Annotated in this window: 104 protein-coding genes (1 of these 104 running past the window's edge); 48 read left to right on the top strand and 56 right to left on the bottom strand. The window is 67.7% G+C overall.

Annotation, left to right across the window (positions count from 1 at the left end):
- Positions 1-373, top strand: partial view of a phage tail protein gene (locus tag ACN22W_RS30835; RefSeq protein WP_419688325.1) — the 3' portion only. Its footprint begins 959 nt before the window's first position; 373 of the gene's 1332 nt are visible here — the last part of the coding sequence; its start codon lies beyond the left edge, outside the window; the stop codon is at positions 371-373.
- A 115-nt stretch (positions 374-488) separates the two neighbouring features.
- Here ACN22W_RS30835 and ACN22W_RS30830 read toward each other — a convergent pair whose 3' ends face one another.
- Positions 489-1676, bottom strand: a complete 1188-nt coding sequence (locus ACN22W_RS30830; protein ID WP_419688324.1) for a glycosyltransferase — start codon at positions 1674-1676, stop codon at positions 489-491.
- Positions 1677-2072: 396 nt separating this feature from the next.
- Here ACN22W_RS30830 and ispH point away from each other — a divergent pair, with 396 nt between their 5' ends.
- Positions 2073-3014 (top strand): 4-hydroxy-3-methylbut-2-enyl diphosphate reductase, encoded by a 942-nt coding sequence (gene ispH / locus ACN22W_RS30825; RefSeq protein ID WP_048246121.1) that lies wholly within the window; start codon positions 2073-2075, stop codon positions 3012-3014.
- Between the two features lie 12 nt (positions 3015-3026).
- The gene (hpnH, locus tag ACN22W_RS30820) at positions 3027-4187 is read left to right on the top strand and encodes an adenosyl-hopene transferase HpnH (RefSeq protein WP_343491228.1); all 1161 of its coding nucleotides are present in this window, start codon (positions 3027-3029) and stop codon (positions 4185-4187) included.
- A 213-nt stretch (positions 4188-4400) separates the two neighbouring features.
- Here the strand turns inward: hpnH and ACN22W_RS30815 are convergent, their stop codons facing one another.
- Both ACN22W_RS30815 and ACN22W_RS30810 read right to left on the bottom strand, forming a co-directional pair.
- Entirely contained in the window at positions 4401-4889 is a 489-nt protein-coding gene (locus ACN22W_RS30815) for a hypothetical protein (RefSeq protein ID WP_419688323.1), read from the bottom strand.
- A 55-nt stretch (positions 4890-4944) separates the two neighbouring features.
- Positions 4945-5322, bottom strand: a complete 378-nt coding sequence (locus ACN22W_RS30810) for a hypothetical protein (RefSeq protein ID WP_419688322.1) — start codon at positions 5320-5322, stop codon at positions 4945-4947.
- A gap of 113 nt (positions 5323-5435) precedes the next feature.
- Between ACN22W_RS30810 and ACN22W_RS30805 the strand changes: the two genes are divergently transcribed.
- Together ACN22W_RS30805 and ACN22W_RS30800 are read left to right on the top strand one after the other, a co-directional pair.
- Positions 5436-5684 carry a hypothetical protein gene (locus ACN22W_RS30805; protein WP_419688321.1) on the top strand — a complete coding sequence of 83 codons (249 nt, stop codon included), beginning with the start codon at positions 5436-5438 and terminating at the stop codon, positions 5682-5684.
- 129 nt (positions 5685-5813) lie between these two features.
- Positions 5814-6167: a DOPA 4,5-dioxygenase family protein gene (locus ACN22W_RS30800; RefSeq protein ID WP_193099585.1), complete on the top strand. Its 354-nt coding sequence runs from the start codon at positions 5814-5816 to the stop codon at positions 6165-6167.
- A 51-nt stretch (positions 6168-6218) separates the two neighbouring features.
- Here ACN22W_RS30800 and ACN22W_RS30795 read toward each other — a convergent pair whose 3' ends face one another.
- A complete protein-coding gene (locus tag ACN22W_RS30795) occupies positions 6219-6683 on the bottom strand; it encodes a MarR family winged helix-turn-helix transcriptional regulator (protein ID WP_419688320.1) in 465 nt (154 codons plus the stop codon).
- Positions 6684-6748: 65 nt separating this feature from the next.
- Between ACN22W_RS30795 and ACN22W_RS30790 the strand changes: the two genes are divergently transcribed.
- The 3 genes from ACN22W_RS30790 to ACN22W_RS30780 all read left to right on the top strand — a co-directional run bounded on the left by ACN22W_RS30790 (position 6749) and on the right by ACN22W_RS30780 (position 9829).
- On the top strand, positions 6749-7885 hold the full coding sequence (locus ACN22W_RS30790) for an FAD-dependent oxidoreductase (RefSeq protein WP_419688319.1): 1137 nt from the start codon (positions 6749-6751) through the stop codon (positions 7883-7885).
- 109 nt (positions 7886-7994) lie between these two features.
- Positions 7995-8426 (top strand): nuclear transport factor 2 family protein, encoded by a 432-nt coding sequence (locus ACN22W_RS30785; protein WP_419688318.1) that lies wholly within the window; start codon positions 7995-7997, stop codon positions 8424-8426.
- On the top strand, positions 8423-9829 hold the full coding sequence (locus ACN22W_RS30780) for an MFS transporter (RefSeq protein WP_419688317.1): 1407 nt from the start codon (positions 8423-8425) through the stop codon (positions 9827-9829). The genes ACN22W_RS30785 and ACN22W_RS30780 overlap by 4 nt, the downstream gene beginning before the upstream one ends.
- 59 nt (positions 9830-9888) lie before the next feature.
- Here ACN22W_RS30780 and trhA read toward each other — a convergent pair whose 3' ends face one another.
- The 5 genes from trhA to ACN22W_RS30755 form a co-directional block, all read right to left on the bottom strand.
- Positions 9889-10509, bottom strand: a complete 621-nt coding sequence (gene trhA, locus ACN22W_RS30775; protein ID WP_412023574.1) for a PAQR family membrane homeostasis protein TrhA — start codon at positions 10507-10509, stop codon at positions 9889-9891.
- Between the two features lie 183 nt (positions 10510-10692).
- The gene (locus tag ACN22W_RS30770) at positions 10693-10899 is read right to left on the bottom strand and encodes a YbdD/YjiX family protein (protein ID WP_129516026.1); all 207 of its coding nucleotides are present in this window, start codon (positions 10897-10899) and stop codon (positions 10693-10695) included.
- A 12-nt stretch (positions 10900-10911) separates the two neighbouring features.
- Positions 10912-12990: a carbon starvation CstA family protein gene (locus ACN22W_RS30765; RefSeq protein ID WP_129516027.1), complete on the bottom strand. Its 2079-nt coding sequence runs from the start codon at positions 12988-12990 to the stop codon at positions 10912-10914.
- A gap of 186 nt (positions 12991-13176) precedes the next feature.
- Positions 13177-14046, bottom strand: a complete 870-nt coding sequence (locus ACN22W_RS30760; protein ID WP_343491221.1) for a DUF6615 family protein — start codon at positions 14044-14046, stop codon at positions 13177-13179.
- 379 nt (positions 14047-14425) lie between these two features.
- Positions 14426-15916, bottom strand: a complete 1491-nt coding sequence (locus ACN22W_RS30755) for an alanine/glycine:cation symporter family protein (RefSeq protein ID WP_419688316.1) — start codon at positions 15914-15916, stop codon at positions 14426-14428.
- A 237-nt stretch (positions 15917-16153) separates the two neighbouring features.
- On the opposite strand from ACN22W_RS30755, the gene dapF reads away from it, so the two are divergent.
- A complete protein-coding gene (dapF, locus tag ACN22W_RS30750; protein WP_419688315.1) occupies positions 16154-16984 on the top strand; it encodes a diaminopimelate epimerase in 831 nt (276 codons plus the stop codon).
- 217 nt (positions 16985-17201) lie between these two features.
- Here dapF and ACN22W_RS30745 read toward each other — a convergent pair whose 3' ends face one another.
- From ACN22W_RS30745 to ACN22W_RS30735, 3 genes are all read right to left on the bottom strand, one after another.
- The gene (locus ACN22W_RS30745; protein WP_193099578.1) at positions 17202-17630 is read right to left on the bottom strand and encodes a PRC-barrel domain-containing protein; all 429 of its coding nucleotides are present in this window, start codon (positions 17628-17630) and stop codon (positions 17202-17204) included.
- 162 nt (positions 17631-17792) lie between these two features.
- A complete protein-coding gene (locus ACN22W_RS30740) occupies positions 17793-18923 on the bottom strand; it encodes a 3-deoxy-7-phosphoheptulonate synthase (RefSeq protein WP_048246135.1) in 1131 nt (376 codons plus the stop codon).
- Positions 18924-19113: 190 nt separating this feature from the next.
- Complete coding sequence (locus ACN22W_RS30735) at positions 19114-20430, bottom strand: lipase family protein (protein ID WP_419688314.1); 1317 nt, start codon at positions 20428-20430, stop codon at positions 19114-19116.
- A 390-nt stretch (positions 20431-20820) separates the two neighbouring features.
- Here ACN22W_RS30735 and ACN22W_RS30730 point away from each other — a divergent pair, with 390 nt between their 5' ends.
- From ACN22W_RS30730 to ACN22W_RS30720, 3 genes are all read left to right on the top strand, one after another.
- Entirely contained in the window at positions 20821-21375 is a 555-nt protein-coding gene (locus ACN22W_RS30730; protein ID WP_412023569.1) for a hypothetical protein, read from the top strand.
- A gap of 28 nt (positions 21376-21403) precedes the next feature.
- Complete coding sequence (locus ACN22W_RS30725) at positions 21404-21826, top strand: hypothetical protein (RefSeq protein ID WP_419688313.1); 423 nt, start codon at positions 21404-21406, stop codon at positions 21824-21826.
- A gap of 118 nt (positions 21827-21944) precedes the next feature.
- Entirely contained in the window at positions 21945-22238 is a 294-nt protein-coding gene (locus ACN22W_RS30720; RefSeq protein WP_419688312.1) for a hypothetical protein, read from the top strand.
- A 74-nt stretch (positions 22239-22312) separates the two neighbouring features.
- Here ACN22W_RS30720 and ACN22W_RS30715 read toward each other — a convergent pair whose 3' ends face one another.
- A complete protein-coding gene (locus ACN22W_RS30715; RefSeq protein WP_048246139.1) occupies positions 22313-23020 on the bottom strand; it encodes a YceH family protein in 708 nt (235 codons plus the stop codon).
- A 398-nt stretch (positions 23021-23418) separates the two neighbouring features.
- Between ACN22W_RS30715 and ACN22W_RS30710 the strand changes: the two genes are divergently transcribed.
- Complete coding sequence (locus ACN22W_RS30710) at positions 23419-24183, top strand: SDR family oxidoreductase (RefSeq protein ID WP_419688311.1); 765 nt, start codon at positions 23419-23421, stop codon at positions 24181-24183.
- Positions 24184-24196: 13 nt separating this feature from the next.
- Here the strand turns inward: ACN22W_RS30710 and ACN22W_RS30705 are convergent, their stop codons facing one another.
- The 3 genes from ACN22W_RS30705 to ACN22W_RS30695 are packed head-to-tail and all read right to left on the bottom strand — an operon-like array spanning position 24197 to position 26627.
- The gene (locus ACN22W_RS30705; protein WP_419688310.1) at positions 24197-24901 is read right to left on the bottom strand and encodes an MOSC domain-containing protein; all 705 of its coding nucleotides are present in this window, start codon (positions 24899-24901) and stop codon (positions 24197-24199) included.
- Positions 24898-25794, bottom strand: coding sequence for a dihydrodipicolinate synthase family protein (locus ACN22W_RS30700; protein ID WP_419688309.1), 897 nt, complete (start codon positions 25792-25794; stop codon positions 24898-24900). Before ACN22W_RS30700 ends, ACN22W_RS30705 begins: the two co-directional genes overlap by 4 nt.
- Before the next feature lie 50 nt (positions 25795-25844).
- On the bottom strand, positions 25845-26627 hold the full coding sequence (locus tag ACN22W_RS30695; protein WP_419688308.1) for an aldolase: 783 nt from the start codon (positions 26625-26627) through the stop codon (positions 25845-25847).
- Between the two features lie 143 nt (positions 26628-26770).
- On the opposite strand from ACN22W_RS30695, the gene ACN22W_RS30690 reads away from it, so the two are divergent.
- Both ACN22W_RS30690 and hutC read left to right on the top strand, forming a co-directional pair.
- Entirely contained in the window at positions 26771-27313 is a 543-nt protein-coding gene (locus ACN22W_RS30690) for a helix-turn-helix domain-containing protein (protein ID WP_419688307.1), read from the top strand.
- Positions 27314-27344: 31 nt separating this feature from the next.
- A complete protein-coding gene (gene hutC, locus ACN22W_RS30685) occupies positions 27345-28082 on the top strand; it encodes a histidine utilization repressor (RefSeq protein WP_193099562.1) in 738 nt (245 codons plus the stop codon).
- Between the two features lie 76 nt (positions 28083-28158).
- Here hutC and ACN22W_RS30680 read toward each other — a convergent pair whose 3' ends face one another.
- Both ACN22W_RS30680 and ACN22W_RS30675 read right to left on the bottom strand, forming a co-directional pair.
- Positions 28159-29007, bottom strand: coding sequence for a phytanoyl-CoA dioxygenase family protein (locus ACN22W_RS30680; protein WP_419688306.1), 849 nt, complete (start codon positions 29005-29007; stop codon positions 28159-28161).
- A gap of 31 nt (positions 29008-29038) precedes the next feature.
- A complete protein-coding gene (locus ACN22W_RS30675) occupies positions 29039-29839 on the bottom strand; it encodes an ABC transporter substrate-binding protein (protein ID WP_129516043.1) in 801 nt (266 codons plus the stop codon).
- A 466-nt stretch (positions 29840-30305) separates the two neighbouring features.
- Between ACN22W_RS30675 and ACN22W_RS30670 the strand changes: the two genes are divergently transcribed.
- The 3 genes from ACN22W_RS30670 to ACN22W_RS30660 all read left to right on the top strand — a co-directional run bounded on the left by ACN22W_RS30670 (position 30306) and on the right by ACN22W_RS30660 (position 32458).
- Complete coding sequence (locus ACN22W_RS30670) at positions 30306-30785, top strand: helix-turn-helix domain-containing protein (protein WP_419688305.1); 480 nt, start codon at positions 30306-30308, stop codon at positions 30783-30785.
- A complete protein-coding gene (locus tag ACN22W_RS30665) occupies positions 30782-31471 on the top strand; it encodes a nucleotidyl transferase AbiEii/AbiGii toxin family protein (protein ID WP_419688304.1) in 690 nt (229 codons plus the stop codon). Before ACN22W_RS30670 ends, ACN22W_RS30665 begins: the two co-directional genes overlap by 4 nt.
- A 126-nt stretch (positions 31472-31597) precedes the next feature.
- The gene (locus ACN22W_RS30660) at positions 31598-32458 is read left to right on the top strand and encodes a LysR family transcriptional regulator (protein ID WP_129516046.1); all 861 of its coding nucleotides are present in this window, start codon (positions 31598-31600) and stop codon (positions 32456-32458) included.
- A gap of 31 nt (positions 32459-32489) precedes the next feature.
- On the opposite strand, the gene ACN22W_RS30655 is transcribed toward ACN22W_RS30660, so the two are convergent.
- The 3 genes from ACN22W_RS30655 to ACN22W_RS30645 form a co-directional block, all read right to left on the bottom strand.
- On the bottom strand, positions 32490-32963 hold the full coding sequence (locus ACN22W_RS30655) for a nuclear transport factor 2 family protein (RefSeq protein WP_412023559.1): 474 nt from the start codon (positions 32961-32963) through the stop codon (positions 32490-32492).
- Between the two features lie 56 nt (positions 32964-33019).
- Positions 33020-34204 (bottom strand): amidohydrolase family protein, encoded by a 1185-nt coding sequence (locus tag ACN22W_RS30650; protein ID WP_129516048.1) that lies wholly within the window; start codon positions 34202-34204, stop codon positions 33020-33022.
- Positions 34205-34271: 67 nt separating this feature from the next.
- The gene (locus ACN22W_RS30645) at positions 34272-35471 is read right to left on the bottom strand and encodes an amidohydrolase family protein (protein ID WP_419688303.1); all 1200 of its coding nucleotides are present in this window, start codon (positions 35469-35471) and stop codon (positions 34272-34274) included.
- Positions 35472-35935: 464 nt separating this feature from the next.
- On the opposite strand from ACN22W_RS30645, the gene ACN22W_RS30640 reads away from it, so the two are divergent.
- Complete coding sequence (locus ACN22W_RS30640; protein WP_048246153.1) at positions 35936-36583, top strand: glycine zipper 2TM domain-containing protein; 648 nt, start codon at positions 35936-35938, stop codon at positions 36581-36583.
- A gap of 409 nt (positions 36584-36992) precedes the next feature.
- Positions 36993-37502 (top strand): GNAT family N-acetyltransferase, encoded by a 510-nt coding sequence (locus ACN22W_RS30635; RefSeq protein WP_343491203.1) that lies wholly within the window; start codon positions 36993-36995, stop codon positions 37500-37502.
- 70 nt (positions 37503-37572) lie between these two features.
- Here the strand turns inward: ACN22W_RS30635 and ACN22W_RS30630 are convergent, their stop codons facing one another.
- Positions 37573-39570: a glycoside hydrolase family 28 protein gene (locus tag ACN22W_RS30630; RefSeq protein ID WP_419688302.1), complete on the bottom strand. Its 1998-nt coding sequence runs from the start codon at positions 39568-39570 to the stop codon at positions 37573-37575.
- A gap of 435 nt (positions 39571-40005) precedes the next feature.
- On the opposite strand from ACN22W_RS30630, the gene ACN22W_RS30625 reads away from it, so the two are divergent.
- A complete protein-coding gene (locus ACN22W_RS30625) occupies positions 40006-41364 on the top strand; it encodes an aspartate aminotransferase family protein (protein WP_419688301.1) in 1359 nt (452 codons plus the stop codon).
- A gap of 57 nt (positions 41365-41421) precedes the next feature.
- On the opposite strand, the gene ACN22W_RS30620 is transcribed toward ACN22W_RS30625, so the two are convergent.
- Positions 41422-42597, bottom strand: coding sequence for a M20 aminoacylase family protein (locus tag ACN22W_RS30620; protein ID WP_419688300.1), 1176 nt, complete (start codon positions 42595-42597; stop codon positions 41422-41424).
- A gap of 29 nt (positions 42598-42626) precedes the next feature.
- Positions 42627-43856 carry a diaminopropionate ammonia-lyase gene (locus ACN22W_RS30615; RefSeq protein WP_419688299.1) on the bottom strand — a complete coding sequence of 410 codons (1230 nt, stop codon included), beginning with the start codon at positions 43854-43856 and terminating at the stop codon, positions 42627-42629.
- Between the two features lie 177 nt (positions 43857-44033).
- Between ACN22W_RS30615 and ACN22W_RS30610 the strand changes: the two genes are divergently transcribed.
- Positions 44034-44510 carry an Lrp/AsnC family transcriptional regulator gene (locus tag ACN22W_RS30610; RefSeq protein ID WP_412023551.1) on the top strand — a complete coding sequence of 159 codons (477 nt, stop codon included), beginning with the start codon at positions 44034-44036 and terminating at the stop codon, positions 44508-44510.
- A gap of 63 nt (positions 44511-44573) precedes the next feature.
- Here the strand turns inward: ACN22W_RS30610 and ACN22W_RS30605 are convergent, their stop codons facing one another.
- The 4 genes from ACN22W_RS30605 to ACN22W_RS30590 all read right to left on the bottom strand — a co-directional run bounded on the left by ACN22W_RS30605 (position 44574) and on the right by ACN22W_RS30590 (position 49517).
- Entirely contained in the window at positions 44574-46295 is a 1722-nt protein-coding gene (locus ACN22W_RS30605) for a tannase/feruloyl esterase family alpha/beta hydrolase (protein WP_419688298.1), read from the bottom strand.
- A 28-nt stretch (positions 46296-46323) separates the two neighbouring features.
- On the bottom strand, positions 46324-47463 hold the full coding sequence (locus tag ACN22W_RS30600; RefSeq protein ID WP_419688297.1) for a porin: 1140 nt from the start codon (positions 47461-47463) through the stop codon (positions 46324-46326).
- A 67-nt stretch (positions 47464-47530) separates the two neighbouring features.
- Entirely contained in the window at positions 47531-48736 is a 1206-nt protein-coding gene (gene mhpT / locus ACN22W_RS30595; RefSeq protein ID WP_343491195.1) for a 3-(3-hydroxy-phenyl)propionate transporter MhpT, read from the bottom strand.
- Positions 48737-49022: 286 nt separating this feature from the next.
- The gene (locus ACN22W_RS30590; protein WP_419688296.1) at positions 49023-49517 is read right to left on the bottom strand and encodes a MarR family winged helix-turn-helix transcriptional regulator; all 495 of its coding nucleotides are present in this window, start codon (positions 49515-49517) and stop codon (positions 49023-49025) included.
- A gap of 256 nt (positions 49518-49773) precedes the next feature.
- Here ACN22W_RS30590 and ACN22W_RS30585 point away from each other — a divergent pair, with 256 nt between their 5' ends.
- From ACN22W_RS30585 to ACN22W_RS30575, 3 genes are all read left to right on the top strand, one after another.
- On the top strand, positions 49774-50541 hold the full coding sequence (locus ACN22W_RS30585; RefSeq protein ID WP_129517341.1) for a GntR family transcriptional regulator: 768 nt from the start codon (positions 49774-49776) through the stop codon (positions 50539-50541).
- An 86-nt stretch (positions 50542-50627) separates the two neighbouring features.
- On the top strand, positions 50628-51671 hold the full coding sequence (locus ACN22W_RS30580; RefSeq protein ID WP_129516069.1) for an aromatic ring-hydroxylating oxygenase subunit alpha: 1044 nt from the start codon (positions 50628-50630) through the stop codon (positions 51669-51671).
- Positions 51672-51726: 55 nt separating this feature from the next.
- The gene (locus ACN22W_RS30575; protein WP_419688295.1) at positions 51727-52698 is read left to right on the top strand and encodes a PDR/VanB family oxidoreductase; all 972 of its coding nucleotides are present in this window, start codon (positions 51727-51729) and stop codon (positions 52696-52698) included.
- 41 nt (positions 52699-52739) lie between these two features.
- On the opposite strand, the gene ACN22W_RS30570 is transcribed toward ACN22W_RS30575, so the two are convergent.
- From ACN22W_RS30570 to ACN22W_RS30560, 3 genes are all read right to left on the bottom strand, one after another.
- Positions 52740-54644 carry a feruloyl-CoA synthase gene (locus tag ACN22W_RS30570; RefSeq protein ID WP_419688294.1) on the bottom strand — a complete coding sequence of 635 codons (1905 nt, stop codon included), beginning with the start codon at positions 54642-54644 and terminating at the stop codon, positions 52740-52742.
- Between the two features lie 91 nt (positions 54645-54735).
- Entirely contained in the window at positions 54736-56187 is a 1452-nt protein-coding gene (locus tag ACN22W_RS30565) for an aldehyde dehydrogenase (RefSeq protein WP_419688293.1), read from the bottom strand.
- A 42-nt stretch (positions 56188-56229) separates the two neighbouring features.
- The gene (locus tag ACN22W_RS30560) at positions 56230-57057 is read right to left on the bottom strand and encodes a p-hydroxycinnamoyl CoA hydratase/lyase (RefSeq protein WP_048246169.1); all 828 of its coding nucleotides are present in this window, start codon (positions 57055-57057) and stop codon (positions 56230-56232) included.
- A gap of 170 nt (positions 57058-57227) precedes the next feature.
- On the opposite strand from ACN22W_RS30560, the gene ACN22W_RS30555 reads away from it, so the two are divergent.
- Entirely contained in the window at positions 57228-58127 is a 900-nt protein-coding gene (locus tag ACN22W_RS30555) for an amidohydrolase family protein (protein WP_343491188.1), read from the top strand.
- A 60-nt stretch (positions 58128-58187) separates the two neighbouring features.
- Here ACN22W_RS30555 and ACN22W_RS30550 read toward each other — a convergent pair whose 3' ends face one another.
- The 7 genes from ACN22W_RS30550 to ACN22W_RS30520 form a co-directional block, all read right to left on the bottom strand.
- The gene (locus ACN22W_RS30550; protein WP_419688292.1) at positions 58188-59090 is read right to left on the bottom strand and encodes an SMP-30/gluconolactonase/LRE family protein; all 903 of its coding nucleotides are present in this window, start codon (positions 59088-59090) and stop codon (positions 58188-58190) included.
- A gap of 59 nt (positions 59091-59149) precedes the next feature.
- Positions 59150-60169 (bottom strand): L-arabinose ABC transporter permease AraH, encoded by a 1020-nt coding sequence (gene araH / locus ACN22W_RS30545; RefSeq protein WP_419688291.1) that lies wholly within the window; start codon positions 60167-60169, stop codon positions 59150-59152.
- A gap of 31 nt (positions 60170-60200) precedes the next feature.
- Positions 60201-61754: an L-arabinose ABC transporter ATP-binding protein AraG gene (gene araG / locus ACN22W_RS30540; protein WP_419688290.1), complete on the bottom strand. Its 1554-nt coding sequence runs from the start codon at positions 61752-61754 to the stop codon at positions 60201-60203.
- Between the two features lie 21 nt (positions 61755-61775).
- A complete protein-coding gene (locus ACN22W_RS30535; RefSeq protein ID WP_412023540.1) occupies positions 61776-62789 on the bottom strand; it encodes an arabinose ABC transporter substrate-binding protein in 1014 nt (337 codons plus the stop codon).
- A gap of 75 nt (positions 62790-62864) precedes the next feature.
- Entirely contained in the window at positions 62865-63794 is a 930-nt protein-coding gene (locus tag ACN22W_RS30530; protein WP_048246175.1) for a Gfo/Idh/MocA family protein, read from the bottom strand.
- Between the two features lie 25 nt (positions 63795-63819).
- Complete coding sequence (locus tag ACN22W_RS30525; protein ID WP_419688289.1) at positions 63820-64749, bottom strand: dihydrodipicolinate synthase family protein; 930 nt, start codon at positions 64747-64749, stop codon at positions 63820-63822.
- 126 nt (positions 64750-64875) lie between these two features.
- Entirely contained in the window at positions 64876-66627 is a 1752-nt protein-coding gene (locus ACN22W_RS30520; protein WP_048246178.1) for an IlvD/Edd family dehydratase, read from the bottom strand.
- Between the two features lie 114 nt (positions 66628-66741).
- Between ACN22W_RS30520 and ACN22W_RS30515 the strand changes: the two genes are divergently transcribed.
- Entirely contained in the window at positions 66742-67692 is a 951-nt protein-coding gene (locus ACN22W_RS30515) for a LysR family transcriptional regulator (protein WP_419688288.1), read from the top strand.
- 79 nt (positions 67693-67771) lie between these two features.
- Here the strand turns inward: ACN22W_RS30515 and ACN22W_RS30510 are convergent, their stop codons facing one another.
- On the bottom strand, positions 67772-68416 hold the full coding sequence (locus ACN22W_RS30510) for a glutathione S-transferase family protein (protein WP_419688287.1): 645 nt from the start codon (positions 68414-68416) through the stop codon (positions 67772-67774).
- Between the two features lie 19 nt (positions 68417-68435).
- On the bottom strand, positions 68436-68912 hold the full coding sequence (locus tag ACN22W_RS30505; protein WP_129516080.1) for an OsmC family protein: 477 nt from the start codon (positions 68910-68912) through the stop codon (positions 68436-68438).
- A gap of 130 nt (positions 68913-69042) precedes the next feature.
- Between ACN22W_RS30505 and ACN22W_RS30500 the strand changes: the two genes are divergently transcribed.
- Complete coding sequence (locus ACN22W_RS30500; protein ID WP_419688286.1) at positions 69043-69684, top strand: GntR family transcriptional regulator; 642 nt, start codon at positions 69043-69045, stop codon at positions 69682-69684.
- A gap of 99 nt (positions 69685-69783) precedes the next feature.
- Here ACN22W_RS30500 and ACN22W_RS30495 read toward each other — a convergent pair whose 3' ends face one another.
- Positions 69784-70824: a LacI family DNA-binding transcriptional regulator gene (locus tag ACN22W_RS30495; protein WP_419688285.1), complete on the bottom strand. Its 1041-nt coding sequence runs from the start codon at positions 70822-70824 to the stop codon at positions 69784-69786.
- A gap of 189 nt (positions 70825-71013) precedes the next feature.
- On the opposite strand from ACN22W_RS30495, the gene ACN22W_RS30490 reads away from it, so the two are divergent.
- The 5 genes from ACN22W_RS30490 (at position 71014) to ACN22W_RS30470 (ending at position 77347) form a co-directional block, all read left to right on the top strand.
- A complete protein-coding gene (locus ACN22W_RS30490; protein ID WP_048246186.1) occupies positions 71014-72162 on the top strand; it encodes an ABC transporter ATP-binding protein in 1149 nt (382 codons plus the stop codon).
- Positions 72163-72171: 9 nt separating this feature from the next.
- On the top strand, positions 72172-74157 hold the full coding sequence (locus ACN22W_RS30485) for a beta-galactosidase (RefSeq protein ID WP_419688284.1): 1986 nt from the start codon (positions 72172-72174) through the stop codon (positions 74155-74157).
- Between the two features lie 62 nt (positions 74158-74219).
- Entirely contained in the window at positions 74220-75479 is a 1260-nt protein-coding gene (locus ACN22W_RS30480) for an ABC transporter substrate-binding protein (RefSeq protein ID WP_048246188.1), read from the top strand.
- Between the two features lie 54 nt (positions 75480-75533).
- Positions 75534-76478 (top strand): carbohydrate ABC transporter permease, encoded by a 945-nt coding sequence (locus tag ACN22W_RS30475; RefSeq protein ID WP_419688283.1) that lies wholly within the window; start codon positions 75534-75536, stop codon positions 76476-76478.
- A gap of 17 nt (positions 76479-76495) precedes the next feature.
- Complete coding sequence (locus ACN22W_RS30470; RefSeq protein ID WP_193099535.1) at positions 76496-77347, top strand: carbohydrate ABC transporter permease; 852 nt, start codon at positions 76496-76498, stop codon at positions 77345-77347.
- A 218-nt stretch (positions 77348-77565) separates the two neighbouring features.
- On the opposite strand, the gene ACN22W_RS30465 is transcribed toward ACN22W_RS30470, so the two are convergent.
- Together ACN22W_RS30465 and ACN22W_RS30460 are read right to left on the bottom strand one after the other, a co-directional pair.
- Complete coding sequence (locus ACN22W_RS30465; RefSeq protein ID WP_419688282.1) at positions 77566-78393, bottom strand: DUF2262 domain-containing protein; 828 nt, start codon at positions 78391-78393, stop codon at positions 77566-77568.
- A 236-nt stretch (positions 78394-78629) separates the two neighbouring features.
- Positions 78630-79181 carry an ArsR/SmtB family transcription factor gene (locus ACN22W_RS30460; RefSeq protein ID WP_419688281.1) on the bottom strand — a complete coding sequence of 184 codons (552 nt, stop codon included), beginning with the start codon at positions 79179-79181 and terminating at the stop codon, positions 78630-78632.
- On the opposite strand from ACN22W_RS30460, the gene ACN22W_RS30455 reads away from it, so the two are divergent.
- Positions 79180-80310: an MFS transporter gene (locus tag ACN22W_RS30455; protein ID WP_264299674.1), complete on the top strand. Its 1131-nt coding sequence runs from the start codon at positions 79180-79182 to the stop codon at positions 80308-80310. The two genes, ACN22W_RS30460 and ACN22W_RS30455, sit on opposite strands and share 2 nt — an antisense overlap.
- Before the next feature lie 11 nt (positions 80311-80321).
- On the opposite strand, the gene ACN22W_RS30450 is transcribed toward ACN22W_RS30455, so the two are convergent.
- Together ACN22W_RS30450 and glcC are read right to left on the bottom strand one after the other, a co-directional pair.
- Positions 80322-81725 carry a GGDEF domain-containing protein gene (locus ACN22W_RS30450; protein WP_419688280.1) on the bottom strand — a complete coding sequence of 468 codons (1404 nt, stop codon included), beginning with the start codon at positions 81723-81725 and terminating at the stop codon, positions 80322-80324.
- Between the two features lie 339 nt (positions 81726-82064).
- Positions 82065-82835 (bottom strand): transcriptional regulator GlcC, encoded by a 771-nt coding sequence (glcC, locus tag ACN22W_RS30445; RefSeq protein WP_193099530.1) that lies wholly within the window; start codon positions 82833-82835, stop codon positions 82065-82067.
- Between the two features lie 218 nt (positions 82836-83053).
- Between glcC and glcD the strand changes: the two genes are divergently transcribed.
- From glcD to ACN22W_RS30405, 8 genes are all read left to right on the top strand, one after another.
- The gene (glcD, locus tag ACN22W_RS30440) at positions 83054-84553 is read left to right on the top strand and encodes a glycolate oxidase subunit GlcD (RefSeq protein ID WP_419688279.1); all 1500 of its coding nucleotides are present in this window, start codon (positions 83054-83056) and stop codon (positions 84551-84553) included.
- Positions 84553-85629, top strand: coding sequence for a glycolate oxidase subunit GlcE (glcE, locus tag ACN22W_RS30435; protein ID WP_419688278.1), 1077 nt, complete (start codon positions 84553-84555; stop codon positions 85627-85629). Before glcD ends, glcE begins: the two co-directional genes overlap by 1 nt.
- A gap of 19 nt (positions 85630-85648) precedes the next feature.
- Positions 85649-86869 (top strand): glycolate oxidase subunit GlcF, encoded by a 1221-nt coding sequence (gene glcF / locus ACN22W_RS30430; protein ID WP_419688277.1) that lies wholly within the window; start codon positions 85649-85651, stop codon positions 86867-86869.
- A gap of 20 nt (positions 86870-86889) precedes the next feature.
- Positions 86890-87294, top strand: a complete 405-nt coding sequence (locus ACN22W_RS30425; protein WP_048246199.1) for a GlcG/HbpS family heme-binding protein — start codon at positions 86890-86892, stop codon at positions 87292-87294.
- A 327-nt stretch (positions 87295-87621) separates the two neighbouring features.
- On the top strand, positions 87622-89796 hold the full coding sequence (locus ACN22W_RS30420) for a malate synthase G (RefSeq protein ID WP_419688276.1): 2175 nt from the start codon (positions 87622-87624) through the stop codon (positions 89794-89796).
- A 551-nt stretch (positions 89797-90347) separates the two neighbouring features.
- Positions 90348-91910, top strand: a complete 1563-nt coding sequence (locus ACN22W_RS30415; protein ID WP_412023524.1) for a sensor domain-containing diguanylate cyclase — start codon at positions 90348-90350, stop codon at positions 91908-91910.
- Between the two features lie 137 nt (positions 91911-92047).
- Positions 92048-93430, top strand: a complete 1383-nt coding sequence (locus tag ACN22W_RS30410) for a cache domain-containing protein (RefSeq protein WP_129516093.1) — start codon at positions 92048-92050, stop codon at positions 93428-93430.
- Between the two features lie 32 nt (positions 93431-93462).
- Positions 93463-94107: a response regulator gene (locus tag ACN22W_RS30405; RefSeq protein WP_419688275.1), complete on the top strand. Its 645-nt coding sequence runs from the start codon at positions 93463-93465 to the stop codon at positions 94105-94107.
- A gap of 85 nt (positions 94108-94192) precedes the next feature.
- On the opposite strand, the gene ACN22W_RS30400 is transcribed toward ACN22W_RS30405, so the two are convergent.
- Complete coding sequence (locus ACN22W_RS30400; RefSeq protein WP_412023522.1) at positions 94193-94789, bottom strand: MlaC/ttg2D family ABC transporter substrate-binding protein; 597 nt, start codon at positions 94787-94789, stop codon at positions 94193-94195.
- Positions 94790-95116: 327 nt separating this feature from the next.
- Between ACN22W_RS30400 and ACN22W_RS30395 the strand changes: the two genes are divergently transcribed.
- Both ACN22W_RS30395 and ACN22W_RS30390 read left to right on the top strand, forming a co-directional pair.
- Complete coding sequence (locus ACN22W_RS30395; protein ID WP_419688274.1) at positions 95117-97750, top strand: MMPL family transporter; 2634 nt, start codon at positions 95117-95119, stop codon at positions 97748-97750.
- Positions 97743-98732 (top strand): VacJ family lipoprotein, encoded by a 990-nt coding sequence (locus ACN22W_RS30390; protein ID WP_419688273.1) that lies wholly within the window; start codon positions 97743-97745, stop codon positions 98730-98732. The genes ACN22W_RS30395 and ACN22W_RS30390 overlap by 8 nt, the downstream gene beginning before the upstream one ends.
- Positions 98733-98862: 130 nt before the next feature.
- Here the strand turns inward: ACN22W_RS30390 and ACN22W_RS30385 are convergent, their stop codons facing one another.
- The 5 genes from ACN22W_RS30385 to ACN22W_RS30365 all read right to left on the bottom strand — a co-directional run bounded on the left by ACN22W_RS30385 (position 98863) and on the right by ACN22W_RS30365 (position 104276).
- Entirely contained in the window at positions 98863-99519 is a 657-nt protein-coding gene (locus ACN22W_RS30385; RefSeq protein ID WP_412025598.1) for a phosphorylase, read from the bottom strand.
- 54 nt (positions 99520-99573) lie between these two features.
- The gene (shc, locus tag ACN22W_RS30380; protein ID WP_343491161.1) at positions 99574-101547 is read right to left on the bottom strand and encodes a squalene--hopene cyclase; all 1974 of its coding nucleotides are present in this window, start codon (positions 101545-101547) and stop codon (positions 99574-99576) included.
- A gap of 11 nt (positions 101548-101558) precedes the next feature.
- Positions 101559-102812, bottom strand: coding sequence for a hydroxysqualene dehydroxylase HpnE (gene hpnE, locus ACN22W_RS30375; RefSeq protein WP_419688272.1), 1254 nt, complete (start codon positions 102810-102812; stop codon positions 101559-101561).
- 13 nt (positions 102813-102825) lie between these two features.
- Positions 102826-103674 carry a presqualene diphosphate synthase HpnD gene (gene hpnD, locus ACN22W_RS30370; protein WP_048250681.1) on the bottom strand — a complete coding sequence of 283 codons (849 nt, stop codon included), beginning with the start codon at positions 103672-103674 and terminating at the stop codon, positions 102826-102828.
- 269 nt (positions 103675-103943) lie between these two features.
- Positions 103944-104276, bottom strand: a complete 333-nt coding sequence (locus ACN22W_RS30365; RefSeq protein WP_412023517.1) for a hypothetical protein — start codon at positions 104274-104276, stop codon at positions 103944-103946.
- A 190-nt stretch (positions 104277-104466) separates the two neighbouring features.
- Between ACN22W_RS30365 and ACN22W_RS30360 the strand changes: the two genes are divergently transcribed.
- The gene (locus ACN22W_RS30360; protein WP_419688271.1) at positions 104467-105351 is read left to right on the top strand and encodes an alpha/beta fold hydrolase; all 885 of its coding nucleotides are present in this window, start codon (positions 104467-104469) and stop codon (positions 105349-105351) included.
- A 48-nt stretch (positions 105352-105399) separates the two neighbouring features.
- Here ACN22W_RS30360 and ACN22W_RS30355 read toward each other — a convergent pair whose 3' ends face one another.
- Genes ACN22W_RS30355 through ACN22W_RS30345 form a run of 3 tightly spaced genes read right to left on the bottom strand, consistent with a single transcriptional unit; the run spans position 105400 to position 107322 of the window.
- Positions 105400-106338 (bottom strand): GGDEF domain-containing protein, encoded by a 939-nt coding sequence (locus tag ACN22W_RS30355; protein WP_048250677.1) that lies wholly within the window; start codon positions 106336-106338, stop codon positions 105400-105402.
- Positions 106335-106961 (bottom strand): chemotaxis protein CheC, encoded by a 627-nt coding sequence (locus ACN22W_RS30350; RefSeq protein WP_048250676.1) that lies wholly within the window; start codon positions 106959-106961, stop codon positions 106335-106337. The genes ACN22W_RS30355 and ACN22W_RS30350 overlap by 4 nt, the downstream gene beginning before the upstream one ends.
- Positions 106954-107322: a response regulator gene (locus ACN22W_RS30345; protein ID WP_048250675.1), complete on the bottom strand. Its 369-nt coding sequence runs from the start codon at positions 107320-107322 to the stop codon at positions 106954-106956. Before ACN22W_RS30345 ends, ACN22W_RS30350 begins: the two co-directional genes overlap by 8 nt.
- 469 nt (positions 107323-107791) lie before the next feature.
- On the opposite strand from ACN22W_RS30345, the gene ACN22W_RS30340 reads away from it, so the two are divergent.
- Complete coding sequence (locus tag ACN22W_RS30340) at positions 107792-110038, top strand: response regulator (RefSeq protein ID WP_419688270.1); 2247 nt, start codon at positions 107792-107794, stop codon at positions 110036-110038.
- Between the two features lie 60 nt (positions 110039-110098).
- Here the strand turns inward: ACN22W_RS30340 and ACN22W_RS30335 are convergent, their stop codons facing one another.
- Positions 110099-110653, bottom strand: a complete 555-nt coding sequence (locus tag ACN22W_RS30335; RefSeq protein ID WP_048250672.1) for an NADPH-dependent FMN reductase — start codon at positions 110651-110653, stop codon at positions 110099-110101.
- A gap of 367 nt (positions 110654-111020) precedes the next feature.
- On the opposite strand from ACN22W_RS30335, the gene ACN22W_RS30330 reads away from it, so the two are divergent.
- Positions 111021-111620 (top strand): RNA polymerase factor sigma-70, encoded by a 600-nt coding sequence (locus tag ACN22W_RS30330; RefSeq protein ID WP_048250671.1) that lies wholly within the window; start codon positions 111021-111023, stop codon positions 111618-111620.
- On the top strand, positions 111598-111813 hold the full coding sequence (locus ACN22W_RS30325; protein WP_419688269.1) for a zf-HC2 domain-containing protein: 216 nt from the start codon (positions 111598-111600) through the stop codon (positions 111811-111813). The genes ACN22W_RS30330 and ACN22W_RS30325 overlap by 23 nt, the downstream gene beginning before the upstream one ends.
- Before the next feature lie 118 nt (positions 111814-111931).
- Here ACN22W_RS30325 and arsC read toward each other — a convergent pair whose 3' ends face one another.
- Positions 111932-112288, bottom strand: a complete 357-nt coding sequence (arsC, locus tag ACN22W_RS30320; protein WP_419689857.1) for an arsenate reductase (glutaredoxin) — start codon at positions 112286-112288, stop codon at positions 111932-111934.
- Positions 112289-112481: the final 193 nt, after the last annotated feature.

Below are 112481 nucleotides of genomic sequence, written 5' to 3'. Positions count from 1 at the left end.
GGCACAAGCCGACACCGTGGTTGAAACCGACGCCGCCGCCCCGGCGGACAAGTCGACGCTGCACGTGTCGCGTCCGACGCAGAACGAACTCACGCTGTCCATCAACGGCGCATCGATCACGCTGCATCCGGAGCAACTGGGCCAGTTGATCGAGGAGCTCGCGCATGCGCGCGCGTCGATGCAGCCGGAACCGCCGCCCGGCATCCCGGCCGGCTGGCGCTTCGTGACGACGAAGAACCCGATGATGGCCGTGCAGAAGCAGTCGAACGGCGATCGCCTGCTGGTCGCCCGTCACACGGGCTACGGCTGGGTGCCGTTCACGTTCTCGCCGGACGTCGTGGTGCAGATGTACATGATGCTGACCCAGCGGTAAGCGCCGACCGGCGAGTCAGCAGCGGCGCCGAAAACGAAACAGCCCGACCGGTTTCCACCGATCGGGCTGTTTGCGTTCCGGCTGCCGGAACGCGCGCCGAAGGCGCGCGAAACGCTCAGCGATCCACTGGCGCCTGCACGCGCGCCTTCCACTGGCCGCCCTTGCCGCGCCAGTAGCGCCACGCGGACGCGAACGTCGCGCCGACGTAGAACAGCGCGACGAGCGGCAGCGCGGGCGCCCACAGCGGCGAGCGCCGGTAGTAGCGCAGCATCGGCGCATACGCGGCGCACATCGACGCCCACGCGAGCCACGCCGGCCACGCGCGCGCACCGTACGCGAGCGCCGCGACGGGCGGCACGAGATAGATGATCGTCATCCCGAGCAGCGTGCCGGCCAGCAGCAGCGGCGAATAATGCAACTGCGTGAACGCGGTGCGCGCGATCATGTTCCAGATGTCGCGCCAGCTGTCGTACGGGCGCAGCGACACGCTGCGGTCGGCCAGGTCGAGCCGGATCGGATGACGGCCGTCGCCGCGATGCTTGATCTGCGCGGCGAGGCTGCAGTCGTCGATCAGCGCGCCGCGGATCGACTCGATGCCGCCCGCTTCCTCGAGCGCCGTGCGCTTCACGAGCATGCAGCCGCCGGCCGCGCCGGCCGTCCGGTTGCGCGGGTTGTTGATCCACGAGAACGGGTACAGCTTCGCGAAGAAGAACACGAACGCCGGGATCAGCGCCTTTTCCCAGAACGAATCGCAGCGCAGCCGCACCATCAGCGACACGAGATCGCGGTTCTCGGCCTGTGCGCGCGTGACGAGCTGCGCGACGGCGTCGGGCGGATGGCCGATGTCGGCATCCGTCAGCAGCAGGTAGTCGGCCGGCAGGCCGAGCGTCTGCACCGCGGCGATCCCCTGCGACTGCGCCCACACCTTGCCCGACCAGCCGGCCGGCAGCGGCTTCGCGGCCAGCACCGTCAGCCGGTCGGCGCGGTTGATCGCGAGCGCGGCCGCGCGGGCCGCATCGGCGGTGCCGTCGTCGCTGTGGTCGTCGACAATGATCAGATGAAAATTGCCGGAATAATCCTGCTCGAGCAGCGAAGTCGCCGCACGGGCGATCACGTCGGCCTCGTTGCGCGCCGGCACGACCGCGACGACGGCCGGCCAGCCGGCCTCGGCCGCGGCGCCGCGCGCGTCGGGCGGCAGCGGCCGCGCGGGCACCGCGCGCCAGAAGCCGCCGCGCGCGACGAGCAGCACGATCCAGATCATCAGCGACAGGCCGGACACCAGGAATGCGAGCACCAGCATCATCGGCATGCCTCCGGCCGGACGTCGGCAGGCTTAATTGGGGTCAGGAACAAAGCGCCTGCAGCCGCACGGGCGGCCGGGCAATACGCGTAAGAATCGACGGTCATCGAATGGCCTTGAAATGAGCGCGACGCCGGGCAGCCGGAGCGGCTGCCCGCGAAACCGCGTAGTTTACTGGGTTCCGCGCGCGCCAGCGCCGACGCGGCTATCCCGCAATTGCAACAGGGCCGACACGGCACCAGAGCAAGGACTTCCCGATAGGGTTAAAATGCGCGATTAATTCGGGGTTCCGGGGCCTGGCGTAGCCGGTTCGTTCCTGCCTTCATAACTTCAAGCCGGGGCGATCGAGCTGTGCCAGCTCCTCGAACCCCGGCGTCTGTCGTCGGAGTTCGCTCACCTATGCGAGTCATCCTTGCCCAGCCCCGCGGCTTTTGTGCGGGGGTTGTCCGTGCGATCGAGATCGTCGATCGCGCGCTGCAACAGCACGGCGCGCCGGTCTATGTACGTCATGAGATCGTTCATAACCGGCATGTCGTTGAAAATCTGCGAAATAAAGGGGCACGATTCGTTGAGGAACTCGACGAGGTGCCGCACGGCGCTGTCGCGATCTTCAGCGCGCACGGTGTCGCCCAGACGGTCGAGCGCGACGCGGAAACGCGCGGGCTCGACGTGCTCGACGCGACCTGTCCGCTCGTCACGAAGGTGCACGTGCAGGGCCGCCAGTATGTCGCGGCGGGCCGCCGGCTGATCCTGATCGGTCATGCGGGCCACCCGGAAGTCGAGGGTACGATCGGCCAGATTCCGGCCGAGGTGATCCTCGTGCAGAGCGAAGCGGAAGTCGATACGCTGACGCTGCCGGTCGATACGCCGGTCGCGTACATCACGCAGACCACGCTGTCGGTCGACGATACGCGCGGCATCATCGAAGCGCTGCAGCGCCGGTTCACCGACATCGTCGGCCCGGACACGCGTGACATCTGCTACGCAACGCAGAATCGCCAGGCCGCCGTACGCGAGCTGAGCGAACAGGTTGACGTGCTGCTCGTCGTCGGCGCGACGAACAGCTCGAACTCGAACCGCCTGCGCGAGATCGGCACCGAAAGCGGTGTGCCGAGCTATCTCGTCGCCGACGGCTCGGAAGTGAAAGCCGAATGGTTCACGGGTGTGCAGACGGTCGGCCTGACGGCCGGCGCGTCGGCGCCCGAAGAGATGGTCGAGGATGTAATCGGCGCGCTGCGCGCGCTGGGGCCCGTCGATGTCGCGACGATGGCGGGCCGTGAGGAAAAAGTCGAATTCAAGCTGCCGGCGAAGCTCACGCAAGCTGTCGCCCGCGAAGTTTAAGGAGGACATCCCTTGTCTATTCCGCTGCTCCAGCAAGTCCGTGTCGGCGCATACATCGTGCGCCAGCACCTGTCCGGCAACAAACGCTATCCGCTCGCGCTGATGCTCGAGCCGCTGTTCCGCTGCAACCTCGCGTGCAACGGCTGCGGCAAGATCGATTACCCGGATCCGATCCTGAACCAGCGTCTGTCCATCGAGGAATGCCTGCAGGCCGTCGACGAGTGCGGCGCGCCCGTCGTGTCGATCGCCGGTGGCGAACCGCTGCTCCACAAGGAGATGCCGGAAATCGTCAAGGGCATCATGAAGCGCAAGAAGTTCGTGTACCTGTGCACGAACGCGCTGCTGATGGAAAAGAAGATGGACGACTACGAGCCGAGCCCGTATTTCGTCTGGTCGGTTCACCTCGACGGCGACCAGCAGGCGCACGATCACTCGGTGTCGCAGGAAGGCGTGTACGACAAGGCCGTCGCGGCGATCAAGGAAGCGAAGCGCCGCGGCTTCCGCGTGAACATCAACTGCACGCTGTTCAACGATGCAGTGCCCGAGCGCGTCGCGAAGTTCTTCGACACGCTGGGGCCGATCGGCGTCGACGGCATCACGGTGTCGCCGGGCTACGCATACGAGCGCGCGCCGGATCAGCAGCACTTCCTGAACCGCGACAAGACGAAGAACCTGTTCCGCGAGATCCTGAAGCGCGGCGAAGGCGGCAAGCGCTGGTCGTTCAGCCAGTCGTCGCTGTTCCTCGACTTCCTGGCCGGCAACCAGACGTACAAGTGCACGCCGTGGGGCAACCCGGCGCGTACGGTGTTCGGCTGGCAGAAGCCGTGCTACCTGGTCGGCGAAGGTTACGTGAAGACCTTCAAGGAACTGATGGAAACGACCGAGTGGGACAACTACGGCGTCGGCAACTACGAGAAGTGCGCGGACTGCATGGTCCACTGCGGCTTCGAGGCCACTGCCGTGATGGACACGATCGCGCACCCGCTGAAGGCGCTGAAAGTGAGCCGCAAGGGCATCAGGACCGACGGCGCGTTCGCACCGGACATCTCGATCGCGAAGCAGCGTCCGGCCGAGTACGTGTTCTCGCGCCACGTCGAGATCAAGCTCGAGGAAATCCAGCGCGCCGGCAAGGGCAAGCTGCAGAAGCCGGCGAAGCCGGCAACGGCCGCTTAAGCGCGTTTCGCCACGCGGAGGCCCAGCCTCCGCGCACGCGAGCATGAATAAAGCGCCACGGAGTTCGCTCCGTGGCGCTTTTGTTTTGGGCCGTGTTTTGCCATTGCCTGTTGCCGCGACGGCCGTGCAAGCGCCGAAGACACGCGATTACATCGGCCGCGCCGGTGCGGCTGGCCCTGTCTCCTCCATCCTCCCTGCGAAACCGGCGCGACGCTACGCGGCCAGCGATTCGGCCGCGGGCGGGCGCATCTTCTCCGCCGCGCCCGCCACGAGCGCCGGCTGGCCGCTCGACGCGAACGTGCAGACGTGACCCCACAGCTCGGCCAGCCGATGCCGCGTGAGCGTCGCGACGCAGGTGTCGTTTGCCGCGAGCACGCGTTCGAGCACCGTGCACTCGTCGTCGCGCAGCGCCCATGCGCCGCTTTGCGCCGCGCGTGCCACGCTCGCATCGAGCGCGCGCTCCGCGTCGACGCACAGGTCGATGCTCACCTCCGGGCACACCGCATCGTCGAGCGCCAGGAACACCAGATAGACGCTGGTGCGCAAGCGCATCAGCAGCGCCTCGTTGCCGTGCTCGCCGCGCAGCGCGACGAGCGCCATGTGGCATTTCAGCGAGATGTCGCGTACATGCGCGGGCGGCAACGGCAACAGCCACTCGCGCGTCAGCGGCACGTGGCGACGGTTTTTCCGGGTGGCCTTCATGAGTCGCGCCCGCTTGCGGCGAATCGGATCTGGCAACGCATGCTCGTCTCCTGCATCAGAACGTGTTCTCGCCCTTCAGGTAGTACGCGGTCTTCACGAAGAACGCCTTGACCGGATGGCCGCCCTGCGCGTCGCGCGCGGCGCGCGCTTCCATCGCGGCCCGCTCCTCGCGCGACCGGTCGGGCTCCGGATTCCGGACACGCTCGAGCGCACGCTGCATCGCGAGCGGATAGTCCTGGTTGCCCGCCGTCGTCGCGCGATAGCCGGCACGCGTCATCTGCATCAGTTGCGCATCGGTTTCGGCGCGCGCCGCCGACCAGTTCAGCCGCGCGGCATTCGGTGTCCAGTCGGCACCGGCCGACTGCGCAAAGCTGACGGCGGGCAGCGCAACGAGTGCGCAGGAAAGCACGGCAACGGGAACGAGGGATCGCATAATGGCCTCCAGATGGTTGTCCCCGCATCGATCGTGGGCGTCGATGCGTTGAAACCATCGTATGTCGCGCCGCATTCCGGTTGAATAGCCGATTCTGCAATTGATAATTTCGGGTGCGTCATTCGGTACGCGAGCCGCGTGATTCGCCAATCCCGCCGAACTGGAATTTCTCTATTTCATTCAACACCCTGATCGCATTTTTTCCGGCGATCCGAAGCGGCGCGCACACCGCTTTTTCAATTTCCGAAATGACGTGTTGCCTGTGCCGCGCCGGCCAGCGCACCTGCCGGCGCGGCTTCCGGCGTGATATCGCGCATGCGGATATCACGGGTACGGTTACATCGGATAAATCGTTCTTCTGATACAGGACAAATCATTCGTTTCGGATTGCCGGATTGCGACACGACGCACGCGGCAAGGACGCGCGATAATCACGCATCGGCCGTTTCGCACGGCGCCTCATGCATTCCCCTTTTTTATCGAGTCCTTCCATGGCTGCCCTCGACACCACCGCCATCGACAGTTGGCACGCGCACGTTTATTTCGATGCGGCCAGCCGCGACGCGGCCTGGGCGTTTCGCCAGGTCGTCGACGAACGGTTCGGCGCGGTCATCGAGCTCGGCCGCTTTCACGAACGCCCCGTCGGCCCGCATCCGGCATGGTCGTACCAGATCGCGTTCGACGCCGCCCGATTCGACGAGATCGTGCCGTGGCTCGTGCTGAACCACGGCGCGCTCGATATCTTCCTGCATCCGAATACCGGCGACGATCTGGGCGACCATCGCGACTGCGCGGTATGGATCGGGAAGTCGTATGCGTTGAATCTCGATGCGCTGGCCGGATAAGCGCCGGAGAAAAACGGTTTTCGGCGACGGCGATGCAACCGCCGCCAGCGATCACTCGATGTCATTCGTGCGCACGTTGCCGACCATCCGTTCGAGATTCGCATTCACGCGTCCGAGCAACGCCGCGAGCTGATCGCGCTCCGCGTCGCTCAACCCCGCGAGCGCCTGTTCACTCGCACCTTCCATCACGGCCCGCCCGCTGGCGAGCCCCTTCGACGCCGAATCGGTCAGCGAAATCAGCCGGCTGCGCCGGTCGTCCGGATCGGGCACCCGCAGCACGAGACCATCGCGCTCCATCCGGTTCAGCAACTGCGCCATGCTCGGCTGCTCGACCTGCGCGCGCCGCGCGAGTTCCGTCTGCGACAGCGCACCCGCCTTCTTCAACGACACCAGCACCGGCAACTGGCTCACCGCGAAGCCCAGGTCGCGCAGCGGCCGGTCGACCACGCGCGTGAACAGCCGGTAAGTGATGCCGACCAGCGGCAACGGATTCGTCTTCGTGTCAGCGTCGCTCATGTTGACATTCCATAGGAGGCTATGTTTTTATATAGGCACCTATGTTATCAGATCGTGAGCGAACCATGAATACGCGCTTTCGTGTTGCCATCGTCGGGGGCGGGCCCGGCGGCCTGACGCTCGCCCGTCTGCTGACGCTGGGCGGAATCGACGCGATCGTGTACGAACGCGACGCCCACCCGCTCGAGCGCCCGCAGGGCGGCACGCTGGACCTGCACGAGGCGTCGGGCCTGCTGGCGCTCGAGCAGGCCGGCCTGACCGACGCGTTCCTGGCCGTCGCGCGCTACGAGGATCAGGGCTCGCGCCTGCTCGATCGCGCGGGCCGTGTGCTGTTCGAAGACGACGGCGCGGGCGGCAACCGGCCCGAGGTCGACCGGACCGCGTTGCGCGCGCTGCTGCTCGACGCATTGCCGCCGGGCTGCGTGCAATGGGGCCGCACGGTGCGCGACGTCGGCTTGCTGCCCGACGGGCGGGCGATGCTGGCGTTCGAGCACGGGACGGAAGGCCCGTTCGATCTCGTGGTCGGCGCCGACGGCGCGTGGTCGCGCATCCGTCCGTTGCTGTCGCCGTATCAACCGCAGTACAGCGGCCTCACGTTCATCGAATTCGGCATCGACGACATCGATCGGCAACATCCCGCGCTGTCGCGGCTCGTCGGCCGCGGCAAGATCGGCGTGCACGGCAACGGCAAGGCGATCATCGCGCAACGCAACGGGCATGCGCACGTGCGTGGTTATGCGATCTTTCGCGTGCCGCTCGACTGGGTCGCGCGGCGTTTCGACTTCGCGGCACCCGATGCGATGCGCACCGCGCTGATCGCCGAATTCGACGGCTTCGCCGACACCATCCACGACCTGTTCCGCGCCAGCGGCGACCGCTTTGCCGAGCGACCGATCTTCGCGCTGCCGGTCGGTCACTGCTGGGCGCATCGCCGCGGCGTCACGCTGATCGGCGACGCCGCCCACGTGATGTCGCCGTTCGGCGGCGAAGGCGTGAACAACGCGATGCGCGACGCGGCCGAACTCGCGGCCGGCCTCATCGCCGATGCCGACCGCGACGCGGCCGTTGCCGCCTTCGAGCAGCGGATGTTCGCGCGCGTGACCGAATCGGCGCGGGAGGCCGCCGATGCCGCCGCGACCCAGCTTTCGCACGATGCCGAGGCACTGACCCTCGCGCGGTACCGCGACCTGCACGCGGCTTGAGCAGCACGCGCGCCGCGCGTCGACATCCACGTTTCGGGCTGACGTGAAACGTCCCGCGGCGCCGCGCCCATACAGTGGGTTCCGTTATCGACGCCGCAGGGAACCCGCCATGACACACACCGACGCCGATGCCCGGCGCATCCATGAAGGCTGGCACGCCGCCGTCGTCGCACGCGACCTCGACGCGCTGATGTCGCTGTATGCCGACGACGCGTTGCTCGAAACGCCGCTCGTCGTCGTCGCGCTGCCCGCGCACGGCTCCGGCGTGCTGCACGGCAAGGCCGCGATCGGCGCATTCTTCGCGGCCGGCCTGCGCAATCCGGGCAACAAGCTCGGACGCTGGTACCGGACCGGATTGTTCTTCTCGAACGGCCGCCAGCTCACGTGGGAATATCCGCGCGAAACGCCGGAAGGCGACCAGGTCGATCTCGTCGAGGTGATGGATCTCCGCGACGGGTTGATCATCCATCATCGCGTGTATTGGGGATGGGTCGGTTTTCTCGCGCTGCAGGCCGCCACGCCGGCGCCCGACCGCGCATGACGGCCGCCGTGCCGAACCGGGCCGTGGCCCGTCGCGTGCTCGCCGCGACCTGCGTGAGCTACACGCTCGTGCTGCTCGACGCGTCCATCGTCAACGTCGGGCTCACCGACATCGCGCACACGTTCGGCAGCCGCGTGGCCGGCCTGCAGTGGATCGTGAACGCGTACACGCTCGCGTTCGCCAGCCTGCTGATGACGGGCGGCACGCTCGGCGACCGGCTCGGCGACCGCACCGTCTATGTCGCGGGGCTGGCCGTATTCGTCGCCGCGTCGGTGCTGTGCGGCGTCGCGCCGACCCTCCCGGCGCTCGCAATCGCCCGCGCGCTGCAAGGCGTCGGCAGCGCGATGCTGGTGCCCTGCTCGCTCGCGCTGATCAACCGCGCGTTCCCCGAACCGGCCGCGCGTACGTCGGCGATCAGCATCTGGATGGGCTGCGGCGGCATCGCGATGGCGTCGGGCCCGCTGATCGGCGGCCTGCTGATCCATCTGTTCGGGTGGCGCAGCATCTTCTTCGTGAACCTGCCGCTCGGGCTCGCCGGCATCTGGCTCGGCCGCACGATCACGCGCGCCGCCGTCGACGCATCGCGGCATTTCGACTGGAGCGGTCAGGCAGCGGGCATCGTCGCGATCGCGGCGCTGATCGGCACGCTGATCGAAGGCCCGTCGCTCGGCTGGCGCTCGGCACCGATCGTCGGCGGCGCCGTGACGAGCCTCGCTGCGTGGATCGCATTCATCGCGATCGAAGCGCGGCGCCGCGAGCCGATGCTGCCGCTTGCGTTCTTCCGCAACCGGCTGTTCGCGGGGTCGACGTTCGTGTCGATGGTGTCGGCGTTCGTGTTCTACGGCTTGCTGTTCGTGCTCAGCCTGTTCTATCGGCAGATTCGCGGCGCGAGCCCGCTCGACACCGGGCTCGCGTTCCTGCCGATGACCGCGATGGTCGCGCTCGGCGGGCTGTGCTCGGGCCGGCTCGTGGCGCGCTTCGGCGCACGCGGCACGATGTGCGCGGCGTTCGGGCTCTATGCGGCCGGCGCGCTCGGCATGACGGGCGTGGGTGCGACCACGCCTGCGTGGCTCGCCGTCGCGCCGATGCTGGCGATCGGCTTCGCATCGGGATTCATCTCGCCGGCCGCGACGTCGCCGGCGCTCGGGACCGTCGACCGGCGCCGCGCCGGCATTGCGGCGGCCGCGCTGAACGCGGCGCGGCAGAGCGGGTCGGCGCTCGGTGTGGCGATCTTCGGCGCGTGCATCGCGACACTGCAGCCGTTTCCGGCCGCGATGCGGGCGGCGCTGGCCATGGCGACCGGATTGTCGGCACTCGCCGCGGCAATATGGTGGATCGCGGCGCGGGCGACGCCGGCAACCGGCGAACCGGCCGTGCGCCTGCGGACCGCCGCGCGCCGTTAGCGGATGCTTCGGCAGACACGCCCGTTGAACCGCGTCACGGAGTCAACGCCGCGCTTCGCTCACGCGACATACATCGCGACGCTGACGAACTGGCACAGGCTGCCGGCCAGCACGAAAAGGTGCCAGATGCCGTGCCCGTGGCGGATGCGTTCGTCGTTGATGAAGAAGTAGATCCCCGCGCTGTAGATGACGCCGCCGGCGACGAGCCACGCGGTGCCCACCGGCGGCAATGCGTGGATCAGCGGGCGCACCGCGACGAGCGCCAGCCAGCCCATCAGCACGTACAGGATCATCGACAGCAGGCGCGTGCGCCGCCCGAGCGTCAGTTCCTGCACGATGCCGAGCACGGCCAGCCCCCAGCTCACACCGAACAGCGACCAGCCCCACGGGCCGCGCAGCGTGACCAGCGTAAACGGCGTGTAGCTGCCGGCGATCAGCAGGTAGATCGCCGAATGGTCGCATTTCTGCAGGATCGCTTTCAGGCGCGGATTGCGCACGCTGTGATACAGCGTCGAGATCGCATAGAGCAGGATCAGCATCGCGCCGTACACGCTGAAGCTCACCACCTTGTACGGATCGCCTTCGAGCGCGCCCATCGTCACGAGCGCCACGAGGCCTGCCACCGACAGCACCGCGCCGACGAGATGGGAAATGCTGTTGAAACGCTCACCGACATGCACGACGTGTTCTCCTGCGGGTCCATCGGGAAAAATGAACCCTTATGATACCGGCGGCCGGAATGTGCCGTGCTGCGCGCCGGCAAACGGCGCGACGATGCGCGCCGCCCGCCCCCAAAGAAAAAGCGCCGCGAAATCCATCGCGGCGCTTCCTTATCGATCACCGAACCGTTTCACCGGCCCGGTTCAGCAACACTTCCCGGCTCCCGATCCGTACCGCGCATTCTGACGTTCGCGGAAAAATTCCTCGTACGTCATCGGCTCGCGGTCCGGATGGGTCGCGCGCATGTGCGCGACGTAGGTGTCGTAGTCGGGCAGGCCGACCATCAGCCGCAACGCCTGCCCGAGGTAACGCCCCGCGTTGCGCAGGTCGCCGCCAAGATCGCTGAACATCGCGGCCTCCCCTTAACGTCCGCTGCCGAGCGCCTGCGCGGCCGGCATCGCTTCGTACGGCGTCTCGCGCACGGTCGGCTTCGACTCGCGGCGCGCGCGCAGCACGGCGATCACGCCGTACACCGCGATACTCACGACGACGAAGATGAACAGCCCGGCCAGCGCCGCATCGATGTAGTCGTTGAAGATGATCCGCTTCATCTGCGCGATCGACTTCGCCGGCGCAAGCACCTTGCCTTCGTCCACCGCGGCCTGCAGCTTCGCGGCGTGCGCGAGGAAGCTGACCTTCGGGTTCGCGTCGAAAATCTTCTGCCAGCCGGCCGTCAGCGTGCAGATCAGCAGCCACGCCGTCGGCACCATCGTCACCCATGCATAACGCTCGCGCTTCATCTTGAACAGCACGACGGTGCCGAGCACCAGCGCGATCGCGGCGAGCATCTGGTTCGAGATGCCGAACAACGGCCACAGCGTGTTGATGCCGCCGAGCGGATCGACCACGCCCTGATACAGGAAGTAGCCCCACGCGGCCACGCACAGCGCGGTGGCGACCAGGTTCGCGGGCAGCGACTCGGTGCGCTTGAGCGCCGGGTGGAACGTGCCGAGCAGGTCCTGCAGCATGAAGCGGCCTGCGCGCGTGCCGGCGTCGACCGCCGTCAGGATGAACAGCGCCTCGAACAGGATCGCGAAGTGATACCAGAACGCCATCATCGCTTCGCCGCCGATCACCTGGTGCAGGATGTGCGCCATGCCGACGGCCAGCGTCGGCGCGCCGCCCGCGCGCGCGATGATCGTCGTTTCGCCGACGGCCTTCGCGGTTTGCGTCAGCATGTCCGGCGTCAGCACGAAGCCCCATTGCGTGACGGTGTTCGCGACGGCTTCCGGCGTCGAGCCGAGCACGGCGGCCGGCGCGTTCATCGCGAAGTAGATGCCCGGCTCGATCACGCACGCGGCGACCAGCGCCATGATCGCGACGAACGACTCCATCAGCATCGCGCCGTAACCGATGAAGCGCGCGTTGGTTTCGTTGTCGATCAGCTTCGGCGTCGTACCCGACGAGATCAGCGCGTGGAAGCCCGACACCGCGCCGCACGCGATCGTGATGAACAGGAACGGGAACAGGTTGCCGGCCCACACCGGGCCCGTGCCGTCGACGAACTTCGTCAGCGCGGGCATCTTCAGTTCCGGCGCGACGACCAGGATGCCGATCGCGAGACCGAGGATCGTGCCGATCTTCAGGAACGTCGACAGGTAGTCGCGCGGCGCGAGCAGCAGCCACACCGGCAGCACCGACGCGACGAAACCGTAGCCGATCAGGATCCACGTGAGTTGCGTGCCGCTGAACGTGAACCACGCGGCGAGCGTCGGCGACGCGGCCACGTTCTGGCCGAACGCGATCGCCGCCATCAGCCCGAAGAAGCCGATGACCGACACTTCGCCGATGCGGCCCGGACGGATGTAGCGCGTATAGACGCCCATGAACAGCGCGATCGGAATCGTCGCGGCGACGGTGAACGTGCCCCACGGCGAATTGGTCAGCGCCTTCACGACGATCAGCGCGAGCACCGCGAGGATGATCACCATGATCAGGAACGCGCCGAACAGCGCGATCACGCCGGGCACCGTGCCGAGCTCCATCTTGACGAGGTCGCCGAGCGAGCGGCCGTCGCGGCGCGTCGAGATGAACAGCACGATGAAGTCCTGCACCGCACCGGCGAACACGACGCCGGCCAGGATCCACAGCATGCCGGGCGTGTAGCCCATCTGCGCGGCGAGCACGGGCCCGACGAGCGGCCCCGCGCCGGCGATCGCGGCAAAGTGATGGCCGAACAGCACGTACTTGTTGGTCGGCACGTAGTCGAGGCCGTCGTTGTACTTGACCGCCGGCGTCATCCGCAGCCCGTCGAGCTGCATCACCTTGCTGGCGATGAAACGGCTGTAGAAGCGATACGCGATCAGATATACGCAGACTGCGGCGATCACGATCCAGAGGGCACTGACGCGCTCGCCGTGCGCGAGTGCGATCGTTCCGAACGAGAACGCGCCGAGCAGCGCGACTGCGATCCAGAGCAAGGTGCTGGAAGCCCGATTCATGGCGTCTCCTGGTCTCCAATGTGTTTTAGATGGCATGCGGCGAAGTGGCCGCACACGCGTGACGTCGATGCGTCGCGCCGCGGCCTCGCTAAGGCCGGGGCGATGGGCCGTAGTATTCCGTGCGACGGGGGCGGCTTACAAGCGGATAACTACGTACGCGGGGCTACGTAGAATTACGTAGCCCCGTCATTTGCGACCAATGTGCTGATCGTCGAATCGACGCGTATTCACAAACATGATTCGCTTCGGATAGATCGCGATGTCGTGGTTATACACATGGGCAGGGAACGCACCGAGCGCGTAATCGCGCGGCATGTCCGGCGCTATCGCATCGAAGTCGAGCACCGGCAGGTCCTCTCGTCCGTAAACGTGTGCCTCAACACCGAACTTCTCGAACGACGCGTCTGCGTCGCCACGATATATCGCGGCTATCCTCGGGCATTCGAGCAGGCATCTGATCGGAATGGTCTGCGGCTTTTCATGCATTCGCTCGAATGAACGCTCTCCGCGCGTCGCCAGCGCGTGCTGGACCACCGACAGCGGCGTGACCGATATTCCGAGCAGTTTGTACCGAAGCGGATTCGGGCATTGCCAGTAATCCTGGTAATCCGGATACATGGCGTGGTTGTAAAACGCATACAGCGGAATGGCACCGTTTCCCGTTGCGTAGTCTCTGAGCACGTCGTGCTGAAGCGCGGGCGCCACCGCGGCGGACACAAGATTCCCGGATACATCGAATTCCGCCGGCTTTCCGGGGATGACGTGACGAAGCGTGTCGTATCGAAGCTCGTGGAGATTCAGCTTCTTGGCCTGGACCGCATATCTGAGCCAACCGTCATTATCATTGCCGATCCACCACTCCCAATCGGTGCCTTTATCCGATTCGAGGTTTTTGGGCGTCTTGATCATCGACAGACCGGGATGTTTGAGCCGCGCGAGATCCAGGAGAAGATTGTCCGTAATGGTTTCTTCACCTTGTGAAATGTTCAGCGCGAGCGAATCGGCCAGCCGGTCCCATACGCCCTCGGAGAGATCTTCGAAGTGTCTTGATAGCATGAGGTCTTGTTTTTCAATTATTGAATTGTTGTCCGCGCCGCACGGTTTTCCACGAACCGGCCCAATCATTTCCGCTCGCTTTCAAATCGACGAGAGGCGCCCCGCCAGCCCCGCAATCCGATCGGATCAATATCGATGGCGTTTTATCGTATCTCGTTATCGGAAAAAAGCAATGAATCGAGCGCGCTGTTTTCAGACACGCCGATCTTGCGTAGGCGCGGTTACGTCGTTCGTATGGAACGGAAAAGAAACGCCCCGGCTTGGCGGCCCGGCGAAATGAGAAACGGCCGGCAACAGATGTGCCGGCCGTTTCGCATGAATCGATATCGCAACGTGCACAACCGCCCCCGCGGTTGGCCCGTGTCCGCGCTATGCGGACCTACGACTGCCGTTCCGACACCTCGACGGTCGCTGCCCGACCGTCGCGCGCGTCCTGCCCTGCCCCCCGCTTCTCCCAGAACGTCGCGTTCGCGATCCCGAGCGCGGCCGGATCGAACGACGGCTCGCGCCCCGCGCGCTTCTGCGCCTCGTAGTCGCGCAGCGCCTTGAGCGCCGGCTTCTGCAGCAGCAGGATCGCGACGATGTTCAGCCACGCCATCAACCCGACGCCGATGTCGCCGAGCGCCCACACGACGCTTGCGCTCTTGACGGCGCCGTACAGCGTCGCGAGCAGGATCACCGCGCGCAGCACGAAGGTGCCGGCGGCGCTGCTGCGCGCGCGGCTCAGGTACGCGACGTTGGTCTCCGCGATGTAGTAGTACGCGAGGATGGTCGTGAACGCGAAGAAGAACAGCGCCATCGCGACGAATGCCGCGCCGAAGCCGGGCAGCACCGATTCGACGGCCATCTGCGTATAACCGGGGCCCGCCTCGATGCCGGCCGCGCCCGAGAACAGCGCGCGGCCGTTCGGTGCGACCACGTTGTAGGCGCCCGTGATGAGGATCATGAAGCCCGTCGCCGAACACACGAACAGCGTATCGACGTAGACGGAGAACGCCTGCACGAGCCCCTGCTGCGCCGGGTGTTTCACTTCGGCGGCCGCCGACGCGTGCGGGCCCGTGCCCTGCCCCGCCTCGTTCGAATAGACGCCGCGCTTCACGCCCCACTGGATCGCCATCCCGAGCACCGCGCCAAAGCCGGCCTGGAAGCCGAACGCACTCTCGAACACCAGCGCGACGACGCCCGGCAGCCGTTCGATGTCGAGCGCGATCACGACGCACGCGATCAGGATGTAGCCGAGCGCCATGAACGGCACGACGATTTCCGCGACGCGCGCGATCCGCTTCACGCCGCCGAAGATGATGAGGCCGAGCAGCAGCACGAGCACCGCGCCGGTGACGGGCTTCGCGATGCCGAACGAATTCTCGATCGCGGACGAGATCCCGTTCGCCTGCACACCGGGCAGCAGCAGCCCGCACGCGAGCACGGTGGCGATCGCGAACGCCACCGCGTACCAGCGGATGCCGAGCCCCTTCTCGATGTAATACGCGGGGCCGCCGCGATACTGGCCTTCGCGCCGCACCTTGTAGATCTGTGACAGCGTCGATTCGACAAACGCGGTGCTCGCGCCCAGGAACGCGACCAGCCACATCCAGAACATCGCGCCGGGACCGCCGAACGTGATGGCCGTCGCGACACCCGCGATGTTGCCCGTGCCGACGCGCCCCGACAGCGACAGCGCGAGCGCCTGGAACGACGACACGCCTTCGGCCGATGCCTTGCTGCCGCGCATCAGGCGCAACATCTCGATGAAGTGGCGAACCTGCGCGAAGCGCGTGCGCAGCGAGAAGTACAGCCCCGCGGCCAGACAGAGAAAGATGAGCGCGGGGCTCCAGATGACACCGTTGATTGAATCGACGAGTTGTTCCATAAGGCGTTTCTGTTGAGAACCGGGTGACGCGTGGCGGGGGTCGGATCCGCTACGCGAACGCACGGGATAGCCGACAGCGGACAGATCCGAAACGAATCTTTCATTTATATTACATGTCTTACGGTTCGCTTCGGAATCGGGGTGAGCCCCAAGCAGCGCGGCATTCCCGAGCCGCGTCGATTGATCGGCTCCGGCAAGCCACGTACAGTGTTCGCCTGCATCGACTCCGGAACCGCCATGCCGATCCGATTTCAGAAGATGAACGCGAATGGCGACGACTTCGTCATCGTCGACCTGCGCGGCCAGGATCAGGAGCAAGCGCTCACAATCGACCGCGACCTCGTCCGACGCATGGGCGACCGGCATAACGGCATCGGCTTCAACCAGCTCGCGGTGCTGTCGGACTGCGACGATGCGGCGGCCCGCGTCGCATTCTGGAACCCGGACGGCTCGACGCTCGATACGTGCGGCAGCGCGACGCGCGGCGTCGCATGGAAGCTGATGCGGGAAACCGGCGCGGCGTCGGTCGTGCTGCGCACGAATCGCGGGCGCCTGCTCTGCTCGCACGATGCGCACGGGCTGATCACGGTCGAGATGGGCGTGCCGCGGGTCGGCTGGCAGGATGTGCCCGTCGCCGAAGCCGTCGACACGCTCGCCCTCCCGCTACCGGGCGCACCGGCCGCGTGCAACATGGGCAATCCGCACTGCACGTTCTTCGTCGACGATCCCGATACGATCGACGTCGAGGCGCTCGGCCCGGCGATCGAAACGCATCCGCTGTTTCCGCTGAAAACCAACGTGCATTTCGTGCGGGTCGTCAGCCGCACGCATATCCGCCTGCGCATCTGGGAGCGCGGCGGCGGCGTGCCGCTCGGTTCGGGATCGTGTTCGTGCGGCGCGGTGGTCAACGGCATCCGGCGCGGACTGCTCGACGCAACGGTGCGGGTCGAATGCGACGGCGGCGACGTCACCGTTCAATGGGACGGCGCAGGCAGCGTGTTCCTGAGCGGGCCGGTCGCGTTCGGGTTCAGCGCGGTGTGGGTAGACGGGGAACGGTCGGAGACCTGATCGCCGGCATGTGCGGCATTCGCGGCATGGGGCGAATCACCACACCGGCAGGCGCGCGATGCGCAGCGGCATCGTCATCGATCGTCGAGGCGAGGCGAGGCGTTCGGCGCCATGATGCGGCGCCGGGCCTCCGACGTTCACGCAAACTCGCGGGGTCATCGACGGCCCGCGGTTCGTCAGACCCGGCGCGGCGCGCCGGGTTGCCATGCATCGGCGATCAGTGCTTGTCGTCGAGCTTCTTCGGCTTCGGCGGCGACGGCACCTTCGCGTACTGGAACGCGGGCGTTGCCTTCAGCGCATCCTTCGTCGCGCCCGGCAGGTAGATGTTGCCGTTGCGCACATCGAGCGACGCGATCGGCACCGCGACGTCATGTGCGGCCACGCCGAGGAAACCGCCGGCCGACACGATCGCCGCCGACACCGAGCCGTCCGGCGCGACGATCAGGTCGCGCACGGTGCCGACCTTCTGGTTCTGGTCGTTGTAGACGGCCTTGCCGAGCACGCTCTTCTTCACGCTCCAGCCTTCGAGCAGCGCCTGCGATTGTTCGACGGTCACGCTGAGCGGCTGTGCGCCGGCGATCTGCGCGTGTGCGCTGACGCTCGATGCGAGGACGGTTGCTGCGATGAGGGTTTTGTAGAAAGGCATGCTGTGATGCACTCCGGTGAATTGTTGTCGGTATCGGCGGCCGGCCTCGCCGCCTCCGTGCATGCGTCGCGCGCCCCGTACCTGGCCCGCGTGCAACGCATCGCACCGGCCATGTTAGCGCCACTCGCGCAACGCTGCATCGAACGAGCTGACGCAGCCCCGTCACGCGTTGCGCGAATACACGCGACGATGCCGCACCGCCTCCGCCAGCACATCCAGCACCGGCTCCGTCTGCGTCCAGCTCAGGCATGCATCGGTGATCGACACGCCGTACTGCAGCGGCACACCCGGCTTCAGGTCCTGGCGCCCGGCCTCGAGATGGCTCTCGACCATCACGCCGACGATCCGGTGCTCGCCCTGCGACAGTTGCCGCGCGAGATCCTGCCCGACGTCGATCTGCCGCTCGTGCGACTTGTTCGAGTTCGCGTGCGAGCAGTCGACCATCACCTGCTCGCGCAACCCGGCCTTGCGCAACACCGCGCAGCACGCCTCGACATGTTCGGCGTCGTAATTCGGGCCGTTCTTGCCGCCGCGCAGGATCACGTGCGCGTCGTCGTTGCCGCGCGTCTCGAAGATCGCGGCCATCCCCATCTTCGTCATCCCCATGAACGCATGGCTCGCGGCCGCGGCGACGATCGCGTCCGATGCGACCTGCACGCCGCCGTCGGTGCCGTTCTTGAAGCCGATCGGGCAGCTCAGGCCCGACGCGAGCTGGCGGTGGCTCTGGCTCTCGGTCGTGCGCGCGCCGATCGCGCCCCACGCGATCAGGTCGGCGATGTACTGCGGGCTCAGCAGGTCGAGGAACTCGGTCGAGGCCGGCAGGCCGAGCGCGTTGATGTCGAGCAGCAGTTGCCGCGCGGCGCGCAGCCCTTCGTTGATGCGGAAGCTGCCGTCGAGGCGCGGATCGTTGATGTAGCCCTTCCAGCCGACCGTCGTGCGCGGCTTCTCGAAGTAGACGCGCATCGTAATCAGCAGGTCGTCCTTCAGCGCATCGGCGGCGGCCTTCAGGCGGCGTGCGTAGTCGAGCGCCTGATCGTGATCGTGGATCGAACACGGGCCGACGACGAGCAGCAGCCGGTCGTCGCGGCCGTGCAGGATGTCGCCGATCGCGCGGCGCGTATCCTCGACGAGCGTCTGCGTGGCGGCCGGCACCGGCAGCTCGTCCAGCAGCAGCGCCGGCGAAATCAACGGTCGCACGGCGCCGATGCGGACGTCGTCGATGCGCGTGGTGTCCTGCGTCGCGTCGGCGCTGCCTACCTCGCGATCGTGGGAAGGATTGTCGAGGTTCTGCATGGTGTTTCTCCGGGGGACGTCTGGAATGATGTGCAGGCTCGATTATGGCACCCGGGAGAGACAGCAGAGGCTTGCGGCGGGGGAAGGCAGGCGGCCACGGTCACGGCAACGCGACCGGCGTCAAAAGGTGGAACGAAAAAGGGCGACCCGCGGAGGATCGCCCGGCCATTCGCCGTGTTGCCCGTCGCGGCTAGTGCAGCGTCTCGGGCGCCAGCGAATTGCTCGGCAGGAGCGCCGTCAGCCAGCAATTGCTCGGCGCGGCCTTGCCGTTGAAGCGGTCGTAAAGCCAGGGCAGCATGCCGGCCACCCACGGCACGATCGCGCCGGCATGTTCAAGCGGATATTCGGTGTACACGACCGGCACGCCGCTCGAGCAGAACTTCTGCGCCAGGGCGCGCACATCGTAGGCCATCATCACGCCGTCGCCCACCTGGCTACTGAAGGTGCCATCCAGCGCGCCGGCCGTGCCCTGGCCGATAAACATCGGGATCGTCGGCGACGCGGCCAGCCCGGCATTCACCTTGTTCGCGTACGTCACATACACCGGAATGCTGTTGATGTCGTTCGCGTATTGCGGCTTGAGCAGCGTTGCCCAGTGCAGCCCCGTGTACTTCGGCAGGATGTAAGCGAGCGACTGATTCTGGATGTCCTTGAACACGGCGACGCCGGTGTCGCTGAGATAGGGCGTCAGGTCGAAGTTGTAGCCGCGCGCCAACCCGGCGAGCGCGGCCGCCGCGACGCCGCCCCACACGATGCTGCCGTCGACATAGCGCAGGTTGTGCGCGGGGTCGACCAGCACGCCGCCTTCCGCCGCGCCGACGAGCTGCTTGTTGATGTCGGGCGCGTAGCTCGGCGCGAGTTGTGCGGCCCAGTTCGTCGCGATCGCGCCGCCGGAATAACCGATCATCGCGACCTTGCTCGACGGATTCAGGCCGGTCGACGGCGTGTTGAGCGCCGCGCGGATCGAATCGAGCGTCGTCATCCCGTATTCGGGGCCGGCAGCGAAGTCCGCCGTCTGCCCTTCCGTATCGGGCACGATGATGTTGTAGCCCAGCAGCAGCAGCGTCGACAGCGGAATCGATTCCGCGCTGTAGAGCAACGTGCCGATGTTGATGACCTTGGTCACGTCGCGGTCGCCGGCGATCACCTGCGACGGCTCGTCGTACGGGTTCAGCGAATCGTAGGCCGACTGGTACGAGATGGCCTGGCCGTTGCTGACCGCGCTCCGGATCACCGACGTCACGTTGACGACCGGCTGGTTCTGCGCGTTGTTGGTGCGATACAGCAACTGCTGCGCGGTGACCGCGGTCGGAATGCCGGCCACGTGATAGGTGACGTTACGCGTCTTGAGCACGGTGCCCGGTGGAATCGATGCCAATGGCGTCGAACCGGTGTACGCATAGAACGGATCGGACACGGTCGGCGCGCCGGCGCTGGCCGGCGGTGCGGCGATGGCCAGCGCGGCGGACAAGGCGGCCGCGACGGTCATGAAACGTTTGGAGGACATGGGTGGGGGCCCCTGGGATAACCTGCTTTCATCGAAGGAAGTTCGGCGGTATTGCAGACCATCGTGATTGCCGCTTCAAAACCGTTTCCAAGCCATTGAATGTCTCCTGTGAATGAATAATCCGGCCTGTCCTGAATATGTCGTTTTAGTAGGACTACAAACCGGATTAATTGAAGCACAACGAGAACGCGTTCGATGGGCGTTTTCCGTTGTTTGAAGGTAAACGCCTAAATCCGCCACCGCGCGATGCGGGCGCCCCGGCCGTTCGGCCGACTGTCCGTGCGCGGCCGAAGTGCCGTACGATCACGGCTGTCCGGTACCGAAGCGGCCCGACGCGCAACGCACCGCCCGCCTGTGACCGATCGTTTCCTGTTCAACCGATACACCACGATGACCGTATCCGAACTGCTCCGTGCCATCCGCCAACCCTATGTCGACCTGCTCGCGAAAGCGGCTGCGCAACCGGCGGTGATCGTCGAACCGGCCTACCGGCGGGACGACGGCACGCTGGCCACCGAAGGGCCGCTCGCGCTGCCGTGCCGGGCCGACACCATCGCGGCCGAAGGCGAAGCAGCCGGCCGGCCCGCGATGGTCGATTCGACCACGCAGCTGGATTTCGCGCCGTTCGCGTTCGACCTCGAAACGGCGGCCGTGTCGATCCAGCCGTTCGTATGGGACTGGGCGTCGATCGAGGCCGACGGTCTCGACGAAAGCGCGGCAGTCGACGCATTCAAGACGTGGTTCCTCGCGTGGTTCGATGTCGACGACGAGAACGCGCCGGCCGAAGACGGGCTGCATGGCATCGTTCACTACCTGTCGGAACCGGTTCGCACGGAACAGGGGTGGCGCGTCAACGCGGATCTCGGCTCCGCGCCCGAGACGGCCGTCGAGGATCTGCTGTTCCGGCTCGTCGATGCGGGCGCCACGCGAATCAGCATCGGTTGAAATGCCACTTCATTGCTCACACACCATCATGAAAAAAACCCTCGCCGCCGTACTGCTCTGCATGTCGTTGCCGGCACTCGCCAAGGTTTCCACCGACGTGCTCTGCTTCACAACCGATGGCGACAAGCCCGTGCGCTTCGAGATGCGCACCTACTACGACGATGCGGTCAAATGGTCGGGCGGCATGGTCCGGTACACGAAATCGAAAACGGCCCTCCCGCTGGTGATCGAGCACGAGGAAGACGTAGTGCTCGCCGAAGACCGCCCGCACCAGTACACGACAACCTGGGTCGAAATGGTCGACGGCAAGATCAACGGGCGATACGAAATGATGTCCCAGGGCGCCAACATCTATTCGATGACCTACACCAATGCGCGCACCGGCAAGAAAACCGCGTTCGGCAGGGCGCTGGATGTCGACGCATCCGAACAGACCGGGTGCCGCTGGTGATGCGCCCGCTGATCCGGGTCGCCTGGGTGCTGATTGCGCTGCGCGCGGGTGGGTCGGAGGCCGCGCCGCGCACGGTCTACGAGGGAACGCTGCAAGGCAGCCGGGCAAGGACGGCAACATGGAAACGAGCGCCGCACTGACGCGCTTCATCGCGCAGCGGCGTGACAAGGCCGAGCCGGGCGAACGGCCGACGGACGGCGAAGGCAATTCGCTGTCGTGCGCCGACGTGTTTCCCCAGTATCTTGCGTTCGAACTCGATGCACTGGGCAAGCTGTCGTTCGCCGTGTCCGGTATCGGCCACGCGATGGGCACGTGTCTCGGGCCGCAGCTCGACACGCCGTTTGCGGCGCTCGCGCCGATCCTGAGGCCTGGTGGTGCGCGTTATCTCGTGCCGGGCGTCAAGCTGAAGTAACGCGGCGGGGCGTTGCGGTATCCGCATCGCGCAGCAACGACACCGCGCGATGCGCACGCACCGCGGTCATTGCGTCAGGACGCGTCGCCCGGCGCGTCGACGTCGATGCCGAGTTCGCTGGCCATCCGCTGAACCAGCGCATTCAGTCGCGCCACTTCATCCGCGAGGCGCTTCTGTTCGGCCTTCAGCGCCTCGAATTCGGAAGGCGGAACGGTGTCCGCGCCGCCGGCATCCGCGCTCGCGAAATCGGCCACGTTCACCTCGCCGCACATCAGGTGCATCCAGCGATTCTCGCGTGCACCCGGCGCGCGCGGCAGCCGGATGACGAGCGCCTGCGTGCGCGCCGCGAGTTCGTCGAGGAAGGCCTCGACCGACGAGATATCCGCGAAGCCGTGCAGGCGCGCGCTGTTCAGGCGCAGCTCGGCGGCCGTCTGCGGGCCGCGCAGCAGCAGGATCGTCAGCAGCGCGATCGCCTGGCTCGGGATGCCGAGCACACGGTTCATGTTGTGCTCGAAACGCGGCACACGGCTGCTGCTGCCCTCCATCACGAGGCTCAGGTGCTTCAGCCCGTCGAGCGCGGTCGTGACCTCATCCTCGCTGACGTTCATCACCGGCGCGCGCGCGGTTTTCTGGTTGCAGCCCGCGGTCAGCGCATTCAGCGACAGCGGGTAGGTGTCCGGCACCGTGTGCTGTTTCTCGACGAGCACACCGAGAATGCGGGCCTCGAGAGGCGTGAGTTCGCGAAGGGCGCGTGGCGTGGGCAGATCCGGCGTGGTGTTCATGATGGCGTCGCAGCGTGCAGCAGGTGGAGGGAAACAGTCGCGGCCCGTCCGGCATCGCGCACGGGCGAGCCATATGATAGCTCGCGACGCGCGGCCCGGCGCCGCTTGCCGCGCCGGCGCGCGCACTTGCCGCATCCGGCTTTCGTCCAACGTATCGGCTGCCCACGCCGCACGGCGATGCGTGTGCTCCGCACCGCGGAATCGCCCTCCACGCATACGGCGGCGTTTGCGCGACGCGCGGGCCGGCGCTACGATACGCGTTCACCCGGACATCCGCGGCGCCGTGCGCGATCGACTTCGCACGCCCATACCACGCATCATCCGTCCCGCACGCACCGCCGCCGCCGCGCATGCGCGCCGCGCGTCGACACCCTTTACCTCTTCACCGGTTCACTGCCATGACTGCATCCTCATCCGCGCCGCACGTGCGCGCCATCGTCACCGGACATACTCGCGGCCTCGGCGCAGCGCTCGCCGAACAATTGCTGCTGGAAGGCGTCGCCGTGCTCGGCGTGTCGCGCAGTCGCCATCCGTCGCTCGCATCGCAAGCCGGCGACCGTTTCGCCGAAGTCGAACTCGACCTGTCGGACGCATCGGCTGTCGCGGCCTGGCTGGCAGGCGATACGCTGCGCCACTTCGTCGACGGCGCGTCGATCGTGCTGCTGTTCAACAACGCGGGCATCGTCGACCCGATCGGCCCGCTCGCCGCGCAGGACCCGGCGATCGTCGCGCGCGCGGTCGGCCTGAACGTCGCGGCGCCGCTGATGTTGTCGGCCGCGCTCGCGCAGGCGGCAGCCGCCACGACCGAATGCCGGATCCTGCACCTGTCGAGCGGCGCGGCGCGCAACGCGTATGCGGGCTGGAGCATCTACTGCGCGACCAAGGCCGCGCTCGATCACCATGCCCGCGCGGTCGCGCTCGACGCGAACCGTGCGCTGCGGATCTGCAGCGTCGCGCCGGGCGTCGTCGACACCGGCATGCAGGCGACGATCCGCTCGACCAGCGACGACAACTTCCCGATGCGCGACAAATTCGACCAGTTGAAGTCGAGCGGCGCGCTCGCGACGCCCGAGGCGGCCGCGCGACAACTGATCGCTTATGCGCTGAGCGATGCGTTCGGCTCGGTGCCGACGACCGACGTGCGGGAACTGCCGGGCAACTGAGCCACGCGGCACGTCATCCTTCCAGCCGCTTCGTCCAGTCTTCGACCTGCCGCTCGGTCCGGCGCTTTTCCAGCATCTTGCGCCAGCCGGTTGGCAATATCGGCACGTCGCACAGCGCGTCGAGCGCGGCCATGTCAAGCGTGCGCCGGTACAGCACATCGAGCACCGTCGACAGCGGCCATTGCGGATACGGGCGCTCGTGCAGCGCCAGCACATCGCCCGGCGCCACCCACCCTTCGTGCAGCACGCGGTAGTACCAGCCGGTCCGGCCGCTTTGCTGCACGAGCATGGCCATCCGCGGATGATCGAAGCGTGCGTTGAGCTTCCAGCACGGCTGCCGTGACTGCGACACCTGAAGCACGGCGCCGCCCAGCGTCAGCACATCGCCAATGCACACGTCGTGCTCGGTCACGCCATGCGTCGACAGGTTCTCGCCGAACGCGCCGGGCTGCGCGAGCACGTCGCGCGCGCCGATCCGCTCGGACCACCACGCATAGTGATCGTGCGCATAGTGGTGAACCGCCTTGTCGGGGCCGCCATGATGCCGCGCGTCGGCCTGCTCGTCGCCGGCGAAGCCGAGCGCACCCAGCCACAGACGCGAGTCGACCGCGCGCTTGTCGATCGCGCTCGCGTGCGGCGTGCCGGCCAGCGGCCGGCTCGTGCCGATCCGCACCGCGCCGATGGCGGCCGCGATCGCCGGCCGTGTGCCATCGCTCATGCCGTCACACGGTCCGGCAGTGCCGCAAGCAGGCGTTCGAGCTCGCGCGTGCGCGCGTCGCCGAGCGGCAGCAGCGGCTTGCGCGGTTCGCCGGCGTCGAAGCCGCGCAGCCGCAACCCTGCCTTCACGGTCACCGGCAACCCGCCGTTGACGATGAACTGCAGCAACGGCAACTGCGCGTGAAAAACCGCCCGGGCGCGCGCCAGGTCGCCCGCGCGCATCGCGTCGACCAGCGCGAGCGGCAACGCCGCGTTCAGGTTCGGCGCGGCCGAGCACCAGCCGGCCGCGCCCGCGGCCAGCGCGGCGAGCGCCATCGGATTGCTGCCGTTGTAGAACGGAATCGTGCCATCGCTCAACTGCGCGAGCCGGTGCATCCGCCCGATGTCGCCGGTGCTCTCCTTGACCATCGTCACGTTGTCGACGGTCCTGCAGATCGTCGCGATCAGGTCGGGCGACATGTCGACGCCGCTCGTCGCCGGGTTGTTGTACAGCATCACGGGAATGCCGATGGCGTCGCCGATCGCGCGATAGTGCGCGACGATCTCGTCGTTGCCGAGCTTCCAGTACGACACCGGTAGCACCATCACCGCATCGGCGCCGGCCTGTTCGGCGAAGCGCGCACGGCGCACCGCACCGGCCGTGGTGAGATCGCAGATGCCGACGACGGTCGGCACGCGCCGACGCACCGCGCGAATCGATGCGGTGGCGACCGCCTCCCATTCGTCGTCGGACAGGTAGGCGCTCTCGCCGGTACTGCCCAGCGGCGCGATCGCGTGGACGCTGTCGGCGATCAGGCGCTCGATCAGCGCGTCGAGCGCGTTCAGGTCGACACCGCCGTCGGCGAAGAACGGCGTGACCGGGTAAGCAATGATGCCTTGCAACAGGATAGACACGATGCGTATTCCTCAATGATGGGCGGACGTGGCAGAAGCGATCCGCGCGCTCATGCGATGCAGTCTTGATGCGTGCGCAATGCGCGGCGCGCGTAGTACGCGAACGTCACGGCGTCGCGCTTCGGCGTCGAGATCCAGTCGTGCGCTTCACGCGCCAGCGCCGGCGGAACCGGCCGAATCTCGCCGGCCGACATCGCGAGCAATTGCAGCTTCGCGGCCCGCTCGATCAGCAACGCGAGCATGCACGCTTCCTCGATCGTCTTGCCGACCACGAGCTGGCCGTGATGCGACAACAGGATCGCGCGCTTGTCGCCCAGCGCCTTCGAGATGATCTCGCCTTCCTCGTTGCCGACCGGCACGCCGGGCCAGTCCTTCAGGAACGCACAATCGTCGTAGAGCGGGCAGGTGTCCATGTGCGACACGACGAGCGGCTGCTCGAGCATCGACAGCGCCGCGACATGCGCCGGATGCGTGTGGATGATGCAATTCACGTCCGGACGCTCGCGATAGATCCACGTATGGAACCGGTTGGCCGGATTCGGGATGCCTTCGCCGTCGACCACGTCGAGATCCTCGTTGACCCGCAGCAGGTTCGCGGCCGAAATCTCGTCGAAGCCGAACCCGAGCCGCTGTGTGTAATACGTGCCGGCGGCGTCCGCGCGGCAGGTGATCTGCCCGGCCAGGCCGGAGTCGTGACCGGCGTCGAACAGGATCCGGCACGTGAGCGCGACCTTCTGCCGTGCGGACCAGCCGCTGTCGCTCACCTCGTTGTCGAGACGCCGCTCCGCCAGCGCAACCAGCGCCTCCTTCGTCAACTTCAGCGTTTCCGCCATGTTCGCCTCCTGAATGGGTCGGATGTGTCGCATCGTCCGCAGCCGTTGCGCGAGGATTCGCGCCAGGCTGTGACACACGATCCATTATATGACACAGGGTGTCATGCGTTACAATCGGTTTTTCGAAGGACACCCGGCGCCCCATGACGATTCGCCTGAAGCTGCTCAGAAAACAGAAGGGCTGGACGCTCGACGTGCTGGCCGACGAGACCGGCCTCACCAAGAGCTATCTGTCGAAAGTCGAGCGCGGCCTGAGCGTGCCGTCGATCGCGGTCGCGCTGAAGCTGTCGAAGGCACTGAACGTCGACGTCGAGCAGTTGTTCTCGGAAAGCTACAATCGCGAGCTGATCACGGTCACGCGCGCCGGCGAGCGCACGGCCATGGGCGCGGCGGCCGACAGCCACGCGCACCGCTTCGAAAGCATCGCGGCCGGCGTCGCGCCAAAGAAGATGCTGCCGTTCATCGTGCATCCGCCGCACGAATTCGTCGCCTCGACGTTCCGCGAGCACGAGGGCGAGGAATTCCTGTTCGTGCACAAAGGGCGCGTCGAAATCGAATTTCCGAACGAGACGGTGCAACTCAAGACCGGCGATTCAGTCTATTTCAACGCACTCATCCCGCACCGCACGCGCAGCCTCGGCGCCGCGCAGGCGGAGATCCTGGTCATCGTCAGTCACGACGACTAGACTCGTCACTTCTTCGCGCAAGGATCCCCCGATGGTCACGAAGGCCACCGCACCGTTCCAGCAGATCAAGACGCTCGTTCGCCAGAACGTCGAATCGGGCGACTGGCGCCCCGGGGATCGCATTCCGTCCGAGCTCGATCTCGCCGCGCAGTTCGGCGTTGCGCGCATGACGGTCAACCGCGCGCTGCGCGAGCTGACCGAGGAAGGCGTGCTGAAACGCATCGCGGGCGTCGGCACCTTCGTCGCCGAGGTGAAGCCGCAGTCGAACCTGCTGATGATCGCGCACATCCGCGACGAAATCCGCGCGCGCGGGCACGAATATCGCTGCCGCGTGCTGAGCCAGTCGAGCGAGCCCGCATCGTTCGACGTCGCGGCCGCGTTCGGCTTGCCGGTCAACACGCCGGTGTTTCATGTGGTCTGCGTGCATGAGGAAAACGGCCGCCCGATCCAGCTCGAGGACCGCTACGTGAACCCGGCCGCCGCGCCCGGTTTCATCGACCAGGATTTCCAGATCGAGCCGCCGTCCGAATACCTGTACAACAACGTGTCGCACTACGAACTGGAAATCGAGCACGTCGTCGACGCGTCGCTGCCGACCGGCGAGCAGGCCCGGCTGCTCGACATGCGCGCCGACGAGCCATGCCTCACGCTCACGCGCCGCACCTGGACGAACGGGCTGCCGGTCACGTTCGTGCATTTCCTGCATCCGGGCAACCGCTACCGGCTCGGCTCGCGCTTCAAGCCGGGCGCCGGGCGCCACCCGACCTGAACCTTCGTCGCGCGCATCACAGCGCACCGCGGCCGTTTCATGCCGAAACGGCCGCCGTGTTCCTGACCCGCGCCGGTCAGATCGCGCCGGCCTGCCCCGCGCCGCGCGACCACACGACCGGAAACAACGGGTGGTCGAGCGGCGCGCCGTCGGGCAGTTGATCCGCGAGCCCGGGGAACTCGGGCGACGTTTTCCAGCGGCGCGGCGCGTGACGGATATCGTCGCCGACGAAACGGATCGAGAATGCGCGCCGGCGGTTCTGCGTGCCGCCCGACGCATGCAGCGTGAGCATCCGGAAGCACACCATGTCGCCGGGCTCGAGCGCCCAGTGGCGGATCGGGAACGCCGCGCGATCGGCTTCGATATCGGGGAGGTCCCCAAGGCTGCCTTCCGGGAACCACTTCGCTTCCTTGTCCATGAACGTGCGCGGCATCAGCCACGGCCCGAGATGCGAGCCCGCGACGAATTCCAGTGTCGATTCGAGCGGCACCGGATCGACCGGAATCCACATGCTGACGTTGTCGTCGCCTTCGATGTTGTAGTACGGCTGGTCCTGGTGCCACGGCGTGCGCTGCCGCGTGCCGGGCTCCTTCACGAGCAGATGGTCGTGATGCAGCCGCACGTGCTCCGTGCCCATCAGCGCGGCGGCCACCGACGGCGCCGGCGAGCGCACGATGAAGTCGCGATACGCGTCGTTGTGCTGCCAGTTGCAGAAATCCTCGAAGAACCAGCCCGGATCGTCGGGCCGGCTCGCGACTTTCGCGCGCTCGCTCGGCTGCGCGAGATTCGCGTCGATACCGGCCCGCAGCGCGGCCACTTCGTCGGGCGAGAAAATGCCCTTGATGCGGACCGCGCCTTCCTCGCGGAACGCGGCGATGAGTTCGGGCGTCACGGCTTGCGCGACGCGATCCTGGATGCTCGTCATGGTGTGCCTGTCGGATGAATGAATCACGGGGTCACGGTGCGGCGGTCAGCTGCTTCGCGCCGTAGATATCGAAGTCGAAGTATTTCGCGGCGATCTTCTGGTACGTGCCGTTCGCGCGGATCGCGACGATCGCGTCGTTCAGCCGCTTCTTCATGTCGGCGTCGCCCTTGCGCAGCCCCATCGCGACGCCATAACCGGTGATGCGCACGTCGGTCACGTCGGGGCCCGCGAACGCGTAACCCTTGCCGCGCGGCGTCTTCAGGAACGAGTAGCCGGCCTGCGTCTTGTCCTGGAAGGTCGCGTCGAGGCGGCCGTTGACGAGATCCTGGTACACCTGGTCCTGGTTCTGATACGAGACGATCGTCACGCCCTTGGTCGCCCATTCGGCCTTCGCGTACGCCTCCTGCGTCGTGCCCTGGTCGATCCCGATGCGCTTGCCCGCGAGCGACGCCGCGGTCGGCAGCAGCTTCGAGCCGGCCGGCGCGACCAGCGCGCCCGGCGACGCGTACAGCTTGTTCGAGAAGTCGATCTGCTTGAGCCGCTCGTCGGTGGCCGTCATCGCGGACATGATCACGTCGAACTTGCGCGCGCGCAGTGCCGGAATCATCCCGTCGAAACCCTGCTCGACCCACACGCACTTCGCATGCAGTTCCTCGCAGATCGCATTGCGCAGGTCGATGTCGAAGCCGGCGAGCGAACCGTCGGGCTGCTTCGCCTCGAACGGCGGATACGTGGGATCGATGCCCCAGCGGATCGTCGACGTGTCCTGCGCGAACGACACGAGCGGCGCGAACGCCAGCGCGGTAACGAGGAGCTTTGCAGTGCGGTTCATGGCGGGTCCTTGAAAGTCTCGACGTGGCGGGCGACCGCCGGCGTCCGGTGGATGGCGCCGCGTCGGGATGTCGACGCGGTGCGCGGAAGACGGGGACTTCGATGAAACTGCGTTGCAGTCTAGACCGCTCAATTTTTGAGCGCAAGCGGCGGGAACGGGAGTGAGATGGATTGAGGCCAGGCGGGGGCGAGAAGGAAGGGGTGGGGCTTGAATTTCGGCTGTATTGTCGAGATTTCGGGTGTTTACCCTGTGCGACGCGCGCCTGCCACAGAGCGTGTTTTTACCGATATCGGCAGGATGGCGATGTCTATACAGGCGGGCAGCACGAATTCTTTTCCGATACGGTTCCGGCTGTATTGATGATGCGACCTATACCGGATTAGAAAATCTCAGAGACGAAAACTCGCCTTGAGATGTAAGATATACCTTACATTCAAGATCGCTTAAGCAGCGTCGGGAGGTCGGCATGCAGCTCTATGAAATCGGCCAGGCCGTTGCAAAACGGAGGTCGGAGCTCGACCTCACGCAGGCCCAGCTTGCGAGGCTCGCCGGATTGTCTCGCCTCACCGTGAACCAGCTCGAAGCCGGCAAGGTCAAGGATCTCGGCATCAACAAGCTGATCCCGTTGCTCAGCGTGCTCGGCATCGAACTCCTGGCACTCCCGCGGCAGGCGCAAAACGGTCTCTACAAGGCCGTCGTGAGCGCGAACGTCAGCTACAAGGGCGAATTGACCGAACGACTGCTGGCCGAAGCGTTGACCACCGGACACATTCCGGAAGGATACGAATCGCAGTTCTCCGTCATCCTCGACGAGGTGCCGCTGCCTGTCGTCGTGAAGGCAGCAGAGGAAGCTGCCGAGCGCTCGGGCACGCCGCTTCGGACCATCTGGAAAAACCTTGCCGCATGGTCGAAGGATCTCCATCTGTATCGGGAGGTATGGGCATGACCGCACCATCCGTGTTACCCGACGGCCCGTGGCAGGGCCTTTTCCGTCACGCGTTGACGCTGGTCGACGAGATACGAAAACACGGCAAGTCGAATCCGTTCTGGACGTTCGGCGGCGGCACGGTTCTCATGCTGCGCCACGGCCATCGCGTCAGCAAGGACGTCGACATCTTCGTACCCGACCCGCAGTATCTCGGGTACGTGAATCCCCGCATCAGCGACGCCGCATCCGACATCACGACGGACTACGAGGAACACGCCGGTTTCGTGAAACTGGTGCTGCCCGACGGCGAAATTGACTTCGTGGTCTCCCGAAATCTGATGTCGCCCGGCTACGACGAATGGATGCTGATGGATCACGTCGTCAAGGTCGAGACTTCCGCCGAAATCGTCGCCAAGAAAATGTGGCACCGTGGGGATCGCCCGACCGCGCGGGACCTGTTCGATCTGTGTCTGGTCATCGAGCGGGAACCGGAGAGCCTGATGGATGCCGGTGCATTTCTCGTTCGGCATCGCGATACATTTTTGCATCTGCTCAACGAACATCGTGCCTTCGTAAAGTCGCGCTTCGACGACATCCGGACACTCGGCTACACGCCGTCGTTCGACTACTGCGTGAAACTGGCCGACGCGTTTCTCGGGCAGCTTCCCGGTAGTCCACCCGAACGCAAGTCGCGCCCCCGCTGAAACCTACCGCGCCCGCGCAACGCCGCTCAGGTCCGGCGAAACCGCGATTGCCCGCAGCCTCCGGTCATGTTAAAAATCGTCGCACGCATTTGGAAATGAAATGTTCGAATCCGAAAAAGTGCATAAATGAATAGACCCCTGTTCGACCTCGACCTGCTGCGCGCGCTCGTGATGGTCGCCGACTGCGGCAGCTTCACGACAGCCTCCGCGCGCCTGCACTCGACCCAGTCGACGGTCAGCCAGAAGGTGCGCCGGCTCGAGGAAATCGCCGGACATCGGCTGCTCGATCGCGGCACGCGTGACGTGCGGCCGACCGACGCGGGCGTGACGGTACTCAGCTATGCGCGGCGCATGCTCGCGCTGAACGACGAGATGCTGGAAGCGCTGTCGGGCGCGACGGTCGCGCTGACGATCCGGCTCGGCGTGCCCGACGATTTCGCGGCGGGCCGCACGACCCATGCGCTCGCCGCGTTCAATCGCGAGCATCCGCAGGTCAAGCTCGAAGTGATGTGCGGGCTGAGCCGCGACATCAGCGCGGCGTACGATCGCGGCGAGCTCGACCTCGTGCTGATCAAGCAGCGGCGCGACAGCCGCGAGGCCGTCGTGCGCTGGCCCGAGAAGCTGCGCTGGATCGACAGCGCGCAGCATCCGTCGATCGATCTCGACCCGGTGCCGATCGTCGTGTTTCCGCCGCGCGGGCTCTATCGCGACGACATGATCAAGGCGATCGAGGAGCGCGGCCGCCGCTGGCGGATCAGCTTCACGACGTCGAGCCTGAGCGGCATCCAGGCCGCCGTCGCCGATGGGCTCGGCATCAGCGTGCTGCCTGCGCGCGTGGTGACGGACGAGCACACGGTGCTGACCGCGAAGCAGGGTTTCGCGCCGATCGAGCACATGGACATCGCGATCCTGCATCGGCCGACGGCCGACCCGATGGTCAGCGAACTGACGAGGACGCTCGCGGCGATGCTGGAGCACGAAGAGTAATCGGGCGACTATCCGCACACCCCGGAACGACTCAGAACATCGTGTTCCCGTTCGCGGCCTGCTCGGGCACCGGCTGGTTGACGTCCCAGTGCTCGACGATCTTGCCGTTCTCCAGCCGGAAGATATCCATGATCGCGCTGCCGCGCGTGCCGGGTTCACGAACCGCATGCACGTGCAGGATCACGTAGTCGCCATCGACGAACGAGCGCTTGATCTCGCTGTGCGACTGCGGATATTTGTCGCGCAGGAACGCGACGAACTTGCGGAAACCGTCGCGGCCGTCGGCCGCGTTCGGGTTGTGCTGCACGTAGCGGTCGCCGACATACGCGAGCGCGGCGTCCGCGTCTTTCTCGTTCAAGCCTTTTTCGTAGAACGCGAGCACCGTCCGCCGATTGGCTTCCTGCTGCGCGTCGCTCGGGCCGGCCGCCGCCGCATGCGCGGCCGTCACCGCAAACAGGGCCGCCGCCATCCATCGTGCGGCCCTTGCCGCTGTCGTGCGTCGCATCGTCGTCTCCCGGGAAATTCGGCTGAAAGCCGGATCATACCGGGGCGACGCGACGCTCAGACCAGCGCGCCGTTGCGCGCGACGATCTTCCCCGACGACACGACGAGACGCCGCACCGGCCGCGCGACGACCGCCTCGGCAAACGTCAGCGCATCGACGAGCACGACGTCCGCGCGGCTGCCCGGCTGCAGCCCGTAACCGTCGAACCCGCAACCGCGCGCCGCGCTGTGCGTCACGCAGTCGAGCGCGACTTCGAGCGCATCGTCGCGGCGGAAATCGTTGCGCATGCCGATCAGCATCGCGCGTTCGAGCATGTCGGGCGAACCGTACGGCGTCCACGTGTCGCGCACGCCGTCGTTGCCGCCGATGACGGTCACGCCCGCCGCGCGGCACGCGGCCACCGGCGGCACCGGCACCGCTGCCGGCGCGGTCGTGACGATCGCGACGCCGAGTTCGGCCATCCGCGCGAGCAGCGCATCGCGCTCGCGTTCGGCGATATCGCCGAGACAGAACCCGTGGCTGATCGTGACCTTGCCCTGCATGCCGTGCGCGGCCGTGCGCTGCAGGATCAGGTCGAGCGAATACGCGCCCATCGACCCGCGCTCGTGCAGGTGGATGTCGAGCCCGCGGCCGTGGCGTTCGGCGATCGCGAACAGCACGTCCACCGCTTCGACCGGATCGCCCTCGATCGCGCACGGGTCGAGCCCACCGAGCAGGTCGGCGCCGGCGGCCAGCGCGTCGGACAGCAGCGCGTCGGTGCCCGGCCGCTTGAGCACGCCCGATTGCGGAAACGCGACGATCTGGATCTCGACCTGCCCGCGCAGCGTCTCGCGCGTCGCGAGCACGCCGTGCAGATGCCGCAGCCCGGCTTCGGTATCGACGTCGACGTGCGTGCGGATGCGCGTCGTGCCGGCCGCGAGGAAGGCGCGCGCCAGCGAGAGCGATGCCACGCCCGCGTCATGGCCGCTCGTCGCGCGATAGTGCCGTTCGTTCTCGATGCGGTCGACGAGGCGCGGCCCGACCTGGTTGCGATACCACGGCATCCCCCAGTGCGTCTTGTCGAGGTGCGTGTGGCCTTCGACGAGACCAGGCAGCGCGAGCGCGCCCGCACCGTCCTCGATCGCGCAGCCGGCGGGCGCGTCGAGCGACGGGCCGACGCGCGCGATGCGATCGCCTTCGATCAGGATGTCGAGCGCGGCGTCGGCGCTCGTGCGGACGTTGCGGATCAGCAGGTTCGTCATGTCGGTTCCGGTGTGGTCGGTCAGTGCGAAGCGGGCGCGGCGCGTGCCGTTCCCGCGGTCGGGTCGGTCAGCGCGTGAAGCGCAGCGCGGGGGCGAACGGCGCGCCGGTATCGCTTTCGCCGCGGCGGAACACCCAGCGTTCGGCCGGCACGCCCGCGACGGCCGCCGCCGCATTCGGCGCGCGCACCGCGACGAACGTCGCATCACAACCGACCGCGATTCCGTAGTTCTCCTTGCCAAGCACACGCGCGCCGGCGTGCGTCGCCATGTCGAGCGCGATGCCGAGCGCTTCGTCGGTGTAGAAGCCCGACCGATAGCCGACCATCATCGCGCGCTGCAGCATGTCGCCGTTGCCGTACGGCCACCACGCGTCGCGGATGTTGTCGTTGCCCGCGAACACGTGCACGCCCGCGTCGCGCAACTGCTGCACCGGCGGAAACGCGCAGTCGCCCGGCGCGTTCGTCAGGATCGACACGCCGGCTTCGGCGAGCGCCGCCGCCGTGCGTTGAACGTCGTCGTAGCCGACTTCGCCGAGCGCATACGCATGGCTCACGTTCACGCGCCCGCCGAGCCCCGCCGCGCGCGTGCGCGCCGCGATCCGCAGCAGTTGCGCGATGCCGGTCTCGCCCGGTTCGTGCAGATGGATGTCGATCTTCGCGCCGCGCTTCTCGGCGATGCCGAACACGATGTCGAGCTGGCCATCGGCGTCGCCGTCGAGCGTCGTCGGGTCGATCCCGCCGACCACGTCCGCGCCTTCGCGCACGGCCGCATCGAGAATGTCGGCGGTGCCCGGGCACGTGACGACGCCGGCCTGCGGAAACGCAACGAGTTCGATGTCGACGATCCCGCGCCATTGCTCGCGCGCGGCCATCACGGCCTGCAGGTTCGACAGGCCGGTCGTCGCATCGACGTCGACGTGGCTGCGCATCGCGACCGTGCCGAAGGCGGCGGCCTGCGCGATCAGCGCGTTCGCGCGCTCGACGATCGGCGGTGCGGCCGCGAGCTGGCGCTTCTCGACCGCGAGCCGCTCGCGCAGCGAACCGACCGATTCGTGCGGCACCCAGCGATCGCCGACGAAGCTCTTGTCGAGATGGGTGTGACCGTCGACGAAGCCGGGCAGCACGACGCGCCCGTCGAGGTCGACCGTCTCCGTGCCGGGCGCAGCCGTGCAATCGGTACCGATCGCGGTGAAGCGGCCGTCACGGACGACGAGGTTGATGGGCTGGCCGCCGGCATCGACGGCATTGATGAAGATACGATCGGTCATGGCTCGGAATGTGGGGCGGTCGCTGCGCGACACCGGCGCGGACAGCGGAAGGAACCGCGGCCGGCGCGGCGCGACCATTGGCAGGGAATCCGGCCACGATATCGGACGCCGCCGCCCGAGGCCAATTAAATGTCGCGATGCCGCGCATTCGATTTCGTGATGCGCGGCGTGTGCGCCCGCGGTTCACTGCGCGGCGATGGGGCTGGATCGACGTGGAAACGGCGGAAATACCGATGGCCGAGCAGCGGCGGCATCACCGGAACTCAAGCGCCCGAAGGCCGCCTCGCGCCGTTGCCGGCCCACGCTTGCGCGCCCCGCCCGGCCGGCGATTTACGCGGCAACAGACTTTACACGTTGTTACCCGGCCGCACCGGACGTGCATCCGGCCATTCCTTATACTCACGCCGAGTTCGCCACCCGTCCCGGAATCCTTCGGCGGACACGTTGCCGATGCAGGAAACATCATGATGCGCATGCCTTCCACGAAGACCGTTCTGTTCGCCTCGCTCGTCGCCGTGGCGGCGCTTCCGCTGACCGCCTGCGTCGCGCCGGGTTATTACGGCGCGCAGCCGGGTTATCCGCAGCAGCAATACGCGACGCCCGGTTATGCGCAGCCCGCGTATTCGCAGCCGGGCTACGTGCAGCAGCAACCGGCCTATCCGAACCAGGCGCCGCAACCGTACGACCAGTACGGCAACCAGCCGCAATACGGGTCGCAGCCGTATGACCAGTACGGCAATCAGCAACAGCAATACGGCAACGGCTACGGCACGCAGTACGGCACGGTCGCGAACATCCAGCCGGTCAACGGCTCGGTCGGCCCGTCGGGCGTCGCCGGCACCGTCGTCGGCGCGCTGATCGGCGGCGTGCTCGGCAACCAGGTCGGCCGCGGTCACGGCCGCGATGCGGCCACCGTGATCGGCGCGCTCGGCGGCGCGGTCGCGGGCAACCAGATCGGCCAGCAGATGGGTGCGGCGCAGCCGCCGAGCAGCTATCGGATCGACGTGCAGGTCAGCGACGGCTCGACGCGTTCGTTCGACGTGCAGTCGCCGGGCAACCTCCGTCCGGGCGATCGCGTGCAGATCAACGGCAATCAGCTGTCGCGCTATTGATGCCGGTTCGGTGCGCGCTCTAACCTGAGCGGGCGCACGTTGCGCGTGTGATGTCGTGTGCGGGTACGGCACGACGGCGCATCTGTTTGACGTCATCCTCATCCTTCGTACCAACGCGGCGCGCATCACGCGCCGCCGGTACGCCGCAGTGCCTCCACCTTCGTGCCCGCTTCCCGCGCGACGTTTCGTACGTCCGTTGCACCGCTCGCCCGCTCAAACCTGCCGCATTGCCGTCACACGCGCACCTACCGCGAAACGCGATCCCACTCGGACGAGCGACGCGGCCGGGATGCAACACGCATCGAACGCCGCCACGCGACATCCGGATTCCTATTAGCATAAGCACGATGCATCCCGCGGCAGCATCAGCCCGCACCGGCATGCACGTCCCCCAACCGGCATACCCCCGATGACGATCACGACCCGCCTGCTCGACGCGGCCGACGCCGCCCGTTTCCAGACCGTCCGCCTGCGTGCGGTCGACACCGCGCCCACGTCTTTCCTGCCGACGCTCGACGAAGAATCGCAGGTACCGGTCGATGAATTCGCGACGCGCATCACGCCGACCCGCGAGCGAGCGGTGTTCGGCGCGTTCGATGGCGACACGCTCGTCGGCATCACGGGCGTGCGCCGCGATGCGCGCGTGAAGATCGCGCACAAGGCGACGATCTGGGGCGTGTTCGTCGATCCCGCGTATCGCGGGCAAGGCATCGCACAAACGCTGCTCGAAAACGCGACCGCACACGCGGCGCAAGCGTGGCAGTGCAAGCAGCTGATGCTGTGCGTGAACGAGGTCAACGCCAACGCCGAGCGACTGTATGCGTCGCAGGGGTTCGTCCGGTTCGGCACGGAGCCGCGCTCGCTGTTCGTCGACGGCCGCTTCTACGACGAACACCACATGGTCAAGACGCTGGCCTGACGCGTTCGATCCGGTTTGCGTGCGCGCGCATCGATCGACGCACGCGCCCGCCCTGCTCCTTCACATCACGTCACCGCTTGTCGGTGACCGTCGTGTTGACGACCTGCCCGGCGATCGTCACGTTCGCGAGCGTCATCGCGCTCACGTTGAACGCATAGATCGGCCCCGGCGACGTGACCGTCGGCGTGCCTGACGCAACCGGCGTGCCGAAGTCGCAATCGCTGATCGTCACGCCCGAGATCGGCTGCACGGCCGGCGCGGGCGGCGTGCCGTTGTAGTCGAACGCGACCGGCCCCTGCGCGACGATCGCCTGGAAGCACGATGCGGTCACGCCGTTCAGCGTCACGTTGCTCGCCTTCACGCCCGAGATCGTCACGTTCTGCACGACCGGCGGACGCGTGCGCACCGCGTCGTTCGCGGGCTGGTAGTCGCAATCGAACGTGATGATGCCGCCCTGCGCGGCCGACGGGTTGCCGGCCGACGGCGTGACGACGCCGAGCGGCACGCTCGCGTTGATCGGGCTGCCCGCGAGCAGCGCGCTGCCGTAGCCGCCGCCCTTCTGCGTCAGGCCGTTCGGCAGCGTGACGCCCTTCACGTGGAAGTCCTTCACGTAGCCGCCGCGATTCATGTTGGTCTTCACGCGGATCGCGATGTTCAGCGGGTTGGTCTGCCAGTTCGCGTTCAGCATCGACAGGTTGGTCGCATAGATCTGCTCGACGCCGCCGCCCATCTCGCTGCCGAGCGTGATGCCGCCGTGCCCGCTGTTCATCGTGCAGTTGCGGATCAGGTGCCGCTTCGCGGGGCCGTATTCGGTGTCGCGGTCCTTGCCCGACTTGATCGCGATGCAGTCGTCGCCGGTATTGAACGTGCAGTCCTCGCACAGCACGTCGGTGCACGCGTCGGGATCGAAGCCGTCGTTGTTCGGGCCGATGCTGTTCGTCGTCACGCCGCGAATCACGACATGGCGCGATGCGGTCGGATGGTGCTGCCAGAACGGCGTGTTCTGCGTCTGGTAGTTCGCCATCAGCACGTTCGTGCAGCCGATGAACTCGACCATGCACGGCCGCAGGTAATGGCCGAGGCCGAAGATGCGCTTCTCGACCGGCACGCCGGCCTCGGACAGCGCGGGCAGGTAGTTCTGGTCCTGCTGCCACGGCGTGACCGGCGACGTGAGCAACGCGTAGAGCGCGTCGGGAATCGCGGGCGCGACGATCCGCAGGTCGACGTTGTTCGGATTCGCATAGGCCTGGCTCGGCACGCCCGCGGCTGCGCCGTACGCGCCCGACGAGCCCTTGTAGGTCCACCAGCAGACGCTGCCGGCCCCGCTGCCGGAGAACGGCGTCATCGCCTGCCCGTTGAGCACCGAGGTCGGGCCCTCGCCCGTCAGCGCGATGTTCGTCGCGTTGCGCGCGTAGACGGGTGCGCCGTAGTTCAGGCAATCGTTCGCCTGCCAGCGGCTGTAATACAGGCGGCCGTTTGCGCCGCAATCGACCGGGCCGTCCTTCGCGTAGTCGGCCGGGTTCGGGCTGAAGTAGATCGTGCAGTTCGCGCTCAGGTGGAAGGTCACGTTGCTCTGCAGCACGATCGGCCCCGCGCAGTACCAGTTGCCGGACGGCACGACGACCCGGCCGCCGCCCTCGCGGCGGCACGCGTCGATCGCCGCGAGAAACGCCGGGCGCGAATCGAATGCGCCGGGCGCGGTCGTCAGTTCGGAACCCGGGCTCACCGGCGACTTCGCGACGTTGTACGGCGACGTCTGCGCGACCGTCGCGCACGGGCGCGCGCCGTAGTGCGTCACGTCGAAGTCGCGTCCGCGCAGCGCGAGCCGCGACACGTGCGCGAGCGACGCGGCGATGCGCGCCGCCGCGCCATGTTCGCCCCACACGAGATCGACCGCCGACGCGTTGGACATGTTGCCTCCCGCGAACGCCCGGGTGGCCGCGAACGGTCCGCCGAGCACGGCGCCGCCGGCGAGCGCACCGGTCCAGCCGATGAATGCGCGGCGCGATACCCGCTTCGACGAGGGCGATCGGACAAACGAAAACGGACGGCGGCTGTTTGCGGCCATGGGCACTCCTTCAGTGTATGAGGGTATCGACGCGCCGGGCGGCGGAGCGTTATTTATACGTCGTCGTACTACATCGCGCAGTCTAGACGCGAACGAAGCCGGACACGTATTTGTCATTTACCCTGTTTTTACTGGCTTCTTACATTGAATGTGTGCGCACACTCACATCTGCGAGCGCGTCTTTAGAGATATGTTGTCGTATGTTTATGCGCAAAAACTCCAACAAGAATCCGTAGTCGACGGCGCTTGCCGCGGCGATGTCCCTGCTCGCCATCCACCACGACCGCCGCCCGCGCCGGTTCGCATCGTGCCGTCGCAGCCGGTTCGAACCTCCACACCCGCCCGCTACCCACCCGCCTCCGTAATTCCGCCCCTGTTCAGCCCCCCGTCGCCCGCGCTATCGTTTCCCCCATCTTCACAGCCCCGGAGCCTCATTTGCCTTCCCGCCACGGAGTCGACCTCATCCGCGCCCGCGCACTGTTCGACCGCGAACGCCGCGCCTTCACCGAAGCCATGCCGACCTCCCGCGCGCTGTCCGCGGAAGCGTCCGAGCACCTGCTGTTCGGCGTGCCGTTGCACTGGATGCAGGACTGGTCGACCCCGTTCTCGCTGTACGTGAAGGAAGCGCGCGGCGCGACCTTCACCGACGTCGACGGCCATCGCTATGTGGATTTCTGCCTCGGCGACACCGGCGCGATGTTCGGCCATGCGCCCGAACCGGTCGCACGCGCACTCGTCGAGCAGGCCACGCGCGGCTACACGACGATGCTGCCGAGCGAGGACGCCGCGTGGGTGTCGCGCGAACTCGCGCGCCGCTTCCGGCTGCCCGTCTGGCAGTTCGCGCTGAGCGCGAGCGACGCGAACCGCTTCGTGCTGCGCTGGGCCCGCGCGGCGACGGGCCGCAACACGATCGTCGTGTTCAACGGTTGTTATCACGGCACGGTCGACGACGTGTTCGTCGATCTCGTCGACGGCCGCCCCGTGCAGCGCGACAGCCTGCTCGGGCAGTCGTACGACCTGCTCGCGAACACGCGCGTCGTCGAGTTCAACGATCTGGACGCGCTCGAAGCGGCGCTGAAGGATGGCGATGTCGCGTGCGTGCTCGCCGAGCCCGCGATGACGAACATCGGGATGGTGCTGCCCGAGCCGGGCTTCTGGGAAGCAGCACGCGAGCTGACGCGCCGCTACGGCACGCTGCTCGTGATCGACGAAACGCACACGATCAGCAGCGGCCCGGGCGGCTACGCGGTTGCGCACGATCTCGAACCGGACCTGCTGGTGGTCGGCAAGCCGATCGCGGGCGGCGTGCCGTGCGCGGTGTACGGCTTCAGCGCCGAATTCGCGGAACGCGCGAAGCAGGCGAAGCTGAACGCGCCGCCCGGCCATTCAGGGATCGGCACGACGCTCACCGCGAACATGCTCGCGATGCATGCGATGCGCGCGACGCTGGCCGAAGTCGCGACCGACGCCGCGTATGCGCAGATGTTCGAACTGGCCGCGCGGCTGGCCGCCGGGCTCGAACAGGCGATCGCGAAACACGGGCTGCCGTGGTGCGTGACGCGCATCGGCGCGCGCACCGAGTTTCAGTTCGCGCCCACGCCGCCGCGCAACGGCACGCTTGCCGGCGCGCAACTCGACAGCGAACTCGAACACATCGTGCACTTGTACCTGCTGAATCGCGGCGTGCTGATCACGCCATTCCACAACATGATGCTCGTGTGCCCGCAGACGACGGCCGAGGATGTCGACCAACTCGTCGCGCAATTCGACGCGTGCCTGGGCGAGCTGGTGTGAAGTGACGCGCGGTGCGACGCAGCGGCCACGGCTGGCGTGCACCCACCGCGCTGCCCGCTACGCGGCCCGCAACGCGCGCCGCGCCACTTCCGCGAAATAACGCGCGCCGACCGGCAGGATCGCGTCGTTGAAATCGTACGTCGCGTTATGCAGCGGCACGCCGCCGCGCTCGGCCGCTTCGCCGTTGCCGATGAACACGAAATTGCCGGGCACGGCCTGCAGGAACGCGCCGAAATCCTCCGAGATCATCATCGGCTGCACGTCGGCATTCACCGCGTCGGCGCCTGCGATCTGCGCCGCGGCCTGCACGACCGTGCCGACCCATTCCGGCGAATTCACCGTCGGTGCGAACTCGTGCGTGTAGTCGAACGTGCAGGTCGCGCCGTGCGTGCGGCAGATCCCTTCGCTGATCTCGCGCATCCGCGTTTCCAGCAGCGCCTGCACGTCGCGCGAATAGCTGCGCGTGTCGCCCTTGATCGTCACGGTCGACGGCAGCACGTTGCGCAGCCCGTCGGTGATGAACTCCGTGCACGAGATCACCGCCTGCTGGCCCGGATCGAGATTGCGCGACACGATCGTCTGCAGCGCGAGCACGATCTGCGAGCCGATCACGATCGGATCGATGCCCATGTGCGGACGCGCCGCATGCGTGCCGCGCCCATCGATTCGGATCACGAAATTGTCTTCGCTCGCCATGATGCCGCCCGCGCGCGTCGAGAACGTGCCCGCGCGCATGCCCGGCATGTTGTGCGCGCCGAAGATCGCGTCGACCGGAAAGCGCTCGAACAGCCCGTCGGCCATCATCGCCTTCGCGCCGCGGCCATGCTCCTCGGCCGGCTGGAAGATGAAGCGCACCGTGCCGTCGAAGTCCTTGCGTTCGGCCAGCAGTTGCGCCGCGCCGAGCACCATCGACATGTGGCCGTCGTGCCCGCACGCATGCATCTTGCCGGGCGTGCGCGACGCATGTTCGCGGCCCGGCGCGTGCTCGGCGATGTTCAGCGCGTCCATGTCCGCGCGGATGCCGATCGCGCGCCGGCCGGTACCCGCCGTCAGGTTCGCGACGAGCCCCGTGCCGCCGATCCCGCGATGCACGTCGAGCCCGAGCGTCGTCAGGATGCGCGCGACGTAGTCCGACGTGTTCACCTCTTCGAAACCCGTCTCCGGAAACTGGTGCAGATGCCGGCGCCAGGCCTTCAGTTGCCCCTGCAGCGTGCTTTCTTCCGTGGTGTCCATTGCGCTTGCCTCGTCGGTCGTTGTGTCGTTCAGGCCGTTACCGCCGCGCGGTTCAGCCAGTCGCGCTGCCGCGCGAGCACCGCATCGGCCGTCTCGCCGACGCAGTTCCGGTACACGGACGGCGCCGTCGCGCCTTCCGTATTGATCGCCAGCACGCGCGAATGCGCGTCGAGCCCCGCCTGCCGCGCGCTCGCAGGGTCGCGCATCAGCACGGCCAGCCCGGCGACGCCCGCCGCGCCCGATTCACCGGCGACGAGCGGCACGTCGCGCTCGCTGCCGGCCGCGAGGCCGCGCATTGCCTGCATCGCATCGTCGTCGTCGATCAGCATGAAGTGGTCGATGCACATTTCGAGGAAATCCCACGCGAGCGGCGACGCCTCGCCGCATGCGAGCCCGGCCATCACCGAATCGACGCTGCCGCTCGCTTTGGTCGCGCGCCCCGCGAGCGCGCTCTGGTACAGGCAATCGGCCTGGCGTGGCTCGACGACGATGAAATGCGGCCGCTGCGCGCCATCGCGCTCCCACAGGTAACTCGCGACGCCCGCGGCGAGACCGCCCACGCCGCCCTGCAGGAACACGTGCGTGAACGGCCGCCCATCGTCCTGCGCCTGCGCGGCGGCCTCGGCGGCGATCACGCCATAGCCCTGCATCACGTCGCGCGGAATCGCCTCGTAACCGTCGTACGACGTATCCGACACGACATACCAGCCGTTCGCCTGCGCAAGCTGCGCCGCGCAGACAACCGACTCGTCGTAGTTCCCCGCGATGCGCACGATCCGTGCGCCGTACGCCGAGATCGCGCGTTCGCGCTCGGCGTCGACATTCGCGTGCAGCACGATCACGCAGCCGCAGCCGATCGCGCGCGCGGCGGCCGCCAGCGCGCGGCCGTGATTGCCGTCGGTCGCGCTGATCACCGTCAGGTCGGCCAGCAGCGACGCGTAGCGGCCGGTGATCAGCCCTTGCGGATCGAGATCGTGGGTGCGCCGCAGGCGCTTCACGAGCCGCACCAGCGCGATCGGTGCGCCGAGCGCCTTGAAGCTGCCGAGCGGCGAGCGGCACGACTCGTCCTTCACGCTGACGCTCGCGACGCCGAGCCGCGCGGCGAGATCCGGCAGCGCGCGCAGCGGCGTGCGCGCGTTGCCGACGAGCGGCCAGTGCGCGAGCCACGCACCGCTTTCGTCGGCCGACGCGATGTTCATCACGCGGCGCAACGCGTTGGGATAGGCGGCGCGCGATGCGCGGGGGTTGGCGATCAGCATGGCGAAAGGCTCCGGAGCCGGACCGCGCCAGCGGTCCGTCGGGTGGGTCGGATCGGGCAAGCGCGGGTTGCGTGCGCCGCCGGTTGGAAAATAATATTGCGCATCCCGATCAATTAAATCGCCAAATCTGTCGCTCCAACGCAAAAATTTCTCATTCTTTCGAGGTTTCAGACCATCATGTCCACTCCGCTCGATGCGTTCGATCGCAAGCTGCTGATGGAAATCCAGCGCGACGCACAGACGCCGCAGGCCGAGCTCGGCGCGCGCGTCAACCTGTCGACCGCCGCCGTGAACCGGCGCCTGCGGCGTCTTGCTGAAGACGGCGTGATCGAGCGCTACACGGCCGTGGTCGCGCCGGACAAGGTCGATCATCCGCTGACGATCGTCGTGAACGTCGAGGTCGAGAGCGAGCAGATCGACCAGCTCGACGCGATGAAGCGGTCCTTCGAGCGGTGCCCGCAGATCCAGCAGTGCTACTACGTGACGGGGGAATGGGATTTCGTGCTGATCCTCGCGGTGCGCAACATGGATCAGTACAACGCGCTCACGCGCGAGCTGTTCTTCGCGAACAACAACGTGAAGCGGTTCAAGACGCTGGTGAGCATGAGCCGCGTGAAGGTCGGGCTCGAGGTGCCGGTCGAACCCGGCGAATGAGTGCGGCAACGAAGCGGCCGGCGCGCAACCGCACGCGCCGGCCGCCTCCCATCCACGGCACCGTTAACGACAACTGAAGCTCGCCGCCGAATTCACGTCGCCGGAGCCGTTGTAGCGCGCCACCTGCGGATACGGGCACAGCGGACGCGTACGCCCAGCCCCCCACGACGTGGGCACGTCCGCATTCGGCACCGCGTTGGTCGCATCGCGCGCGGCGGCCACGATCGCGGCGGGCGCCTGCCCCTGCTCGACCCACGCGACGAGCGGCGTCAGCATGTCGAACTGGTCGGCCGCCGGCCCGCCAGCACAGTGGTTCATCCCGGGCACCGGATAGAAGCGCGCGAAGCTCGACGCATCGCCGCCGTTCGCCTGCGCGACCCGCTGGTACCAGTCGCTCGTGTCGTTGAACGAGAACACCGGATCACCGGTGCCGTGATAGACGAGCAGCTTCGCGCCGCGCGACTTCAGCGCGGCCAGGTTCGTCTCGTCGGGCGGCGTCATGAACGACCACGCGGATTGCGTGTACACGCCGCTCGTCGCGAAGATCGCCGGCGCGTCGTTGTCCATGTCGAAGCCGAGCGCGAAACCGGGCAGGTTCGCGAGCGTCGCGGTGCTTTTCGGCGGCGACATGAACGTGAACGCCATCGCGACCGGATCGAGCGTGATGGAATTCGATTGCTTCCACGCGGCCCAGCCGCCGCCGGCCACGCCCGGATCGTACGGAAAACTCGCATAGAGCGCCGTGCCCGCGCTGTTGCGCGCCCCGGCGAACACGTTCTCGAGCACGGTTTTCTGCGCAGGCGTCAGGCAAGCGCCGGTACGCGTGCCGTTCGCGCAGGTCGGGATGTCCGTCTCGACGCTGAAGTGCGCCTGGCACGCGGCGACATCCTGCACCATCCCGTCGGCCACGCCGTCGAGCGCATCGCATTTGTCGAGGATCTTCGCGCCGACGAACTGGCGCTCGGCATCGGTGAAGCCGCTGCGGATGTCCGGCAGCCCGTTCGCCCCCGTCGCCGACGCGATCTTCGCGAACTGCTGCGCGCCGTACATCTCGCCGATCGCCGCCTTCGGCAAATGGAAGCCCGGATCGCCCGCGATGATGCCGTCGTAGTCGCCCGGGTTGCGCACGGCCGTGACCATCGCGTGACGCCCGCCGTTCGAGCAGCCGCCGAAATAGCTGCGGTCGGGCGCCTTGCCGTAGGCGAGACGGATCACCTGCTTCGCCATCGGCGTCAGCGCATCGACGGCGCCGTAGCCGTAGTCGAGCCGCGCCTGCGGATCGAGGCCGAACAGCGGGTTCTGCGCGGCGCTGTGCCCGGAATCCGAGCTGATCACCGCGAAGCCCTGGTTCAGCGCATCGGTCAGCGGCCCGCCGCCGCCGATCTCGCCGGTCGCGGTCACGACGTTGCCGTCGAGCCCGCCGTTCGCCTGGTAGAAGAAGCGGCCGTTCCACGCCTTCGGCAAGCGCATCTCGAAGCCGATCGCATAGGTCTGGCCGTCCACCGCGCTCACGCGCGGGTTCATGTTCCCTTCGATCACGCAGTGCTCGGCGATCGGCTGGCCGGCCACCGTCAGCGCGCCGGCGGCCGCGGTCGTCACCGACGTGAACGACGTGTTCGCATACGCAAGCTTCGCGGCGAGTGCGTCGCAGGTCTGCGCCATCGCGGCCGGCGTCGCCGCGCTCAGGTGCGTGGGCGCGGAGCTGACCGAATCGTCGCCGCCGCAACCGGCGAGCATCGCGGCGGACAGCGGCGCAATGCAGAGGAATGCAGATTTTCTGTTCAAGATATCTCCCGTTGTTCAGGCTGCCGGTTCAGAACATGTGCTTGACGCCGACCATCGCGCCGAGCTGCCCCATCCCTTCGCCCGGCGTCGTGCCGGGGCCGCCGCCGCTGACCGCGTAGCGTGCGTGCGCGCTGTTCCACAGATACGAGCTTTGCGCGTAGACCGACGTGCGCTTCGTCAGCAGGTAGGTCGCGCGCAGCGTCGCCATCGTCGCGCGCGTGTCGTGTGCGCTGTTGACGATCCGGTAGCCTTCGCCGTCGACGACGAAATCGGGCTTGACCGTATACGAGGCCCCGACGAAGAACAGGTCGGAATGCGCGCCCGGCTCGGCCGGCGAACCGGTCGACACGCGCCGCCCGATCCAGCCCGCGCCGATCCGCGCGCCCGCCGCCTGTGCATACGCGCTCACGTGAATTCGCGCGTCCTTGCCCGCGCTGCTCGTGAACGCGACCGGCGCGACGCCGTCGAAGAAGTTCGCGGCCGCGCCGGTGCCGCCGCGCTGCTCCTCGTACGACGCCGCCGCGCCGAAATACGCGCTGTCGTACTTGAGCATCGCCGACCAGTCGCGGCACTCGACCGCGTGGCCCGGCACCTGCCCCGCGCACGTGCCCTGCCCCGGCGAGTTGCCGGTGCCGGCGCTGTCGCGGCCGAACGAATAGGCGGCGCCGAGCGTCACGCCGCGATACGTGCCGAGGTAGGTCACCGCGTTGTCGGCGCGGCCGTTCGGCACGTACGCGTCGAACGAGCCGAGCCCGTAGATGTCGGGGCCGATGATGTCCGCGCCCTGCAGCGCGAGGTAGGTCATCGTGTACTGACGGCCGAACGCGAGCGTGCCGAAGCCGCCCTTCAGCCCGACGAACGCTTGCCGCCCGAACAGCCGCCCGCCCTGCCCCAGATCGCCGCCGCGCACGTTGAAGCCGCTTTCGAGCGTGAATACCGCCTGATAACCGCCGCCGAGATCCTCCGCGCCGCGCAGCCCCCAGCGCGACGGCAGCTCGCCCGTCACGGCCGGCATGCGCACCACGTGGTCGCCGGCTGCGTTCGCGTGCGACACGAACTCGACGCCGGTGTCGATGATCCCGTACAGCGTCACGCTCGATTGCGCGTGCGCGCTGGTCGCGGCCAGCGCGCATGCGCCGGCCGCCAGCAAGGCTTTGGTGTGCTTCATGGTTTGTGTCTCCAGACCTGCGTCGATATCGCGCTCTGCCGGCGCTCGTGGTTGAAAGTAAAGAAACTCAGTCGTGTGCCTGCGGCCTGCGGATCAGCACCAGCGCCGCGATGGCGGCGACCAGCGTGACGGGGATGCTCGCGCCGATCACGACCGACGCACTGCGGCCCATCGCGAGCAGCTCGGCGGCCGCGAGCGGCCCGACCACCGAGCCGAGCCGGCCGACCGCGACCGCGGAACCGACGCCGGTGCCGCGCATCGCGGTCGGGTAGTACATCGCGGCCAGCGCATACAGCACCGACTGGCCGCCGACGACGAACATGCCGGCCGCGAACGCCGCGGCGGACAGCCAGACGAGCCCGGGTGCGATCGCGAGCGCGGCGAGCGACAGCACGATCCCCGCATACATGCCGCCGACGACCCGCGACGGCCGCATCCGGTCCATCGACATGCCGATGCCGAGCACGCCAAGGCCGCTGCCAATGTTGAAGAAGATCTGCACGATCCCGGCCTGGCTGCGCGCGAGCCCCTTCGCCGCCATCAGCGACGGCAGCCAGTTCAGCAGGAAATACAGCACGATCAGCGTGCAGAAATAGCTGAGCCAGAGCGCGAGCGTGGTGCCCGTGCGCGCGCCGCCGAACAGCGTGTGTGCGACGCTTGGGCGCGCGGCGCCCGATGCGCTGACGTCGAGGAACGCGCGCGATTCCGGCAGCAGCGCGAGCAGCAGCGGGGCGAGCAGCAGCGGCCCGATGCCGCCGACGTAGAAGATGTGTCGCCACTCGGTGTCGCCGGCCAGCAGCACACCGATCAGCGACGCGATCACGCCGCCGAACGGAATGCCGCAATACATCACGGCGACCGCGCTGCTGCGCGAGCGCGCGTCGGCCGCTTCGGAAGACAGCGCGATCAGGTTCGGCATCGCACCGCCGAGGCCGAGGCCGGTCAGCGCGCGCACGACGACCAGCATCGCAAAGCTCGACACCTGCGCGGTCGCGATCGACAGCAGCCCGAACAGGCAGACCGACGCGATCAGCACGTGCTTGCGGCCGATCCGGTCGGCGAGCCAGCCGCCGAGCATCGCGCCCGGCAACAGGCCGAACGTGCCCGCGCTGAACGCGAGCCCCATCTGCGAAACCGTGAGCCCGAACTCGTGCGCCATGCGCGGCGCGGCGACGCCGACCGACTGCAGGTCGAGCCCCTCGAGCAGCGCGATCGCGAAACACAGGCCGAGCGTCGTCGCGACGGCCGGCCTCTCGGCAACGGAAGTGTCCATGTCGTCTCCAAACCTTGTACTGCGCGTCATGCCGGGACGCATGCGCGGTGTCTTTGTCGTGATCGGACCATGCGTCAGACATTATCAGGTAGCCTGATTCATTGTCCGAAATAAAATCCGCGCGACCAGCCGGTCGTGCGGACCGTCATCCCATCGAGGGACGGGACGATTTAATAACAGGTAACCTGATATTTCAAGTGCGCGGTGCGCCGGTGTTAACCCGCAATGCGCGCGGAAGCCGGCCGGGCAAGGCCGTGAACAACGTCGAATGTCGCGAAAACGTTGCTCAGTCGCGCAGGTTGCGCACGAACAGTTCGAGTGTGCGCTGGACCTGCACGGCGTCGGCGGCGGTGAGGTCGTCGCCGAGCATCCGGCGCTCGAGCGGGCGCAGCACCCGTTCGCATTCGCGCAGGATCGCCGAGCCTTCGTCGGTCAGGCGCAGCAGGATCACGCGGCCATGATTCGGATCGGCCTCGCGCGTGACGAAGCCGCGTGACGCCATCGCGACCATCACCTCGTTCGCGGATTGCGGCGTGATGAACGAGCGCACCGCGAGCTGCGCATTGGACAACGCGCCGCGCGCTTCGAGCACCGACAGCGCCGTGTATTGCGCGAGCGTCACGCCGAGCGGTGCGAGCGCATCGCTCATCTGGCGGCGCAGCAGCCGATCGAGATTGCCGATCAGGTAGGTCAGCCGCTGCTGGGCACGCACGGGCGGCCTGGCCTCGGTAGCACGGGCAGCGCGTTTCGCGCCGGCCGGTTTGACGGGTGTCGAACTCATGAAGGTGTCGGGAGGAATGTCGCGGGCCATCTTACCTCACGCGGCCCGCATGGCGGACAGGCTTGCATCGCCCGAATCGCGGTGGCTGGCACGCTGTATACAACACGAATCCGACTCGGGGGTTTCGATCGTGGTTTACCCGTTGATTTGCACGATTCAGCTTGTGCCCGCGGCGGCGATGTATACAATTTTATCAAGTAACCTGATAACCCCGCACGCCGGCACCGGCAATGCGGCACAGCCCCCGATATCCGCCATGACCGACCTCGACGCTTCGACTTCCGACACCCGCGCCGCTTCCCCGTCGCAAACGGTCCGCACGCTGCTCGGCCTGCGCGAGCTCATCGTCGGCGGAGAGCTCGCGCCCGGCGCACGCATTTCCGAACTGTGGGTCGTCGAGCGGCTCGGCGTGTCGCGCACGCCGGTTCGGGCGGCACTGATCCGGCTCCAGGAAGAAGGGCTGATCGAGCCGATCGCGACCGGCGGGTTTGCGGTGCGCGCGTTTTCCGCGCGCGAGATCGGCGATGCGATCGAACTGCGCGGCACGCTCGAAGGGCTCGCCGCGCGGTTCGCGGCTGAACGTGGCGTGCCGCCGTCGATGCTGCGCGACCTGCGCGCGTGCGCCGACGAGATCGACGTCCTGCTCGCCGGCCCGCTGACCGACGACACGTTCTCGCGCTACGTCGATGCGAATGCCCGCTTCCACCGGCTGCTCGCGGCCGCGGCCGGCAGCGATGTCGTCGCGCGGCAGATCGACAAGGTCGCGACGTTGCCGTTCGCGTCCGCGAGCGCGTTCGTCGTCGTGCAGTCGCTCGATCCGCGCGCGCACGAAACGCTGATCGTCGCGCAAGCCCAGCATCGCGCGGTGCTCGACGCGATCGAACGTCGCCAGGGCGCGCGCGCGGAAGCGCTGATGCGCGAACACGCACAGATCGCGCACGACAACCTGCGGCGCGTGCTCGACAGCCAGCGCGCGATGACGAAGCTCAAGGGCGGCAACCTGATTCGCCGCGACGCCGGCTGACCGGCACGCGGCATCTTCGCGCGGCGCACGACGCGCCGCTCATCCGACGACACACACGGCGTGCGCACACGCCATGGAGGAGACGCATGTTCCTGAAAAACACGTGGTACGTGGCCTGCACGCCGGACGAATTCGCCGGCAAGCCGCTGGGGCGGCAGATTTGCGGAGAACGCATGGTGTTCTTCCGCGACGCGGACGGCGCGGTCACCGCGCTCGAGGATTTTTGCCCGCACCGCGGCGCGCCGCTGTCGCTCGGCACCGTGCGCGACGGCCGGCTCGTGTGCGGCTATCACGGGCTGACGATGGGCGCGGACGGCAAGTGCACGAGCATGCCGTGCCAGCGCGTCGGCGGCATTCCGGCGATCCGCCGCTATCCGGCCGTCGAGCGGCACGGCTTCGTGTGGGTATGGCCGGGCGATCCGGCCCAGGCCGACCCCGCGACGATTCACCGGCTGCACTGGGCCGACGATCCGGGCTGGGCGTATGGCGGCGGCCTCTATCACATCGACTGCGACTACCGGCTGATGATCGACAACCTGATGGACCTCACGCACGAGACCTATGTGCATGCATCGAGCATCGGGCAGCCGGAGATCGAGGAAGCGCCGCCCGCGACGAAGGTGAACGGCGACACGGTCACGACCAGCCGCTTCATGGAAGGCATCGTGCCGCCGCCGTTCTGGGCCGCCGCGCTGCGCGGCAACGGGCTCGCCGACGACGTGCGCTGCGATCGCTGGCAGATCTGCCATTTCACGCCGCCGAGCCACGTGATGATCGAGGTGGGCGTCGCGCACGCGGGCAAGGGCGGTTATCACGCGGACCCGCGCGACAAGGTGTCGAGCATCGTCGTCGATTTCATCACGCCGGAAACCGAGACGTCGATCTGGTACTTCTGGGGGATGGCGCGCAGTTTCGCGGTGGACGACCGCGCGTTGACGGAGACGATCCGCAACGGACAGGGCGCGATCTTCGCCGAGGATCTCGACATGCTCGAAGCGCAGCAGCGCAACCTGCTGCGCTGGCCGGACCGGCCGCTGCTGAAGCTGAACATCGACGCGGGCGGCGTGCAGTCGCGACGCGTGCTCGACCGGCTGATCGACCAGGAGCGCGCCGTCGCGCTGCCGTGCTGACCGCGTGCCGCACCGCCGCCGCATGGCGGTGCGGCGCCCCTACCCCACCATTCCCATGAAAGTCACGCTCATCCGCAAGCTTCCCGTCGCGACCGACATCTGCGCGTTCGAACTCGCGCCGGCAGACGGCACACCGCTGCCGCCGTTTACGGCCGGCGCGCATGTCGACGTCCACGTCGGCGGCTTCGTCCGCCAGTATTCGCTGTGCAACAGCCCGTCGGAGACGGGTGTCTACCGGCTCGGCGTGCTGCGCGAGCCCGCGTCGCGCGGCGGCTCGCTCGCGATGCACGCATGCGAGCCCGGCACGACGCTCGACATCAGCGCGCCGCGCAACCACTTCGCGCTCGACCCGCGGGCCGCGCACACCGTGCTGCTCGCCGGCGGCATCGGGATCACGCCGCTGCTCAGCATGGCCGCGCACCTGATCGAGGCCGGCCAGTCGTTCGAGCTGCATTACTGCGCGCGCGAGCCGGCGCGCGCCGCGTTCCTCGACCGGCTCGACACGCCCGGGCTCAAGGCCCGCACGCGGCTCTGGTTCGACGACGCGCCGGACGGCCGGCGCATCGATTTCCCGCACGTGCTCGCGAAACCGGATGCGCACACGCACCTGTACGTGTGCGGCCCCGGCGGGTTCATCGGCGCCGTGCTCGCGGCGGCCGCGCAAGCCGGCTGGGATCCTGCGAACGTGCATCGGGAGTATTTCGGCGCGGCCGGCTTAGGCGTGGACGCCGCAGTTACCGCGGGCGAAGACGGTGGCGACCACGCGTTCCAGGTATCGCTCGCGCAATCCGGCCGCGTCGTCGACGTGCCGGCCGGCACGACGATCGTCGACGCGCTGCGCGGCTGCGGAATCGACGTGCCGGTATCGTGCGAGCAGGGCGTGTGCGGCACCTGCCTCACGCGTGTGCTGTCCGGCACGCCCGATCATCGCGACGTCTACCTGACCGACGACGAACGCGCGGCCAACGATCAGATGCTGCCGTGCTGTTCGCGTGCGGTCACGCCGCTGCTGGTGCTGGATCTGTGAAAGTGCGTGCGGCGCGGTAGACGCGCCGCAGCGTGCGCGCCTTATGCGCCGCGCGCCGCGCCGGCGACGATCACACCCGCATCGGCCGCGTCGTGCGCATACATCGCTTCGATCACGGCCGCGCGCTGCGTCAGCACCGCGCGCTGGTTGATCGAACCCTTGTCGGTGATTTCGCCGAGATCGAGCGACGGCGGCGTGTCGAGCAGGCACAGCCGCGTGATGACCGTCGCGCTGCCGGTCGCGTCGCGATTCAATCGCTGCAACAGGTCCGCAAAGAACGCGCGCACGGCCGGCGCCTGCAACACGGCGCGCACGTCGGCGTCCGGCCCCGCGCCCGCAAGGCGACGGCAATCGTCGACGCGCGGAAAGATCATCGCGCCGACGTCGTCGCGGTTCATCCCGGTCACGACCGCATCCTGCACATACGGCGCGCCGTTCGACACGATCCGCGCGCGCATCGGCCCGACGCTCACGAAGGTCCCCGTCGACAGCTTGAAATCCTCGGCGATCCGGCCGTCGAACATCAGGCCGATCTCCGGACGCCGCGGGTCGACGAAGCGCACCGCGTCGCCGCTGCGGTAGTAGCCTTCGTCGTCGAACACCTCGCGCGCGTCGTCGCCGCTTGCGCGCCAGTAGCCGGCCATCACGTTCGGCCCCCGAAAGCGCGCCTCGAGCTTGCCGTCGATCGGCACCAGCTTCGCGTCGCAGCCAGGCGCGGGCAGGCCGATGTAACCGGCGCCCGACATCGGCCCGGTGGTGAACATGCACGACGGCGCGGCCTCGGTCATCCCGAGGCCCGCCATGATCCGGATCCGCTCGCCGCAGTGCGCGAGCGTTACGCGTTCGAGCCGGTCCCATGCGGCCTGCGACAACCCGGCGCCCGCGAAGAAATACATCTTCACGCGCGAGAAGAAGGTCGCGCGCAGCGCCGCGTCCGTTTCGAGCGCGGCGGTCAACTCCTCCCAGCCTTTCGGCACGTTGAAGTACACCGTCGGCGCGATCTCGCGCAGGTTGCGCAGCGTCTCGTCGAACTTGCCCGTGACCGGCTTGCCGTCGTCGATGTACAGCGTGCCGCCGTTGTACAGCGCAATGCCCACGTTGTGGCTGCCGCCGAACGTGTGGTTCCACGGCAGCCAGTCGACCAGCACCGGCGGCTCGATGCCGAATTGCGGAAACGTTTCGAGCAGCATCTGCTGGTTGCTGCACAGCATCCGGTGCGTGGTCGGCACCGCCTTCGGCAGCCGCGTCGAACCGGACGTGAACAGGAACTTGGCGATCGTATCGCCCGTGATCGCATCGTGCGCGGCATCGACGCTGCCCGGCGCGGTGTCGAGCAGCGACGCGAAGCGCGTGACGCCGCGCATTCCGTCCGCCGCCGACACGACCACACGCTCGACGTCGCGCGGCACCGTCGCATCGAGCGCGGCGCGGAACGCATCGCCGTCCGCGGCGAACACGAGCCCCGGCGTCAGCAGCGCCAGCGCATGGCGGAGCTTGCCGTAGTCGCTCGACACGAGCGAATACGCGGGCGACAGCGGCGCATACGGAATACCGGCCCACAGCGCGCCGAACGCGACCTGCAGATGTTCGAGATCGTTGCCGGACAGGATCGCGACCGGCCGCTCGGCCGACAGCCCGCGATCGAGCAGCGCCTGGCCGATCGCGCGTGCGCGTTCGAGCATCTGCGCATAGCTGATGCCGATCCATGCGCCGTCGGGGCCGCGCCGCGCGACGAGCCAGCGGTCCGGGTGCGCCTGCGCACCGCTGACGAGCCGGTCGGTCAGCCGGCGCGGATACGCGCCGAGCGCGGTCGATGCGCGCAGGGTCCAGCAGCCGTCGCGTTGCGCGATGTCGGGCGGTGCCGCACCGATCGCGACGGGGCGGTAGCCGGCGAGGGCGGGCTGCGCGGCGGCGAGGCCGCGCAGTTGGGTCGGATCCGCATCCAAGGTCTGTCTCCAGTCGGTTCCGCCGGCGCGCGCGCGGCGCGCGGCGGGAACTTCATTGTGTCGTTGTCGGTGCCGCGCCGCGGCGGCCTGCTCAGATCGGGTAGTGGCGCGGCGCGGTCTGCACGGTGATCCAGCGCAGGTCGGTGAATTCGGCGATCGACGCCTTGCTGCCGAACCGGCCGTAGCCGCTCGCCTTCACACCGCCGAACGGCATCTGCGCCTCGTCGTGCACGGTCGGGCCGTTGATGTGGCAGATGCCCGACTCGATCCGTTTCGCGACCTGCATCGCGCGTGCGATGTCGCGGCTGAACACCGCGGCAGCCAGCCCGTATTCGCTGTCGTTCGCGGCCGCCAGCGCCGCTTCGTCGCCGTCGACGCGCTGCACGGTCACGACCGGCCCGAACGATTCGTCCGCGTAGAGCTTCATGTCGCGCGTGACGCCGTCGACGATCGTCGGCTGCATCACCGCGCCGTCGACTTCGCAGCCGAGCGGCAACGCCGCGCCGTGCGCCCGCGCGTCGGCGACCAGCGCCGCGATGCGCTGCGCGGCCGCCGCGCTTTCCAGCGTGCCGAGCACGACGCCCGGTGCGGCCGGGTTGCCCGCCTTCAGCGTACGCGCCTTCGCGACGAGCCGCTCGACGAACGCATCGGCGACTTGCCGGTCGACGATCACGCGTTCGGTCGACATGCAGATCTGGCCCTGATTGAAGAACGCGCCGAACGCGACCGCGTCGACCGCCGCATCGAGATCCGCGTCGTCGAGCACGAGCACCGGCGCCTTGCCGCCGAGTTCGAGCAGCGCCGGCTTCAGGTGCTGCGCGGCGAGCGTCGCGACGATCCGGCCGACGCGCGTCGACCCGGTGAAGTTGACGCGCCGCACCGCCGGGTTCGCGATCAGCCGTTCGACGATCGCGGGTGCGTCCTGCGGCGCATGCGTGATCACGTTGACGACGCCATCGCCGAGCCCCGCGTCATGCAGCACGCTGCCGATCAGCCGATGCACGCCCGGGCAGCCTTCGGACGCCTTCAGCACGACCGTGTTGCCGCATGCGAGCGGCATCGCGAGCGCGCGGGTCGCAAGAATCACCGGTGCGTTCCATGGCGCGATGCCGAGCACGACGCCGCACGGCTGGCGCACGGCCATCGCGAGGCTGCCCGGCACATCGGACGGGATCACCGCGCCGTCGATCTGCGTCGTCATCGCGGCGGCCTCGCGCAGCATGTTCGCCGCGAGCATCACGTTGAAGCCGTACCAGTTCGCCATCGCGCCGGTTTCGCCGCGGCCGATCTCGATGAATTCGCCGGCGCGCGCGTCCATCCGGTCGGCCGCCGCGAGCAGCCGCCGGCGGCGCTCGGTCGGCGCGAGCGCCGCCCACGCGGGAAACGCGCGTGCGGCCGCCGCGACCGCGGCATCCGCATCGGCAAGCGTCGCCGCGGCGGCGCGCGACGCCACCTGTCCCGTCGCCGGATCGATCCGGTCGAACGTGCCGCCATCCGACGCGCCGCGCGACACGCCGTCGATCAACAAACTCACTTCGTGCATTTCGCTGTCTCCGCTCAGTCCGGTTGCGTGCCGCGTCGCGCGTCAGCGCTTGTACGCCTGCAGGCCCGGCTTGATGCTCTTGTCGTCGAGGAACTGCTTGAGGCCCTGCTCGCGGCCGCCTTCCGGATCGCGATAGTTCGCCTGGTCGAGCTTCGCGTACAGGTAATCCTCGTTCTGCTCCCACGTCAGTTCGCGGCAGCGCTTGAAGCCGTGCTTCGCATTGCGGATCACGACCGGATTCTTGTCGAGCAGTTTCGCGGCGAGCGCGCGCACTTCGTCGCGCAGTTGCGCACGCGGCACGCTCTTGTTGACGAGGCCCATCTTCGCGGCCTGCTGCCCGGTGAAGGTATCGCCGGTCATGATGTAGTACAGCGCCTCGCGATGCCCGACCGTGTCGGCCATCGCCTTGCTGACGAGGTTGCCCGGCGGGATGCCCCAGTTGATCTCGGACAGGCCGAACACGGCTTCGTCTGCCGCGATCGCGAGATCGCACGCGACGAGCGGCGAGAAGCCGCCGCCGAAACACCAGCCGTTGACCATCGCGATCGTCGGCTTCGCATACATGCGCAGCAGTTGCCACTGCCAGCGGCTCGCGTCGCGGCGGATCTTTTCCTGCAGGATCTCCGGGCCCGCGTCCACTTCGCGGAAATACTCCTTCAGGTCCATCCCGGCCGTCCATGCATCGCCCTCGCCGGTCAGCACGAGCACCTGCGCGTCGGCGTCGAGTTCGACCGCTTCCAGCACGTCGATCATCTCCGTGTTCAGCGTCGGGCTCATCGCATTGCGCTTGTCCGGGCGGTTCAGCGACACCCACGCGATCCCGCCCTCGACCTCGACCTTCACCGTCTTCCAGCGACCTTCGTAACTCATCTTCGTTCTCCAATAACCGTGCCGCCCTGCGCGACTCGACGCCAATTTACTATCAGGTAACCTGATATGTAAAGTAGAATGGAAGCGGCTCGGGACAAACCCCTAAACGGGCACGAACGCGCGGTTTCGCGCCGCGCGGCGCCTGCCCTTCGCGACATGAGGAGACACGCTTGGACGTCCGCAACCTGATTGCCATCGACACGCACGTGCATGCCGAAGTGTCGTGCTGCCAGCCGCCCGACCTGTTCGCCAAGGCCTTCGACGACGCGGCCGACAAGTACTTCGGCACGGTGCTGAAGCAGGGTCGCCGGCCGACGATTCCGGAGACGATCGCGTATTACCGCGAGCGCCGCATCGGCTTCGTGATGTTCACCGTCGACTGCGAGACGAACATCGGCCGGCGCCGCATTCCGAACGAGGAGATCGCGCAGTTCGCGCAGGACAACGCCGACGTCATGATCGCGTTCGCGAGCATCGACCCGCACAAGGGCCGCTTCGGCGCGCGCGAGGCGCGCCGCCTGATCGAAGAACACGGCGTGAAGGGTTTCAAGTTCCACCCGACGATGCAGGGGTGTTTTCCGAACGACCGGCTCGCGTATCCGATCTACGAGGTGATCGCCGAACACGGGCTGCCGGCCGTGTTCCACAGCGGCCATTCGGGGATGGGATCAGGCATGCGCGGTGGCGGCGGTCTGCGTCTGAAGTACTCCGAACCGATCCATCTCGACGATGTCGCCGCCGATTTTCCGGACATGAAGATCGTGATCGCGCACCCGTCGTGGCCATGGCAGGAGCAGGCGCTGTCGATCGCGCTGCACAAGCCGAACGTCTACATCGATCTGTCGGGATGGTCGCCGAAGTACTTCTCGCCGGAGCTGGTCAAGTATGCGAACACGCTGCTCAGGCACAAGGTGCTGTTCGCATCGGATTTTCCGCTGATCCGGCCGGATCGCTGGCTGGAGGATTTCAACGGCGCCGGGTTTCGGCCCGACGTGCATCCGCTGATCCTGAAGGACAACGCGGTGGCGTTGCTGGGGCTGGGGCTGGAACTCGACGCGCCACGCGCGTGACGCGCCGAGTGATGAGTGATGAATGCGCCGATGCCGCGTTCGCCGGCCGCGCCGCGGCGCTCAGGTCGCGCGCCGCGGGATGAACCGTGCGGTCGGCAGCCCAGCATGCCGCGTCTGCGCGACGAACACGCCGCCCGCATGCGCATCGCTTGCCAGCGCATCGTCGCTCAGCCCGACGCGCGCACTCGTCACGTACAGCCGCCCGTCGCCGTCGAGCGCCGCGCAGCTCGGCTGCGCGGTCGGCACGTCGACGCGCTCCGTCTCGATGCCGTCCGCGCCGTAGCGCACGACCCGCCGGCCGCCCCACTGCGCGTTCCACAGGCCGCCGTCGCGATCGATCGTCGAGCCGTCCGGGTCGCCGTCCGCATCGGTCAGGCGCGCGAACGACCGCACGTTCGCGACGTCGCCGTCCGTGCGGTAATCGCAGACGAAAATCTCGCGCACCAGCGAATCGCAGAAGTACATCTTCGAACCGTCCGGCGAAAACGCGATGCTGTTCGCGATCGCCGCCGCCGGCAACGCGAGCCGTTCGAGCGTGAGGTCCGGATTGAGCCGGTAGAACCCGCCGACCGCGCGCGGCGGCTCGCCGCCCTCGTCCTTCATCCCGAACACGAACGCGCCGGACGGATCGCAGCGCCCGTCGTTCAAGCGCGTCGGCAGGTCGGGCTCGACGTCGACGATCCGCGTGAACGCGCCGCTGCGCAGGTCGAAGAACGCGAGATGCGTCGCGAGCCCGACCAGCAGCACGTCCGGATCATGCGTCAGCGCGAAGCACGCGAGCCGCTCGGGCATCGCCCACGGCGTCAGGTCCGAACCGTCCGCGCGGCATCGCCACAACTGCGCGCCTTCGATGTCCACCCAGTACAGCGCTTTCGTCGCATCGCACCACGTCGCGCCTTCGCCGAGCGTGTTGCGGCTGTCGGCCAGCAGCGTCGCCGACGCGGCCGGAAAATTCTGTTGCATGCCGTCTCCCGATATCTGTCGCGAATGACCGTCGCGTTCGCGGGCGGCCGCGCTGCCGGTCAGATCTTCATCGCGCGCCGCTGGTTGCGACGATACTGGTCGAACAGCACCGCGAGCAACAGAATTCCGCCGCGTATCAGATATTGGTAAAAGGTCGGTACGTTCAGCAGGCTCATCGCATCCTGCACCGCGCCCATGATCAGCACGCCGACCAGCACGCCGGAGATCGTCGCGACGCCGCCGGTCAACGACACGCCGCCGAGCACGCACGCGGAGATCACGCCGAGTTCGAGGCCGACCGACGTCTTCGGGTCGCCGAGGCTCATCCGCGACGCGAGCATCACGCCGGCGAAGCCCGTCACGAGCCCCTGCAGCACGAACACCGCGATCTTGATGCGCATCACCGGCAGCCCCGCGAGCAGCGCGGCCTCGCCGTTGCCGCCGACGGCCAGCACGTTCTTGCCGAACACCGTCTTGCGCAGCAGGAAGCCGAACACGACGAAGCCGACGATGTTGCTCCAGATCGGATACGAGATGCCGAGGAAAGAGCCGGCCCCGAGTTCGAAGAAGCGCTCCTCGGAGATCATCACCGCGTCGCCGTTCGACGTGATGAACGCGAGCCCGCGCACGACCTCCATCATCGCGAGCGTGACGATCAGCGAATTGATCCGGTAGCGCGCGATCAGCACGCCGTTCACGAGCCCGACCGCACCGCCCGCGAGCACACCGGCCGCGGTGCCGAACAGCACGCTGTGCGTCGCGGTGATCAGCGTCGACGCGACGACGCCCGAGAACGCGACGATCGACGCGACCGACAGGTCGACCTCGCCGAGCGCGAGCACGAACATCATCGTCACCGCGATCGAACCGATCAGCGTGACCGACAGCAGCAGGCCCTGGATGTTGCGCGGCGTGAGGAAGTCCGGCACGGTCAGCGACAGCGTCGCGAACAGCACGAGAAACACCATCACGATGCCGGAACGGTTGATCAGCTGCCACACGCCACCGCGCGCTCGCGCGGGCACGGCGGTGGCATCGGGGGACGGAGAAGTGCGTTGGGGTTGCATTGCCTGGCTCATATCATTTGCATTCCGGTTGAACCGCGGGCCGCTAACGCGGCAGCGCGAGCTTGATCAGCGCGTCGGGCGTGGCCTGCGCCTTCGCCACCTCGCCCGCGATCCGTCCTTCCTTCATCACGATGATCCGGTCCGACACGCCGATCACCTCGGCCAGATCGCTCGACACGAGGATCACCGTGCGGCCCGCTTCCGCGAGTTCGTAGAACAGGTTGTAGATTTCGGCGCGCGCGCCGACGTCGATGCCGCGCGTCGGCTCGTCCATCAGGAACACGTCGATGCGCTCGGCCAGCCAGCGCGCCAGCACGACCTTCTGCTGGTTGCCGCCGGACAGCGCGCCGATCGGCGTGTCGCCGTCGCGGGTCTTGATCGCGAGCCGCTCGATGTAGCGTTGCGCGAGCTCGCGTTCGCGCCGCGTGTCGAGCAGCACGCGCGCCGGGCTGAAATGGCGGCGCGCGCTGATGTTCAGGTTGTCGGCCACCGACGCGATCGCGACGATGCCTTCCTGCTTGCGGTCTTCCGGGCACAGCGCGATGCCGGCGCGCACCGCGTCGCGCGGGCTCGCAAACGCGACGCGACGCCCGCCCAGCTCGACGTGCCCGGCGCTCGGGCGCACCGCGCCGTACAGCAGCTTCATCAGTTCCGAACGACCCGCGCCGACGAGCCCGAAGAACCCGACGATCTCGCCACGCCGCGCGGCGAACGACACCGGCTCGGTCAGACCGGGGCCCGCCAGCCCTTTCGCCTCGATCAGCACGTCGCCGGCCGTGCGCGGCCGGTAGCCGTACACGTCCTCGATCGAGCGGCCGACCATGCAGCCGATCAGCCGGTCGCGGTCGAGCTCGGCAACCGAATCGAACGTGTCGATCCGGCGGCCGTCGCGAAACACGGTCACGCGGTCGCACAGTTCATAGACCTCTTCCATCCGGTGCGTGACGTAAATAATCGCGCGGCCTTCCGCGCGCAGCGCGCGGATGATCCGGAACAGCTGCGTGGTCTCGCGCGCGGACAGCGAGCTCGTCGGTTCGTCGAACGCGATCACGCGCGCGTCGCGCATCAGCGCCTTGCCGATCTCGATCATCTGGCGCTGACCGATCGACAGGTACTTCACGGGGATGCCCGGATCGATGTGCTCGCCGAGCCGCTCCAGTGCATCGAGCGCGCGCGCGGCCAGCGTGCGCTCGTCGACCACGCCGAGCCGGCTCGGCAGTTGCCCGAGCATCAGGTTCTCGGCGACCGTCAGCTCGGGCACCAGATGCAGCTCCTGGTAGATGATCGCGATGCCGGCCTCGAGCGCCGCGCGCGTCGACGCGAAGCGCTGCGCCGTACCGTTCAGCGTCAGCGTGCCGGCCTGCGGCTGGTTCACGCCGGACAGCACCTTCAGCAGCGTCGATTTCCCCGCGCCGTTCTCGCCCATCAGCCCGTGCACTTCGCCCGCGCGCACCGACAGCGACACGGCGTCGAGCGCACGCACGCCCGGGAACGTCACCGTGATGCCGTCGAGCGCGAGCAGCGGGCCGCCCGGCGGCGGCATGCCCGCTTCGGCAGCGTCGGCGTGGGACACGGCCGTCATCGTCTGCGTCGTCATCGCGTTCTCGCCCCGCGCCGCTCAGATGCCGAGCTCGGCGCGCACCGCCTGCCAGTTGGCGCGCGTCATCAGCTTGCCGCTCGTCTGCGTGTCGGCCGCCGGCGTCTTGCCGTTGCGGATCCAGTCGACGAGGTTCTGCGTGCTGTCCTTGCCGTGGTTCGTCGAGCTGACCGCGATCGTCCCGTAGAAGCCGGTCGGTTCCTTCTTCTGGAACTCGGCGAACGCTTCGCCCGCGCCGTTGATGCCGACGCCGATCACATCGGCCGCCGGGATGTGCAGCTGTTCGGTCGCACGCACCGCGCCGAGCACGGTTTCCTCGTTCAGCGCGTAGACCACCCATTTCTTCACGTTCGGATGGCGCGCGAGCACCGGCGCGGCCGCGCTGAAGCCGCCTTCGTCGTCGGTCGTCTTCTGCGGCGCGTCGAAGATGTTCTCCTGGCGGAAGCCGTTCGCGAGCAGCGCCTGCGTCGCACCGTCGGTGCGCAGCTTCGCGGTCGGCAGCTCGTAGTTGGTGATCCGCAGCGCGCCGACTTCCTCGGGTTTCCAGCCGCGCCGCTTCATCTCGTCGGCGATCGCCTGGCCGACCTGGTTGCCGATCTTGGTCGCCGACATCCCGAGGTGCGGTACGTTCGCGAGCGGCTTGCCGGTCGAATCGACGAGCTGGTCGTCGACGGTCACGAACTTCATGTTGTAGCGCTTCGCGCGCGCGGCGATCGCCGGGCCGAGGCGCACGTCGGGTGCGCAGATCACGAAGCCCTGCGCGCCTTGCGAGCCAAGGTTGTCGATCGCGGCCAGCACCTTCTCGCCGTCGGGCGTGCCGATCTTCACGACCGAGAAATTCTCCTTCTGGCCGAGCGCGGATGCCGCGTTCTGCTCGTTGATGAACCACGCCTGCTCGGGCATCTTCACCAGGAAGCCGATCTTCAGCGGCGCGTCGGCGCGCGCGGCGCCCTGCATGCCGAGCGGCGCGATGCAGAGCGCGGCCAGCAGCGCGCGCAACGTGTGTCGGCGGATCGTGTGAATCGTGCGGGTCATGCTGTGTCTCCTTGGTATCGGCCTGGGCCGTAATGATTCATCGTGCGCGGGCGCGGCAACGCGCGCCCCGCAGGTTCAGCGGCCGAACGCATCGGTCTGCACGCGCCGGCCGAACAGAAACGCATCGGCGACGAGCCGCAGCGGCCGCACGTCGACGTCGCTTGCGCCACGCGCGATCAGCGCACGGAAGTGCGCATACAGCGCCGGATACTCGCGTTCGGGGCCGATCTCGACCGGCTCGCCGGCGATCGACAGTTGCGCGCCGCCGCGGCTGATCGCGAGCACGCCGTCGGCCGTGTCGACCGCGATCTCCCATTGCTCGACCGGGCCGTGCCGCCAGTCGAATTCCGCGCGCACTGGCACGCCGTCGGTATCCGCGCAATCGAGTTCAGCCGCGATCGGCGTCTGCACGTCGCTCGGCACGAACAGCGTCGCCTCGCGCAGCACGAGCTCGCGCGGCAGGATCCGCGTGACGATCGACAGCGCGTTGATGCCCGGATCGAACACGCCGAGGCCGCCGGGCTCCCAGATCCACTGCTGCCCCGGATGCCAGCGCCGCACATCCTCCTTCCACCGCACCTGCACCGCGCGGATCGTGCGCGTCGCGAGCCACGCGCGGGCGGGCTCGACCGCGCTTGCGCAGCGCGAATGCCAGGTCGCGAACAACGTGAGGCCGCGCGCGTGCGCCAGCGCTTCCAGCGCGGCCACTTCGCCGAGCGTCGCACCCGGCGGCTTCTCGAGCATTACGTGCTTGCCGGCTTCGAGCGCGGCACGCGCCTGCGCATAGCGCACCTGCGGAGGCGCACACAGCGACACGGCATCGAGCTCGCGCTCGGCGGCCAGCAGCGCTCGCAAATCCTGATAGTTGCGCACGCCACTGACTTCCGCGTGGCGGCTCGCGCAGGCCGTCAGCCTGAAGCCCGGTTCGGCGGCGATCGCCGGAAGATGCTGGTCGCGCGCGATCTTGCCGATCCCGACGACACCCAGCGAAATCGGATCACTCATCGTGCATTCCTCCTGTTGCGCCCGTTCAGTGCGCCCAGCGCAGCACGAGCGGGTCGAGCCGGCGCGCGATCGCGAGCAGTTCCGCGCGCGTGTCCGGATGCAGTTCCGGCATCGGATGCCGCGGCCGCTCGCACGCGATCACGCCGCCTTCGCGCATCAGCGCCTTCGCGGTGAGGATCCCGGACTGGCGGTTCTCGTGATTGATCAGCGGCAGCCACGCCTGGTAGCGCGCGTACGCGTCGTCGTGGCGCCCTTCGCGCCACGCTTCGAGGATCGGCCGGACGCCGTCCGGATACGCGCCGCCCGTCATCGCGCCGGTCGCGCCCGCATGAAGATCGGCGAGCAGCGTGATCGCCTCCTCGCCGTCCCACGGCCCCTCGATCGCGTCGCCGCCGAGCCGGATCAGCTCGCGCAGCTTGTTCGCCGCACCGGGCGTCTCGATCTTGAAGTACGCGACCTGCTCGATCTCGCGCGCCATCCTCGCGAGGAACGGCGCCGACAGCGCGGTGCCGCTCGCAGGTGCGTCCTGGATCATGATCGGGATCGCGATCGCGTCGGACACGCGGGCGTAGAAATCGAAGATCTGCGCTTCCGGCACACGGAACGTCGCGCCGTGATACGGCGGCATCGTCATCACCATCGCCGCGCCGAGTTGCTGCGCGCGCAGGCTGCGCGCCGTGCACACCTGCGTGCTGTAGTGCGACGTCGTGACGATCACCGGCACGCGGCCCGCGACGTGTTCGAGGATCGTGCGCGTGAGCACGTCGCGTTCGTCGTCGGTGATCGCGAACTGCTCGGAGAAGTTCGCGAGGATGCACAGCCCGTCCGAGCCCGCGTCGATCATGAAATCGACCGCGCGCTTCTGGCTCGCGAGATCGAGCTCGCCGTTATCGGCAAACGTCGTCGGAACGACGGGGAAGATGCCGCGATGGCGCGGCGTGCTACTCGATGTCATGGTTCGGGTCCTGCGTCGGCGTGGAAGGTGTCCGGCCGTCAAGCGTTCACGGTTCGACGATGCGCGAGCCACGGCCCGCAAACGGCGGCGGCGCGCGTTTGCGGCGCATCTCGCGCCGCACGCCGCTCAATGCGAATGGCTCGGCACGTCCGCGCCGCGCGTGCCGACCAGGAAGTCGAGGTCGCACCCCTCGTCGGCCTGCAGCACGTGATCGATGTACAGCCGCGCGTAACCGCCCTTGCCGAGCTGGCCGGCCACGCCCGGCGCCGCGGTCGGATCGACGTCCGACAGGCGGCGCTGCAGTTCGTCGTCCGTAATGTCGAGATGCAGCGTGCCGGCCTCGCAGTCGAGTTCGATCCAGTCGCCGTTGCGCACGGCTGCGAGCGGCCCGCCGGCAGCGGCTTCCGGCGCGACGTGCAGCACGACCGTGCCGTACGCGGTGCCGCTCATCCGCGCGTCGGAAATCCGCACCATGTCCTTCACGCCCTGGCGCAGCAGCTTCGGCGGCAGCCCCATGTTGCCGACCTCGGCCATCCCCGGATAACCGCGCGGCCCGCAGTTCTTCAGCACGAGCACGGAGCTCGCATCGACGTCGAGCGCTTCGTCGTTGATCGTGGCCTTGTAGTGTTCGAGGTTCTCGAACACTACCGCGCGGCCGCGATGCTTGAGCAACTCGGGGCTCGCCGCCGACGGCTTGAGCACCGCGCCGCGCGGCGCGAGATTGCCGCGCAGGATGCGGATGCTGCCGTCCGCGATCAGCGGCCGGTCGAGCGGGCGGATCACCTCGTCGTCGAAGTTCGGCGCTTCGCGCACGTTGTCCCACAGCGACTTGCCGTTCACCGTCAGCGCGTCCGGGTTCGGCAGCAGCCCGCCTTCGCCGAGCCGGCGCAGCACGGCCGGCAGGCCGCCCGCATAATAGAACTCTTCCATCAGGAAGCGCCCCGACGGCATCAGGTCGACGATCGTCGGCGTGTCGCGGCCGATGCGCATCCAGTCCTCGAGTTCGAGCGGCACGCCGATGCGGCCCGCGATCGCCTTCAGGTGGATCACCGCGTTGGTCGAGCCGCCGATCGCCGCATTCGCGCGGATCGCGTTCTCGAACGCCGCGCGCGTCAGGATCTTCGACAGCACGAGCCCTTCGAGCGCCATCTCGACGATGCGGATGCCCGACATGTGCGCGAGCACGTAACGACGCGAATCGACAGCCGGGATCGCCGCGTTGTGCGGCAGCGCGACGCCGAGCGCCTCGGCCATGCACGCCATCGTCGACGCGGTGCCCATCGTGTTGCAGGTGCCGGCCGAGCGCGACATCCCGGCTTCGGCCGACAGGAAGTGATGCAGGTCGATCTCGCCGGCCTTCAGCGCTTCGTGCAGTTGCCACACGGCCGTGCCCGAGCCGATGTTCTTCCCTTCGAGCTTGCCGTTCAGCATCGGGCCGCCCGACACGACGATCGCCGGCACGTCGCAGCTTGCCGCGCCCATCAGCAGCGCGGGTGTCGTCTTGTCGCAGCCGGCGAGCAGCACGACCGCGTCGATCGGGTTGCCGCGGATCGCTTCCTCGACGTCCATCGACGCGAGGTTGCGCGTGAGCATCGCCGACGGCCGCAGGTTCGATTCGCCGTTCGAGAACACCGGGAACTCGACCGGGAACCCGCCCGCCTCGGAGATGCCGCGCTTCACGTGCTCGGCGAGCTTGCGGAAGTGCGCGTTGCACGGCGTCAGTTCGGACCACGTGTTGCAGATGCCGACGATCGGCCGGCCGTCGAACTCGTGATCGGGGATGCCCTGGTTCTTCATCCAGCTCCGGTACATGAAGCCGTTCTTGTCGTTCGTGCCGAACCATTGGGCGGAGCGCAGCCTGGGTTTTGTTGCCGACATCGTCAGTCCTGTGGTGACGGGATACCGGCGCAGTCTAGGCAGAATTTTGATAACTCGCTAATGACGTTTTAGGCGATTACGATATCGATTCCGATATCGATATAAACCCGTACGATGCCCGATACCAGCCCGTGGGGAAACCGCGGCCGCCTGAAGACCCGCCAGCTCCTGCTGGTCGTCGCGCTCGCCGACGAAGGCAGCATTCATCGCGCGGCGGCAGCGCTGAACATGACGCAGCCGGCCGCGTCGAAGCTGCTGCGCGAACTCGAGGAATCGATCGGCGCGGTGCTGTTCGAGCGCCTGCCGCGCGGGATGCGGCCGACGCTGTACGGCGACGCGCTGATCCGCCACGCGCGCGCGGCGCTCGGCAGCCTCGACCAGGCGCACGAGGAGCTGGCCGCGCTGAAGGCCGGCCATCTCGGGCATGTGGCGGTGGGCGCGATCACGTCGCCGGGCCTGCGGCTCGTGCCGCCGGCCGTCGCGGCCGTGAAGGGCACGCATGCGGGCCTGCACGTGTCGGTCGAGATCGACACCAGCAACGTGCTGCTCGAGCATCTCGCGCAGGACAAGATCGACATCGTGCTCGGCCGGCTTTCCGCCGAACACGACAAGCTGCGCCTGCGCTACGAGCCGCTGACCGGCGAGTCGGTGGCCGCCGTCGTGCGGCCCGGCCATCCGCTGCTCGCGCAGGCGCCGCTGTCGCTCGCGGACGTGCAGCGCGCCGCGTGGGTCGTACCGCCGGCCGGCAGCGTGCTGCGCCACCGTTTCGAACTCGTGTTCCAGCGCGCGAGCCTCGCGCCGCCCGCGAACCTCGTCGAGACGTCGGCGCTGCTGTTCATCACGCAGCTGCTCGAACAGAGCAACATGATCGCGGTGCTCGCGGACGACGTCGCGCGCTACTACGCGCGACACGGGATCGTCACGGTGCTGCCGCTGGAGATGGATTGCCGGATGGACGATTTCGGGATCATCACGCGCACCGACCGGCTGCATTCGCCGGCCGTCACGGTGATGGCCGACGCGATCCGCGCGGCTGCACGCGACGTGTACGGCGTCGCGCTGTGACGTGGCGGCGGTCGGGGCATTGGCGGATCGCCCGGCACGCATGCCCGTCGAATGACGGGCATGCGGCGTCTATCGCCCGTTACACCCAGGGCTGCGCGAGCCCTTCGGTCTGCAGTGCACGCTGGATCGCCGGGCGCGCGAGGACCCGCTGCAGATAGCCGCCGAGGATCGGCCGTTGCCGCGCCGGCTCGGCAAAACCGCGGGTCCAGCGGCACAGCATCAGCGCATACGGATCGAGCACCGTGTAGTGCGCGCCGAGCAGCCAGGGGCCGCCGCCCGCATCGAGCTGGGCTTCGAGCTGATCCAGCAGCGTGCCGACTTTCGCCTCCGCATGCGCCTTCACCTGCGCGGCGCCCGCCGCATTGCCCGCATCGACCCAGCGCTCCGGATAGAAATACGCGATCAGCGTGGCCTGCAGCGTGTTCGTGAGCCACATCAGCCATTTGTAGAACTGCGCACGCTCCGGCGTGCCGAGTTCGGGGGCGAGCCGCAGCTCCGGGTGCGCATCGGCGAGATGCAGGCAAATGGCGGCGGTTTCGTACAGCACCAGGTCGCCGTCGACCAGCACCGGAATGAGTCCGTTCGGGTTGAGCGCGAGGTAGTCCGGCGACTTGTGCCGGTCGCACGCGCGGTCGACGTATTCAAGCTCGAACGGCTTGCCGATTTCTTCGAGCACGAAGTGCGGCGCCATGCTTGCGTTGCTCGGGTAGTAGAAGAGCTTCATCGTGGTTCCATCGCTCGCGTCACGCTGCCGCAAACTCGATCACCGGTTCGCAGCGGATCGGGAAATTGACCGAGTTCGCAACATAGCACTTCGCATGCGCCGCATGATGCAGACGCTCGGCCAGCTCGCGATCGTCGCCGGCCTGGATGGTCACGTGCGGGTGCAGCACGATTTCGGTGAAGCGTCCCGGCTCGGGATTGTCGACCATCGTCCCTTCCGCATCGTCGACATAGGCGAGCACACGGATGCCGGCATCGGCGCACAGATGCAGGTACCAGAGCTTGTGGCACGCCGAGGCCGACGCCAGCAGCAGGTCTTCGGGGTTCCAGCGCGACGCGTCGCCACGGAACGCCGCATCCGACGAACCGGGAATGTCCGGCTTGGAACCGGACCGGATCACGTGCTCGCGGCCGTACTCGCGATATCCCGACGTGCCGGTGCCGCGGTTGCCGATCCACTGCACTGCGACGCGATACTTGTGTTCACCAGATGCCATCTCGCTCTCCATTGATATCGGTTGCTTCTGCCGGGCCGGATGTCGTTGCAAGGCGCCCGCCCATGGTCGCCATTGTGGCACCGGATCTTCGTTTGGTATACCATTATTCCAAACTGAGGAGCACGCAGGCATGGAAGCCAAACTCGACTCCACGGCGGATGCGGTAGCCGCGTCGCTGCGGGACATGATCATCAACGGCGAACTGGAGGCCGGCGAGCGGCTCGTCGAGCGCGACCTGGCCGACCGGTTCGGGATCAGCCGGATTCCGATGCGCGAAGCCATCCAGCGCCTGGAGCGTGAAGGGCTGCTCGATATCTTCCGGAATCGCGGCGCCGTCGTGCGCATGCTGACCGCAGCGGACGTGCAGGAAATCTACGACCTGCGCGCGCTGCTCGAAGGCGACGCGATCTACCGGAGCGTGAAGCGGCTCGACGACGAGACGCTGGCGCGCGCCGAACTCGTCCATCGCCTGCTGGGCGACGCGACCGTGCCGCGCCGGCAGGGCGAGCTGAACCGCGAATTCCATGCGTTGCTGTATTCGTGCTGCGGCAACGCGCGGCAGTTGAAGGCGATCGGCGAGCTGCGCAGCCAGGTCGAACGCTACGAGCGCCTGCAGGCCACGCTGCTCGCGGATACCCCGTCGTTCCAGGTCGAACACGACGAGATCCTGCAGGCGTGCCGCGAACGCAATGCGCGCGCGGCACGCTCGATGACCGTCGCGCATCTCGAATCGGCCAGGGGCATCGTCATGCGGCTCGTCGAAGGCGGGTGACGCGGGTACGGCGCACGCACGTCGCCATACCGCGCACGGCTTCATGCCGGGTCGCGCCGATTGCGTCGGCAAACTCGACGTAGCCGGCACAGCCACGCATCAAGTCGACCGCGTCGCGCTCCCGCGTCGCACGCGACCGGTCGTGCCGCGCACCACCAGCCGCGGCAGCGACGCGATCCGCACGCGCGACACGTCGTCGCTGCGGCCGCCCGCCTCCCGCAACGCGTTGAGCAGTTCGACCGCGAGGCCCGCGGCCTCGGCGGTCGGAATCGCGACGGTCGTCAGCGTGGGGCGCGTGTCGCTTGCCAGATGGATGTCGGTAATGCCGACGATCGACAGGTCGTCGGGCACGCGCCGGCCGCGATCGGCCGCCGCGTGCAGCGCGCCGATCGCGGGCAGGTCGTTGGTGGCGACCAGCGCGGTCAGCCCCGGATGCGCATCGAGCAGCCGGCCCGCCGCACGCACGCCGCCTTCGATCGAATCGGGCTCGGCCGCGACGATCGACGCGTCGAGCCCCGCTTCGCGCATCACGTCGACGAAACCGTCATAACGCGCCGCCTGCACGCCGCTCGCCGAGCCACCGACGATCACGCCGATGCGCGTGTGGCCCAGTTCGAGCAGATGCCGCGTCGCGATCCGCCCTGCCTCGCGGAAATCGATGGCCACGCACGGCAATCCGTCGGGCAGCGCGTCGGGCCGCTCCCACAGGCACAGCACGACCGGCACGCCGCGCCGCGCGACGTCGAGCAGATCCGGCAGATGCAGGTTCGCATTGGTCACCAGAATGCCCTCGGAGATCGTGCCGGCGATCTGGTCGAGATACGCGCGCCCCTGCAACGGATCTTCGTTCGTATTGCAGACGATCAGGAACTGCCCGTTGCGGCGCACCGCGCGTTCGACCGCCAGCGCGAACTCCGGGTAGAACGGGTTCGCGATGCTCGATACCATCAGCGCGACCGTCGGCGCGCGCCCTTCCGCCAGCGCCCGCGCGGCAAGATGCGGCCGATACCCGAGCGCCTGCACGGCCTCCAGCACCCGCGCGCGCGTGGCTTCGCCGACCCGGCCGCGGTCGCGCAGCACGTTCGATACCGTCGCGGCCGTCACGCCCGCGCGGCGCGCAACTTCATCCAGTGTCGCCATGGTTTGCTCACTATATGAGACGTCGATCCAGTATTTGCTTCGCTCACCGAAGCGGCGCACTATCGCCGCACACCTTGCCGCCCGACCGACGGGCGCGACTTGGCCGCGATCGAATCGCCTCTTTTTTTGATCGCGATGATTAAGCGCTTAATCACACATGATGGCGCATTAAAACATGGAGCGGAGACAATGGCGAGCATCTCGATGCGACGCGTGCAGAAAGCCTATGGCGATCACGCGCCGGTCATTCGCGACGTCGATCTGGAGATCGGCGCGCACGAGTTCTGCGTGTTCCTCGGGCCGTCCGGATGCGGCAAGTCGACCCTGCTGCGCATGATCGCCGGGCTCGAGGACCTGAGCGCGGGCGAGCTGTCGATCGACGGCCGCCGCGTCGACGACGTGCCGGCCGCCGAGCGCGGCGTCGCGATGGTGTTCCAGAGCTACGCGCTGTTTCCGCACATGACGGTCTACGAGAACATGGCGTTCGGGCTGAAGCTCGCGCGCGTGCCGAAGGCCGAGATCGACCGGAAGGTGCGCGATGCCGCGCGCATCCTGCAACTCGACACGCTGCTCGAGCGCAAGCCGAAGGCGCTGTCGGGCGGCCAGCGGCAGCGCGTCGCGATCGGCCGCGCGATCGTGCGCGAGCCCGGCGTGTTCCTGTTCGACGAACCGCTGTCGAATCTCGACGCGGCGCTGCGCGGCCAGACCCGCATCGAGATCGCGCGGCTGCACCGGCAGTTCGAACGCGCGAGCGTCGTCTACGTGACGCACGACCAGACCGAAGCGATGACGCTCGCCGACAAGATCGTGCTGCTGCACGCCGGCGCAGATACCGCGCAGCACGGCAGCATCGCGCAGGTCGGCGCACCGCTCGACCTCTACCACCATCCGGCCAGCCGCTTCGTGGCCGGCTTCATCGGCTCGCCGCGCATGAACTTCCTGCCGGCCGTCGTCACCGCGGCCGATGCCCGTCGCACGACCGTCACCGTCGCCCCTTCCGGCGAAACCTTCACGCTGGCGCGCGACGGCTCCGCGCTCGCTGCCGGCGCGACCGTGACGCTCGGCATTCGCCCCGAACACCTGACGTTCGACACCGCGCATGAAGCGACGACGCTCGTGCGCGACGTCGCGCTCGTCGAACGCCTGGGCGAGCAGACCTACGTGCACCTCGACCAGCCCGGCGGCGCGCCGCTGATCGCGAAGGTGCCCGGCGATGCGCAAGTGCACAGCGGCGAACGCGTGCACGTGCATGCGCCGGCCGCGGCCTGCCATCTCTTCACCGAAGACGGCCGCGCGGTACCCGCGTGCGCCGACCTCCACGTCCATCACTACGCTTAAGGATCGCGTATGCGCCTCGGAGTCTGCTATTACCCGGAACACTGGCCGGAATCGATGTGGGCCGACGACGCCCGCCGGATGAAAGCGCTCGGCATCGAGCAGGTCCGGATCGCCGAATTCGCATGGAGCCGCATCGAGCCGTCGCCGGGCGAATACGACTGGGGCTGGCTCGACCGCGCGGTCGACGTGCTCGGCGCGGCCGGCCTCGAGATCGTGATGTGTACGCCGACCGCGACGCCGCCGAAATGGCTGATCGACCGCCATCCCGACATCCTCGCGATCGGCGCGGACGGCCGGCCGCGCGCGTTCGGTTCGCGCCGCCACTACGATTTCTCGTCGCCGACCTATCTCGAAGCATCGCGGCAGATCTGCACGGCGGTCGCCGAACGCTACGGCCGCCATCCGGCCGTGCGCTACTGGCAGACCGACAACGAGCTGGGTTGTCACCAGACCGTCGTCAGCTACTCGCCGGCCGCGCTCGTGCGCTTTCGTGCGTGGCTGAAGGCACGCTACGGCACGATCGACGCGCTGAACCGTGCATGGGGCACCGTGTTCTGGAGCATGGAGTATCGCCATTTCGACGAAGTCGACGCGCCCGTCGGCACCGTGACCGAAGCCCATCCGTCGCACCGGCTCGACTACCGGCGCTTCGCGTCCGACGAGGTCGCGCGTTATCACCGGATGCAGGTCGACGTGATCCGTGCGCACTCGCCGGGCCGGCCCGTCGCGCACAACTTCATGCAGCTGTTCACCGAGTTCGATCACTACGAGGTTGCGCGCGACCTCGACATCGCGACGTGGGACAGCTATCCGCTCGGCGCGCTCGAAGAGCAATGGTTCGCGCCCGACGTGAAGGCGCGCTGGCTGCGCACCGGCCATCCCGATTTCGCGTCGTTCAATCACGACGTGTATCGCGGCATGTCGAAGCTGCCGTTCTGGGTGATGGAGCAGCAGCCGGGGCCCGTGAACTGGGCGCAGTGGAACCCCGCGCCGCTGCCGGGCATGGTGCGCCTCTGGAGCTGGGAAGCGTTCGCGCACGGCGCCGGCTGCGTGTCGTACTTCCGCTGGCGGCAGGCACCGTTCGCGCAGGAGCAGATGCATGCGGGCCTGAACACGCCGGACAACCAGCTCGACGAAGGCGGCCGCGAAGCGCAGCGCGTCGCACGCGAGATCGCGGCCGTGCACGACGCCGGCGCGGATGCGGACGATCCGGTGCGCGCGCCCGTCGCGCTGATCTACGACTACGAGGCGAAGTGGCTGTTCGAAGTCCAGCCGCAAGGCGCCGATTTCCATTACCCGCGTTTCGCGTTCGAGTACTACTCGGCCCTGCGTTCGCTCGGCCTCGACGTCGACGTGGTCTCCGTGCATGCGCCGCTCGACGGTTATCGGCTCGTGGTCGTGCCGCCGCTGCCGATCGTGCCGGACGATTTCGCGGCACGGCTCGCCGCATCGGGTGCGCATGCCGTGTTCGGGCCGCGCACCGGCTCGAAGACCGTCGACCTGCAGATTCCACCGGCGCTGCCGCCCGGCCCGCTCGCATCGATCCTGCCGATCCGCGTGTGGCGCGTCGAATCGATGCGGCCGAATGTGACCGAACGGATCGACGGCACGCTGCGCGACGGCTCGCCGCTCGCAGGCGATGCGCGCCACTGGCGCGACTTCGTCGAGCTGCACGACGACACGCGCAGCGTCGTGCACGCGCGTTTCGCCGACGGTCATCCGGCCTGCGTGTCGCATGGCGCGCTGCACTACTGGGCCGCGCTGTTCGACGACGCGACCACCGCGCAACTGTTCGCCGAGGTCGCGACCGAAGCGGGCCTCGCGCCGACGCCGCTCGGCGACGGTGTGCGCGTGAGCCGGCGCGGCGGCCTGACCTACGTCTTCAACTATGGCGACACGCCGCACACGATCGACGCGGTACCGCCGTCGGCGTTCGTGCTCGGCGCCGCGCAGGTCGAGCCGCAGGACGTGGCCGTGTATCGAAGCCGTTCGTAGCAACCGCCACCGGCGCCCCGACGCGCCGGTCACGCACAACGACACTCAGGAATGGAGACACCATGACACTTCGCCCCCTTCGTGCCGCCACGCGGCTCGCTGCAGCCACCGCCGTCGCGCTCGCGTCACTCGGCATGACCGCGCCCGCCGACGCCGGCACGCTGACCATCAACATCGCGTTCAAGGGCGCCAGCCAGCGCGCGGTCTGGCAATCGACGCTCGACGCGTTCCACAAGGCGCACCCCGACATCGACGTGAAGGCCACCTTCGTCGACGAGGAAGCGTACAAGGTGCAGCTCCCCGCGTGGCTCACGACCATCGCGCCCGACGTCGTGAACTGGCACGCGGGCGAGCGGATGGCGTACTACGCGAAGCGCGGGCTGTTCGAGGACCTGAGCGGCGACTGGACGAAGAACGGCTGGGGCGCGATGTACGCGTCGACGCGCGACGCATCGTCGTACAACGGCAAGCAGTACGCGGCGCCGACCGTCTACTACTCGTGGGGGCTGTTCTACCGCAAGGACCTGTTCCGCAAGGTCGGCATCGCCGACGAGCCGAAGACGTGGGACCAGTTTCTCGATGCGTGCAAGAAGCTGAAGGCGGCCGGCATCACGCCGGTCGCGATCGGCGGCCGCGACGCGTGGACGCTCGCCGGCTGGTTCGACTATCTCGACCTGCGTCTGAACGGCAACGCGTTCCACCAGCAACTGATGGCCGGCGACGTGCCGTACACCGACCCGCGCGTGAAGAAGGTCTACACGACCTGGAAATCGCTGATCGATGCCGGTTACTTCATCGACAACGCGCTGTCCTACGATCTCGACGGCGCGCAGCCGTTCCTGTTCCAGGGCAAGGCCGCGATGATGCTGATGGGCACCTTCATCGCCGCCGGCTTCCCGGCGAACGTGAAGCAGGAAATGGGCTACTACCGTTTCCCGATCATCGACCCGAAGGTGCCGACCGCCGAGGACGGCCCGGTCGAATCGCTGCATATCCCGACGAAGGCGAAGAACAAGGCCGACGCGCACACGTTCCTCGCATTCGTGGAAACGCCCGAGATGGGCGCGAAGCTCGCGGAAGGCCTCGGTTCGCTGTCGGCCAACAGCAAGTCGCCCGAGCCGGCCGATCCGATCTCGCGCATCGGCTTCCGGATCCTCGCCGATACGAAGGGCGGCGTCGCGCAGTTCTACGACCGCGACATGACGAAGGAAATGGCCGACGAAGGGATGAAGGGCATGCAGCAGTTCCTGGCCGATCCCGCGCAGCTCGATACGGTGCTCGCGCAGCTCGAACAGACCCGCAAGCGGATCTACAAGAAGTAACCGCGTGACCCAAGCGGCGGCCCCGCGCCGCCGCGTCCGTTCAGGAGGCTTGCCGTGTCCAGTCCGATCACGTCCACCCCGCCCGCCGGCACCGCGCCGCCGCCGCGCGGAACATCCGCCGCCGCGTTGCCCGCGCGCCGGCCGTCGCCCGCCGTGCGGCGGCAACGGCGCGCCGCATGGCTCTTTCTCGCGCCCGCGTGCGCGATGGTTGCCGTTTATGTGATCTGGCCGATCCTGTCGACGCTGTGGCTGAGCCTGTACAACTGGGACGGGATGACCGAGCGCAGTTTCGTCGGGCTCGCGAACTACGTCGAACTGCTGCACGCGCCGACGTTCTACACGGCGCTGCGCAACAACGTGATCTGGCTCGCGCTCTTCATGCTCGCGCCGCCGCTCGGCCTCGCGCTCGCGCTGTACCTGAACCAGGCGGTCGCCGGCATCCGCCTCGTGAAATCGCTGTTCTTCGCGCCGTTCGTGCTGTCCGGCGTGGTCGTCGGCCTGATCTTCTCGTGGTTCTACGATCCGACCTTCGGGCTGCTCGCGCTGCTCGCCGGGCACGGCATCCCGGTGCTCGGCGACGCGCGTTATGCGACGCTCGGCGTGGTATTCGCGGCGCTGTGGCCGCAAACGGCGTACTGCATGATCCTGTACCTGACCGGCCTCACGTCGGTCAACCCGGAACAGATCGAAGCGGCGCGGATGGAAGGCGCGCGCGGTTTCGCGCTGCTGTGGCACGTCGTGCTGCCGCAACTGCGGCCGACCACCTTCATGGCGATCGTCGTCACCGTGATCGGCGCGCTGCGCAGCTTCGACCTGATCTCGGTGATGACGAGCGGCGGCCCGTTCGAGAGTTCGACCGTGCTCGCGTATTACATGTACGACCAGGCGATCAAGTACTACCGGCTCGGCTATTCCGCGTCGATCGCGGTCGTGCTGTTCGCGATCATGCTCGTCTACATCGTGTTCCAGTTGCGCCGCATGCTGCGCAACGAGCAATAACCTGACCGGTGGCCATCATGTTTCCGACTCCCGTTGCCCAATGGAAGCCCGTCTCGCGCCGGCTGTACAAGCTGTCGCTGCCTGTCGCGCTCGTGATCTGGCTGCTGCCGATGATCGCGGTGTTCGTCACGTCGGTGCGCTCGACCGAGGAACTGGTCGAAGGGCACTACTGGGGCTGGCCGCGACACTTCGCGATGGTCGAGAACTATCGCGACGCGCTGACGACGTCGCCGATGCTGCATTACTTCTGGAACAGCGTGCAGATCACCGTGCCGTCCGTGCTCGGCTCGATCGCGTTCGCGGCGATGGCCGGCTTCGCACTCGCGACCTACCGGTTTCGCGGCAATACCACGCTGTTCGCGACGTTCGTCGCCGGCAACTTCGTGCCGGTGCAGGTGTTGATGATCCCGGTGCGCGACCTGTCGCTCAGGCTCGGCGTGTTCAATACCGTCGAAGCGCTGATCCTGTTCCACGTCGCGTTCCAGACCGGCTTCTGCACGCTGTTCCTGCGCAACTTCATCAAGCAGTTGCCGTTCGAGCTGATCGAGGCCGCGCGCATCGAGGGCGCGGGCGAATGGACGGTGTTCTGGCGGATCGTGCTGCCGTTGATCCGGCCCGCGCTCGCGGCGCTCGCGATCCTCGTGTTCACGTTCGTGTGGAACGACTACTTCTGGGCGCTCTGCCTCACGCAAGGCGACGAAGCCGCGCCGATCACGGCGGGGGTCGCGGCGCTGAAGGGGCAATGGACGACGTCGTGGAATCTCGTATCAGCCGGCTCGATCCTCGCCGCGCTGCCGTCCGTCGCGATGTTCTTCGCGATGCAGAAACATTTCGTCGCGGGGCTCACGTTCGGCGCGACGAAAGGCTGAACGCGCGCTGCGTGCGTATACGCATCTCCCCCTCCGCTTCGTGAGGTTGCCCGCTTCGGCGGGCTTTTTTTCATGCGCGGTTTTGGGGGGGGGTGCCTAACGGCTCACCACGAACGATCCCGCCTCTGTGAATCTTCAAGCCAGCCCCACTCGTCACAGCAACGGTCGCCCGCTTCCGTAACCGGGTGGCGGCGTCGCCCCGGAAAGAATCGTCCGGGTCAGCCCGCGATATAGGCTTTTGTCGCTCCTTGATGCAAGCTACCCTCGACCATGATGCTGTGCCCGAAGAACATATCGCCATCCGCGAAGCAGAAGTCGAACGCTCCGTGCTCGTCAATGCCCAGTGACTGCAGGGAGAGTTTCCGTTTAAAGCCATCGACCGATACGGCATCCTCGTCTTCATCCAGCCATGTGGCGTTCTTCAGCTCCAGCAAATCGGCAACTGCCCGGTCATATATGCGCGAGCCCCAAGCCACAGCGTCAGCCCATAGGTCGTGCGCATGTTTCAGTACCGATGGCAGGGTATCCAACGTTGCCGCTTCCAGATACACCAGAACCTCGGTGCCATTCCAATGCGCGTTGGTTTCGAACCAATTGACCCGCTTGTTGAATCGACATGTACCGAACAGTTTGTCTTCGTACGTGACGGGCAATTGGAGCTGACTGCCGCGCTCCGCCAAATCCGGATCGTCTATGGCCAACGGCAAGGTTTCGAGCAGAGCTTCCGGCTCCGCCGGGTTGGCGTCCACCCGTAGACGGACATCCGCACGGAGCTGGCCGAGCGGCCTCATCACTTGCCGATAGCGTCCGACCTCGTCATCGGAGACCTGCCTCCTCAGTTGCAATCGAGAGTCTTGCCACGAGCCGCCAACGACACGCCACACCTCGAGCGTCGATTGGAGCGTCCATTGTTGCTCGTCCCCGATCTTCACCGCGGCCACACCGTTTGCATCAACGATCCCTTCGATAATCGCGATGGGCGCCGCCGCCAAGCGCGCAGCAATCTGTGCCCGGCGAGCCAGCAACGCTTCCCACTGGTCTTCCATATCTGTTCGCCTCGTGAGCTTCGATGAGTGATTATCGGCGACCCGGTCGTTTTGCCAAACGTCGCTTCGTGGCCCATCACTGCCGGAAGCGATTTTCCGTAGCGACGTCGGCCACGCGCCGCGCCGACCTCACTCGATCCTGCATTTCCATACTGGTCGTGAGGTTGCCCGCTTCGGCGGGCTTTTTTTCGTTCGGCGCGGATCTTCCTGTCCGCCCGCGGACGACACGCGCGGACTCAACCCGGTTCGTCGCCGGACGGCTCCCATGCGATCACCAGTTGCAGGAGCCCCGGAAATCGCGCATCGAGATCCTCGGTTCGCACGCGGCTGCGTCGCTCGAGCCCGTATTGACGCTGGCGAATCACGCCCGCTTCACGCAGCGCCTTGAAGTGATGGGTCAATGACGATTTCGCACGATTGAAACCGAACCAGCTGCACGGATGGTCGTATGCCTCGGATTCCAGCAACAACCGGCGGACGATCGTCAGGCGCAACGGGTCGGCCAGTGCACCGAAGATCGCGTCCAGGCGCAAATCGGATACGGCCGGTTCCGGCAGCGGATCGGGAAGGTTGGCCGGGACTGCGGCGGCCGGGTCGTGGTGGGGAGTGCGTTTCATGTTCACGACTATATCACTGTACGAGTTTTTTCGAACTAAGCTATAGTACGAAAAAACTCGTACAAGGAAGGTTGCCGTGTCCGACACAGCCGCAGTGCAATCCACCCGCGCGTCCGCGCGCATTTCCCCCGACATGTGGCGCGCCGCATGGACGGTCACGTCGGTGTTCATGCTGTCCAATTCCCCGACGCCGCTGTATGTGGTCTGGCAGCGCACGCTCGGTTTTTCATCCGGCACGCTGACGGTCATCTTTGCCCTTTACATCCTCGGACTCCTGGCCACGCTGTCGGTCGCCGGACAGTTATCGGATCGTTACGGCCGCAAGCCGGTTCTTCTGCCGGGGATCCTCGTGGCGCTGGTCGCGTGTGCGTTGTTCGCCAGCGCAACGTCCATTGCAACGCTTGCCGTGGCCCGGCTGCTGACGGGTATCTCGGTCGGCGTCATCGTGTCGGCGGGCATGGCGTCCGTGGCGGACCTCGGCGGCGGCGAGCGTCGACGTCAGGCCGCCCTGCTCGCATCGGTGGCAATGGTTCTCGGCGCGGGCCTCGGGCCGTTACTGGCCGGCGGCGCGGCGCAAACGGTCGCGCATCCGATCGCGCCGGTTTTCGGTATCGAATTTCTCGTGTTGCTGAGTGCGCTCATCATCGCGTGGCGCTTGCCGCTTGGCCGGCCGGCACGGGCAAGCGGCCAAGGCGCGCGTCTGCATTTGCCGTCGGTCCCGGCGATGAATCGACGCCACGTCGCGGCCGGTATCGGCGTGTTCGGGCCCGGCATTACCGCAACCTCGTTCGTGCTTGCGTTGGGGCCTTCGTTACTCGCCCGCCTGCTCGACGTTCGCAGCCCGTTGCTCGCCGGCGGCATGGCGTGCGCGATGTTTCTCGCTGCAACGGGCGTTCAGTTCGCCGTGCGGCAGTGGTCGGTACGCGCGTTGTTCGCGGCGGGCACGACCGCGACCGTACTGTCGATGGGTGCACTGTGTGTCGCGGTGCACATGCTGTCGGCACCCGTTCTGGTGGCCGCCGCGCTGTTCGCGGGGATCGCGCAGGGTCTCGGGCAATTGGGCGGCCTGACGCTCATCGGCCTGCATGTGCCGGACACGCGCAGGGCCGAAGCCATTGCCGTCATGAATATCGGCGGCTATCTGCCGGCGGGGCTGCTGCCCGTCATGACCGGCTACGCGATCGACTTCCTTGGCCTGGCGGCCGGTGCCACTGCCTTTGCCATCGCACTGGCGCTGATTGCGCTCGGCGCCGGCGGCATGGTGTTCCGATCGCTGAAACTCGGCGGCGACCGGCCGTAGGCACGCGTCGGCTACGCAGCGATCACGCGGTTTCGCCCCTGATGCTTGGCCTCATACAAGCGCTCGTCTGCCTTGCGCAGAATCGCGTCGATCGTCTCCCCGTCACGGCCAAACTCCGAGATGCCGACGCTCACCGTGAGCTCGATCGGTTTGCCATCGCCATTCTCGAACGGCGTGCCGGCAATCGCCGCGCGAATGCGCTCGCCGACCAGGCGGGCAGTATCCAGCGCGGCCTGCGGCAACAACACCATGAATTCCTCGCCGCCCACCCGCGCCACACCGTCGTACGGGCGGATCGCGTCGAGGCATTTCTTGACGAAGCGTTGCAGGACCTGGTCGCCCGTCTGATGCCCGTAGCTGTCGTTGATGACCTTGAAGTGGTCGAGGTCGAGTGCCAGCAGCGAAAACGGTGCGCCGTTGCGTTTCGCACGGGCAATTTCCGCCTCGACGCTTTCAATGAACCGCCGCCGGTTGGCCGCGCCGGTCAGCGGATCGGTTGCAGCCATGTATTCGAGTTTCTCGTTGGTTCGCTGCAGTTCCTGCAACGCACGTTCCGTGCGCGCCATCGCTTCGCGCAAGCGCGCAAACAGTTCCTCCTGGCTATAGATGGTCGAGAACGAGCGCGTCGTGTGAAATGCCTGCACGACACCGTAACTCAGCAGGAAAAACCCGCCGGCGAAGATCACATGCGCGAGCCACCACATGTGGTTCCACGGGCGGCCGAGGATGAACGCAAGCGACGACAGCGCGAACGACGACACCGAGATGCCGTAGATCAGCATGAGCGGGGTGCGGATGCGCCGCGCCACCAGCGCGATGACGTTGACGGTCGAAAACGCGAGTGCACCGCCTTCCATCGACAGCCGAACCCACGGACTGCCGGCAAATGGCGAGTACGCAACCCAGGCCACCAGCACATCGATCACCAGGAACACGACGATCCATGTCGCCCACGCCCGACGATTGACGCGGACCGCTTCGCTGTCCGCCGACCGACTGTACGAGATCTGTCCGACGAAGATCAAGATGGACATGACGAGGCGCGAGGCCGGCCCATACAACAGGAAGAGCCAGATATTGTGGTGCGCCATGCCCGTGAACGCGCCGTGCAATGCGTAGATCAGCGAAAAGCCCAGAAAGCCGAGCGTCAGCCAACGCAGCAGCGGCTCTCCCGACAGGCGATAACAACGCCAGCACACGTAGGTGACGAACACGCCTTCGAGCGTCGCGGCTGCGATCGCCAGTTCGTGGAACGCGTGATTCTCGAATTTCAGCGCGGGGTTCTGAAAGAAATAGAGGTACGCGATCAGAAAGGCCGGCACCAACGCGAAGCCGGCGAGCAGCAGCCTGGCGTAGGCCTTGGTGATGAACTGGATGGCGGCGGCCGGCTCGTTTGCGGATGCAGCGATGCTCATCGTCTCCCCTCCGGATTTCATCGGATGAATCCAGTATATGCATAGCGATTTGCATTTGATACTGGCCGGACACCATAGAGTCGCGAGCAGTAAATAGATCGTCGAATTGAATCGAAACCGGTTCTTACGAACGTAATCCGGGCGTTGCGGATGACGGGAATGGTCGGTGACGCCACGTCCGACACGGACCCGTCATGCACTGCGCGCACAACCGATCCACGCATCATGCGGAAGGCAGCGGACCGCGAGAGGAATGGATCCCGGTGTGACACGTCAATGTGACGCGCGCCGCCGTGCGACTCGCCGCGCGTGATGCGCGTCAAGTCATGCCGAACAACCTCACGTCCACCCTTCGAGCCGCAACGTCGAGCGCACGAGCCGCTGCTCCTCCTGCTCGATCTCGCGCAGATAGTCGACGCACTGGCGGATATGTTCGCTCGCGGCCTTGCGCGCCTGGTCGGGCAGCCGCCCCGTGACCGCGTTGTAGAGCCGCGCATGCTGGCGGTCGATCTGCTTCTTCAGCGGTTCGCGGTGATAGAGGTTGTTCACCGACGCGAACACCGAACTGAGCAGCAGGTCGGTCAGCGACTGCAGCGTGTTGACGAGCACGGGGTTGTGCGACGCCTCGCAGATCGCGAGATGGAACGCGTGGTCGAGCTTCGCACGCGCGGCGGGATCGAGATCCTGCGCGTCGGCCGCCGTCATTTCGTCGTAGCGGCGCTTGATCAGGATGAAGTCCGCCGGCGTGCCGCGCAGCGCGGCGAGTCGCGCGGCCTCGGCCTCGAGCATCCCGCGCACCTCGAACAGGTCGTACAGCGTGCGCGGCTGCGAGCCGAGCAGATGCATCATCGGCGTGATCTCGCGCTGTGGAGTCAGGCTCGCGACGAACGAACCCTTGCCGTGCGCCGTGTCGATGATCCCGCGCGCGTGCAGCAGCTTCATCCCTTCGCGCACGGCCGTGCGCGACACGCCGAGCTTCTCGGTCAGCCGCCGTTCCGACGGCAGCGCCTGCCCGGCTTTCAGCACGCCATCGACGATCAGCTTCTCGATCCGCTCGGCGACGACGTCGGCCACGCGTCGCGTCGGCCGCTCTCGATCCTGCATTTCCATACTGGTATGACCACTGGGGACGGATATCGGTGATTTTCGCACAAACCCTTGTCCACATTCGGTTTTGCGGTTCAATTCGCAGCCGCTTCAAGGTGCCTTCTCAAAAACTGGTATGACCACATGGAACACGTCTGGACAGGCGCGCCCGGCCCGCCAAGAATCGCGTCCATCCGGCGTGTCGCGCATCGCGCGGCCGCCCGCATGGTGGAGACAGACCGATGAGTTTCATCTACGACGAACGGATCGACGGCCCGCTGGCCACCGTCGACCGCAACACGCTCGTCGCCGCGCTGCACGCGGCGGCGCCCGGCCTCGACGTGCTGCACGAACGCGAGGCGCTCAGGCCGTTCGAATGCGACGGCCTCGCCGCGTACCGCACGGTGCCGCTCGCGGTCGTGCTGCCCGACACGGTCGAGCAGGTACGCGCGGTGCTGCGCGTCGCGGCCGCGCACCGCGTGCCGGTGGTCGCGCGCGGCGCGGGCACCGGGCTGTCGGGCGGCGCGATGCCGCTCGAAAAAGGCATCCTGCTCGTGATGGCGAAGTTCAACCGGATTCTCGACATCGATCCCGATGCCGGCATCGCGCGCGTGCAGCCCGGCGTGCGCAACCTCGCGATCTCGCAGGCGGCCGCACCGCACGGCCTCTACTACGCGCCCGATCCGTCGTCGCAGATCGCCTGCTCGATCGGCGGCAACGTCGCCGAAAACGCGGGCGGCGTGCATTGCCTGAAATACGGGCTCACGGTGCACAACATTCTGAAGGTCGAGATCCTGACGATCGACGGCGACACGCTCACGCTCGGCGCGGATGCGCTCGACGCACCCGGCTTCGATCTGCTCGCACTGTTCACCGGCTCCGAAGGGATGCTCGGCATCGTCACGGAAGTCACCGTGAAGCTGCTGCCGAAGCCGCCGAGCGTGAAGGTGCTGATGGCGAGCTTCGACGACGTCGCCGAGGCCGGCGCCGCGGTCGCGCGGATCATCGGCGCGGGCGTGATTCCGGGCGGCCTCGAAATGATGGACAACCTCGCGATCCGCGCGGCCGAGGATTTCATCCACGCGGGTTATCCGGTCGATGCACAGGCGATCCTGCTGTGCGAACTCGACGGCGCGGCGAGCGACGTCGACGAGGATGCCGACCGCGTCGCCGCGCTGCTGCGCGAAGCGGGCGCGACGGAGATCCGCGTCGCGCGCGACGAAGCCGAACGCCAGCGCTTCTGGGCCGGCCGCAAGAACGCGTTCCCCGCGGTCGGCCGCATGTCGCCCGACTACTACTGCATGGACGGCACGATCCCGCGCCGCGAGTTGCCGCGCGTGCTCGAAGGCATCGCCGCGCTGTCCGCCGAATACGGGCTGCCCGTCGCGAACGTGTTCCATGCGGGCGACGGCAACATGCACCCGCTGATCCTGTTTGATGCGAACCGGCCCGGCGAGCTCGATCGCGCCGAAGCGCTCGGCGGCCGGATCCTCGAGCTGTGCGTCGCGGTCGGCGGCAGCATCACCGGCGAGCACGGCGTCGGCCGCGAGAAGATCAACCAGATGTGCGTGCAGTTCAGCGCCGACGAAATCACGTTCTTCCACGCGGTGAAGGCCGCATTCGATCCGCAGGGCCTGCTCAATCCCGGCAAGAACATCCCGACGCTGCACCGCTGCGCCGAATTCGGCGCGATGCACGTCCATCACGGCAAGCTGCCGTTTCCCGAACTGGAGCGCTTCTGATGCGACGCGAAATCGAATCGATCGACGACAGCGCGGCGCTCGTCGCCCAGGTCGACGCCGCACTCCACGACCGCCAGCCGCTGCACATTCGCGGCGCCGGCACGAAGGCCTTCCTCGGCCGCCCCGTCGAAGGCCGCACGCTCGACGTGCGCACGCATCGCGGCATCGTCGCGTACGACCCGACCGAACTCGTCGTCACCGCGCGCGCGGGCACGCCGCTCGCCGCGCTCGAAGCGATGCTCGATGCGGCCGGCCAGATGCTGCCGTGCGAGCCGCCGTCGTTCGGCGGCGCGGCAACGGTCGGCGGGATGTTCGCGGCGGCGCTGTCGGGGCCGCGCCGCCCGTGGGCCGGCGCGGTGCGCGATTTCGTGCTCGGCTGCCGCGTGATCACCGGCCACGCGAAGCACCTGCGCTTCGGCGGCGAAGTGATGAAGAACGTCGCGGGCTACGACGTATCGCGGCTGCTCGCGGGCAGCTTCGGCTGCCTCGGCGTCGTGACCGAGGTGTCGCTGAAGGTGCTGCCGAAGCCGCGCGCGACCGGCGATCTCGCGTTGCCGCTGGCCGCGAGCGAAGCTGTGCGGCGCGTCGCCGCGTGGCGGCGTGCGGGGCTGCCGCTCGCGGGCGCATGCCACGCGGACGGCGTGCTGCGCGTGCGGATCGAAGGCGGCGAGGGCTCGGTGAAGGCCGCGCGCGCCACGATCGGCGGCGACCGGATGGACGACACCGGCGACGCGTTCTGGGCGCGGCTGCGCGATCACGCGCTGCCGTTCTTCGACGATCCGCGCCCGCTGTGGCGCGTGTCGGTGCCGGCCGCCGCGCCGCTCGATGCGTTGCCCGGCGCATTGCTCGCCGACTGGGGCGGCGCGCAGCGCTGGCTGAAGAGCGACGCCGCGCCGGCCAACGTGCAGCGGCTCGCCGCGCAATGGGGCGGCCACGCGACCTGCTTCACGCCGGGTACGACGCGCGAGCCGTTCCAGCCGCTGCCATCCGCATTGTTGCGCGTGCATCGACAGCTCAAGGCGCAGCTCGACCCGCACGCGATCTTCAACCCCGGCCGCCTGACCGCCGACTTCTGACCTTCGAAGCGACCCGCCGATGCAAACCAATCTCAGCGAAGCAAGCAAGGCCCTCGCCCGGGCCGACGAAGCGGAAGCGATCCTGCGCGCGTGCGTGCATTGCGGCTTCTGCAACGCGACCTGCCCGACCTACCAGGTGCTCGGCAACGAGCTCGACGGGCCGCGCGGCCGCATCTATCTGATCAAGCAACTGCTCGAAGGCGAGCCGTGCGGCGAGCGCACGCAGCAGCATCTCGACCGCTGCCTGACGTGCCGCAACTGCGAGACGACCTGCCCGTCCGGCGTGCGTTATCACACGCTGCTCGACATCGGCCGCGCGGAAGCCGAGAAGCGCGCGCAGCGGCCCGCGCGCGAGCGCCTGCTGCGCGCGGGGCTGCGCCATGTGGTGCCGCGCCCGGCGACGTTCGCCGCGTTGCTGAAGGCCGGCCGCGCACTGCGCCCGCTGCTGCCCGGCACGCTGCAGGACAAGATCCCGGCCGCCGCGCGCGTGGCCGCACCGCGTCCGCCGGTGCGCCACGCGCGGCGCGTGCTGATGCTCGAAGGCTGCGTGCAGCCGTCGCTGTCGCCGAACACCAATGCGGCCGCCGCGCGCGTGCTCGATCGGCTCGGCATCAGCGTGAGCGCGGCGCGCGAAGCCGGCTGCTGCGGCGCGACCGAATATCACCTGAACGCGCAGGACGCGGGCCTCGCCCGCGCACGCCGCAACATCGACGCGTGGTGGCCCGCGATCGAGGCCGGTGCCGAAGCGATCGTGCTGACGGCGAGCGGCTGCGGCGCGTTCGTCAAGGAATACGGCGACCTGCTGCGCTCCGACCCCGCCTATGCGGACAAGGCACGGCGCGTCAGCGCGCTCGCGCGCGATCTCGCCGAGGTGATCGCGGCCGAGCCGCTCGACGCGCTGGCCGATTCGACGCACCGCCGCGTCGCGGTCCACTGCCCGTGCACGCTGCAGCACGCACAGCGCCTCGGCGGTGCGGTCGAAAGCATCCTGACGCGGCTCGGCTTCGATCTGACGAATGTCGCCGACGGCCATCTGTGCTGCGGCTCGGCCGGCACGTATTCGCTGACGCAGCCCGAACTCGCGACGAAACTGCGCGACAACCGGCTCGATGCGCTCGAAGCCGCGCGGCCGGACCTGATTGTCACGGCCAACGTCGGCTGCCAGACTCACCTGAACGGCGCGGGCCGCACGCCGGTGCGCCACTGGATCGAACTCGTCGACAACCGACTCGTCAACTGACCTGATTTCGGAGGAACGCCATGCAAACGAAACCCGAACTCGAACTCGCCGATGCCGACCGCATGCTCGCCGCCGCCCGCGCGGAAGCGGAGCGCCACGGCTGGGCCGTGTCGATCGCCGTCGTCGACGACGGCGGCCACCTGCTCGCGTTCGCGCGCCTGAACGGTGCATCGCCGGCCAGTTCTTACATCGCGCAGGACAAGGCACGCGCGGCGGCGCTCGGCCGTCGCGAGACGAAGGCGTATGAGGATATGATCAACGGTGGCCGCACCGCGTTTCTCAGCGTGCCGCTGACGGGGTTGCTCGAAGGCGGCGTGCCGGTCACGGTCGGCGGCCGGATTGCGGGTGCGATCGGCGTGTCTGGCGTAAAGTCCGAACAGGACGCGCAGATCGCCCGCGCCGGCACACAAAGCGTCGCGACATAGGAGGGCCTGTTCACGCTAATAACGGGCTTGCGCTGGCCACCAGAAGGGCCGAGCGCAAGGATTGCGACGAAGCGAATACTCGACGTATTCGCAAGGAGCATGACGCAGCGATCGGCCCTTCTGGTGGCCAGCCCCACAAATGATTTTTTCCAATCAGGGGAACGAGCCTTGCCGGCCGCATTGCGGCGTCGCGCGTCGCTTGTTTGGCTCGGCCAAACGGCGCTCCTTGCTTCTTGCACTGCGACCGGCAAGGCTCGTTCGCAAGCCCGTTATTAGCGTGAACAGGCCCTCTAGCCGCGCGCGATTTTTTCCCCGGGAGGATTAACGATGATCGACCAAGCAGGACTGCAAGTCGCGCCAGCGCTGAGCCAGTTCATTGAAAACGAAGCGCTGCCGGGCACCGGCATCGACAAGGCCGCGTTCTGGAGCGGTTTCTCGGCCCTGGTGCACGACCTGGCGTCGCGCAACCGCGAACTGCTCGCGGAACGCGACCGCCTGCAGCAGGAACTCGACACCTGGCACCGCGCGCACCCCGGCCCCGTGCGCGACCACGCCGCGTATCGCGCGTTCCTCGAACAGATCGGCTACCTCGTGCCGGTCCCGTCGAACGTCGCGGCAGCCACCGCGAACGTCGACAGCGAGATCGCCACGCAGGCCGGCCCGCAGCTCGTCGTGCCGCTGTCGAACGCGCGTTATGCGCTGAACGCCGCGAACGCCCGCTGGGGCAGCCTGTACGACGCGCTGTACGGCACCGACGCGCTGCCCGAAGACGGCGGCGCCGAACGCACCGCCACCTACAACCCGACGCGCGGCCAGCGCGTGATCGACTACGCGCGCAACGTGCTCGACAACGCGGCGCCGCTCGCGAGCGGCTCGCACAGCGACGCGCTGCGCTACCGCGTGCAGGACGGCCAGCTCGCCGTCGAAACCGCCCAGGGCAGCGTGCCGCTCGCGCAGCCGGCGCAGTTCGTCGGCTACCAGGGCGCGGCCGATGCACCGTCGGCGATCCTGCTGAAGCACAACGGGCTGCACCTCGAGATCCAGATCGACGCATCGACGCCGATCGGCCGCGCCGATCTCGCGAACGTGAAGGACGTCGTGCTCGAGGCCGCGGTCAGCACCATCATCGACTGCGAGGATTCGGTCGCGGCGGTCGACGCCGACGACAAGGTCCAGCTCTACCGCAACTGGCTCGGCCTGATGCAGGGCACGCTGGTCGAGGAGGTCGCGAAGGGCGGCAAAAGCTTCACGCGCCGCCTGAACGCCGACCGCGACTACACGACGCCCGACGGCGGCACGCTGTCGCTGCATGGCCGCTCGCTGCTGTTCGTGCGCAACGTCGGCCACCTGATGACCAACGGCGCGGTGCTCGATCGCGACGGCAACGAGATTCCGGAAGGGATCCTCGACGGCGTCGTCACGACGCTGTGCGCGCTGCACGACCTGAAGGCGAAGCGCAACTCGCGCACGGGCTCGATCTACATCGTGAAGCCGAAGATGCACGGCCCGGTCGAAGTCGCGTTCGCCGATACGCTGTTCGCGCGCATCGAGGATCTGTACGGCCTGCCGCGCAACACGCTGAAGATGGGCATCATGGACGAGGAACGCCGCACCAGCGTGAACCTCGCCGCGTGCATCGCGGCCGCCGCCGCGCGTGTCGCGTTCATCAACACCGGCTTCCTCGACCGCACCGGCGACGAGATGCACACCGCGATGGAAGCGGGCCCGATGATCCGCAAGGGCGACATGAAGTCGTCGGCATGGATCACGTCGTACGAACGCAACAACGTGCTCGCGGGCCTGTCCGCCGGCCTGCGCGGCCGCGCGCAGATCGGCAAGGGCATGTGGGCGATGCCGGACCTGATGCACGCGATGCTCGAGCAGAAGATCGCGCATCCGCGCGCCGGCGCGAACACCGCGTGGGTGCCGTCGCCGACCGCCGCGACGCTGCACGCGCTGCACTACCATCTCGTCGACGTGCAGGCCGTCCAGCAGACACTCGAAAAGACGCCGTACGCGAGCGAGCGCGACGCGCTGCTCGAAGGCCTGCTGACCGTGCCGGTCGTCGAGCGCGCCGAGTGGAGCGAGGAGGAGATCCTGCGCGAGGTCGAGAACAACGCGCAGGGCATCCTCGGCTACGTCGTGCGCTGGGTCGAACAGGGCGTCGGCTGCTCGAAGGTGCCGGACATCCATGACGTCGGCCTGATGGAAGACCGCGCGACGCTGCGCATTTCGAGCCAGCACATCGCGAACTGGCTGCGCCACGGCGTGATCACCGAGGCGTTCGTGCTCGACGTGTTCAAGCGGATGGCGCGCGTCGTCGACCAGCAGAACGCGGGCGACCCGAACTATCGTCCGATGGCGCCCGGCTACGACCAGTCCACCGCGTTCAAGGCCGCGTGCGCGCTCGCGCTGCAGGGCACGTCGCAGCCGAGCGGTTATACCGAGCCGCTGCTGCACCGGTTCCGGCTCGCGTACAAGGCGCAACAGCACGGCGGTTAAGCATGCGCATGCGGGGCTCGCCCCGCATGCCGGCTTGACGAACGGGCGGCCTTCACGGCCGCCCGTTTTCATACTTGCATTCGTGCGACCTTTGAAACGAATAATCGGCGCATATTGCCCGCTTTCGCTTTTCGAGTGCGTCCCCCCGTTAAACCGACGAAATCGGCGGCCGTGCACCACACGGCGTCTTCCGCCATGCCGCAAAGCCTTGCGCTGCAACGCTTTGCCCGATATCCGCAAGCTCGGTATTTCACTGTAATTTGATCCGGATCAACGGGTCGCAACATTTTCCGCGCATCCCGACGTGCGCGTTATACTCCGTTGAATCCGCACTGCCCGATTCGTCGGATCATCGAATCGCAGCAGATGTCGCCAATGAATGCATGATTTACCGGTATATCTAGCCGCGAATACCGATAATCGGCGTCCATTTTCTCCGCCAACCGGCCGGGAGGCGTCGGAATGGCCGCGTAACGGATCGCCGCCGACACGTCATACGAACAATCGCATCGCCCCGCGTCCCGGCGGCGATGCCCATCGATCCACGGACCATGGCAGAAACCGACTACGCAATGCCCAGCGAATCCGGCCTGACGAGCCGTGTCGCCGCTCATCTGCGCAGGTTCCTGCTGCCGCACCTGATCTTCTATTCCGGCCTGCTGATCGCGCTGGTCCTGCTGCTCCTGTGCGCGATCGTGCTGTACGAGGGCCGCATGGACGCGCGCGACCGCGCACGCATCACGCAGCAGAACCTCGCGCTGATGGCGTCGTGGGACATCGAGCGCAACATCGAGATCTATTCGCTGTCGCTGCAGGCCGTCGTCGAAGGCGAGAACGACCCCGAGGTCGTCAGGCTGCCGATGCCGCTGCGCCGCCAGGTGCTGTTCGACCGCGCGACGACCGCCAAGTACCTCGGCGGCATCTACGTGCTCGACGCCAAGGGCGACATCGCGGTCGACGGCAAGAGCGACGTGCCGCGCAAGGCCAACTTCGGCAACGAGCCGTACTTCACCGTGCACCGCGACCACCCCGACGTCGGCCTGTACGTCAGCGACCCGTACCATTCGCGCCTGCGCGGCGGCTCGCCGAGCATCGCGCTCAGCCGGCGGATCTCGAAGCCCGACGGGTCGTTCGGCGGCGTCGCCGTGATGTCGATCCGGCTCGAATATTTCCAGAACCTGTTCTCGCGCCTGTCGCTCGGCGACCGCGGCTCGATCGCGCTGATCAACACGGACGGCCGGATGCTCGCGCGCGAACCGTACGACCCGGGGATCGTCGGCCGCGACATCCGCCGCGCCAGCACGTTCCGGCAATTCATGACCGCCAGCGAAGGCAGCTTCGCCGACACCGCGTCGATCGACGGCGTGCGGCGCCTGTACGTATTCCGGCACCTCGACCACCTGCCGCTCATCATCATGGTCGCGCAGTCGGAAGCGAACATCTATGCCGCGTGGTACGACCGTGCGATTCCGATCGGCTCCGCGATGGCCGCGCTCGCGATCGGCTTCGTCGGCCTGTCGCTGCTGCTCGACGTGCAGCTGCGCAAGCGCCACCGCGCGGAAACCGAGCTGCAGGCGCTCGCGCGCACCGACGGCCTCACGGGCCTCGACAACCGCCGGATGCTCGACGTCACGCTCGCGCGCGAATGGCGCCGCGCCGCGCGCTCGCAGCTCGCGCTGTCGCTGCTGTTCATCGACGTCGATTACTTCAAGCGCTACAACGACACGCAGGGCCACCAGGCCGGCGACGACGCGCTCGCCGCGGTCGGCCATTGCATCGCCGGCTGCCTGCGCCGCCCGGCCGACTATGCGGCGCGCTACGGCGGCGAGGAGTTCGTCGTGGTGCTGCCCGACGTCGACACGGACGGCGCGGTGACGATCGCCGAGACGATCCGCACGGGCATCCTCGACCTCGGCATCCGGCACGACGCCGGCGCGACCGGCCGCCTGACGGTGAGCATCGGCGTGACGACGAGTTATCCCGAACACGACGACAACATTCAGGGCGCGCTGAAACTTGCCGACGATGCGCTGTATCGCGCGAAGGAAGCCGGGCGCAACCGCATCGTCGTGCAGACGGCCGTGTCCGACGATCTCGCGTCGCGGCGGGCCTGAGCGAAGGCGGGGCGACCGCCGGGCCGCCGCCGTCCGCGTGCAAAATCGCCGACAATGTCGGCTCGACACGCCACCGCGCCGCCGCGCGGCTGACGCGCGCGGCCGGCCGCACCGGCTCGCGGCCGCTTCGCACCACCATGAGACTCAAGGCAAAGATCTTCCTTCTGGCCATCGTGCCGTTCCTGCTCGCGATCGCCGGCATCGGCTTCGGCGTGCGCCAGCAGGCGACGTCGCTCGCGCGCACGCAGCACGCGACGATCCAGGCCGCATACCTGTCGAGCAAGGAAGTCGAGCTGAAGCATTACGTCGAGCTCGCGACGAGCGCGATCATGCCGCTCTACGACGCGAGCGGCCGCAATGCCCGCGACGACGCGCTGCTGCGCACGCAGGCGCTCGCGATGCTGCAGAAAATGGATTTCGGCCCCGACGGCTATTTCTTCGTGTACGACCTGCACGGCAATTCGCTGATGCATCCGCGCGAACCCGAGCGCGTCGGCCACAACTTCTGGTCGATGCGCGACCCGCAGGGCGCGCTGACGATCCAGAAGCTGATCGGCGCGGCGTCGCACGGCGGCGGCTACGTGCGCTATGCATGGCAGCGGCCGTCGACGGGCCGCGTCGCGCCGAAGCTCGGCTACGTCGTCGCGCTGGAGCGCTGGGGCTGGATGGTCGGCACCGGCATCTATCTCGACGACGTCGACACCGCGCTGCAGCGCATCGACGCGCGCGCGTCCGCGAACATCGAGCGCACGATGAGCTGGCTCACCGCGATCGCGCTCACGGGGGCGGCGGCGATCGCCGTGTGCGCGCTGGTGCTGAACGTCAGCGAGTCGCGCAGCGCCGACGCGAAGCTCAAGCTGCTCGCCCAGCGCGTCGTCGAATCGCAGGAGCAGGAACGCGCGCGGCTGTCGCGCGAACTGCATGACGGGATCAGCCAGATGATGGTGTCCGCGAAGCTGATGCTCGAATCCGCGCTCGCGCGCTTCGAACGCGGCGCGGCGCGCATGCCCGAGGCCGAGCAGGCGCTCGTGACCGGCGTCGGTCGGCTCGGCGACACGCTGCGCGAAGTGCGGCGCATCTCGCATGCGCTGCGCCCCGCGATGCTCGACGATCTCGGCCTCGCGGCCGCGCTCGAACAGCTCGTGCGCGAACTCGGCGCCGAAAGCGGCATCGACATCGGCTATACGCAGGTCGCGCACAGCGGCACGCGGCCGCTGCCCGCCGCCGTCAACACCGCGCTGTTCCGGATCGCGCAGGAAGCGCTCAGCAACATCGTGCATCATGCGCAGGCGTCGCGCGCGGCCGTCACGCTCGACGTCGGCGCGCACGCCGTCACGCTGACCATCGCCGACAACGGCTGCGGCTTCGACGCCGAACGCTCGCAGGCCGACGCGCGCCGCGGCATCGGCCTGCGCAACATGCGCGAGCGCCTCGACGCGCTCGGCGGCATGCTGACGATCGCGTCGCAGGTCGGCCACACGATCGTGGCCGCGCGCGTGCCGCTGCACGGCGCCGCCTGACGACGCGCCCCATAACAGGAGACCTTTCACGCATGAGCGCCCCCGACACCGCCCGGCCCGCCGCCCGACTGCTGCTCGTCGACGATCACCCGCTCGTGCGCGACGGCTTGCGGATGCGGCTCGAAGCGGCCGACCTGTCCGTGGTCGCCGAAGCCGGCAACGCCGACGAGGCGCTCGCGCTCGCCGCATCGCTCGAACCCGATCTCGCGCTGATGGACGTCGGCATGAACGGGATGAACGGCATCACGCTCGCGGGCGTGTTCCACGAGCGCTTTCCCGGCATCCGCGTGCTGATGCTGTCGATGCACGACAACGTCGAATACGTGACGCAGGCCGTGCGTGCCGGCGCGAGCGGCTACCTGCTGAAGGATTCGCCCGCGAGCGAGATCGTCCGCGCGATCGGCGCGGTGCTGGCCGGCCAGACGTTCTTCAGCGAAGGGCTCGCCGCGCGGATGATTCACGCGAGCGCGACCGCGTCGCCGCTCGATCGCCTGACGCCGCGCGAACGCGACATCCTCGATGCGCTCGCCGAGGGGCTGTCGAGCAAGCAGATCGCGCAGCAGGCGGCGCTGTCGGTACGCACGGTGGAGACGCACCGGCTCAACCTGAAGCGCAAGCTCGAGATCGAAGGGCAGGCCGAGCTGATCAAGTTCGCGGTCGAGCATCGGCGGCGGTAGGGCGGCGCGATACCGCGACTCGCAACGAAAAAGGGCGCCCTCGGGCGCCCTTCATGCAACTGAACTCCGGACCGCGCAGCGGCCGTCAGTTCGTCCGCGAATTGTGCTTCTGCAGATACGCGATCAGCCCGGCGATCCCGCCCGACGCGAGCTGGCTCTTGAACTGGCCCTGGTACACCTGGATCAGCCACGCGCCCGACATGTCGATGTCGTAGATCTTCCAGTCGTTGCCGACCTTGCCGAGACGATAACCGACCGACTGGCTGTCGCCCGGCGTCGTCACCGTCGACTGCACGAGCGCGTCGGCGCCCGACGCGCCGCCGGCCTTGAACGAGAACTTCGCATCCTGGCTGCCGAGCTGCGCGAGCGACGCGGCGTAGGTGCGCGTCATCAGCAGCTTGAACTGCTTGTACAGCTCTTGTTGCTGATCCGGCGTCGCCTGCTTCCACGCGTCGCCGACGGCGATGCGGGTCGTGCGCTCGAAATTCGTCGCGGGCAGGAAGCGCTGCTCGACGACCTGCGTGACCTTCGCCATGTCGCCGCCGCGTGCCGACGGATCGGCCTTCATCGCGGTGACGGTGCCCTCGACCGCATTGCGGACGATGTCGACCGGCGCGCTCTGCGCGAAAGCGGAAACCGACACGGCGGCGGCCGCGAGGAAAGCAAACAGATGACGTTTCATACGAATATCGCGCTCAATGGGAAAAAACGGCCGGCTCCTTGCATCGGCCGGTGCGGCAAAGTATACCGGGCCTGACGCCCGGTTGCCGCACCGTGACCGACTGTTACCTTTCAGCTGCGTTTGTCACAGGCGCGGGCCGGGGCGCGGCGATGCAGCCCGGCGCCGATTATGTAAATATCCCCTTACAAATCGGCCGGCCGCCCGCACCGATTCCGCCGCCACGAACAAATCTCCTTCCCGCCCCGAAACCCGCAACGTCACGTCCGCCGCCACGCCGCGCCGGTATACTTGGCTACTTTGCCCTTGCCAGCCGCTCCCCACCGCCACATGGTGACATCTCTCATCGTCCGACTCGTTGCATGGTCGGTACGCCGCCCCGTCTGGGTCGTCGTCCTGTCGCTCGTCATCGCCGCCTTCAGCGGCGTCTACGTCGCGCAGCATTTCAAGATCAACACCGACATCAGCAAGCTCGTCGATGCGGAACCGCAATGGGCCGCGCTCGGCCAGGCGATCGACAATGCGTTCCCGCAACGCAACGGCACGATCCTCGCGGTCGTCGAGGCGCCCGCGCCCGAATTCGCGAATGCCGCCGCGCATGCGCTGACCGAGGCGCTGCAGAAGCAGGCCGACGCCGGCCGCATCGGCCAGGTCGCCGAGCCCGGCGGCGGGCCGTTCTTCGAGCACAACGGGCTGCTGTTCCTGTCGCCGCAGGAAGTCTCCGATACGACGTCGCAGCTCGCGAGCGCGCGCCCGCTCGTCAACGAACTCGCGAAGAACCCGAGCCTGACCGGGCTCGCGACGACACTGGCCACCACGCTCGGCCAGCCGCTGCTGACCGGCCAGGTGAAGCTGCCCGCGATGGCGAAGCTGCTCGCGCGCAGCGCCGCGACGGTGGACGACGTGCTGGCCGGCAAGCCGGCCGCGTTCTCGTGGCGCGCGCTGGTCGACAGCGATGCCGCGCGGCAGCCCGCGCGCGCGTTCGTCACCGTGCAGCCCGTGGTCAACTACGGCGCGCTGAAGGCCGGTGCGGAAACCAGTCAGGTGATCCGCGACGCGGCTCGTTCGCTCGATCTCGAGAAGCGCTACGGCGCGGCCGTGCGCCTGACCGGCGAACAGCCGCTCGCCGACGACGAATTCGCGTCGGTCGAGGACGGCGCCGCGCTCAACGGCGCCCTCACGCTGCTGGCCGTGCTCGTGATCCTGTGGCTTGCGCTGCGCTCGAAGCGAATGATCGGCTCGGTGCTCGTCACGCTGTTCGTCGGCCTCGTCGTGACCGCCGCGCTCGGCCTCGCGATGGTCGGCTCGCTGAACATGATCTCGGTCGCGTTCATGGTGCTGTTCGTCGGCCTCGGCGTCGACTTCTCGATCCAGTACGGCGTGAAGTACCGCGAGGAACGCTTCCGCGATCCGCGCATCGATCACGCGCTGATCGGCGCCGCGCACTCGATGGGCATGCCGCTCGCGCTGGCCACCGCGGCCGTCGCCGCAAGCTTCTTCTCGTTCATCCCCACGGCCTATCGCGGCGTGTCCGAGCTTGGCCTGATCGCGGGCGTCGGGATGTTCGTCGCCCTGCTGACCACGCTCACGCTGCTGCCCGCGCTGCTGCGCCTGTTCGCGCCGCCGGGCGAATCGAAGACGCCGGGCTTCCCGTGGCTCGCGCCGGTCGACGATTTCCTCGATCGCCATCGCAAGCCGATCCTGATCGGCACGCTCGTGGTCGTGATCGGCGCGCTGCCGCTGCTCGCGTTCCTGCGCTTCGACTTCAACCCGCTGCACCTGAAGGATCCGCACAGCGAATCGATGGCGACGCTGCTCGCGCTGAAGGATTCGCCCGAAGCGGCCGTCAACGACGTCACGCTGCTTGCGCCGTCGCTCGCGGACGCCGACGCGGCCGCGAAGCGTCTCGACGCGCTGCCCGAAGTCGGCCGCACGACCACCCTGTCGACCTTCATCCCCACCGACCAGCCGGCCAAGCGCGCGGCGATCGCGGCGGCCGCGAGCGACCTGCTGCCCGCGCTGACGCAACCGGCCGCGCCGCCCGCGACCGACGCGCAGCGCGTCGCCGCGCTCAAGCGCGTGTCGGACCTGCTGGGCTACGCGGCCGAGGATCACCCGGGCCCGGGCGCGGCAGCCGCGCAGCATTTGTCCGCATCGCTCGCGAAGCTCGCCGCCGCCGACAGCGCGACGCGCGACCGCGCCGAGCGCGCGTTCTCCGACACGCTGCGCATCGCGCTCAACCAGCTCGCGATGCTGCTGCAGCCGCAGGACGTCACGCGCGAATCGCTGCCGCCGCAGATCGTCCGCGACTGGATCGCGCCGGACGGCCACGCGCTCGTGCAGATCTCGCCGAAGGTGCCGAAGGGCGTCGACCCGAACGACGACACGATGCTGCGCCGCTTCGCGAAAACCGTGAAGGCCGCGGAACCGGGCACGACCGGCGGGCCGATCTCGATCCTGCATTCGGCCGACACGATCATCAACGCGTTCCTGCACGCGGCGCTGTGGTCGATCATTTCGATCACGATCCTGCTGTGGGTCACGCTGCGCCGCTTCGGCGACGTGCTGCGCACGCTGGTGCCGCTGCTCGTGTCGGGCGTCGTGACGCTCGAGATGTGCGTCGTGCTCGGCATGCCGCTCAACTTCGCGAACATCATCGCGCTACCGCTGATGCTCGGCGTCGGCGTCGCGTTCAAGGTGTATTTCGTGATGGCGTGGCGCGCGGGGCAGACGGGGTTGCTGCATTCGAGCCTCACGCATGCGGTGCTGTTCAGCGCCGCGACGACGGCAACCGCATTCGGCAGCCTGTGGCTGTCGCACCACCCGGGCACGTCGAGCATGGGCAAGCTGCTCGCGCTGGCACTGACCTGCACGCTGATCGGCGCCGTGGTGTTCCAGCCCGTCCTGATGGGCAAACCGCGCGTCAAGCGCGCCAAGAACCAATCGCAAGGAATCAATGAATAAGGTGCGAATCATTGCGGCGACCGTTGCCGCCAGCGCGATGCTGACCGGCTGCGCGACGGGACCGAACCGCAATCCCAACGACCCGCTCGAGCCGATGAACCGGACGATGTACAAGATCAACGACGCGGTCGATTCGAACATCGCCGTGCCGATCGCGAAGGGTTACCAGAAGATCACGCCGACGCCCGTGCGCACCGCGATCAGCAACTTCTTCTCGAACCTCGGCGATCTCGGCAACATGGCGAACAACCTGCTGCAGTTGCGCATCACCGATGCGACGCAGGATCTGATGCGCGTGGCGATGAACTCGCTGTTCGGCGTCGCCGGCCTGATCGACATCGCGACGCCGGCCGGCCTGCCGAAGCATCACCAGGATTTCGGCCTGACGCTCGCGCGCTGGGGCGTGCCGTCAGGCCCGTACCTCGTGCTGCCCGTGTTCGGGCCGAGCACGATCCGCGACGGCGTCGGCCGCGCGGTGGACGTGCGCTTCAACCTGCTCAACTACATCGAGCCGGCCGCGCGCAACCCGATGTACATCGCGCAGTTCATCAGCGCGCGTTCGGACCTGCTCGGCGCGACCGACCTGCTGAAGCAGGCCGCGCTCGATCCGTATTCGTTCGTGCGCGACGCGTACCTGCAGCAGCGCAAGTCGCTGACGTACCACAGCCAGTCGTCGTCGGCCACGCTGCCGAACTACAACGAGCCGGGTGAATCGGGCGCGGCACCGGCCGCGACGCCGGCCGTGCCGGGGCTGCCGAACTACGAGGATCCGGGCGAGTCGGGCGGCGCGTCGGGCACCACGCCGAACAACGCGCCGGCCGCGCCGGGGTTGCCGCAGTACGACGATCCGGGTGCGGACAATGCGATGCCCGCGAGCGCGCCCGCCGCTGCTCCGGCATCGGCATCGGCAGCAGTACCGGCATCGTCTGGTTCGGCGCCGGCCGCTCCCGCGATGCCTGCCAGCACGCCGGCCGCACAGTAACGCCGCAACAACGGCGACCGCCGCAAAGACAAAGCGCGCTGCATGATGCAGCGCGCTTTTTTTGTCCGCGCGAAACGGGAAACCGGGAAGAGGGAAAGAAGGGGAGAGACGGAAACGCGGCGCGTGCCGCTCAGACGATCCGCATCGCGCCCGCACGCTCGAACGCGTGCCGCGCCTGGATCAGGGTCGTACGCGCCGCACGCGCGTCGCTCGCGACCTGCAGCAACGGGCCGAGCTGCGACGGCTGCTTCAGCAACTCGCGCAGGATCGGCAGGATCGCCGTGCTGCCGTCGTCGCGCAGGCCGGCCGTCGCCGCGCTCGGCAGCGTGCGCCACGCCGGATCGACGATCGCGCGGCACACCGCGAACGGCACGCCGCGCGCGGCCGCGAAGGCCGCCGCGATGTGCGACTCCATATCGACGGCGAGCGCACCCTTCGCGTGGTGCAGCGACGCTTTTTCCTGTTCGCTGATCACCGGCGCGCCGACCGCCGCGATCGTGCCGCGCGTGACGCGCGCCCAGACCGGTGTGTCCTGCAGCGCGGCGACGAGCCGGGCGCTCCAGCCCGTATCGGTCTCGACGCGGCCGAACGGCCCGTCGATCGCGTTCGCGATCACGAGCGCGCCCGGCGCCAGATCGGGCGCGAGCCCGCCCGCCGTGCCGAAGCTCACGATGCCCGCGCAACCGCGTGCGGTCGCGTCGGCCAGCGCGCGCTCGAGCCGGTCGGCCCGCGCGGCGTACACGGCCTCGACGCCGTCACCGCGCGCGATGCGCGCCTCGAACGCCATCCCCGTCACCGCGATGACGGGCAATGCGCCGTTGTGTTGAGACGCGCCCACGCGTTACATCCCGACCGTGACGCGCGTGGCGTTGTCGCGCTTCAGGTTGCGGTAGCGCGCCAGCGCCCACAGCGGGAAGAACTTGCGATAACCGTGGTAGCGCAGGTAGAACACGCGCGGGAAGCCCGTCGCGGTGAAGCGCGTCTCGTCCCACAGGCCTTCTTCGTTCTGCTGGGCGACCAGGTAGTCGACGCCGCGCGCAACGGCCGGGTTGTTCACCTCGCCGGCCGCCATCAGGCCGAGCAGCGCCCAGGCCGTCTGCGACGCCGTGCTCGGCGCCTGCTCGAAACCGCGGTAGTTCAGCTTGTAGCTGTCGCCATCCTCGCCCCAGCCGCCGTCCTTGTTCTGGATCGACAGCAGCCACTGCGCGCCGCGCTTCATGCGCGGGTCTTCCGGCCCGAGGCCGGCCGCGTTCAGCGAGCACAGCGCGGTCCACGTGCCGTACACGTAGTTCATCCCCCAGCGGCCATACCAGCTGCCATCCGGTTCCTGCTCCTTCAGCATGTAGTCGAGCGCGCGGCGTGCCGGCTCGCTGTTCGCGGCCGTCTCGCCGAGCTGCGACAGCATCGACAGGCAGCGTCCCGACACGTCGGACGTCGGCGGATCGAGCAGCGCGCCGTGATCGGAGAACGGGATGTTGTTCAGGTAGTACTGCGTGTTTTCCGGCTCGAACGCGCCCCAACCGCCGTCGCTGCTCTGCATGCCGACGACCCATTCGCGTGCGCGCGCCATCGACTCGCGATAGGTGTCCGACTGCCGGAGCTTCTGCGCACGGTCCATCGCCATCACGACCACGGCCGTATCGTCGACGTCCGGGTAATGCGCGTTCGCGTACTGGAACGCCCAGCCGCCGGGCCGCACGTTCGGGCGGCGCGAGATCCAGTCGCCGCGCACGTCGAGGATCTGCAGCGGGCGCAGCCAGTCGAGGCCGCGCAGCACGGCTTCTTCCGCGCGCGCATCGCCCGTTTCCAGCAGCGCATGCGCCGCGAGCGACGTATCCCACACCGGCGACAGGCACGGCTGGCAATATGCTTCGTCATCCTGCACGACGAGCAGCTTCTCGACCGACTTGCGCGCGATCGCGCGGTTCGGATGATCTTCCGCGTAGCCGAGCACGTCGTACATCATCACCGAGTTGGCCATCGCCGGATAGATCGCGCCGAGGCCATCCTCGCCGTTCAGGCGCTCGTCGACGAACGACACGGCCTGACGGATCGCGCGTTCGCGCGTGTAGCTCGGAAACAGGCCGTCGACCGCGCGCAGCGCATGGTCGACCACGCGGAAGAACGCGAACCAGCCGGGGCTCTGGTGGCCCTGGCGCGGCAGCAGCCCGGCGTTGACGGGCGGATCGATGAACAGTTCGTCGATGCGCACGCCGCGCGGGTTCTTCGCGAGCGGGCGCTTCGCGTTCAGCACGAGCAGCGGCACGATCACGGTGCGCGCCCAGTACGACACCTTCGACAGGTGGAACGGGAACCACTGCGGCAGCATCATGATCTCGACCGGCATCATCGGCACCGCGCGCCACGGAATCGCACCGAACAGCGCGAGCTGGATGCGCGTGAACACGTTCGACATCTCGGCGCCGCCCATCGCATGGATCGCCTTGCGCGCGCGCTGCATGTGCTCCGCGTTCTCGTCGTCGCCGATCACCTTCAGCGCGAAATACGCCTTCACGCTCGCGCTGATGTTCGGCGCGCCGTCGGTGAACAGCGGCCAGCCGCCGTCCGCCTGCTGGATACGACGCAGATACCGGCCGATCTTCTGTTCGAGCTCGAGGTTCGGCGTCTCGCCGAGATAGTGGACGAGCAGCACGTATTCGGCGGGAATCGTCGAATCGGCTTCGAGTTCGTAGACCCAGTGTCCGTCCGCTTGCTGCGCGGCCAGCAGCGCGTCGGTCGCACGCGCAACGGCGGCGTCGACGTCGGCCGGCGCGGTGCCGGCGGACAGGGTAGCCATTTCGGTGAGATCGTTCATCGGTCCCTCTCTTATTGTGTCTGGAGCACGTCCGCGGCCAGCTGGCCGGAACGGATCGCGCCCTCGATCGTGGCGGGCAAACCGGTGGCAATCCAGTCACCCGCCAGCACAAGATTGGTCCAGCGCGTACGCACGGCCGGACGTTTCATTTCCTGCGACGGCACCGCCGCAAAACCCGCGCGCGGCTCGACGACGAGCTGCCACGCGGGGATGGTTTCCGGGTTCGCGCCCGTCACGCGCGCAACGTCTTCCCAGATGCGCCGCGCGAGCGTGTCGCGCGGCGTGTCGAGCCAGCGGCCCGCGTCGCGGATCGTTGCCGCGAGCTGGCCGCCGCCGGCGCGCACCGCATCGACGACGCCGTTGACGACCGTCGTCTGCAGCGGGCTGCCGGCCGGCGCTTCGACCGCGAAATACGCGGTCACGACCGCGCTGAACGTGTCGGGCGCGGTGAGTTCGGGGACGAGCGGCTGCGCAACCTCGGGCGGCACGGCCATCACGACCGCGTCGCCCGGCGCGAGATCGATGCGCTCGCCGCCGATCGCGACCGCATCGACCGCATTGCCGTGCGCGCCGAATTCGAGCGCGTCGAGCCGCGAGTTCAGCCGGATCTGCGCGCCGCCGTGCTGCAGCATCCGCAGCGCCGGTTCGACGAATGCGCTGCCGAGCCCGTGGCGCGCGACGAGCGGACGGCAACCCGGGCCGCCCGCGGCAAACGTGCCGCACAGCGCCGCGCGCGCGAGTTCGGCGCTTGCGTGGCGCGGCTCGACATTCAGCACACCGAGAAAATACGGCCGCAGCCAACGATCCCACAGCACGCCGTCGCATCGCATCGTCTGTGCGAGTGAGCGGCCCGTGCGCGCCAACGCGAGCGGGGCGAGCGCGAGGTAATCGAGCGGCGTCGTGCCCGGCGCGCGCGACGCGGCATCGAACAACCACGACGGCCAGCGCCCGTTGCCGAAGCGCAGCGTCCAGCGCTGCTGCGACGCGACGTCGACGGCCGGAAATTCGGGCAGCGCGGGCCCCACGAGCTGATCGGCCGCACCGATCGCGCGCAGGTAGCGCTGCGTCGCGGGCTGTCCCGCGAATACCACGTGCAGCCCGCTGTCGAGCGTCGTGTTCAGCGTCCCGTCGAACCACGAGCGGCAGCGGCCGCCCGCATGCGCGTGCGCGTCGTGCAGCACGATGCGCCGCCCGCGACGTTGCAGCTCGACCGCGGCCGACAGGCCCGCGAGTCCTGCGCCGATCACGTGGACGGTTCTGGGCATCGACTCGGTCGGCTCAGAACAGCGCGTAGCGCGCGGCGATCATCAGCATGCGCGCTTTCGGCTTGCGCAGCGGCGCGCGCGGGGCGGCAAAACCGCGTGCGATCGCGGCTTCGAGAATGCAGCGATACGCGCCCGACATGATGCGCGGCGCCTTCACCTGCGCACGCGTGCAGGTGTCCATCACCGCATCGGCCTGGCGGAAATGCTCGAACGCGCGCTCGACGAGCGTCGCGCATACGCGCGGCAGCGCCGGGTCGCGCACGATCGTCGCCGGATCGGTGATCGCGATGCCTTCGCGCGCGAGCAGCTCGCGCGGCAGGTAACAACGGTTGATCGCCGCGTCGTCGTCGATGTCGCGCAGGATGTTGGTCAGTTGCAGCGCGCGGCCGAGGTGGTGCGACAGCTTGATCCCTTCGGCTTCCGGTATCCCGAAGATCCTCACCGACAGCCGGCCGGCCGCGCTCGCCACGCGATCGCAGAACAGGTCGAGCGTCGGCTCGTCGGGCGCGCAGATATCCTCGACCGCGTCCATCGCCATCCCGTCGATCATCGCGTGGAAATCGTCGCGCTGCAGGTTGAACGCGCGGATCTCGCGGTCGAGCGCGGCCAGATGGCGCGGCGGCCGGCCCGCGAAACACGCGTCGATGTCCGCGCGCCAGCGATCGAGGCCCGCGGTGCGCTCGGCGCGCGGCAGGTCGCTGTCGGCGATGTCGTCGACCGCGCGGCAGAACGCGTAGACCTGGAACATCGCATCGCGCTGCACCGCCGGCAGGATGCGCATCGCAAGATAGAAAGAACTGCCCGATGTGACGGCAGCGGCGTCGGTTTCTTGTTCGTCCACGACGGAATTGGAAACGGCCAAGACAAGCTCCACGGAGACACCCACGCGGGGCGATTGAAGAAGCCATGCCCGGCTGGGATGGTCAGGGTGTCAAATGCGTGCGAGATATGCGAACGTTCGACGCAGACAGGCACAAAATACCGGCCGGAAGCCGGAATTGGGCGAAAGTATAGCAATCTTTGAAGTTCGATGGCGGACACGCGCCACGCCCGGCGGGCCGCCGGGAGCCGCCGGCAGGCCGGCGCGGCCGGCTTCGGCGGAAATAGACGCCGCGCGGCGCCGGTGGCCGGTCAGCCGTAAACGATGTCGCGCTGCAGATCGAGCGCGATGAGCCCCATTTCGCGCGTCAGCTGCAGCATCGAACGGCGTTCGAGGCGCGAGCCCATGAAACTCGTCACGCCGCCGTCGGGCTCCGCGGTGAACTGGAATACCGCGCCGCCCGTGCCGAACCACGCGCCCGGTACGTCGGGCGATTCCTGCCAGTCGATCTGCTCGAACACGCGCGCGATCCCCGCGCGCACCAGGTCGCCGGGGCCGATCGGCGGCGCGATCTCGCCCAGGTCGTCGAGCGAATAGGGGCCGGGTTTGTTCGGCTTCCGGTAGAAGAGATAGTCGACGTTCATGGGGAGCAATCGGGGCAAAGCATCAAATTAGCGCGCTTCGGCACAAATTCATATCGGATCCGGACGAAATGTGGCCTGCACGAGACAAGAGGGACGGATCGTGGCCGGCCGCGCGATCGCGCCGTGCGTTCGCGTCTGGATGCGTGCGGGTTCGTCTAAGATGGGACCTTTCTCAAAGCACACGGACACCATGGAGACGAACGTAAGCGCCACCCCGCAGTCCGACCATCCCGTTTTCGTGCTCGTGCACGGCGCCTGGCACGGCGCGTGGTGCTACGCGCACGTTGCGGCGGCACTCGACGCGCGCGGCTACCTGTCGATCGCGCGCGACCTGCCCGCGCACGGCATCAATGCCCGCTTTCCCGTGTCCTACCTCGCACGCCCGCTCGACAAGGACGCGTTCGGCGCCGAGCCGTCGCCGGTCGCGAACACGACGCTCGACGATTACGCGAGGCAGGTGATGCAGGCCGTCGACGACGCGTACGCGCTCGGCCACGGCAAGGTCGTGCTCGTCGGGCACAGCATGGGTGGCCTCGCGATCACGGCGGCCGCCGAACGCGCGCCGGACAAGATCGCGAAGATCGTCTATCTCGCGGCCTTCATGCCCGCATCGGGCGTACCGGGCCTCGACTACGTGCGCGCGCCGGAAAACAAGGGCGAGCTGCTCGGCCCGCTGATGCTCGCAAGCCCGCGCGTCGCCGGCGCGCTGCGCATCGATCCGCGCAGCGGCGACGCCGCGTATCGCGACCTGGCGAAGCGCGCGCTGTATGACGACGTGTCGCAAGCCGACTTCGAGGCCGTCGCGAACCTGATGACCTGCGATGTGCCGGCCGCGCCGTTCGCGACCGCGATTCCGACGACCACCGCGCGGTGGGGCGCGATCGATCGCCACTACATCAAGTGTCTGCAGGATCGCGTGATCCTGCCTGCGCTGCAGCAGCGCTTCATCGACGAAGCCGATGCGTTCGCGCCCGGCAATCCGACCCACGTCCACCAGCTCGACAGCAGCCATTCGCCGTTCGTGTCGCAGCCGGCCGTACTGGCCGGCGTGCTCGCCGATATCGCAAAAAGCTGAACGCGGCGTGGCGCGCCGCAGCCGCTCCGCGCAATGCGGGGCGGTCGCCTACGCGTAGGCGACCGAGCGGTCGCGCCCGAGCCGCTTCGCGCGATAGAGCGCGGCGTCGGCCTCGTTGACGAGCACGTCGCTGGTCGGCGCGCCCGTCTTCGCGCACGCGCCGCCGACGCTCGCCGTCACCGGCACGCTGACGCCCTCCGCGTCGACCGGCTCGCTGCCGATCGCGTCTCGCACCTTGTCGGCCACCCGCATCGCCTCGTCGAGACTCGTGCACGGCAGCAGCAGCGCGAATTCCTCGCCGCCGAAGCGGCCGAACGTATCCTGCGCGCGCACGATCGACGCGACGCGGCGCGCCGTCTCGCGCAGCACGGCGTCGCCGGCCGCATGCCCGAAGCGGTCGTTGATCGTCTTGAAATGGTCGAGGTCGAACAGCAGCACCGACATGTCGCCGCCATAGCGCTGCCAGCGCGCGAATTCGTCGCCGAGCCGCGCCTCGAAGAAGCGCCGGTTCGCGATGCCGGTCAGCCCGTCGCGATTCGCGTGTTCGCGCAGCTTCGCGACCGCTTCCTCGCGCTCGCGCTGCATCACGCTCACGTGCGTGACGTCCGAGATCGTCACGCACACGGCCTCGACGTCGCGGCCGCGCGTGAGCGGCATGAACGTGCAGTCCTGCTGCATGTAGTCGACGCCGCCCGTGATCGGCCGGTCGTGCTCGAAGCGGAACAGGTAGGGCCGCTGCTCCCACGAACTGAACGCAAAGCTGCCGAGCTGGAACACGCTCTCGAGCTTGCGCGACAGCCACGCGAGCGGCAGCTCCGGAAAGCAGTCGAACAGGTTGCGGCCGATCACGTCGGCGGCCGGGATGCCACTGTGGTCCTGCATGAAGCGATTCCACATCAGCACGGTCATCGAGCGGTCGAGCACGAACAGGCCGAAGCCTACCCGCTCGATCACGAGGTCGCTCAGCGACGGGGCGGCGGCCGTCATAGCGCGGACAGCAACGCGTCGAGCGCGTCGCCCATCAGGCGCATCGAATCCTCGGCCATCAGCATCACGAAGTGGGCACGGAACGCATGATCCTCGAGCCCGAAGTTCACCTCGAGCAGCAGCGCGACGCTCCACGCGAGCACGGTCGGCTGGAAGACGTCGTCGAACGACACGTTCGACCCGAGCAGCCCCGGCGGAAAGAACACGGGCTTGCGGCCGAGCTCGTCGAGGATCGACGCGACGCATGCGCCCATCAGCACGTTCGCGACGTCGAGCACGACTTCGTCGGGCGTCGCCATCCCGCCGTACACACCGTCGCCGAACGTGCGATCGACGACCGTCGTGAGTCGCGCGACGCTTGCGGTGCGGCACAGCACGATCGCCTCGCCCTTGATGTCGGAGCGAAAGCCCTGGCGCACGGCGGTCACGTTGTCGTGAATGCCCGTCATCTCGCGCAGCGCGTCACCCGCATCGGCCGCTTTCACGACGCGCACGCGCGGCACCGACAGCTCGATGAAGCGCCCGAGCAACAATGCAAGCCGCGCGGCGGCGCGGCCCATCGCAAGGTTGGCGATCTCCTGCAACGCGTCGCGTTGCTCCGCCGTGAACACCGATTCAGGCATACAACCCATACTCCTTGAGAATGGGCAGCAATGCCTCCGACGTCACGGGCTTGGCAACGAATGCGATCGCGCCCAATTCGCGCACGCGTGCTTGCGCCTGCGGCTGGATATCGGCGGATACCACGATCACGAACGTGTTCAGATCTTCGTGGCGCAGTGTCTCCAGAACCTGATAGCCGCTCATGTCGGGCATCGTCAGATCCAGAAACATCACGGAAGCTTTGCCGTCACGATAGAGCGCCAAGGCCTCGCGACCATTCGTTGCATACGCGACGTCGACGTCCCAGCCTCCCGGCAGCGCCTTTGTCAGAAGTTTGCGAGCGAGCAGGGAATCGTCGGCAATTACAATCGGCAAAGGCATGGAGCGAAGCGGTATACGGAATGGTCTCTCTCGCGTTAACGACCGCGCGGCGCACTTCTTGAGGCGTCATGCGTTCGGGCGCAGGCAACCGCCTTGCGGCCGCGCGCGGGCGCCGCGAGCGGGTGCGCGCGACGCACCGCGCGGCGAACGCCGGCGGGCACATATATCTGTCATTGGGAAAGCAAGGCGCGATTCTCGGAGTAAACCGAAGGCGATGCAACTCGCCATATTCACCATTTCGAACAGAATCGATCCGATCGCGCGTCATTCCGAAAACAGCCGCGACCATTTTTGAGATATGTACGCAAAATTTTTCCTTGTGTACGTTTGCGCTGCCGGATTCGTCGCGTTTTCAATCTGACAGTTGCCCCCTGTCGAAATCGACAGGATCGCGCGCGTACGGGGCCGCGCAGCGGGCCATCGCAACTCGTTTATGATGGCAGACACCTCCGCCTCACCCGCTTCCTCGATGACGTCCGAACGGCCTGCCGACTCCCGCGCCCCCGCCTCCACTCCCGCCGACGACTGGCAGGACGACGGAAGCTACGCGGCCGGCGCGCCCGAGCACGATTTCGCGGTCCGCCGCGTGACGCTGATCGTGCTGCTCGTCGCGGCGATCGTGCTGCCCTGCATCTACGTGATGGTGATGGCGTACAACGACCTCAACGCGCGCGAGGCCGCCGCGAGCGACGTGACGATGCGCACCGTGCGCGTCGCCGAGGAGCACGCGCTCAAGGTGTTCGACCTGAGCGAAACGCTCGATGCGCGCATCGTCGACCTCGTGCAGGACATGGACGACGCCACCGTGCGCAGCAAGGAATCCGACATCCACGAAGCGCTGAACACGATCGGCGGCGGTTATCCGCAGGTGGCCGCCGTGTCGATCTTCGGCGCGAGCGGGATGCTGCTCGCCAACAGCCTCTACTATCCGGCGCCGTATGCGTCGATCGCGAACCGCGACGACTTCGCCGGCATCCGCGACGGCAAGGTCATCGAACACATCTCGCGGCTGATGATGGGGCCGCTCAAGCTCGAGAACATTCCGGTGTTCAACACGGGGGTCGCGCGGCGCCATAGCGACGGTTCGTTCGCCGGGATGGTGTCGATCGCGCTGAAGTCGTCGTATTTCAACGCGTTCTACCGCGACCTGCTCGGCGGCGCGGGCACGCCGATGACGATGGCGCTCGCGCGCTCGGACGGCGCGGTGATCGCGTCGTATCCGCCACCGCCGTCGCTCGCGCACACCGATCGCACCGTCACGTTCGGCGACACGCGCAACGATCCGCGCGCCGGCGTCGTGCGCGTGCGTCACGACGGCGCGAGCAGCGAGATCGTCGCGTACCGCCAGGTCGGCAGCTATCCCGTCTACGTGACGTGCGCTTACCGCACGTCGGCGATCTGGCATGAATGGTACGAACACCTGAGCGTGCTGTTCATCTCGATGTTCGCGCCGTCGGTCGCGCTGTGGTCGGTGATCTGGCTGTCGCTCAAGCGGCTGAAGGCGGAAGAGGAGGCGTGGGACCGCTGGCAGGCGGAAGCGTCGATGCGGCGCTCGATCGAATCGGCGTACCGGCAGTCGCGCAAGATGCAGGCGCTCGGCAACCTCGTCGGCAGCGTCGCGCACGACTTCAACAACCTGCTGATGATCATCTCGAGCAACGTGCAGATCGCGCGGCGGCGCGGCGTCCAGCATCTCGACAAGGAACTCGGCGCGATCGAACGCGCGCTGAAGAACGGGCAGTCGCTCACGCGCCAGCTCCTCGGCGTCGCGCGCAAGCAGCCGCTGCACAACGAGACGATCGACATCGGGCAATGGGTCGGCACGTGCCGCGAACTGCTGAAGACGTCGCTCGGTTCGAAATCGTCGCTGGTCGTCGCGATCGAGCCCGGCGTCTGGCCGATCCGCGTCGACGTCGCGGAGCTCGAACTCGCGGTGATCAACCTCGCGGTCAACGCGCGCGACGCGATGACGACCGGCGGCCGCTTCACGGTCGGCGCGCGCAACGTGACGCTGCGCCGCGAGGACGGCTTTCCGCTGACCGGCGATTTCGTGCAGATCTCGCTCGACGACACGGGCTCCGGCATGGCGCCCGACGTGCTCGCGCGCGCGTTCGAACCGCTGTTCACGACGAAGGCGCAGGGGATGGGGACGGGGCTCGGCCTGCCGCAGGTGTTCGCGTTCTGCGAACGCTCGGGCGGCCTCGCGACGATCGACAGCGCGGTCGGCGCCGGCACGTCGGTGCGCCTCTATCTGCCGCGCGCGCATGCCGAAGACGTTGTTGCGCGACCGCAGGCCGCCGCCGTCCACGACACCAGCGCGCTCGCCGGCCTGCACGTGCTGCTCGTCGAGGACAACAGCGAAGTCGCGGCCGGCACGGAAGCGCTGCTTTCGCTGCTCGGGCACCGCGTGACCTATGCGCCCACCGCCGACGACGCATTGCGCCTGATCGAGGGCGCGGCCGCGAACGACGCGTTCGACCTCGTGATTTCGGATATCCACATGCCGGGCAGCCTGAACGGCATCGACCTCGCCGAGGCGATCGACAAGCGGCCCGGGAAGCTGCCCGTGATTCTCGTCACCGGTTATGCGGAGGAGCTCGACCGCACGCGCACCGTCAACGTCCGCGTGCTGTCGAAGCCGTTCGACATCGCGCTGCTCGACGAGATCCTGCTGGGCATCCGCGAAGCGCGCGACGCGCGGCACGCCGGCGCGTGACCCGCGGGGTGCGGGCCGGCGCCGGCTGCGTGAACGGGCGCGACGATCGGGCTGAGACCGTCAGGCCGACTTCAGCAGGCGCACCCAGCCCGCGTAACGATCGACGAAGCCCTGCAGGAACTTGCGGGTGTCCTCGCTGACGATCTGGCCCTGCTCGTCGATGCGCGCCGCGTCGTGCTTGATGAACATCTCGGGCTGGCCGAGCGTCTTCACGTCGAGATACGCGAGCACGTTGCGCAGGTGCTGTTGCGCCAGCGCGGTGCCCGTCGCGCCCGGCGACGTACCGAGCACCGCACCCGGCTTGCCCGACCACGAGTTGGAACCCCACGGGCGCGAGCCCCAGTCGAGTGCGTTCTTCAGCACACCTGGAATCGACCGGTTGTACTCAGGCGTGACGAACAGCAACGCGTCGGCGGCTTCGATCGACTGCTTGAAGCGCTTCGCGACTTCCGGGAAATCCGCGTCGTAGTCCTGGCTGTACAGCGGCAGTTCGCCGATCTCGACAAACTCGAACGAAAAATCGGCGGGGGCGAGCGAAATCACGGCGTGCGCGAGCGCGCGGTTCCAGGAAGCGCGGCGCAGGCTGCCGACGACGACCGCAATACGATAGGACATGGCATTCTCCTTCCGGTGAGTGAGGAATCGAATCGATTGCTTCCGAACAGGCGGCAAAGGTCTGTTTATAGGCAAGCCAGCCCGCGAACCGCCCGACGGGGCCGTCAGGCCGACTTTCCACAAGGTTTTCCACAGAAATTGTGGATAACTCGACCGTTATGTTCTGATGTTACAGATTGCCCGCCGCGCGGCGCCGTCGACGCGCGATACGGGTTTCGGCAAGCATAACGCAGCGCGCCGGCCGGTTTCGTGAATTCGTGACGGAACATCCGTTGCAGGCCGGCACCGTGACCAGTAAGCTGCTCGCACCACGACGCGCCCGCTCTTTGGCGCAAGCGCGATCGCTTCGAGACACTGCCACCCAGACATGCCGTCCGCGTACGACGACCCCGACTATCTCGCGCAACTGCGGCGCGACCTGCTGCGCTTCGCGCGACTCCAGCTCCGCGATACCGACGCGGCCGAAGACGCCGTGCAGGAAGCACTGACCGCCGCGTGGTCGCACGCGGGCGATTTCGCGGGACTGTCGGCCCACAAGACCTGGGTGTTCGGCATCCTGCGCAACAAGCTGATCGACGTGCTGCGCGCGCGGCAGCGGACGGTGAGCCTGTCCGCGCTCGACGCCGAGCTCGACGGCGAATCCGTGCTCGATCGCGAGCTGTTCAAGGAAAACGGGCATTGGGCCCCGCATACGAAACCGCACCCGTGGCCGCGACCCGAAACGCTGCTGCAGCAGCAACAATTCTGGACGCTGTTCCAGGTCTGCCTCGACCACCTTCCGGAGCAGATCGGGCGCGTGTTCATGATGCGAGAATTTCTCGATGTCGAGATCACGGACATCTGCAACGAATTGACGCTGACGACGAATCATTGCAGCGTGCTGCTGTATCGAGCACGCACGCGCCTGCGAACCTGCCTGAGCGAAAAAGGACTGACGACCGAAGATGCTGCCGGGGAAATGTACTGACGTGACGCGCCTGCTGTCGGATGCGCTCGACCGCCATCTGACCCTGCATGAGCGCCTGCGGGTGCGCGTGCACCTGCCGACCTGCAGCGGATGCAGAGCCTATCGCGGGCAGATTGCGCTGCTGCGGACGGCCGCGAAAGCGGCGGCGGGGCGGGGGCCAGGCGATGACGGCTCGTCGTCCGGAGAGGGCTAGACGCGCGTTGCGGCTATCGTCCGGACGGCGGGTGGCGTGCTGCCCGGCGATCGCACCGACTTCGATTGCCGATGCATGCGCCGGGCCGATGCAATAAGAAAAATACGCCGGCCAAGAATTATTCGAACAGCGCTTGCACCGACTCGGGCGGCCGACCGATGGCCGCCTTCCCGCGATAGACGACGATGGGCCGCTGCAGCAGGATAGGGTGAGCGACGATCGCTGCGTAGGCTTGTGCGTCGGTCAGATCCGCGCGGGCCAGATTCAGCGTCTTGTACGGCTCCTCGCCGTCACGGAGCATGTCGCGAACCGGGCGGCCAAGCTGCCGATGCAGCGTTTCCAGTTCCTCGACCGTCGGCGGCGTCTTCAGGTACTCGACGACGTTCAACGGTGCGCCGGTGGTATTCAGCGACTCGACCAACGCAAGCGTCTCGCGCGACTTCGAGCATCGGGGGTTGTGGTAGATCGTGATCATCATTCAGACCTGGATGGAAGAGCCCTGTATTGTAGCCAGTCTGTATCGGGTGTTTCGGTGAGGCGGTTGCGGCGAGATCGGGTGCGGGTTCGATGCTTCGCGGGAGCGGAGTGGTAACGCTTGCGGTGTTGGGGCGAGTCACGAGAGGGGAGAGTCATCGGGGTGCGCGTTAATGCATCGATGTGTTTATGCG

It is taken from the genome of Burkholderia theae (assembly GCF_048565265.1).
Lineage (GTDB): Bacteria > Pseudomonadota > Gammaproteobacteria > Burkholderiales > Burkholderiaceae > Burkholderia > Burkholderia theae.
Note: the sequence above shows the minus strand (reverse complement) of the source record. Positions and strands in the feature narration are given on the sequence as shown.

What these genes read in the sequence shown, in the direction of transcription:
- ACN22W_RS30830 (WP_419688324.1), bottom strand. Translation starts at nt 1,676, where the DNA reads ATGATGCTGGTGCTCGCATTCCTGGTGTCCGGCCTGTCGCTGATGATC.
- ispH (WP_048246121.1), top strand. Translation starts at nt 2,073, where the DNA reads ATGCGAGTCATCCTTGCCCAGCCCCGCGGCTTTTGTGCGGGGGTTGTC.
- ACN22W_RS30815 (WP_419688323.1), bottom strand. Translation starts at nt 4,889, where the DNA reads ATGAAGGCCACCCGGAAAAACCGTCGCCACGTGCCGCTGACGCGCGAG.
- ACN22W_RS30810 (WP_419688322.1), bottom strand. Translation starts at nt 5,322, where the DNA reads ATGCGATCCCTCGTTCCCGTTGCCGTGCTTTCCTGCGCACTCGTTGCG.
- ACN22W_RS30800 (WP_193099585.1), top strand. Translation starts at nt 5,814, where the DNA reads ATGGCTGCCCTCGACACCACCGCCATCGACAGTTGGCACGCGCACGTT.
- ACN22W_RS30795 (WP_419688320.1), bottom strand. Translation starts at nt 6,683, where the DNA reads ATGAGCGACGCTGACACGAAGACGAATCCGTTGCCGCTGGTCGGCATC.
- ACN22W_RS30790 (WP_419688319.1), top strand. Translation starts at nt 6,749, where the DNA reads ATGAATACGCGCTTTCGTGTTGCCATCGTCGGGGGCGGGCCCGGCGGC.
- ACN22W_RS30785 (WP_419688318.1), top strand. Translation starts at nt 7,995, where the DNA reads ATGACACACACCGACGCCGATGCCCGGCGCATCCATGAAGGCTGGCAC.
- ACN22W_RS30780 (WP_419688317.1), top strand. Translation starts at nt 8,423, where the DNA reads ATGACGGCCGCCGTGCCGAACCGGGCCGTGGCCCGTCGCGTGCTCGCC.
- ACN22W_RS30770 (WP_129516026.1), bottom strand. Translation starts at nt 10,899, where the DNA reads ATGTTCAGCGATCTTGGCGGCGACCTGCGCAACGCGGGGCGTTACCTC.
- ACN22W_RS30765 (WP_129516027.1), bottom strand. Translation starts at nt 12,990, where the DNA reads ATGAATCGGGCTTCCAGCACCTTGCTCTGGATCGCAGTCGCGCTGCTC.
- ACN22W_RS30760 (WP_343491221.1), bottom strand. Translation starts at nt 14,046, where the DNA reads ATGCTATCAAGACACTTCGAAGATCTCTCCGAGGGCGTATGGGACCGG.
- ACN22W_RS30755 (WP_419688316.1), bottom strand. Translation starts at nt 15,916, where the DNA reads ATGGAACAACTCGTCGATTCAATCAACGGTGTCATCTGGAGCCCCGCG.
- dapF (WP_419688315.1), top strand. Translation starts at nt 16,154, where the DNA reads ATGCCGATCCGATTTCAGAAGATGAACGCGAATGGCGACGACTTCGTC.
- ACN22W_RS30745 (WP_193099578.1), bottom strand. Translation starts at nt 17,630, where the DNA reads ATGCCTTTCTACAAAACCCTCATCGCAGCAACCGTCCTCGCATCGAGC.
- ACN22W_RS30740 (WP_048246135.1), bottom strand. Translation starts at nt 18,923, where the DNA reads ATGCAGAACCTCGACAATCCTTCCCACGATCGCGAGGTAGGCAGCGCC.
- ACN22W_RS30735 (WP_419688314.1), bottom strand. Translation starts at nt 20,430, where the DNA reads ATGTCCTCCAAACGTTTCATGACCGTCGCGGCCGCCTTGTCCGCCGCG.
- ACN22W_RS30730 (WP_412023569.1), top strand. Translation starts at nt 20,821, where the DNA reads ATGACCGTATCCGAACTGCTCCGTGCCATCCGCCAACCCTATGTCGAC.
- ACN22W_RS30725 (WP_419688313.1), top strand. Translation starts at nt 21,404, where the DNA reads ATGAAAAAAACCCTCGCCGCCGTACTGCTCTGCATGTCGTTGCCGGCA.
- ACN22W_RS30720 (WP_419688312.1), top strand. Translation starts at nt 21,945, where the DNA reads ATGGAAACGAGCGCCGCACTGACGCGCTTCATCGCGCAGCGGCGTGAC.
- ACN22W_RS30715 (WP_048246139.1), bottom strand. Translation starts at nt 23,020, where the DNA reads ATGAACACCACGCCGGATCTGCCCACGCCACGCGCCCTTCGCGAACTC.
- ACN22W_RS30710 (WP_419688311.1), top strand. Translation starts at nt 23,419, where the DNA reads ATGACTGCATCCTCATCCGCGCCGCACGTGCGCGCCATCGTCACCGGA.
- ACN22W_RS30705 (WP_419688310.1), bottom strand. Translation starts at nt 24,901, where the DNA reads ATGAGCGATGGCACACGGCCGGCGATCGCGGCCGCCATCGGCGCGGTG.
- ACN22W_RS30695 (WP_419688308.1), bottom strand. Translation starts at nt 26,627, where the DNA reads ATGGCGGAAACGCTGAAGTTGACGAAGGAGGCGCTGGTTGCGCTGGCG.
- ACN22W_RS30690 (WP_419688307.1), top strand. Translation starts at nt 26,771, where the DNA reads ATGACGATTCGCCTGAAGCTGCTCAGAAAACAGAAGGGCTGGACGCTC.
- hutC (WP_193099562.1), top strand. Translation starts at nt 27,345, where the DNA reads ATGGTCACGAAGGCCACCGCACCGTTCCAGCAGATCAAGACGCTCGTT.
- ACN22W_RS30680 (WP_419688306.1), bottom strand. Translation starts at nt 29,007, where the DNA reads ATGACGAGCATCCAGGATCGCGTCGCGCAAGCCGTGACGCCCGAACTC.
- ACN22W_RS30675 (WP_129516043.1), bottom strand. Translation starts at nt 29,839, where the DNA reads ATGAACCGCACTGCAAAGCTCCTCGTTACCGCGCTGGCGTTCGCGCCG.
- ACN22W_RS30670 (WP_419688305.1), top strand. Translation starts at nt 30,306, where the DNA reads ATGCAGCTCTATGAAATCGGCCAGGCCGTTGCAAAACGGAGGTCGGAG.
- ACN22W_RS30665 (WP_419688304.1), top strand. Translation starts at nt 30,782, where the DNA reads ATGACCGCACCATCCGTGTTACCCGACGGCCCGTGGCAGGGCCTTTTC.
- ACN22W_RS30660 (WP_129516046.1), top strand. Translation starts at nt 31,598, where the DNA reads ATGAATAGACCCCTGTTCGACCTCGACCTGCTGCGCGCGCTCGTGATG.
- ACN22W_RS30655 (WP_412023559.1), bottom strand. Translation starts at nt 32,963, where the DNA reads ATGCGACGCACGACAGCGGCAAGGGCCGCACGATGGATGGCGGCGGCC.
- ACN22W_RS30650 (WP_129516048.1), bottom strand. Translation starts at nt 34,204, where the DNA reads ATGACGAACCTGCTGATCCGCAACGTCCGCACGAGCGCCGACGCCGCG.
- ACN22W_RS30645 (WP_419688303.1), bottom strand. Translation starts at nt 35,471, where the DNA reads ATGACCGATCGTATCTTCATCAATGCCGTCGATGCCGGCGGCCAGCCC.
- ACN22W_RS30640 (WP_048246153.1), top strand. Translation starts at nt 35,936, where the DNA reads ATGATGCGCATGCCTTCCACGAAGACCGTTCTGTTCGCCTCGCTCGTC.
- ACN22W_RS30635 (WP_343491203.1), top strand. Translation starts at nt 36,993, where the DNA reads ATGACGATCACGACCCGCCTGCTCGACGCGGCCGACGCCGCCCGTTTC.
- ACN22W_RS30630 (WP_419688302.1), bottom strand. Translation starts at nt 39,570, where the DNA reads ATGGCCGCAAACAGCCGCCGTCCGTTTTCGTTTGTCCGATCGCCCTCG.
- ACN22W_RS30620 (WP_419688300.1), bottom strand. Translation starts at nt 42,597, where the DNA reads ATGGACACCACGGAAGAAAGCACGCTGCAGGGGCAACTGAAGGCCTGG.
- ACN22W_RS30615 (WP_419688299.1), bottom strand. Translation starts at nt 43,856, where the DNA reads ATGCTGATCGCCAACCCCCGCGCATCGCGCGCCGCCTATCCCAACGCG.
- ACN22W_RS30610 (WP_412023551.1), top strand. Translation starts at nt 44,034, where the DNA reads ATGTCCACTCCGCTCGATGCGTTCGATCGCAAGCTGCTGATGGAAATC.
- ACN22W_RS30600 (WP_419688297.1), bottom strand. Translation starts at nt 47,463, where the DNA reads ATGAAGCACACCAAAGCCTTGCTGGCGGCCGGCGCATGCGCGCTGGCC.
- mhpT (WP_343491195.1), bottom strand. Translation starts at nt 48,736, where the DNA reads ATGGACACTTCCGTTGCCGAGAGGCCGGCCGTCGCGACGACGCTCGGC.
- ACN22W_RS30590 (WP_419688296.1), bottom strand. Translation starts at nt 49,517, where the DNA reads ATGAGTTCGACACCCGTCAAACCGGCCGGCGCGAAACGCGCTGCCCGT.
- ACN22W_RS30585 (WP_129517341.1), top strand. Translation starts at nt 49,774, where the DNA reads ATGACCGACCTCGACGCTTCGACTTCCGACACCCGCGCCGCTTCCCCG.
- ACN22W_RS30580 (WP_129516069.1), top strand. Translation starts at nt 50,628, where the DNA reads ATGTTCCTGAAAAACACGTGGTACGTGGCCTGCACGCCGGACGAATTC.
- ACN22W_RS30575 (WP_419688295.1), top strand. Translation starts at nt 51,727, where the DNA reads ATGAAAGTCACGCTCATCCGCAAGCTTCCCGTCGCGACCGACATCTGC.
- ACN22W_RS30565 (WP_419688293.1), bottom strand. Translation starts at nt 56,187, where the DNA reads ATGCACGAAGTGAGTTTGTTGATCGACGGCGTGTCGCGCGGCGCGTCG.
- ACN22W_RS30560 (WP_048246169.1), bottom strand. Translation starts at nt 57,057, where the DNA reads ATGAGTTACGAAGGTCGCTGGAAGACGGTGAAGGTCGAGGTCGAGGGC.
- ACN22W_RS30550 (WP_419688292.1), bottom strand. Translation starts at nt 59,090, where the DNA reads ATGCAACAGAATTTTCCGGCCGCGTCGGCGACGCTGCTGGCCGACAGC.
- araH (WP_419688291.1), bottom strand. Translation starts at nt 60,169, where the DNA reads ATGAGCCAGGCAATGCAACCCCAACGCACTTCTCCGTCCCCCGATGCC.
- araG (WP_419688290.1), bottom strand. Translation starts at nt 61,754, where the DNA reads ATGACGACGCAGACGATGACGGCCGTGTCCCACGCCGACGCTGCCGAA.
- ACN22W_RS30535 (WP_412023540.1), bottom strand. Translation starts at nt 62,789, where the DNA reads ATGACCCGCACGATTCACACGATCCGCCGACACACGTTGCGCGCGCTG.
- ACN22W_RS30530 (WP_048246175.1), bottom strand. Translation starts at nt 63,794, where the DNA reads ATGAGTGATCCGATTTCGCTGGGTGTCGTCGGGATCGGCAAGATCGCG.
- ACN22W_RS30525 (WP_419688289.1), bottom strand. Translation starts at nt 64,749, where the DNA reads ATGACATCGAGTAGCACGCCGCGCCATCGCGGCATCTTCCCCGTCGTT.
- ACN22W_RS30520 (WP_048246178.1), bottom strand. Translation starts at nt 66,627, where the DNA reads ATGTCGGCAACAAAACCCAGGCTGCGCTCCGCCCAATGGTTCGGCACG.
- ACN22W_RS30515 (WP_419688288.1), top strand. Translation starts at nt 66,742, where the DNA reads ATGCCCGATACCAGCCCGTGGGGAAACCGCGGCCGCCTGAAGACCCGC.
- ACN22W_RS30510 (WP_419688287.1), bottom strand. Translation starts at nt 68,416, where the DNA reads ATGAAGCTCTTCTACTACCCGAGCAACGCAAGCATGGCGCCGCACTTC.
- ACN22W_RS30505 (WP_129516080.1), bottom strand. Translation starts at nt 68,912, where the DNA reads ATGGCATCTGGTGAACACAAGTATCGCGTCGCAGTGCAGTGGATCGGC.
- ACN22W_RS30500 (WP_419688286.1), top strand. Translation starts at nt 69,043, where the DNA reads ATGGAAGCCAAACTCGACTCCACGGCGGATGCGGTAGCCGCGTCGCTG.
- ACN22W_RS30495 (WP_419688285.1), bottom strand. Translation starts at nt 70,824, where the DNA reads ATGGCGACACTGGATGAAGTTGCGCGCCGCGCGGGCGTGACGGCCGCG.
- ACN22W_RS30490 (WP_048246186.1), top strand. Translation starts at nt 71,014, where the DNA reads ATGGCGAGCATCTCGATGCGACGCGTGCAGAAAGCCTATGGCGATCAC.
- ACN22W_RS30485 (WP_419688284.1), top strand. Translation starts at nt 72,172, where the DNA reads ATGCGCCTCGGAGTCTGCTATTACCCGGAACACTGGCCGGAATCGATG.
- ACN22W_RS30480 (WP_048246188.1), top strand. Translation starts at nt 74,220, where the DNA reads ATGACACTTCGCCCCCTTCGTGCCGCCACGCGGCTCGCTGCAGCCACC.
- ACN22W_RS30470 (WP_193099535.1), top strand. Translation starts at nt 76,496, where the DNA reads ATGTTTCCGACTCCCGTTGCCCAATGGAAGCCCGTCTCGCGCCGGCTG.
- ACN22W_RS30465 (WP_419688282.1), bottom strand. Translation starts at nt 78,393, where the DNA reads ATGGAAGACCAGTGGGAAGCGTTGCTGGCTCGCCGGGCACAGATTGCT.
- ACN22W_RS30455 (WP_264299674.1), top strand. Translation starts at nt 79,180, where the DNA reads ATGCTGTCCAATTCCCCGACGCCGCTGTATGTGGTCTGGCAGCGCACG.
- ACN22W_RS30460 (WP_419688281.1), bottom strand. Translation starts at nt 79,181, where the DNA reads ATGAACACCGACGTGACCGTCCATGCGGCGCGCCACATGTCGGGGGAA.
- ACN22W_RS30450 (WP_419688280.1), bottom strand. Translation starts at nt 81,725, where the DNA reads ATGAGCATCGCTGCATCCGCAAACGAGCCGGCCGCCGCCATCCAGTTC.
- glcC (WP_193099530.1), bottom strand. Translation starts at nt 82,835, where the DNA reads ATGGAAATGCAGGATCGAGAGCGGCCGACGCGACGCGTGGCCGACGTC.
- glcD (WP_419688279.1), top strand. Translation starts at nt 83,054, where the DNA reads ATGAGTTTCATCTACGACGAACGGATCGACGGCCCGCTGGCCACCGTC.
- glcE (WP_419688278.1), top strand. Translation starts at nt 84,553, where the DNA reads ATGCGACGCGAAATCGAATCGATCGACGACAGCGCGGCGCTCGTCGCC.
- glcF (WP_419688277.1), top strand. Translation starts at nt 85,649, where the DNA reads ATGCAAACCAATCTCAGCGAAGCAAGCAAGGCCCTCGCCCGGGCCGAC.
- ACN22W_RS30425 (WP_048246199.1), top strand. Translation starts at nt 86,890, where the DNA reads ATGCAAACGAAACCCGAACTCGAACTCGCCGATGCCGACCGCATGCTC.
- ACN22W_RS30420 (WP_419688276.1), top strand. Translation starts at nt 87,622, where the DNA reads ATGATCGACCAAGCAGGACTGCAAGTCGCGCCAGCGCTGAGCCAGTTC.
- ACN22W_RS30415 (WP_412023524.1), top strand. Translation starts at nt 90,348, where the DNA reads ATGGCAGAAACCGACTACGCAATGCCCAGCGAATCCGGCCTGACGAGC.
- ACN22W_RS30410 (WP_129516093.1), top strand. Translation starts at nt 92,048, where the DNA reads ATGAGACTCAAGGCAAAGATCTTCCTTCTGGCCATCGTGCCGTTCCTG.
- ACN22W_RS30405 (WP_419688275.1), top strand. Translation starts at nt 93,463, where the DNA reads ATGAGCGCCCCCGACACCGCCCGGCCCGCCGCCCGACTGCTGCTCGTC.
- ACN22W_RS30400 (WP_412023522.1), bottom strand. Translation starts at nt 94,789, where the DNA reads ATGAAACGTCATCTGTTTGCTTTCCTCGCGGCCGCCGCCGTGTCGGTT.
- ACN22W_RS30395 (WP_419688274.1), top strand. Translation starts at nt 95,117, where the DNA reads ATGGTGACATCTCTCATCGTCCGACTCGTTGCATGGTCGGTACGCCGC.
- ACN22W_RS30390 (WP_419688273.1), top strand. Translation starts at nt 97,743, where the DNA reads ATGAATAAGGTGCGAATCATTGCGGCGACCGTTGCCGCCAGCGCGATG.
- ACN22W_RS30385 (WP_412025598.1), bottom strand. Translation starts at nt 99,519, where the DNA reads ATGGCGTTCGAGGCGCGCATCGCGCGCGGTGACGGCGTCGAGGCCGTG.
- shc (WP_343491161.1), bottom strand. Translation starts at nt 101,547, where the DNA reads ATGAACGATCTCACCGAAATGGCTACCCTGTCCGCCGGCACCGCGCCG.
- hpnE (WP_419688272.1), bottom strand. Translation starts at nt 102,812, where the DNA reads ATGCCCAGAACCGTCCACGTGATCGGCGCAGGACTCGCGGGCCTGTCG.
- ACN22W_RS30365 (WP_412023517.1), bottom strand. Translation starts at nt 104,276, where the DNA reads ATGAACGTCGACTATCTCTTCTACCGGAAGCCGAACAAACCCGGCCCC.
- ACN22W_RS30360 (WP_419688271.1), top strand. Translation starts at nt 104,467, where the DNA reads ATGGAGACGAACGTAAGCGCCACCCCGCAGTCCGACCATCCCGTTTTC.
- ACN22W_RS30355 (WP_048250677.1), bottom strand. Translation starts at nt 106,338, where the DNA reads ATGACGGCCGCCGCCCCGTCGCTGAGCGACCTCGTGATCGAGCGGGTA.
- ACN22W_RS30350 (WP_048250676.1), bottom strand. Translation starts at nt 106,961, where the DNA reads ATGCCTGAATCGGTGTTCACGGCGGAGCAACGCGACGCGTTGCAGGAG.
- ACN22W_RS30345 (WP_048250675.1), bottom strand. Translation starts at nt 107,322, where the DNA reads ATGCCTTTGCCGATTGTAATTGCCGACGATTCCCTGCTCGCTCGCAAA.
- ACN22W_RS30340 (WP_419688270.1), top strand. Translation starts at nt 107,792, where the DNA reads ATGACGTCCGAACGGCCTGCCGACTCCCGCGCCCCCGCCTCCACTCCC.
- ACN22W_RS30335 (WP_048250672.1), bottom strand. Translation starts at nt 110,653, where the DNA reads ATGTCCTATCGTATTGCGGTCGTCGTCGGCAGCCTGCGCCGCGCTTCC.
- ACN22W_RS30330 (WP_048250671.1), top strand. Translation starts at nt 111,021, where the DNA reads ATGCCGTCCGCGTACGACGACCCCGACTATCTCGCGCAACTGCGGCGC.
- ACN22W_RS30325 (WP_419688269.1), top strand. Translation starts at nt 111,598, where the DNA reads ATGCTGCCGGGGAAATGTACTGACGTGACGCGCCTGCTGTCGGATGCG.
- arsC (WP_419689857.1), bottom strand. Translation starts at nt 112,288, where the DNA reads ATGATCACGATCTACCACAACCCCCGATGCTCGAAGTCGCGCGAGACG.